General features: G+C 53.9%; 65 protein-coding genes. 51 read left to right on the forward strand and 14 right to left on the reverse strand.

Annotated elements, in window-relative coordinates; all coding sequences use genetic code 11:
- Window positions 1-4,100 (forward strand): cadherin-like beta sandwich domain-containing protein (locus tag DQG23_RS35665; protein WP_192894679.1); only part of this gene is annotated, 4,100 nt, incomplete at its 5' end.
- A 136-nt stretch (window positions 4,101-4,236) separates the two neighbouring features.
- Here the strand turns inward: DQG23_RS35665 and DQG23_RS35670 are convergent.
- The gene (locus DQG23_RS35670) at window positions 4,237-5,190 is read right to left on the reverse strand and encodes an SPL family radical SAM protein (protein WP_238178194.1); all 954 of its coding nucleotides are present in this window, start codon (window positions 5,188-5,190) and stop codon (window positions 4,237-4,239) included.
- A 180-nt stretch (window positions 5,191-5,370) separates the two neighbouring features.
- On the opposite strand from DQG23_RS35670, the gene DQG23_RS35675 reads away from it, so the two are divergent.
- Window positions 5,371-6,603, forward strand: a complete 1,233-nt coding sequence (locus tag DQG23_RS35675) for an aminopeptidase (protein WP_113035825.1) — start codon at window positions 5,371-5,373, stop codon at window positions 6,601-6,603.
- A 106-nt stretch (window positions 6,604-6,709) separates the two neighbouring features.
- Entirely contained in the window at window positions 6,710-7,750 is a 1,041-nt protein-coding gene (locus DQG23_RS35680) for a MerR family transcriptional regulator (protein ID WP_238178195.1), read from the forward strand.
- Between the two features lie 26 nt (window positions 7,751-7,776).
- Here DQG23_RS35680 and DQG23_RS35685 read toward each other — a convergent pair whose 3' ends face one another.
- The gene (locus DQG23_RS35685; protein ID WP_113035827.1) at window positions 7,777-9,213 is read right to left on the reverse strand and encodes an alpha/beta hydrolase family protein; all 1,437 of its coding nucleotides are present in this window, start codon (window positions 9,211-9,213) and stop codon (window positions 7,777-7,779) included.
- A gap of 268 nt (window positions 9,214-9,481) precedes the next feature.
- Between DQG23_RS35685 and DQG23_RS35690 the strand changes: the two genes are divergently transcribed.
- The 13 genes from DQG23_RS35690 to DQG23_RS35750 all read left to right on the forward strand — a co-directional run bounded on the left by DQG23_RS35690 (window position 9,482) and on the right by DQG23_RS35750 (window position 27,364).
- Window positions 9,482-10,060 (forward strand): RNA 2'-phosphotransferase, encoded by a 579-nt coding sequence (locus DQG23_RS35690; protein WP_113035828.1) that lies wholly within the window; start codon window positions 9,482-9,484, stop codon window positions 10,058-10,060.
- A complete protein-coding gene (locus DQG23_RS35695; RefSeq protein WP_113035829.1) occupies window positions 10,053-10,844 on the forward strand; it encodes a TatD family hydrolase in 792 nt (263 codons plus the stop codon). The genes DQG23_RS35690 and DQG23_RS35695 overlap by 8 nt, the downstream gene beginning before the upstream one ends.
- Before the next feature lie 430 nt (window positions 10,845-11,274).
- Complete coding sequence (locus DQG23_RS35700) at window positions 11,275-12,705, forward strand: RtcB family protein (RefSeq protein WP_238178196.1); 1,431 nt, start codon at window positions 11,275-11,277, stop codon at window positions 12,703-12,705.
- Window position 12,706: 1 nt separating this feature from the next.
- Window positions 12,707-14,305 carry an ATP-binding protein gene (locus tag DQG23_RS35705; protein WP_238178197.1) on the forward strand — a complete coding sequence of 533 codons (1,599 nt, stop codon included), beginning with the start codon at window positions 12,707-12,709 and terminating at the stop codon, window positions 14,303-14,305.
- Between the two features lie 469 nt (window positions 14,306-14,774).
- On the forward strand, window positions 14,775-16,214 hold the full coding sequence (locus tag DQG23_RS35710; RefSeq protein WP_113035830.1) for an SWIM zinc finger family protein: 1,440 nt from the start codon (window positions 14,775-14,777) through the stop codon (window positions 16,212-16,214).
- A gap of 404 nt (window positions 16,215-16,618) precedes the next feature.
- Entirely contained in the window at window positions 16,619-18,508 is a 1,890-nt protein-coding gene (locus DQG23_RS35715; protein WP_113035831.1) for a HEAT repeat domain-containing protein, read from the forward strand.
- Window positions 18,484-19,575, forward strand: a complete 1,092-nt coding sequence (locus tag DQG23_RS35720; protein ID WP_113035884.1) for an ATP-binding protein — start codon at window positions 18,484-18,486, stop codon at window positions 19,573-19,575. The genes DQG23_RS35715 and DQG23_RS35720 overlap by 25 nt, the downstream gene beginning before the upstream one ends.
- Window positions 19,488-22,076, forward strand: coding sequence for a DUF5682 family protein (locus DQG23_RS35725; RefSeq protein ID WP_238178198.1), 2,589 nt, complete (start codon window positions 19,488-19,490; stop codon window positions 22,074-22,076). Before DQG23_RS35720 ends, DQG23_RS35725 begins: the two co-directional genes overlap by 88 nt.
- Window positions 22,077-23,288, forward strand: a complete 1,212-nt coding sequence (locus tag DQG23_RS35730; RefSeq protein WP_113035832.1) for a VWA domain-containing protein — start codon at window positions 22,077-22,079, stop codon at window positions 23,286-23,288.
- Between the two features lie 668 nt (window positions 23,289-23,956).
- Window positions 23,957-25,408 (forward strand): WG repeat-containing protein, encoded by a 1,452-nt coding sequence (locus tag DQG23_RS35735; RefSeq protein ID WP_158560873.1) that lies wholly within the window; start codon window positions 23,957-23,959, stop codon window positions 25,406-25,408.
- Between the two features lie 97 nt (window positions 25,409-25,505).
- Window positions 25,506-25,946: a DUF5946 family protein gene (locus tag DQG23_RS35740; protein WP_113035834.1), complete on the forward strand. Its 441-nt coding sequence runs from the start codon at window positions 25,506-25,508 to the stop codon at window positions 25,944-25,946.
- 59 nt (window positions 25,947-26,005) lie between these two features.
- Window positions 26,006-26,293 carry a hypothetical protein gene (locus tag DQG23_RS35745; protein WP_113035835.1) on the forward strand — a complete coding sequence of 96 codons (288 nt, stop codon included), beginning with the start codon at window positions 26,006-26,008 and terminating at the stop codon, window positions 26,291-26,293.
- A 90-nt stretch (window positions 26,294-26,383) separates the two neighbouring features.
- Window positions 26,384-27,364 (forward strand): CgeB family protein, encoded by a 981-nt coding sequence (locus tag DQG23_RS35750; protein WP_113035836.1) that lies wholly within the window; start codon window positions 26,384-26,386, stop codon window positions 27,362-27,364.
- Window positions 27,365-27,560: 196 nt separating this feature from the next.
- Here the strand turns inward: DQG23_RS35750 and DQG23_RS43890 are convergent, their stop codons facing one another.
- Window positions 27,561-27,878 (reverse strand): helix-turn-helix domain-containing protein, encoded by a 318-nt coding sequence (locus tag DQG23_RS43890; RefSeq protein WP_420330270.1) that lies wholly within the window; start codon window positions 27,876-27,878, stop codon window positions 27,561-27,563.
- A gap of 551 nt (window positions 27,879-28,429) precedes the next feature.
- On the opposite strand from DQG23_RS43890, the gene DQG23_RS35760 reads away from it, so the two are divergent.
- Both DQG23_RS35760 and DQG23_RS35765 read left to right on the forward strand, forming a co-directional pair.
- Window positions 28,430-29,416 carry a Gfo/Idh/MocA family protein gene (locus DQG23_RS35760; protein ID WP_113035838.1) on the forward strand — a complete coding sequence of 329 codons (987 nt, stop codon included), beginning with the start codon at window positions 28,430-28,432 and terminating at the stop codon, window positions 29,414-29,416.
- A gap of 257 nt (window positions 29,417-29,673) precedes the next feature.
- On the forward strand, window positions 29,674-31,719 hold the full coding sequence (locus DQG23_RS35765; RefSeq protein ID WP_113035839.1) for a sensor histidine kinase: 2,046 nt from the start codon (window positions 29,674-29,676) through the stop codon (window positions 31,717-31,719).
- 168 nt (window positions 31,720-31,887) lie between these two features.
- Here the strand turns inward: DQG23_RS35765 and DQG23_RS35770 are convergent, their stop codons facing one another.
- From DQG23_RS35770 to DQG23_RS35780, 3 genes are all read right to left on the reverse strand, one after another.
- A complete protein-coding gene (locus DQG23_RS35770; protein ID WP_113035840.1) occupies window positions 31,888-32,127 on the reverse strand; it encodes an NHLP leader peptide family RiPP precursor in 240 nt (79 codons plus the stop codon).
- Window positions 32,128-32,193: 66 nt separating this feature from the next.
- Window positions 32,194-33,231: a hypothetical protein gene (locus DQG23_RS35775; protein ID WP_146762449.1), complete on the reverse strand. Its 1,038-nt coding sequence runs from the start codon at window positions 33,229-33,231 to the stop codon at window positions 32,194-32,196.
- A 319-nt stretch (window positions 33,232-33,550) separates the two neighbouring features.
- On the reverse strand, window positions 33,551-34,030 hold the full coding sequence (locus tag DQG23_RS35780; protein WP_113035842.1) for a DinB family protein: 480 nt from the start codon (window positions 34,028-34,030) through the stop codon (window positions 33,551-33,553).
- Between the two features lie 318 nt (window positions 34,031-34,348).
- Between DQG23_RS35780 and DQG23_RS35785 the strand changes: the two genes are divergently transcribed.
- The 12 genes from DQG23_RS35785 (at window position 34,349) to DQG23_RS35840 (ending at window position 49,612) form a co-directional block, all read left to right on the forward strand.
- Window positions 34,349-34,765, forward strand: coding sequence for a hypothetical protein (locus DQG23_RS35785; protein ID WP_113035843.1), 417 nt, complete (start codon window positions 34,349-34,351; stop codon window positions 34,763-34,765).
- Between the two features lie 184 nt (window positions 34,766-34,949).
- Window positions 34,950-35,213, forward strand: coding sequence for a hypothetical protein (locus DQG23_RS35790; RefSeq protein WP_113035844.1), 264 nt, complete (start codon window positions 34,950-34,952; stop codon window positions 35,211-35,213).
- Window positions 35,214-35,968: 755 nt separating this feature from the next.
- Window positions 35,969-36,943, forward strand: coding sequence for a LacI family DNA-binding transcriptional regulator (locus DQG23_RS35795; RefSeq protein ID WP_158560874.1), 975 nt, complete (start codon window positions 35,969-35,971; stop codon window positions 36,941-36,943).
- Window positions 36,944-37,184: 241 nt separating this feature from the next.
- Window positions 37,185-38,546, forward strand: a complete 1,362-nt coding sequence (locus tag DQG23_RS35800) for a Gfo/Idh/MocA family protein (protein WP_113035846.1) — start codon at window positions 37,185-37,187, stop codon at window positions 38,544-38,546.
- 36 nt (window positions 38,547-38,582) lie between these two features.
- Entirely contained in the window at window positions 38,583-40,070 is a 1,488-nt protein-coding gene (locus DQG23_RS35805) for an ABC transporter substrate-binding protein (RefSeq protein ID WP_113035847.1), read from the forward strand.
- Between the two features lie 89 nt (window positions 40,071-40,159).
- Entirely contained in the window at window positions 40,160-41,104 is a 945-nt protein-coding gene (locus tag DQG23_RS35810; RefSeq protein ID WP_113035848.1) for a carbohydrate ABC transporter permease, read from the forward strand.
- An 80-nt stretch (window positions 41,105-41,184) separates the two neighbouring features.
- Complete coding sequence (locus DQG23_RS35815) at window positions 41,185-42,024, forward strand: carbohydrate ABC transporter permease (RefSeq protein ID WP_238178199.1); 840 nt, start codon at window positions 41,185-41,187, stop codon at window positions 42,022-42,024.
- Window positions 42,025-42,095: 71 nt separating this feature from the next.
- Complete coding sequence (locus tag DQG23_RS35820) at window positions 42,096-45,458, forward strand: glycoside hydrolase domain-containing protein (RefSeq protein ID WP_113035849.1); 3,363 nt, start codon at window positions 42,096-42,098, stop codon at window positions 45,456-45,458.
- A gap of 786 nt (window positions 45,459-46,244) precedes the next feature.
- Window positions 46,245-46,943, forward strand: a complete 699-nt coding sequence (locus DQG23_RS35825) for a response regulator transcription factor (protein ID WP_113035850.1) — start codon at window positions 46,245-46,247, stop codon at window positions 46,941-46,943.
- Window positions 46,936-48,030, forward strand: a complete 1,095-nt coding sequence (locus DQG23_RS35830) for a sensor histidine kinase (protein ID WP_113035851.1) — start codon at window positions 46,936-46,938, stop codon at window positions 48,028-48,030. Before DQG23_RS35825 ends, DQG23_RS35830 begins: the two co-directional genes overlap by 8 nt.
- Before the next feature lie 86 nt (window positions 48,031-48,116).
- Window positions 48,117-49,088: a M15 family metallopeptidase gene (locus tag DQG23_RS35835; protein ID WP_113035852.1), complete on the forward strand. Its 972-nt coding sequence runs from the start codon at window positions 48,117-48,119 to the stop codon at window positions 49,086-49,088.
- Entirely contained in the window at window positions 49,085-49,612 is a 528-nt protein-coding gene (locus tag DQG23_RS35840; RefSeq protein ID WP_113035853.1) for a VanZ family protein, read from the forward strand. Before DQG23_RS35835 ends, DQG23_RS35840 begins: the two co-directional genes overlap by 4 nt.
- A 122-nt stretch (window positions 49,613-49,734) precedes the next feature.
- Here DQG23_RS35840 and DQG23_RS35845 read toward each other — a convergent pair whose 3' ends face one another.
- The gene (locus DQG23_RS35845) at window positions 49,735-50,400 is read right to left on the reverse strand and encodes a GDYXXLXY domain-containing protein (RefSeq protein WP_238178200.1); all 666 of its coding nucleotides are present in this window, start codon (window positions 50,398-50,400) and stop codon (window positions 49,735-49,737) included.
- A complete protein-coding gene (locus DQG23_RS35850; RefSeq protein WP_113035854.1) occupies window positions 50,393-51,619 on the reverse strand; it encodes a DUF2157 domain-containing protein in 1,227 nt (408 codons plus the stop codon). The genes DQG23_RS35845 and DQG23_RS35850 overlap by 8 nt, the downstream gene beginning before the upstream one ends.
- Before the next feature lie 237 nt (window positions 51,620-51,856).
- Between DQG23_RS35850 and DQG23_RS35855 the strand changes: the two genes are divergently transcribed.
- From DQG23_RS35855 to DQG23_RS35900, 10 genes are all read left to right on the forward strand, one after another.
- Window positions 51,857-53,707: a glycerophosphodiester phosphodiesterase gene (locus DQG23_RS35855; protein ID WP_158560875.1), complete on the forward strand. Its 1,851-nt coding sequence runs from the start codon at window positions 51,857-51,859 to the stop codon at window positions 53,705-53,707.
- A 209-nt stretch (window positions 53,708-53,916) separates the two neighbouring features.
- On the forward strand, window positions 53,917-54,255 hold the full coding sequence (locus DQG23_RS35860; RefSeq protein WP_113035856.1) for a DUF1801 domain-containing protein: 339 nt from the start codon (window positions 53,917-53,919) through the stop codon (window positions 54,253-54,255).
- Between the two features lie 24 nt (window positions 54,256-54,279).
- Window positions 54,280-54,618: an ArsR/SmtB family transcription factor gene (locus DQG23_RS35865; RefSeq protein WP_113035857.1), complete on the forward strand. Its 339-nt coding sequence runs from the start codon at window positions 54,280-54,282 to the stop codon at window positions 54,616-54,618.
- A gap of 437 nt (window positions 54,619-55,055) precedes the next feature.
- Complete coding sequence (gene arsC, locus DQG23_RS35870) at window positions 55,056-55,478, forward strand: arsenate reductase (thioredoxin) (RefSeq protein ID WP_113035858.1); 423 nt, start codon at window positions 55,056-55,058, stop codon at window positions 55,476-55,478.
- Window positions 55,479-55,521: 43 nt separating this feature from the next.
- Window positions 55,522-55,953, forward strand: a complete 432-nt coding sequence (locus DQG23_RS35875; RefSeq protein ID WP_113035859.1) for a protein-tyrosine phosphatase family protein — start codon at window positions 55,522-55,524, stop codon at window positions 55,951-55,953.
- Between the two features lie 11 nt (window positions 55,954-55,964).
- On the forward strand, window positions 55,965-56,429 hold the full coding sequence (locus DQG23_RS35880) for an ArsI/CadI family heavy metal resistance metalloenzyme (RefSeq protein ID WP_113035860.1): 465 nt from the start codon (window positions 55,965-55,967) through the stop codon (window positions 56,427-56,429).
- Window positions 56,430-56,728: 299 nt separating this feature from the next.
- A complete protein-coding gene (locus DQG23_RS35885; protein WP_113035861.1) occupies window positions 56,729-57,181 on the forward strand; it encodes a macro domain-containing protein in 453 nt (150 codons plus the stop codon).
- A 14-nt stretch (window positions 57,182-57,195) separates the two neighbouring features.
- A complete protein-coding gene (locus tag DQG23_RS35890) occupies window positions 57,196-58,089 on the forward strand; it encodes an ADP-ribosylglycohydrolase family protein (protein ID WP_113035862.1) in 894 nt (297 codons plus the stop codon).
- Window positions 58,090-58,239: 150 nt separating this feature from the next.
- Window positions 58,240-59,625 (forward strand): extracellular solute-binding protein, encoded by a 1,386-nt coding sequence (locus DQG23_RS35895; protein ID WP_113035863.1) that lies wholly within the window; start codon window positions 58,240-58,242, stop codon window positions 59,623-59,625.
- A gap of 348 nt (window positions 59,626-59,973) precedes the next feature.
- Window positions 59,974-65,667 carry an S-layer homology domain-containing protein gene (locus DQG23_RS35900; RefSeq protein ID WP_113035864.1) on the forward strand — a complete coding sequence of 1,898 codons (5,694 nt, stop codon included), beginning with the start codon at window positions 59,974-59,976 and terminating at the stop codon, window positions 65,665-65,667.
- A 145-nt stretch (window positions 65,668-65,812) separates the two neighbouring features.
- Here DQG23_RS35900 and DQG23_RS35905 read toward each other — a convergent pair whose 3' ends face one another.
- The 5 genes from DQG23_RS35905 to DQG23_RS35925 all read right to left on the reverse strand — a co-directional run bounded on the left by DQG23_RS35905 (window position 65,813) and on the right by DQG23_RS35925 (window position 71,065).
- Window positions 65,813-66,955, reverse strand: coding sequence for a GNAT family N-acetyltransferase (locus tag DQG23_RS35905; protein ID WP_113035865.1), 1,143 nt, complete (start codon window positions 66,953-66,955; stop codon window positions 65,813-65,815).
- 71 nt (window positions 66,956-67,026) lie between these two features.
- Window positions 67,027-67,497, reverse strand: a complete 471-nt coding sequence (locus DQG23_RS35910) for a RidA family protein (RefSeq protein WP_113035866.1) — start codon at window positions 67,495-67,497, stop codon at window positions 67,027-67,029.
- 30 nt (window positions 67,498-67,527) lie between these two features.
- Window positions 67,528-69,138, reverse strand: a complete 1,611-nt coding sequence (locus tag DQG23_RS35915; protein ID WP_113035867.1) for an N-acyl-D-amino-acid deacylase family protein — start codon at window positions 69,136-69,138, stop codon at window positions 67,528-67,530.
- Between the two features lie 133 nt (window positions 69,139-69,271).
- The gene (locus DQG23_RS35920) at window positions 69,272-70,408 is read right to left on the reverse strand and encodes an alanine racemase (protein ID WP_113035868.1); all 1,137 of its coding nucleotides are present in this window, start codon (window positions 70,406-70,408) and stop codon (window positions 69,272-69,274) included.
- A 6-nt stretch (window positions 70,409-70,414) separates the two neighbouring features.
- Window positions 70,415-71,065, reverse strand: coding sequence for a helix-turn-helix transcriptional regulator (locus tag DQG23_RS35925; protein WP_113035869.1), 651 nt, complete (start codon window positions 71,063-71,065; stop codon window positions 70,415-70,417).
- A gap of 461 nt (window positions 71,066-71,526) precedes the next feature.
- Here DQG23_RS35925 and DQG23_RS35930 point away from each other — a divergent pair, with 461 nt between their 5' ends.
- The 6 genes from DQG23_RS35930 to DQG23_RS35950 all read left to right on the forward strand — a co-directional run bounded on the left by DQG23_RS35930 (window position 71,527) and on the right by DQG23_RS35950 (window position 78,538).
- Complete coding sequence (locus DQG23_RS35930; RefSeq protein WP_113035870.1) at window positions 71,527-73,302, forward strand: cache domain-containing sensor histidine kinase; 1,776 nt, start codon at window positions 71,527-71,529, stop codon at window positions 73,300-73,302.
- A complete protein-coding gene (locus tag DQG23_RS35935; RefSeq protein WP_113035871.1) occupies window positions 73,299-74,867 on the forward strand; it encodes a response regulator in 1,569 nt (522 codons plus the stop codon). Before DQG23_RS35930 ends, DQG23_RS35935 begins: the two co-directional genes overlap by 4 nt.
- Before the next feature lie 17 nt (window positions 74,868-74,884).
- Complete coding sequence (locus DQG23_RS42390) at window positions 74,885-75,022, forward strand: hypothetical protein (RefSeq protein WP_158560876.1); 138 nt, start codon at window positions 74,885-74,887, stop codon at window positions 75,020-75,022.
- A 267-nt stretch (window positions 75,023-75,289) separates the two neighbouring features.
- Complete coding sequence (locus DQG23_RS35940) at window positions 75,290-76,624, forward strand: extracellular solute-binding protein (protein WP_113035872.1); 1,335 nt, start codon at window positions 75,290-75,292, stop codon at window positions 76,622-76,624.
- 127 nt (window positions 76,625-76,751) lie between these two features.
- On the forward strand, window positions 76,752-77,624 hold the full coding sequence (locus tag DQG23_RS35945; protein WP_113035873.1) for a carbohydrate ABC transporter permease: 873 nt from the start codon (window positions 76,752-76,754) through the stop codon (window positions 77,622-77,624).
- A gap of 122 nt (window positions 77,625-77,746) precedes the next feature.
- On the forward strand, window positions 77,747-78,538 hold the full coding sequence (locus DQG23_RS35950; protein ID WP_420330271.1) for a carbohydrate ABC transporter permease: 792 nt from the start codon (window positions 77,747-77,749) through the stop codon (window positions 78,536-78,538).
- A gap of 200 nt (window positions 78,539-78,738) precedes the next feature.
- Here the strand turns inward: DQG23_RS35950 and DQG23_RS35955 are convergent, their stop codons facing one another.
- Entirely contained in the window at window positions 78,739-79,197 is a 459-nt protein-coding gene (locus tag DQG23_RS35955; RefSeq protein ID WP_337589427.1) for a helix-turn-helix domain-containing protein, read from the reverse strand.
- 273 nt (window positions 79,198-79,470) lie between these two features.
- Between DQG23_RS35955 and DQG23_RS35960 the strand changes: the two genes are divergently transcribed.
- The 5 genes from DQG23_RS35960 (at window position 79,471) to DQG23_RS35980 (ending at window position 87,134) form a co-directional block, all read left to right on the forward strand.
- Window positions 79,471-80,448 (forward strand): BMP family lipoprotein, encoded by a 978-nt coding sequence (locus DQG23_RS35960; protein WP_113035876.1) that lies wholly within the window; start codon window positions 79,471-79,473, stop codon window positions 80,446-80,448.
- A 37-nt stretch (window positions 80,449-80,485) separates the two neighbouring features.
- Entirely contained in the window at window positions 80,486-82,123 is a 1,638-nt protein-coding gene (locus DQG23_RS35965) for a methyl-accepting chemotaxis protein (RefSeq protein WP_113035877.1), read from the forward strand.
- Between the two features lie 365 nt (window positions 82,124-82,488).
- A complete protein-coding gene (locus tag DQG23_RS35970; RefSeq protein ID WP_113035878.1) occupies window positions 82,489-84,240 on the forward strand; it encodes an ABC transporter ATP-binding protein in 1,752 nt (583 codons plus the stop codon).
- On the forward strand, window positions 84,237-85,994 hold the full coding sequence (locus DQG23_RS35975; RefSeq protein WP_113035879.1) for an ABC transporter ATP-binding protein: 1,758 nt from the start codon (window positions 84,237-84,239) through the stop codon (window positions 85,992-85,994). The genes DQG23_RS35970 and DQG23_RS35975 overlap by 4 nt, the downstream gene beginning before the upstream one ends.
- Before the next feature lie 339 nt (window positions 85,995-86,333).
- Complete coding sequence (locus tag DQG23_RS35980) at window positions 86,334-87,134, forward strand: helix-turn-helix domain-containing protein (protein ID WP_113035880.1); 801 nt, start codon at window positions 86,334-86,336, stop codon at window positions 87,132-87,134.
- Window positions 87,135-87,699 lie beyond the last annotated feature (565 nt).

The raw sequence follows: 87,699 nt of genomic DNA on the forward strand, positions 1-87,699 counted from the left end.
ACGCGGGTACGAACACCGTCACGGTTGTTGTAACAGCGCAGGACGGCACGACGAAAACGTACACGATCACGGTAACGCGAGCGAAGTCGAGCAATGCGGATTTGAGCGCGCTGACGCTGAGCGCAGGAGCGCTGGATCCGGTCTTCGCATCCGGAACGGAAAGCTACACGGTGAGCGTCGGCAACGCAGTTACGAGCATCGACGTGACGCCGACGGTTGCGGACTCGACGGCTACAGTGACAGTGAACAATGACACTATCAATTCAGGCAGTCCGAAGAATGTAACGCTGAACGCGGGTACGAACACCGTCACGGTTGTTGTAACAGCGCAGGACGGCACGACGAAAACGTACACGATTACGGTGACGCGAGCGAAGTCGAGCAATGCGGATTTGAGCGCGCTGACGTTAAGCGATGGAACGCTGGATCCGGTCTTCGCAGCCGGAACGGAAAGCTACACGGCGAGCGTCGGCAACGCGATTACAAGCATCGATGTAACGCCGACGGTAGCGGATTCGACGGCTACAGTGAAAGTGAACAATGACACCATCACTTCAGGCAATGCAAAGAACGTAACGCTGAACGTGGGTGCGAACACCGTCACGGTTGTAGTAATGGCGCAGGACGGCACCACGACTAAGACGTACACGATCACAGTGACGAGAGCGAAGTCGAGCAATGCGGACTTGGGCGCGCTGGCGCTAAGCGCGGGAACGCTGGATCCGGTCTTCGCAGCCGGAACGGAAAGCTACACGGCAAGCGTCGGCAATGCGGTTACGAGCATCGACGTAACGCCGACCGTGGCGGACTCGACTGCAAAGGTGACGGTGAATAACGACCCTGTCGCTTCGGGCAGCGCGAAGAACGTAACGCTGAATGTGGGTGATAACATCGTCACGGTTGTAGTAAAAGCGCAGGACGGCATGACAACGAAGACGTACACGATCACGGTGACGCGAGCGAAGTCGAGTAATGCGGACTTGAGCGCGCTGACGATAAGTGAGGGAACGTTGACGCCTGGATTTACAACAGGCGATGTCAGCTATACGGCAAGCGTCGGCAATGCGGTGACGAGCATCGACGTAACGTCGACCGTTGCGGATGCAACTGCGACAGTGACGGTGAATGATGACCCTGTCACTTCGGGTAGCGTGAAGAGCGTAACGCTGGATGTGGGTACGAACACCATTAAGGTAGTAGTGACAGCGCAGGACGGCACGACAGCGAAAACATACACGATTATGGTAACAAGAGCGAAGTCGAGCAATGCGGACTTGAGCGCGCTGACGTTAAGCGATGGAACGCTGAATCCGGTATTTTCCGCCGGCAATGGCAGTTACACAGCGAGCGTCGGCAATGAAGTGACGAGCATCGACGTGACGCCGACCGTAGCGGACTCGACTGCAACAGTGACGTTGAATGATGACCCGGTTGCTTCGGGCAGTTCGAAAAACGTAACGCTGAACGTAGGTACGAACACCGTCACGGTGGTTGTAACGGCACAAAACGGCACGACGAAGACGTACACGATCACGGTGACGCGAGCGAAGTCGAGCAACGCGGATCTGAGCGCGCTGATGCTGAGTGCGGGAACGTTGACGCCAGTATTTAATGCCGGTAATGAGATCTATACGGCCAGCGTCGGTTTTGACGTGACGAGCGTAAATGTGACCCCGATCGCAGCCAATACTGCGGCTGTAATTGAAGTTAACGAAAAGCCGGTCGTATCGGGCCATGCGGAGAATGTAACGCTTGACGTAGGCGCCAACGCGATCAAGATTAATATGACTTCCGAGGACGGCGCGACGACGAAAACGTATAACCTGATTGTCACGCGTCTATCCAACAATACAAGCTTAAACGAGCTGATTCTTACGCTAGGGGAACAGAACATAGCGGTGACAGGCGATAACTATTCGACTTCCATCACTAATGCGGTTTATAGCGCGACGGTTACCGCTTCCGTTTACGACGCGAATTCGTCTTTGCAAATCAACGGAGTGACCGTGGCAAGCGGATCGAGCAGCGATATTCAACTCGCCGAAGGGCCGAATACGATCGTAGTTAAGGTTACGGCTCAAGATCTAAGCGTCAAAGAATACGCAATAACGGTAACGCGTTTCGGGAATGCCGAGCTTAGCGGGCTGGCCGTGAGCGGCGTAGCCTTAACGCCTCCGTTCAATCTGAATACGCTGACTTATACGGGAAGTGTTTCTTATGACGTATCCTCTGTGACGGTGACGGCTTCGGTTTACGACCCGAATGCCAAACTAACGATTAACGGCATTGAAGGAAATACGAATCAAGCAAGCTTGCCGATAAGCTTGGCAGTAGGTAATAACGACATTGAAATCCTGGTAACGCCGACGCACGGAACGCCGCAGAAGTATACGATTACGATCTCCCGGGCTCCTTCGAATATGACAAGCCTGCTCGGACTGAGTATTAACAATGGTAACGTAAAGGTCGACAAAGCGGCTGACGAAAAAAGCTACTCCGCTACCGTCAGCAATTCCGTTTTGGGCATTACCGTGAAGCCTCAGCCGACGGATCCCGACGCTATCGTCAGGGTAAACGGAGCGGCGCTGAGTCCGGACGGAAACTCGGCAACCATTGCGCTGAATACCGGTATCAATGAGATTTCCATTTCCGTAACGGCTCCGGACGGTTCGGTTCAGGCCTATAAGCTTTTCGTGACCCGCCTTGAAGCGGCGACTCCGCCGGTCATCGTGACGCCTGACCCGCCGGCCGCCACGGTTCCCGATAAAGTAAAGATCGACGGAGGGGACGGTACGAACAATATCTCCATTGAAGTCGTTCGTGAACGGACGCCGGATGGACGGGTTATCGACAAGGTTACTGTGACGCCCGAATTGATAAAAGATTTGTTCGAAGCCGTTCCAGGCGGCGTTCAAAACATAATCAGACTTGTCATTCCGAAAATTCCCGAAGGAAGCAGCGAGTTCAGTTTTTCGTTTCCGACGAGTGCGATGGAGGCTATGAGCGAGTACGGCTCTATACTTCGCATCCAAATGGATGACATTCAAATCAATATTCCGAAAGAAACGATTGCAACTAACGTACAGTGGGGAGAAGGCATGTATTTCCGTTTCATCCCCATGGCGACGGAAGCCGTGAAGCAGGAGACGGTGAACCGGGTCATGACTTCGCAAGTCGTAACGGAAGCGGCCAGAGGAGGCATAGCCGTACTTCACGGTACTCCGATGACGATCGAGTCGAACGTCATGAACAAAGAAACAAAAATGACGTTCTCTCTCAAAGGCGCCGCCATTCCTGCGGATCCGCTGGAGCGTGAAGCATTCTTGGCTTCGCTGGGCGTTTATATCGAACATAGCGACGGGGAAAAAGTTCTGAAGAAAGGGCAGATCGAATACGATGGCCAGGGGAATCCCGTAGGTATCGAAATTGTTGTCACGAAGTTCAGTACATTTACGGTAATCGAGGTTCAGAAGAAGCAGGTCGGAACCGATACGTATAAAAGCTGGATCGACGGCTATCCGGACGGAACATTTAAACCGCAGCGGCTCATTACGCGCGCGGAAGTAGCGAGTATTCTTGCGAGAGTACTTTCCGATCCCGGCCGGAATAACGGCTCGCAATCGTTCAGCGATGTTTCCGAAAGCCACTGGGCGGCGTCCGCCATCCAAAAAGCTCAAGCTGCGGGTTGGATTAGCGGTTACCCGGACGGATCGTTCAAGCCGGATGCGCCGATTACGAGAGCCGAGCTCGCCGTCATTTTTGCAAGACTGAATAAGCTGGAAGCGGCTGCGGGCAGTGTATTCTTCACGGACACGCAAGATCATTGGGCCGCCGGTTTCATCCAAGCCGCCAAAGCTGCAGGATTGCTCGCAGGTTACGAGGACGGTTCCTTCCGTCCGGATCGCCAGCTGACGCGTGCAGAAGCGGTTAAGGCATTGAATACGCTGTTGAAACGACCAACGCCGGAGTTTGGGAAAGACGTATGGATGGATGTGACGAAACAGGAGTGGTTTTGGGCGGACGTTCAATCCGCTTCCGCATCCTTCAACATGATTCGTTATGAGGACGGCAGCAGTTTTACCAGTATGATTTCTGAATAACAGAGCGCGAAACTGAAAAGAAAAACCTGCTGGGCAGCGGCTCAGCAGGTTTTTTGTTCGTTTGGCGGCGAATTTCGCTGAAAGCAGCAGGTGTCGAGCCCATGTTAGCCTACTATCATCAGCTAAGCCCACTCCCTCAAAAAGTAAAACAAATTTGCTCCGGAGCCGGGTTGGCGACGGCTTTAACGGCGGTCGTTTTATGCCGCTCCTGAAAAGCCTCATGATCCGTGAGCCGATAACGGGACAGCAGAGCTTTGACGGTTTCTTTCACTTTTGCGCGGTATTCGGACGGCGGATAACCGGAGCCGTGATACATATTGCCGTAGGCGGCAGCCAGATGCTCGTCGTATTGGCGCAGGGCGCCGAAAAACCACAGCTTCACTTCGGGCGTACTCAATCGCATGACCGAGGACATGACGAACTGGGACCGGCAGCTTGCCGCTTGCGCCAACAGCTCCTCCAGATCTTCGGGCCGATCGGTTATATAAGGCATGACGGGAGCCAAAAAGACGCCCGCCGGAATTCCTTCCTCAGCCAGATGCCGAACCGCCTCCAATCTTTTCTCGGGAGCGGGAGTAGAAGGCTCAAACGCTTTCCAAACGGTCTTATTTAGCGTGTTGACGCTCAGGTTGACCGATATTAACCTCATCCGCTTAAGCAGGTCGAGATCCCGTAAAATCAAAGGAGAGCGCGTTGTAATGGTGGTCGGAACCTGGAATTCGGCCAGCACCTCCAAACAGCCGAGCGTGAGCTGCTCTAAAGCTTCCCTCGGCTGATAAGGATCGGTCGCCGTACCGATCGCAACGCGGCCGATGCCGTCCAGTCCTTTTTTGGAGCGGGCCCTCTTAAGAAGCTGCTCGCGCAGGACCGCAGGTGCGTCACTTTTGACGAAAATATGGTTTTGAAACGCATCGTCCGCTTGTTCGCCGAGAAAAGAATGCGTGGAACGGGCGTAACAAAAGCTGCAGCCGTGCATACAGCCGCGGTATGGATTGATTGACCATTCGAATGGCATGGAAGGCGCTTTGACAGCATTTAGCACGGATTTGATTTGTACCTTTTCGTAGCGGATATGCCGCTTCGGTTTCACGAAAATCACCGCCGTTATACGAATGTATGTTCTTGTTTAGACGAGTGTATCATAACGCTCGATCGCTCACAACATGGGAAAACTGGCAAAATAACAATCGTAAACGAAGGACATTTTTGTCCTGCCGCCGAAATAGGTTACAATAAGAAAGCAAACACACATGTATAAGGAGACTCGAATATGACCACTTTTGAACAGAAACTAGAGCAATATGCCGAGCTGATCGTCAAGGTTGGCGTCAACGTTCAGCAAGGGCAGCAGGTATTCGTCACCGGCTCGATCGAAATGGCTCCTCTTGTGCGTCTTGTGGCAGGCAAATCGTACGAGGCTGGAGCAAGCAACGTTCACGTTGACTGGACGGACGAGTCGCTTTCGCGCTTGAAGTACGAGAAGGCGTCGGACGAGTTTTTTACAAAGTTTCCGGAATGGGAAGCGGACAAAAGACATTCGTTCGTCGATGCAGGAGCTGCGTTCATCGCGATCATTTCCCCGAACCCGGATTTGCTGAAGGGCATCGATCCGCAGCGGATCGGCAATTTTCAGAAGGCGTCCGGCCAAGCGCTTGAAAAATACCGCAGAGCGGTTCAATCGGACAAAGTCAGCTGGACGGTTGTCGCGGCTTCGACTAAGGGATGGGCGACGAAGGTTTTCCCGCAGGACAGCGAGGACAGTGCGGTGGAGAAGCTGTGGAACGCCATTTTCGACTCGGTTCGCCTGAACACGGACAATCCGGTTCAAGCGTGGGATCAGCACAACGCCACTCTACATAAGAAAGTCGATGTTTTGAACGGGAAGCATTTTCATAAGCTGCGCTACACGGCTCCGGGTACGGAGCTTACGATCGAATTGCCCGAGAAGCATATCTGGGTAGGGGCGGGAAGCACAAGCGTCGACGGCGTTCCTTTCATGGCGAACATGCCGACGGAGGAAGTGTTTACGGTTCCTTACCGGAACGGCGTCAACGGCTATGTGACCAGCACGAAGCCGCTCAGCTACGGCGGAAATATTATCGACAACTTCAAAATTACGTTCGAGAACGGCCGCATCGTGAAGGTGGAAGCCGAGCAGGGGCAAGAGATTTTGCAGCGTCTCGTCGATACGGACGAAGGCTCTCATTACTTGGGCGAAGTTGCGCTCGTCCCGCATGAGTCCCCGATTTCGCAATCGAACATTTTGTTCTACAACACGCTGTTTGATGAAAATGCGTCCAACCATTTGGCGATCGGCAGCGGCTACGCGTTCAATGTGGAAGGCGGCAAAACGATGTCGCCCGAGGAGCTCGTCGAGAATGGCGTCAACAGCAGCATCACACACGTCGACTTCATGATCGGCTCCGCCGAAATGGATATCGACGGCGTCTACAAGGATGGCACGACGGAGCCCGTGTTCCGCAAAGGAAACTGGGCGATCTAATGATGAGCGGATACCCTGCGATGAAGTCGCATGCGGTATCCTTTTTTTTGGCTTAAATCGTATTTGAACCTCCAGTTACTGGAGATAGTAAAATAACGTATCGGAGGTGAAAGGTTTGCATTCAAACAGCGGCACGGATTTGCAGAAGTTTCCTGTTTCTGATTCTAGAACGGAGGTTGGAACCTTTACGATCGGGGAAGTAGCCAAAATGATTGGGTCTAAGGTCAGAACCGTCCGTTACTACGATGAGATCGGATTAGTAAAGCCTACTAGTTATACAGAGGGGGGGCATCGATTATATACGACCGAAGATATATGGCGTTTAGAGCTGACAACAACCTTGCGTTATCTGGATTTTGGCATTGATGAAATAAGCCAGCTGATTTCCGGGGAATTACCCGTTGACAAAGCGCTCGACTGGCAGATCGAATCGCTTACGACGCAGGTTAGCGCGCTTACAAATATGATTTCGATTTTGCGTCAAGCGAAGCGGCACCAAGGGGATTCCTTGCGCTATATGTACGATCTCATTCATGAAAAAGCATTAAATATCGAAAAACGTAAACAGTTCATTTCCGAGAAAGTAGAGGCCTCTCATATTTTTGACGGGATTCCTTCAGAATGGAGAGATCCTATGTTATATTTTTTCAATAAATACATTATCAATCAAGAAAAAATATCCGCTAAACAAACAGCCGCTTGGAATGAGCTGCAAGAACTCATAAGCAATCCCAAATTTATGAAGGATTTGAAAAACATTGAGTTTTTCTTCGTTCATATGGATCATCAGCCTCGTTATGATGCTGCCATATGGGTCAGAAAGCTTGAGGATATTCACGACCGATTGAACCAAGCTTTGGAGAAAAAACGGGCTGCCGACAGTCCTTATGTACAGGCCATTGTCGAGGAAATGATCATGCTGTATGCGAATTCAAAGCAAGCTTTCAATAAAGAGGATTTTCTCCGCTCCTTTGCCGAGTATGCCCAGAAAACCAGAACACCGCTTCTCGAACGCTGCAATACGTTATGTTCCATTATAAGTCCACACTTCAACCTGCTTTCAAAGGGAAACCTCGTGCTTTTTCAAAGCTTGCAACGGAAGCTGGAACAGATGGAAAATCAATCATGTGAGCAGCCCAAAGGCTAAGGCCTCCGGGCTGTTCGCATGTGGTATCAGCCTTTTTCCAGCGTAAACGCCGGATGTTCGCCAATATTTTGCTCCAATCGCTTAAATGGCTGCTGCTTTAAATAATGATCGAAGAAATCCTGCGAGTAATCGTTAATAAGGCGGTGAGCTTTTCGTATATCGACTCCTTCCATCTTTTCATATAGCGGTGAAAACAAATATAAGTCGGAGAAGCCCATATGCTTCATCTCATTAATTTTCATCCAGTAATTACCGCCAACGGCTACATGCTTGTACCGCGGCAGCGTTTCCTCTATAAATTTGGCAAACGCCTTATCATCCGTGCTTGTTGCATCTCTTATCGTGTCATCGGCGCTCATCATCATAAACGGCTTTTTCAGCCCTTCTTCCGGAACCCGCAGTTTGCCGTATAAAACGCCGTCCATATTGATAGCTGCCTTAACTCTGGAATCCGTCATTAGCATCTGCGCGCTAGTCGCCCCGCCAAAGGAATGGCCAAACATCCCCACATTGTTCATATCCATTCGACCTGTAAAACGGCGGTCCGGATCATTCCCCGCCAGCTTCTCCACTTGGTCCAGCACAAACTTGGCATCCGCCACCCAGCCTTCATTAGCTTTATCCAAGTAGGCGATGGAGCTGGTATCTTGCGGCACATAATTTGCCACACGGCCATTGGAAAAAACGGAAGCTGTGCTGCTGTAAGTGTGATCTATGCCTACCACGATATATCCATGGCTGACTAATTGTTCGATCTGAAAGGTGTTCTGATTTTTATGTCCGCTAAATCCATGTGAGAAAAGGAGCACCGGATAAGCGGGTTCCCGATTGGAAATTTCCGCATTCTTGATGGCATTTGTTTGGACATAACCGAAAGTTGTAAACAGAAACTTCGGCAAATTCAGAACCTGACTATACCCCTCTGCAAAAACATCCGGGTTGGAAATATAGGAATCCGTCTTTCCCTTAGCCTTCGAATCTGCAGGATACCAGATCTGTATCATTAATTCGCGCTTGTCGCCAGGATCCGGCGTGAGGGTTTCTTCCCGCCGATCATCCATCCAATCGTAGGTGACGGTGCCGATTTTGTACGGGCCTGTAGGCTTCTCGAAGGTGAATATCGGAAGGATAAGCGGCAGCGCCACGGCCACAGATGAATAGATGACCGCTAGCGCTGTCACCGTAACAAGCTTTGCACGGGGCATTTTTTTTGCAGTCCGCTCTACCGGCTCTCCGAGCTTGGACATCGATCTGACAGCGAAGATCAAGAGTGGAACTGCCGTCATCGCATAAGCCGGAATCATTTGCCAACGCATTCCTTCAATGACCCCATGCATCAACATGATGATGGCGGAAACGCCGAAACCAATAAGCAGCCCGCGCTGCGACTTGTTTTTGGCAAATAGGATCCAGCCAACCAGCAAAATATTGATGACAATAAACAACATCTCAAAAGATCTCATAAGAATAAAACCTCCTCGTTTACAATTAGCAACTAGCCGCTTGCTAATTCAAACGATACAATCTCCAGCAGGTGAAGATTCAAGCCTTATTTTGCGTTTATTATTTATCCGTTCGCAGACCGGCGGTTGTGCCGCGCTCAGCACCATGCATGGAAGACTGCGGCTTGACTTGCAGGCGATCGTTTGGCTTATAACCATTCTTTCCGGCCCGTTCCGAAGAGGAATCGGTATAATGGAAGAAATGTAAGCTTTAAAGGGAAGTGAAATGATGTTGAATAAAGAAACGGAAACGCGGCTGAGCAAGTTTATGACCAAGCTGCTGCGTCATACGCCAGGGGCTTACGGTCTCGTTCTGGATCCGACGGACGGATCGTACAGGCTGGATAAGCTGCATAGCGTAATTCGTTCGCAGCCCAATTGGTCCCGGGTCACGATCGAGGATATCGAACAGGTAGTGAAGAGCTGCGAGAAGCAGCGTTTTGAAATAAAAGACGGACGCATCCGCGCAAGGTACGGTCACAGTCATGACAAGGTTCAGTACGAGCCGGGCACCCCGCCGGATAGTTTGTATCATGGAACGAATACGCATGCGGCTCCAACTATAATGAGCGAAGGCATACGTCCGATGGGCAGGCAATACGTGCATCTGTCGGAAGGGACGCATTTTGCGACGCTTGCGGGGAAAAGGCGGGGGGAGCTCGTTATTTTGAGCGTCGATACGCGTAAGGCGGCTGCGGCCGGTACCCGGTTTTATTATGCAGGGAATGAAGTGTGGCTGGCGGATTCCGTACCTCCTTCATGCTGTGCGATTTTTACGAACACCAAGGAGGAAGAAGGCAATGAATAAACAAATCGTCGATATTGGCGTTAATCTCATCCATCGGTCCTTTCAACAGGATCGCGATCAAGTCATATCTCGCGCGGAAGCGGAAGGGGTATGGCCGCTCATTTTGACGGGTACGCATATGCGAAACAGCGAAGAGGGCGCCCGGTTTGCGGGCAAATTTCCAGGCAAGCTGTATACGACTGCGGGCATTCACCCCCATGATGCAAAAAGCTGCGACGCGGGAACCATCCCGAAGCTTCGCGAGCTAGCGGCGCTTCCGCAGGTCGTGGCCATCGGAGAATGCGGCTTGGACTACAACCGCGATTTTTCGCCGCGCGACGTGCAGCGCAAATGGTTCGAGGAGCAGGTGCGGCTTGCTTGCGAGCTGGATATGCCGCTGTTTCTGCATGAGCGCGAAGCGTTTCGCGACTTCAAAGCGATCCTGGACGAGCACAGGAGCCGGCTGGGACGGGCGGTCGTCCACTGCTTTACGGGCAGCGAAACGGAGCTTCGCGTCTATTTGGAGATGGGGCTGTACATCGGCATCACCGGATGGATCTGCGATGAACGACGAGGCAGCCACCTAAGGAAGCTCGTCAAAATCATTCCCCCTGACCGGCTCATGGTAGAAACGGACGCTCCGTTCCTGACGCCCCGGGATTTGCCGAACAAACCGGCCGACGGACGGAACGAGCCGGCGTTTTTGCCGCATATCGTCAAGACGATCGCAAAGTGCGTGGGCAAAAGCTTCGACGAAATGGCCGAGTCGACGACGAAGACGGCGAAGGCGTTTTTCGGGGTGTAGGCGTCGAATATCGAAAGTCCGGTAAACGATCGTTATAACGAAACTTTCCGCTCTACGGTGATTGACCGCCGCGGGTGGTGCCGCTATGATAAAAGTACTTAAACGAAAGGAGGCCGAAGACGATGACCGCAAGTATTCAGAAGTCGAACATAGTGCCGCCAATTGCAAACGAACGTTCATCGCTCGTCGGCCTCTACGGAGAAACATGATAGACGGGGATTGTTTTCCGTATTCACGGGAAACGATCCGCTTCTTTGCCGAACCGACCGAGCCGTGGACGAAACGTCCGCGGTTTTTTCGTGTTTGCAGCACGTGGGCGCAGATCTAAAGCGCGGTAAACGCGCCGCCTAGAAGAACGGCGAAGCCGGATATTTTGGCTCCCGTTCGCGCGGGTAAACGATATTTTTCAACTAGAAAGGGTTATTTATATATGGAAACAATCATGAACGATGCCTATTACAGGCAAGTAAAGCTTCCGGCGGGGCTGCTGCACGTGTACGCCAGCTCGCCGTTATACGAAACGCTCGACTACAAAGTATTCGAGATGGCCAACAACAATCTGCAAATTCCGAACCAGCGGTATATGAGCTACACCCCGGACGTCCATGTGGGCGTCGGCACATGCATCGGCACGACGGCGGTTTGGGATGCGGGAGACGGCTACGTATCGCCTTCCATCGTAGGCAGCGATATCGGCTGCGGGATGCGCGTGCATCTGACCAACATGCACCGAGACGAGCTGAAAGAGGTGAAGCTGCGCCGCAAGCTTGTGAAAGCGATCGAGCGGAATATGCCGGTGGAGGAGCATGCGCGGGGATATTTTTCGGATATCCGGCTGGAGCATGTGGTTGCGAAGGGCCTGCACGGCCTACCCAAAAAGTACGTCCCCGACCACTACTCGCCGCGCAAGGCGACTTCGCTGACGCATGTGGAGCGCAGCAAATTCCATTTCGATCAGGAAGCGCTCGACCGTCTGCCCGCCAACGTCTGGCACCGCTCGCACCGGCAGCTCGGTACGCTTGGGAACGGGAATCATTTTGTAGAGATTCAGGCGGTGGAAATTGCCGAAGAAAACCGGGAGGTTGCGGAGAAATGGGGGCTTTTTGACGGGCAGGTCATCGTGATGATCCACTCCGGCTCGCGCGCTTGGGGAGGGGCGGTCAGTCAGCACGGCAGCACCGATATGGCCAAAATGATGCGCAGCGCCGGGCTCGGCACGGCGGATCCGAGGCTTGTTTTCGGCCCGCTCGATCATCCGGCGTCGCAGGTATATGTCAATCTTATGTATTCGGCGCTCAATTACGCGGTCGTCAACCGGCATTTGATCGCATACGCCGTTCGCGAAGCCGGGCAAGAGGTGTTCGGCTCCAAATTTCAGATGACGACGCTGTATGATTTGATGCATAACTATGCATGGGAGGAGTCGCATGAGGGCGCATCGCGCTTCGTGCACCGGAAAGGGGCTACGCGTTCGCTGCCGCCGGGTCATCCGGACAATCCCGCCCCCTATATGGAAACGGGGCATCCGGCGCTTATACCGGGATCGATGGGGACGGCCTCTTACTTGATGGTCGGCAGGCCGGGAGGCGCGAGCAATTATCATTCGATTTGCCACGGCGCTGGCCGCATTCGTTCCCGGAGCGCTACGAAACGGCTGATAACGATCGACGAGTTTTCGTCGTCGCTGCGGGTCGGAACAGAGGACGAAGTGGTCGTCAATCACCGGTCGCTTGAAACGATTTTGGACGAATCGCCGCAGGCCTACAAAGATGTGGATCAAATTATCGAAAGCGTCGTGGGGGCCGGCTTAGCCGAAGTGGTAGCCAAATGCAAGCCGCTGGCGACCGTCAAAGGAGCGTAACATGAGCGAAACGAGAACAGAAATGAACGCGAAGCAGACGTTAGTAGCGAAAGTTAAGTCAGATGCGGCGCAATTGGGTGACGCGAAAGCCAAGCCAGATGCGATAAAGCAGCCGGCCATAGCGAAAGCTGAGCAAGCAGCGACCAAGCAGCCATCCGAGGCGAAAGCCGGTCAAGCGGTGGTCGAGAGGCAGTCCGAGGCTAAAGCAGAGTCAATGGTGGTCGAGCAGCCGTCTGAGGCGAAAGCGAAGTCAGCGGCGATCGGGCAGCCGTCCGTGGCGAAAGCGGCGGTCAGACAAACGGCCTCGGCTAAAGCCAAGGCCGCGGCGATCAAGCTGTCGGCTGAGCAAAGCAAGCCTTCGCCGTTGTACGAGGACTTCGCCTATGTCATTCGGGCCGTTCATGCGATGCTGGCGAACAAGTACGGGAAGGCGTTCCACATGTACGAAAGCGACGACGGCAATGAGGAATATTGGACGATGCTGGAGGAAGACGTCCGCGGGAACGGCGGCGGGGTCGAGCTGGTCGGACGTATTTTCGAGCAGGTCGAGTCGAAGGCGTTCGCTTACGATGCGGAAGCTTCGGAGGCGGGGCATCGCATTTTTCCGTCGGTGCGCAACAATGTGTTCGCTTATCCCGAGTGGGGAGTGGCGCTGGCGCGGGTGCCCGTTTTTCGGAACCACGGCATGTTTGCCGAGGACTTCGTGTTTGCCGTCAGCGACGAGGCGCTGCTGAATTTCCTCGCCTACACCCGCGAACGGCTGCGGGAACAGGACCGGCGAAGCGTGACGATTTATACGGACAGCCGTCATGGCATCGAGACGGAGCTGGTGCCGATGACCCGCATGGTGGAACGGGATGAAGTGATTATGAGCGACACGGTGAAAAAAGAAATTTTTCGCTCGATCGACCAATTTTTTATCGGCGACCGCGGGTTCTTTCAGAAGTTCGGAATCCCGTATAAAAGAGGGATTTTGCTGTACGGCAGGCCCGGCAATGGAAAAACTACGCTCGTCAAATCGATCGCCGGAAGCGTGAAGGCGCCTGTCGCCTACTGGCAAATTACCGAGCATACGTGCAGCGAATCGATCCAGGAAGTGTTCCAAGCCGCGGTGAAAAAAGCCCCGATGATTCTCGTCATCGAAGATATCGACTCGATGCCGGTGCAGGTCCGATCGTATTTTCTGAATATGCTGGACGGCGCGACGTCGAAGGAAGGCATTTTTCTTATCGGCACGACCAACTATCCGGAGAAAATCGATCCCGCTTTGATAAACCGGGCGGGCCGGTTCGACCGAGCCTACGAGATCAAGCTGCCGACGTCGGAGCTAAGGCTTGCGTATTTGCAGCGCAAAGGGCTGCAGGAGCTTTTGGGCGAGGATGGCATGCGGGACGCCGTTAGGCAAACGGACGGCTTTACGTTCGCACAGTTGAACGAGCTGTACGTATCGGCGGTGCTGGAGTGGCACGGGGAGGGGCATGTCAACGTGGCGGCAATCGCCAGAAGCATGAAGGCGGAGCACGACAAAGGGCGCACGCAGGTGTGGCTGAAGGATGAAGAGGAGCCGCGCGTCGGTTTTTTGGCGGCGGAGCGGGCATAGTCCTCTGATTATACCGGCCTGTAGGCCGGTTTTGGCGCGAGTGCGCCCATAAGCTTCGGGGTTCTTTTTAGCAGGATAACGGCGGTGGCTTCCGTTAGTACTGGATGTCCGCCGATTCCTATTTCCGGTATACCGCCAAAAGCGGTGAAAGCAGTCCCCAAGTGCTTTTTTTTAATAGCGACACATGCAGCGAGACGGCTCTTTGCGGAGTGATCTCGCTGTTATTTTTTTGTAATGGGTTCGGAGCCAGGCGCGACGTTCATATATTTTGTTACAGGGTTTGAAAGGAAAGCATGCCCGAATGTGGAAATGGTTAAAAGCCGGAAAGCGCGCGCGATTCGTCTAGGTTGTTCGATTCGGGAAGTTTTTTGTTTGCGCGCGGATCGCAGATTGCCGGTAACATTTAGCTGCTGTAAGTCGTTTTAATGATGTAAGGAAACGCCAAACTACTTTGCTCGAGAGGGATATGATGAATGCTGTAACCGAAGCTTATATCGATTCGCTCGCTTTGAATGCCGCCGCTATGAAGAACGGACGGGACTTGGCCAAGAAGAACAGCTTTCCGAAGCTGTGCAGGTCCGAAGACGAGACGCTTCTGTTCGGCGAGTGCAAAGGCAGCGGGAAAGAGCCGTACCGGTGCTCCGCCGATTTTGTGAAGCCCGAAAGCCCGGTGTTTCGCTGCTCCTGTCCGAGCCGTCAGTTCCCGTGCAAGCACATTTTAGGGCTGCTGTATGCTTATGCGGTCGGCAGCGCTTTTCAAACGGAGGACATTCCGGAGGATATCGCGGACAAACGGGACAAGGCGGTAAAACGGGAAGAAAAGAAGAAGGAAGCCATAGCCGGCGATGATACGCCTCCGGTCGCGAAGAAGACGAACAAATCCGCGTTAGTCAAAAAAATATCTGCGCAAATGGAAGGAATCGAGCTGCTTGACAAGCTGCTCCTTCAAATCGTGCAAACCGGGCTCGGCGGAATAGACGCCAAAATGGCGCGTATGCTCGAAGACCAGGCCAAGCAGTTAGGCAACCATTATGTGCCTGGCGTGCAGGCCGCTTTTCGCGAGTTTCTGCTGTTATTCCAAGGCGATGGCGAACGGGAAGCGATCTACACGGAAGCGATAGACAAGTTGACCTCCCTGCAGACGCTTGTTAAGCGGGGCCGGAGCTATTTGACGGCTCGAAAAGAAAACCCGGATACGCCTCTGGCAACCGATTCGGCCATCGAAGAATGGCTGGGGCATGCCTGGCAGTTGTCCGAGCTGCGCGAAAGCGGGCTTTTGGTGCGTGACGCCGAGCTGCTGCAGCTTGCGTTCCATTCTTATGGTGACGACGCTCGAAGCGAATACGTGGATGAAGGGTACTGGCTGGAGCTGGCAAGCGGCAAAGTGTACGCAAACAGGAATTACCGGCCGTACCGGGCGGTAAAGCATATGAAGGAGGAGGACACGCTTCATCCGGTTGTGAAGGCGAAGGAAGCGCTCGTCTATCCGGGTGATGCGAATCCTAGGCTCCGCTGGGAGGATCCGGTTTTCCGCGAGCCGGAAGAGCGCGATTTTGCCGCAATACGCGGGCATGCCCGGAGAGCGTATGCGGAAGTCATTAAGCAGGTAAAGGATCAGATGAAAAATCCGCTTTCGGATAAGCATCCGGTCGTCCTGCTGCATGTGAAGGAGATCGTGAAGCAAGGCGAAGCCTACGCGCTGGAAGACGGGCAAGGGAAGCGGATCGCGCTCGGCGATATCAAGCGTCTGCAGCAGCCGTCCGTACAGCTTCTGCCGCTTTTGAAGAAGGCATATTTAAAGGAACAGGCGATGCTTGTCATGTTCGAGCATGATTTGGGGACAGGCCAGCTGCTTGCTCAGCCTTTGACGCTGATTACCGAGCAAGAACGGATTCGGCTGTTGTATTGAAGCGATCGTAACTGGATTTTCTACAGCTAATTATTTGATTTTCGCTTAATTGGCTTAAGTAACTGGATTTTCTGAAGCTAAATATCCGAAAAAAGCGTATTTCCTGGATAACGGCGAAACTAGCTGCAGGTTTTCCATTTCGTTGCCCGAAACGAGGGGAAATGCGGAAAATAACTGTATGTTTTCCATTTAGCATACGATTGCGCGTAAGGTTGGCGAAAGGAGTGAACTGCCTGCAAACGTTCGACTAGGGAGGCAGTTACAAAAAGTTACCTTTCAGACTATAGCGGCCTTTCGCACAACAGAGGTAGTTTTCGGCGAGAGTCCGACTGAGGTTCCATAAAAGCGAGTTTGTTTCACGCTGTTAGTTTGAACGCGCACTAGCACTTAAAGGAGTATATCCGATGAGCATACCAGTTTTACAGGAGCTGCATAACGAGGTTCGCCGGCTGTTTATAGCCGGGAGCGGGATGGCGGCGGGCGATATGCGGCTGAACAAGCTGCTTCCGCAGCTGCGGAAGCTCGGCGAAAGCGCCCCGGTGCTCGGCCGGCTGGCCGACGGCGTCGAGCAGCTTGTCGAGGCGGGGACGGAGCAGGCGTCGGGGAAGCTGCTTGAGCTCGGCACGCTGCTGCATGCCGTCCTCTACACGCAAGGACGGACGGAGGCGAAGGGGAGCGTGACGCTTATTGAAGCCGCTGAGACGTCCTGCTTTACGCAGGTGCCGTACCGCAAGCTGAAGCCCTTGCTGGAGGCGTTGACGCAGAAGGGCGGCGGCCGTTTGGAAGTCGTGCGGCAAGGCTTCGAGGAGAAGCTGTTCGACGATATGCGCACGCTCATCCCGGCCATCGCGGCGCTGGACGACAGCTTCGCAGAGCTCGCCGAATATATGGCGCAGACGGTCGTTCCGACCCTCGGCGCACCTGCTCTCCCCTTGCTGAAAGCGCGCTTCGACCTGCAAGGAGGCAAAGGCGACGCCAGAAGGCTGCAGCTTATCCACCGGCTCGCCGGAGCGGCGGAGCGGGAGCTGCTCGTACAGGCTGCGGCGGAAGGCTCGCTCGATGTCCGCACGGGGGCGATCGAGCTGCTCGGCGATTACCCCGAGCTGGAGCCGGTCATCCTGCAGCATGCGGATGACAAGAAGAAAGAAGTTCGCCGCGCCGCCTTATCCGCGTTGTCGCGGCTGATGTCCGGCGCCGCGGCGGAACGGCTGCTGCTGGCGCTGACGGACAAAGATCAGGAGATCGCCATCGAGCCTATCCGGCAGTCCGCATACGGGCGGCTTACAGAGCGTCTGCTTCAGGTGACGGAGGAGCTGCTGCGGGGGCTTGAGGATAGCAAGCCGGGCGATGACGCGGTTCCGCGTTTGTATGCAGCCGTGCAATGTCTGGAGGGTAAAGCGGACCCGGCCGTATCGGCTTTCTTGCAAAAGCTGCTTGGCGATAAGACGTTTATGTCTCGAGATACAGGGGGCGTGCAGGACTACGCCGCCCAGCTGCTGCTCGATATGAATAGGCCGGAGGCACACGGCTTCCTGCTGTCGCTGCAGAAGGCGTGGAATCGCCGATTTGTCGCCTACAGCTTCCAAGCGGCGGTTCGTACGCTGCAGCCAAGCGAGGTGTTCGACCGATTCGCCGGAGAGTTTGCGAGCAAGAAATCTGCGGCAGGCAAGGAGCTGCTGCGGGCGATGTACGAGTTGACGGAGCCGCTGGCAAACCCGTTCGACGAGTGCGGGACTTCTGACGAAAATAACGGCAGCAGCGTCAGTACCGCGGCCGGGCGCACCGGCAGTCTCGAAGGCTGCGGCTACCCTCGCAAGCCGATCCCGCTTGACGGCTGGGACCCGAGGTGGGTGGACCAGTTTATGGATATCGACGAGGAAGAGTTCGTCTGGCGGCTTGCCCGGCGGCCTGATAAGAAGGTCGTCGACTTCCTGCTTAAGAAGCTGGAGGCTTCGCCGAATTTTAACAAGACGAGGACGGTGCATCTGCTGGCTGCGCTGTTCAGGCTCGGCTATCGCGGTACGCCGGAGCTGCTGATGGACGTTCTGGAGAAAACGAACGCCAAGCATATTTATTACTTGGACCGCACGCAATTGCTGCTTCTGGCTCAGCTTCCGCGCGAGTATGCGGATCGGCTGGAGCAAGTGGCTAAGGGGCTCGCTTATGAGGGAATCCAAAAACAGTTCCTCGATGCCGTGGAGTGGCTGCGCGCCAAGGACAATGAAGAAGAAATCGTACAGGAGAACGGGAAGGGAGAGGGATGGATCGCATGGATCAGAAACAAAATGTTTTGAGGCTGCCTGCGGAAAGGCTATATGAAAAGGAACTTGAGGCGCTTAAGAGGGTCGACGGCGATTCGAAGCCTGCCGGCTGGCAGCTGTCTCCGCGCGGGGTTTTGACGTTTATTACGGGCGGTAAAGCCGGCGATGTGACGATAACGCCCAAATATATCGGCAACCGGCGGCTTGTCGAAATCGCCATTGCCACGCTGCTGACCGACCGGGCGCTGCTGCTGATCGGGGAGCCGGGAACGGCGAAATCTTGGCTTTCGGAAAACTTGACGGCCGCTATACACGGCGATTCGTCCAAGGTCATTCAAGGAACGGCCGGTACGAGCGAAGAGCAAATCCGTTACTCATGGAATTACGCGATGCTGCTGGCGAACGGGCCGTCCGACGAGGCGCTGCTCAAAAGCCCGATATACCGCGCGATGGAAACCGGGGGCATCGCCCGTTTTGAGGAAATTTCCCGCTGTGCCTCGGAGGTGCAGGATGCGCTGATTTCCATTTTGTCCGAAAAAACGATCTCGATCCCGGAGCTGGCCAGGGAAGTGTCCGCGGCTAAGGGGTTTTCGATCATCGCAACGGCGAACACGCGCGATAGAGGCGTGAACGACATGTCGGCCGCGCTCAAAAGACGGTTCAATATCGTCGTGCTGCCCGCCCCTTCGGAGCTGGAAACCGAGGTGGAAATCGTGCGCAAGCGGGTTGCGGAAATTTCCGCAAGCTACGAGCTGCAAGCCGCGCTGCCGGAGGATGAAGCGGTGCGCAAAATCGTCACGATATTCCGCGAGCTGCGCAGCGGCGTGACGCTCGACAGCAAGGAGAAGGTGAAGCCGCCGAGCGGCGTCATTTCGACGGCGGAGGCGATTTCGCTGCTGACGAACAGCATGGCGCTGGCGGCCAGCTTCGGCAGCGGGCGAATCGTCGACGAAGACATCGCCGCAGGGCTGCAGGGCGCGATCGTAAAAGACGAAGAGAAGGATCGAGCCGTTTGGAAAGAGTATCTGGAGAACGTTATGAAAAAGCGGGGATCGGAATGGCGGAGTCTGTACAACGCATGCCGGGAGATGAACAATTGAAAACCGTGAACGGTACGGGGGACGGCGCCGTCCAGCCGCTCGAAGAGCTCGGCATACGGAATGCCGCCGCTTTGGAATCGGTCGGCATGCGGACCGCAGCCGAATCGGCTGCAGCAGGAGAAGGCGGAATCCCGGCACTTGAGCCGGGCGAGTACGGCTTCCGGCGTTCAGCCGCTAACGGGCAGCCGCATCTTTTCGGCATCCGGCATCTGTCGCCGGCCGGAGCGGTTCATTTGCGGGCGTTTCTCGACGAAGTGAAGCCTTCGCTCGTATTGGTAGAGGGGCCCTCCGACGCAAGCGGCCTGATCGGGCAGCTGACGTCGCGCGGCGTCGTGCCGCCGGTAGCGATACTGGCTTACACCGATCAGCTGCCCGTACGGACGCTGCTTTATCCTTTTGCCTCGTATTCGCCGGAGTATCAAGCCTTCCTCTGGGCGGCGGAAAACGGAGCGCAAGCCGCGTTCATCGACCTGCCTTCCGATGCGGCCGTGGCGCTGTACGGCAAGCGGACGTTAGGCGGCGAGGAGCTGACGGAGGAGCAGCGCGAGGAACGGCAAAGCGGACTGCAAGCTTATTATCGGCGGCAGCATGCCGTATACGAGCGAATTGCCGAGCTGGCTGACGAGCCCGATTACGAGAGCTATTGGGAGCGGCATTTCGAGCACAATATGCGGAAGGATACATACCGCAGCGCGATTTTGGAGTTTTCGCGGCAAATGCGGAGCTTATCGGAGCAGGAGGAGCTCGCTTACGATCCGGGCGAGACGGCTGTCAACGCGATCCGCGAAGCGTACATGCGCAGGCAAATCCTTGAGGCGATCGCGTCAGGCTGTCCGGCGGATCGCATCGTCGTCGTGACCGGCGCTTTTCATGCTTCGGCACTAGATTCGTCGCAGCCGGGCATGACCGACGAAGCGCTGCGTGAGCTGCCGCGCTCGTCCACGAAGCTGACGCTCATGCCGTATTCCTACTACAAGCTGTCTACGCATTCCGGCTACGGGGCAGGCAATCAGGCTCCGGCCTACTTTGAACTGATGTGGGCCTGCATGCGGCACGGCGACCTGGCCAAAATGCCCTCGCTCTACATGTCGCAGGTGGCGTCCCATTTGCGGACCGAAGGAACGTTCCGTTCCACGGCGTCCGTGATCGAGGGCGTTCGGCTGGCCGAGTCGCTGGCTTCGCTGCACGGCGGCAGCCTGCCGACCTGGAAGGACTTGCGCGACGCTGCGACGGTTTGCCTCGGCTTCGGGGAGCTTTCCGCCATCTCCGAGGCACTGGCTCGGACCGACGTCGGAACCGCGATCGGCAGCCTGCCGGAGGGCGTCAGCCAGACGCCGATTCAGGACGACTTGAACCGGCAGCTCAAGCGGCTGAAGCTGGATAAATACAAGTCCGCGGTCGCGGCCGACCTGGAGCTTGATTTGCGGGAAAACCGGCGGGTGAAGTCGGAGGAAGCCGCGTTTATCGATTTGCACCGCTCCGTTTTCCTCCATCGGATCGCTTTGCTCGAAATCGGCTTTGCGCGCAAGCAGGGCGTCAGGCAGGATGCGGCGACGTGGGCGGAGCATTGGGTGCTGCGCTGGAGTCCGGAGACGGAAATTCAGCTTGTCGAATCGACCTTGAAGGGCGAGACGGTCGAGCTGGCGTCCGCCTTCGTCATCAACGAGAAGCTGGAGCGCTGCGGCGACATTCGCGAAGCGTCGCGCATCATCAGAGAAGCATGCGAATGCGGACTGCCGGAGGCGATGGAGCAGGCAAGGCGAACGCTGCAGCGGCTCGCGGTTGATGCAGGCAGCTTCGCGCAAATTGCCGCAGCCGCCCGCGAGCTGTCCGTGCTCATCCGCTACGGCGATGTCCGTAAAGTCGACACGGCTTCCTTGGTCCCGCTTATGCAGCAGCTGTTTTTGCGGGGAGCTTTGCTGCTTGTGGACGCTGCGGCCTGCAGCGAGGAGGCGTCGAACGAGATCCTCGCTGCTATGAACGAAATGCATGCCGTTTCGCAGGAATTCGCGGAAGAAGTGGACGACGGGCAATGGCTGCGAAGCTTGTGGGAGCTTGCTTCGCGCGACGACCGGAACGCAAGGCTGTCCGGTTTCGCCTTCGCCATCCTGCTGGAGCGGAATCAGGTCGCCGGCGATCAGACGGCGCAGGAGGTATTGCGGCGGCTTTCGCCGGGCATCCCGGCCGATCTGGGGGCGGGCTGGTTCGAAGGCTTGTCGATGCGCAACCGTTATGCGCTGCTGTCCCGCGCCGGCCTGTGGGAGCAGCTCGATACGTATATTTCGTCGCTTGACGGCGAGCAGTTCCGGCGCTCGCTGTTGTTTTTGCGAAGGGCGTTCGGTTCGTTCGAGGCTCGGGAGAAGGCGGCGATCGCCGAGATGCTGGGCGAGCAGTGGGGCTCCGGGGGCCTTGAAACCGGCGAGCTTCTGCAGCGGCCGCTCAGCGAAGAGGAAAGAGGGATGCTCGATGAGCTTAACGAATTCGATTTTGGAGATTTGTAGATGATGGAACGACAGGAACAGATCAAACGCTGGCGGTTGATTTTGGGTGAGTCGGCCGAGGAGAAGCTGAGCTCTTACGGAGAAGGCGGAAGCTTGCTTGACGATGAAGCGAGGCTGATGGACGAGGCGCTGGCGGCCATCTATGACGGAACGTCGGGCGGCGCATTCGACTCCGGCAGCGGCTCGGGCTCCGGCGGCCGGCGCAAGGCGGGGCTGGGCGCCTCCTCGCCGAAGCTGGCGAAGTGGCTGGCGGATATACGCACCTTTTTTCCTCCCGATGCGGTGTCCGTTATACAGGCCGACGCGATCGAACGCAAGGGTCTGAAGCAGCTGCTGTTTGAGCCGGAGACGCTGGGGCAAATCAAACCGGACGTCCGCATGGTAGCGACCTTGATGGCGCTGCGGGGCAAAATTCCGGAAAAAACGAAGGATACGGCGCGCCAGCTGGTGAAGGCGGTCGTCGACGAAATCGCGAAGAAGCTCGAAAACGACATCCGCCGGGCCGTTACCGGCGCGCTTAACCGCAGGCGGCATTCGCCTTTGCCTTCTTTTGCAAGTACGGACTGGAAGACGACGATCCGCAAAAATATGAAGCACTACGATATTGAGCGCAAACGGATCATTCCGGAACGGTTCTACTTCTTCGACCGGGCCAGACGCAGCAAGGAGTGGACGGTCATTCTCGATATCGACCAAAGCGGCTCGATGGCCGATTCGGTCATTTACGCTTCCGTGATCGGATCGATTTTTGCCAGCCTGCCGTCGCTGGATACGCATGTCGTCGCCTTCGATACCGAGGTCGTCGATTTGAGCGAGCAGTGCGCGAACGACCCGGTCGACATGCTGTTCGGCATTCAGCTCGGCGGCGGCACGGACATCAACAAATCGGTTGCGTATTGCGAGCAATTTATTATGGATCCGAAAAAAACGCTGTTCATTCTCATTTCCGACCTGTATGAGGGCGGTAACCAAGCGGCGCTGATCCGCCGGATGGGCGAGATGAAGCAGGCGGGCGTCCAAGTGTTGTGCTTGCTGGCGCTGTCGGATCAGGGAGCGCCGTCGTACGACGACAATGTGGCGAAGAAGCTGGCGCAGTTCGGCATTCCTTGCTTCGGCTGCACGCCGGAGCTGCTGCCCGAATTGATCGAGGGCGCCTTGAAAGGACTCGATCTGCAAGCATTGGCTGCCCACGCGGGGGCGGCGAAAGCGTAAAAGAGAGCTGTACGAAGGGAGTTTATGCCCTTACGTGCAGCTTTTTATTTAAAGCTCAAAAATGAAGAACCAAGAAATCCGACCTCTGACTACCATACTCACGTAGTAGCCTTATACTATAGATTTCAAGGATGTAAGGCATTTGATCGTGCAGCGGATAGTGACCTCATAATGAGGTGAAGTTTACTATTTCTGAGGCAAACTTCACTATTTCAAACCGAAAACCCGTGTTTTGGTGAGGTAATGAGGCAAACGCAATTAATAGTGAGGCAAACGAAATGAATAGTTTCGTTCGCCTCACTATAGGGCGAGAACGAGCATTTTACCTTTGGAATAGTGAGGGTAGCCTTATAAACAATGAAGTTTTCTCCACTAAGCGCACGGTTCGTGCATAACCATTACGAGTTCCGTGTTTTTCTTTCATAACCAGGTTATCAATCCCTAGTTTTAGACTTGATGGCGTACGTGTGAGCGGGAGCTAAATCGGCATGAAAGGAACATACATTCCCTTTCGTGTGGTATAATCTGTTTACAAAGTATAAATGTTGAAACTTGGGGAGGGGGATAGTATGAGCGAATTTACGCAAGGTACCTTGCTGAGAAGCGGGCATGTTTCGGACATTTTACGTCTTCGCCGCCAATTGAATATCGACTGCATCGTCCAACTGTTGAATAGCAAGTGGGCCGTTTTTTTCTGTAACGAGCATATTTCTGTTCCTTATGTTGAACAATTTCACTTGGCATGCTCCCGTTCCTTCCCCCTAATCGCCTTCTATCACTTCGAAGATCACGGTTGGGGATATACTGTCTATCAAAACGGAACCGCTTCCCATAAGATCGATATTTCCTACGAAGAAATAGGCGGGGATTTGAAAAAACTCCAAGCGCAATCATTCGAATCGTTCGGCTTCACTATCCAAGAGCTGCTGGAAATTGAGAATTCCATCAATCGGGCGGACGTTGAACGCTTCAAGCTGGCAATGGGCTTCCCGGAAATGTCATGGCTTTCTTATGACTATGCAGTCGGAGATATTGAGGAGGATGACGATAGCGGCATAACGGTGCTTCAGGAACCGGCGCCATGTTCATCTGTCTTTCCTATGGAAAAGCGCTGCCGAAGCTCAAAAGACACACCTTATTACGGGTCGAACGACGCCAGTGGATTGACACCGTTTCAAGCTAAAGGGCTTTCCGGCTTTTTCGATTCACTCGGGAAGATCGTCATCCCGCCTGTTTTTCAACAAGTTAACTATTTCAGTGATGGGCGAGCTGCATTCATGCGTGACAACCGATGGGGTTATATTGATGAGGAAGGATCCGAGGCGATCGAACCGTCCTTTGACCGAATCGGCATCTTCGCGGAAGGAGCCGCACTAGTCAACACGGAGCTAAACAGCCTGCTCATTGATCAAAGCGGACAAGTTCTACAGAAATATGAGTGTTTATTTGAAGAAAAACCATTTCTCAACTGCTTTGTAGAGGGGTATGCGGTTGTCAAAGTAAAGGGTCGGTACGGTTTGCTGAGCAGAAACGGAGCGTTCGCGCTAGAACCGGTTTATGCAGCAATCGGACAGGTTTGCAACGGTTTCGCAGTTGTTTATCCGAAAGAAATGCCTTCGTACTTTTGGCGGACAGATGGTACGAGGATGGATGCGCCTAGGGGTTATACAATAGCCGGCGGCTTCTCGGAGGGACTTGCCCCAGTGAGTTTAGACGGCGACCGGCATCATGTTTCCTTCATCGATCTGAATGGCGACATCGTCCTGGAAAATATACCGCGCCTGTCGTTTTATCAAGGTTTCAACAGCGGCCTCATGCCGGTCCTCGGCGCCAAAAAGAAGTATGGATACATCAATACCAGGGGGGAGGTCGTCATTGAGCAGAAATTCGATGTCGCCCTTCCGTTTGTCGGGGATGCCGCTCTCGTTAAGAACCGTGGGAAAACGACCTTTATTCGGCCGGACGGCACTCCTTATTTCAAACCGAAGGAGCTTCACAACTTGTCACAATGGAGTTTTCGTTTGCACAGCCCGTTTGTCGCACTCGATATTTTTAATGCCGATTACATCAGCAAATACACAGGCGAGCTCGTTTTTTCGAGCAACTCCTATCATCAATAACATATTGGGATGGGAGTTGCCCTTGGAGATGACTTCGGAAGAAGGTGCAACTTATTCCAATCTTATTCATTTATTTGAGATGTAGGAGGTATCGTTTATGTCTGAAACCTGCACGAAGTGCGGCGCCGTTCACACTGATGAAAATACTTGCGAATCGATTTTCGGCGAATTTATGGCACTTGAGTTCACAGATCCCGGTTACGGAAGGGTTCATTTTCTCACCGTCGCCTGTTACATGGTTCAACATGGGGGCTACAGCGATGAATTGTATGTCTGGGTGCAAAACGCTCTGCGAAAATATTTGGATGAAGGCCATACCACGGAGATGATTCGTCAGGATGCCGCCCAAGGACCCGGACGCGCCAAGGGGATTCGAAGGCAGGCGGATGCGCCGCCCCTTCCCAAGGTGGCCTGGTCCATGACGATTGCCGATGTGGCCGCGAAGATCCGGGATGCGGAAAGTTATTGCAAGCTTATTGAACAATGGGGACATACAACGCTGAAAGAGATGGGACCGCTTGTTTTGAAAAGGCGATAGGGAGAGTATGGGTTATAGTACAGCAGTGAAGTAGCGGGGGAAACGGGGGTCTCGTACAGGTGTCCATTCTCGACAGCGAAGGGGAAATCTTACAACCCCCGATGTTCAGGCAGGAATCGTCGTCGACCGAGCTGAAGCCGAAACGGCCGTACACGGAAACATGGGTGCTCGCAATCGACAAGCCCGGCCAATATCAAATCGAAGCTCTTGCCCGCTATACATTCGCCGAAGAAAACGAAAGCTTAAACGGAGGTTTACTGCACGTGCATAATCTAAAATCGGAGCCTGCCGCGATCGAAGTCCGTTACTGGTCTGCGTTTTACGCCCCGCCTATTTGCGAAACGTAAGGCGCCCGCACAACCCCAAAGGAATAGGTCCGACATAGTATTAGTAGAGTCGTTCCGATGTCAATCCAAGACTAATGGGGGGATCGCATCATGCGCGTGCTGTTTTTGGAAAGCCATCCGATGTGGATTCACGGACTTCCGAACGGGTTTCGCGATGCCGGGCACAAGGTGAAAATATCGGGTCCTTTGACCCGAACGAACATCCCGAAGCTGATCGCCGGCTTCCGCCCTCATCTCATTGTGACGCTGGGATGGACCTTCGAGCATAAAAAGAACAAACGGGCGTGGATACGGGAGGCCGTTAAAAAATCCGGAATTCCGCATATATACTGGGCGACGGAGGATCCGACCCACACGGAATCGTTCACGCTGCCTTACCTGAGGGGGACAAGGCCGGATTTCGTTTTTACGATCTGCCGTTCGAGAGTAGCCGACTATCGCAAGCTGGGCATTCGCGCCGCTCATTTGGATTTCGGCTATCATCCGAAGGTGCACCGCCGCGTCCCCGTCGTCGGCAAATACCGGTGCAATATAGGCGTCGTCGCTAACGCGTATCCCCAAGTTCTCCGGCGGTTTCCGAACCATTTTCGCAAACAATCCTTGCAGCAGCTTCTTCGTCCGCTCGTTCGCGGCAATGTCAGGGTCGATCTTTGGGGGAGGAATTGGGAAGGAATGAAGGAGCATTTCGGTAAAGGTGTTCCGAAAAAGTGGATCCACGGCTATCTGGATTATACCCAGGCGAATAAAGTATACAGCTCCGCGAAAATCATCATCGCTTTGCAAAACCAGCTGACGCAGGTTACGCAGCGAACCTATGAAATTCTCGGCTCGGGCGGATTCGTCCTGACCAACGATACGCCGGAAATCAGACGGTTATTCAAGCACAAAAAGCATCTGCTCCTCTCGAAGTCGCCGGCCGAAACACTGCAGCTGGTCGACTATTATTTGAAGCATCCGGTAGAACGGGAACGAATCCGGAAGGCGGGGCAAGCGGCGGCGCGCAAGCATTCGTACGAACAGCGGGCCCGCCGCATCGTTCGCGTCTTGCGTCAGCATCGTATTTTGCGTTGAACCGGTCCTCATCATAGAGTCATATACGGACAAAAACGGCGCCCGGAACGCGAAAACGTTCAAGAGCGCCTTTTTTAAAATATAAGATTTATATGTGTCACCTATCAAATGCTTATATTTCAACGGTAAACGCGCCTGTCCTTAGCTTATGCTTACGAAATCGATTTCTTCGAAAGCGTTTAGGACGGCGTGCTGTTTATCCTTGTTTATGCTTATATTTGCGAAAAAGAGTCAGCGTTGCCTGCAAATATTCCGCTTCGGACTCATTCAAAAGGAGAGTTTCGCCGGTCAACCGCAAGCTGTTCGGCGTATCGGTCCTGTTCAGCATATAATCGAGGCTGACTTCGAAAAAATCGGCCAAGCGGATAAGCGTTTGGAAATCGGGCTCGCGCGTGCCCTGCTCGTAATTCGCGATTTGTCCGCGGGATAACTGCAGGCGGTCGGCCAATTCATACTGGCTCATGCCTTTATGGTTGCGTAATTCCGCTAGCCGTCTGCCGAACAAAGCGCTCACCTCCTCAAGCTATTATAGGAAAGGGTGCGATTCTACGACTAGGATAGACACAATAAGTTTCCTTTATGCTTGACTCCGGCGATATTAACGGATATTATTTGTGTTAGTCGACACGGAATGTTTCTGGAAATATCAGTACAACTTCAAAGTCACAGCGAGGCCGCCGCAAGCGGCTTCAGCAGCTGGAGGGAATGAAGAGCATGAGATACCCTGGGATTTTTTTATTGTTGATGGTCGTATTATTTGTGCTGTTTTGCTTTCTTGAATATCGTTCGAGAAATAAAGCGGAGCGGGAATTGAAAAATCGGACACGAAACGATTCCAAGTAGGCTCTGCGCCTTTTAAGGTGAGGATAGCGAATTCGGCTTCATAAGCGTCAACCGGCAACGGCTGACTCGTCCTCGAACAAACGTATAGGGTACATAAAACGCCGCAAGGCGTTTTTCTTTTTTTTAAAATATAAGCGAATTAATACTAGCGTCTACGAATCTTGAAATAGAAATATTTGCTGCTCTCTGTTAAAGTGAGTGTTAGAAAAGGGGGAGCAAACGATGGTGAGATTCGGGGTAATAGGTACGAACTGGATTACGGAATTATTTATACAGGCTGCGCGCGAAACGGGCGAATTCGCTTTAACGGCGGTGTATTCCCGGACGCAGGAGCGGGCGGACGAGTTTGCGGCCAAAATGGACGTTCCACATGTATTTTCCGATCTGAGCGCCTTTGCCGGCAGCAAAGAGTTCGATGCGGTGTACATCGCGAGCCCGAACGCTTATCATGCGGAGCACGCAATCGCATGTATGAACGGCGGCAAGCATGTCCTGTGCGAAAAGCCGATCGCTTCCAACACCGGCGAGCTGCAAGCGATGATCGATGCGGCCGCGAAAAACGGCGTCCTGCTGATGGAGGCGTTGAAGTCGACGCTTGTTCCCAATTTCGAGGCGGTAAGGGAGAATTTGCCGAAGCTTGGAAAGGTACGGCGGTATTTTGCAAGCTACTGTCAATATTCCTCGCGTTATGACGCTTATAAACAAGGAACGATCCTAAACGCCTTTAATCCGGCTTTATCGAACGGCTCCCTTATGGACTTGGGCACCTACTGCATTTATCCTTTGGCGGTGCTGTTCGGCAAACCGGATCGTATTCGGGCGAGCGGCATGCTGCTGGAATCGGGCGTCGACGGGGAAGGCAGCCTGCTCCTTAGCTACGGCGATATGGACGCAGTCGTCATGCACTCCAAAATCGCCAATTCCTATGCGCCCGCTGAGATCCAAGGGGAGAACGCGACGATGGTCATCGACAGGATCAACGAGCCCGGTCATGTAGAGATCCGTTACAGGGACGGCAGCGTGGAAAATATTACGAGACCTCATGTTGCGAACACGATGTACTATGAAGCGAAGCGTTTTATCGATTTGCTGAAAGCCGGCCGGACGGAGTGTGACACGAATTCACACGCCAACTCGATGACCGCGATGGAAATGATGGTCGAAGCGAGAAAGCAAATGGGGCTGGTCTTTCCTGCGGACGTTAAATAGAGCGGGTGTTATGCTTTCGTGCCGTTCCTTTCGTGGGGAGGACGGCATTTTGTTTTAGGTTTTGTTCGGCGATACGGTTGTGCCCATCTGAGGATCGTCCCGGGATTCATCGCGCTGGAAAAATTTTTTTGTCGAAAAACGTAATATTTTCGTTCGCAGCTTGTCTATATAAGCAGGGGATTGACGAAAATCGTCGAATTTAGGTTGTAAAGCCAGACAATAACAAATTGATTATCATGATAGTTTGAGGTGTTGGAATGAGGGCTGTACCCAAGACGGCCGTTCTCTTTTTGTTTTTGGTCGTGCTTGCCTTCGTCTTTGTGGACCGCTCCGTTGGCGGAAACAAGCCTCCGGAAACGGAGACGATCGCCCAGTGGCACATCAAATGGGACACGGCGACGAACGGCGAGAAGATGAATGTACTGGAAGCGATGGGGCTGCAGGTGCAGGAATCGGTGGATCCGCCGCCTGACGGCAAAACGGGGGAGCTTGTGCCGTTAGGAAATGATAGCACGAAGAGCGGCGGTAAGGCCGCTCGCGGGAAATCCGCAGGGACGGACGATACGGACGATGGCTGGACGTTTGTGGACGGAGCGCAGTCTGTTCCCTCCAAGCCTGACGGCGTCCGGGCCGCATGGATCAAGTTCGAGCTTCCTGAGCTGGGATGGACCCGCGCGGGGCTTATGATCGACAAGCTCTACTCGCAGAATTATGCGGTCGTTCTGGACGGAAAGGTCATTCAAGAATCGCGGCGCAGCTATTTATATGAAGTGAATAAGGTTTTGCTGCCTTTAACGCCCGAGGATTCGTTCAAATCGTTGTATATACGAATCGAAACGTCGGGTGAGAAGCTTGGAATCGAAAGCGCCATTCGAGTAGGCGACCATCACGAGCTTTTGAAACAATTCATGAAACAAGATTTGATCGACGTTGTCTTGGGCAGCGCTTTTATTTTTTTCGCTTTGATGATGCTTATTTGTTCGTTCTTTTTGAAAAATACGCATTTTACGAATTGGCTGTCCTTGTCGTTGGTTATTTTGGCGCTCGGACTTATGGTTATCACGTATTCTCCGTTCCTGTACACCTTCTTCGGACAATGGGGAGACCGGTTGTTTCTTCTTTTTGATATCTCGCTGCTCGTTTTCCTTCCCGCACTCACCTACTTCTTTGAAACCGTCTTCGGCAGCGGAAAATTTTCGATGATACGATTATTTCGGATATTCCAAATCAGCTACTCGTTCCTGTGCATTTTGCTGACCGCCATCAACGAATTCACGGCTTACCAGTACGAGGCAGCGCATTATTTCATAACGGTTTTGCTGCTCGGCGTGACGATGATCATTCAATTTGTGCTGCTTGTGGGCTACACAATCGTGTTTACGTGGCGTGGCAACAAGGACGCGATTATTTTCACATCGGGCTTCGCCATATTCGCGGCTGCGGCCGTTACGGATTTGGTCCTGTATTACAGTCATAGTCAAAACTACGATCTCGTGCTTTGGAAATTCGGCGTCGTCGGTTTCGTTGTCGGGCTCATTGCGATTTTGGGGAGAAGCTTCGCGCGCGACCGCGACAAGCTGATCTCGTATTCTTCCGAATTGGAGCTGTACAACAACCGGCTGCAGCGCTCGGAGAAAATGCAAATCATCAGCGAGCTGGCCGCTTCCGTAGCGCATGAGGTACGGAATCCGCTGCAGGTGACGCGCGGGTTTCTGCAGCTGCTTGGGGAGAAGTCAGACGATAAAGAGAAGGCATACATGAAATTGGCGCTGGAAGAGTTGGATCGGGCAGCCAATATCATTACCGATTTCCTGACCTTCGCCAAGCCGGAGCTCGAGCATGTAACGGTGCTGCAGTTATGCGACGAGTTAAAGCATATCGAGGGCATTCTGGTGCCGCTCGCGAATTTGCAGGGCGGCGAAATTGAGCTGGAGATTCCGTCTAACCTGTATATACGCGGAAATTCGGCCAAGCTGAAGCAGGCGCTAATCAACATCGTCAAAAACAGCATTGAGGCGCTTGAGGAAAAAGGAACGATTCGCATATGGGCCTATGAGGAGTTCGGCGAAGCGATCATTCACATCAAGGACAACGGGATCGGCATGGGGCCGGAGGAGCTTGCCAAGCTGGGCGAGCCATACTATTCGAACAAAACGAAAGGGACCGGGCTCGGCTTGATGGTGACGTTCCGAATTATTGAAGTGATGCAGGGCAAATTGCAATTCCGCAGCGAAAAAGGAATGGGGACGGAAGCGATTATCCGTTTTCCGTCGGTGCTTGAAGCCAAACCCGAATTGCTGTAAGCGTGCAAAAAAAAAGCGGCGCTGCTCCGATGGAGCTGCGTCGCTTTTTGAAATATAAGACTTCATATGTTTCACATATCGGTAAACGCGCGCGTCCAAGCTTCTGCTCACGAAGTCGCTTTCTTCGAAAGCGTTTAGGACGTCGAAGCGTTTATCCTTGATACGAAATTACCACATGCCGTTTTCGCTTGCGCTTGCGTCCAGGACTTCCGACGGATTCGGGGGGATGACCAAATAATATTTGCTCATCGTTTCTTCGACGGCTACAAGCTCTACCGCAGCCGGGATGGCGACACCGAACGCTGCTTGTATGGCCGCTTTCGGATCCGCAAGCAGCTGCGCTTTGAACGCCGCGTCTTCCCAAGCTTTTTGAATGATTTTAGCCTTTAAAGTATCTTCTGCCGACATATTGACCCTCCTAAGAAATGGTTATGTTTACCATACTAATATAGCATGGGGAGGGTACAAAATCTATTAATTTTTGGCATTTTTCGCTAAGAAGTAGTGCAATCCTCCTGCTGCCAATATCCTTCTTTGCTCGGCGATGCCGTTAGAATCGTGATTCAATTGTCCTATCAACGATTGATGAAAATCCAACAAATACGGGATCCGTACAGCCGAATGCAGCAGCGCATCATAGTGCGGAAGTGCCAGTTCCGCGTAGCGGACCAGAACGTCCCGCGTATAAAGAGCATGCTTGACCTCCGCAGCAGTCGGCGGTCTGTCGATGCTCAGCTCGTTCCGGATCATGGACAGCAGGCAATTATAGCTGCCGTCCGCGAGATCGTCCTGCCAGTCGGCCCAATCGTCGGCCATCTGGAGGGTGACAAGCGTATGATCGACAAGCTCCGAAACAAGAGAAAGCTGCTCCTCGCGACCGGCAAGCAGCATGGCGCCTGCGCTTGCCATATGCAAAGGCGCGGCTTTTTTGGCGATGCGGAGAGGATCGTGCAGGAACGGATCATTCGCGCTCTCCGCTGTGACGCTTGCCGCCCAGTCCGTCAGCATCGTGCGCGCGCAGGTCCAGAAGACGGAATCGGACGGAAACAGCGCCCGGTACCGATCCTGGAATTCCTGCTGCAGCAGGCTGCCGAGGGCGAGCTGCTCCTTCCAGTCCTCGGGCGCGGTATCCATCACATCGTCCTGCACGAAAAAATGCAGCATCACGAACACGTTCGCAAGCGAGAGGGCGCGCCGCTGAGCTGTCGTTATGGGGGCGGCGTCGTCCAGCCAGAAGGGCAGCAAATAACAAATGTAATTTTTGGCGCTTCCCTCAACGAGCGGATTGAAGCCGTTTATGTATGCCAGGCCCCGGCGGTCCAGCGGAGCTGGGAAGCGGGCGATAGCCTCCGCCGCTTCCACAAATACGGCGGCCATATCTTCTTTGAAATCCTCAAACCAGCGCATAGGCGCCTGCCTCCTTTCAGGATCCGCCTTCAGATGAAGGGGCTGCTTGCCGAATTCGATTCCGAACACTCCTATTTTCAGCCGTGCCCCGGGTCGCCCAGCCACTCGGACAGCTCCGGGGAATTCGAGAGCAAACGATTGGGACGATCGGCGCATTACTGTCAGTACGGCTCCCGTTCTTTGTCGAAAAAGCTCGGCCGTAACTACATAAAATCAGTATACCAGAAACTGGATTGGGTGACGGGATAAAAAACAGCCTGAATCGTTGCCGATTCAGGCTGTTTGGTTAGATGGCAAGCGATGCTTGCTTCGCTTGGCGGAACGCGGAGCGTCCCGATTTAGTCGAAACGTCGGAAAGGCGAATTTTATAAAAACGCAATCGCAGGGGCTTATGGCAACCCTGGACGGTTCAGCCCGTTCAGCCTTACTTGGCTTGCTCGTATTTAATCACTTTTGCCAATGCGGAAATCGCGCTGGAATGCATCGTTTCGTGGACGATCGAGAAGTTGAAGAGCTCGCCGGCTGTTTCGAACTTCAAAGGTCCGAGCTGGATCGGGGTTTGCAACTTCTCTTCCAGCACGGCTGGAGTAACGGCGGCAAGACCGGCCACCTGTTGGTTCAGGTATTGCACCAATTCCGCTTTGCTCGGAGGCGTGGCGGTCCAGTCGGCCGGTTTGGTTCCCGTACCGAACAAGGCGCCGTAATTTTCCGGGAGACCGGAGTTGAAAGGAAGCCCTTTGGACAATAGTCCGTCCAGACAAGTCACGATATGCCCCATGTTCCATCTGATCGTGTTGTTGAAAGCGGCCGGCTGAACGTCATAAATTTCCTCAGGAATCGCATCGATTTGACGAATGACCATTTGCCGAACGGTAATGGCCGTGTTGATGATTGCTTGAGACATTTTCGCTCACTCTCCTAATCGTTGATAAGAATGCTCCAAAACTATTTTATCGTAAGGTTCTATATTATTATACCTGTTTCTGTATTGTTTAGCGAAATTAGAGGGGGGATATCGATGATGCAACTATCGTCAGAAGCAAACGAAAGCGGCATATGTGATGAAGTGCCTTATATATATGCTCTTGCTGTCTTCGCTCATATCAATAACTTTTGTGCTAAAGTATGAGGGAAATGTTAACGCGGATGGGAAGTTGAAATGATGCTTGGTCTGGCTGTTGGATGATCGGGTAACATTTTATTCAAGCAGTAGGTGAGATTTTTGATAAAGTCAAAGAAAGCTTTATTATTTTTAATTTCGTTTGTTGTAATCGGTGTTGCTTTAATAGCAGCTATTTACTATTCGTCAGATAGAAGAACACTAGATGAAATAATAATGGAGGATTTTTCCACCTATCGTGCCGAGTTTGAAGAGACAGTAAATTATGTATTAGAAAATGATTTACGGGAAATAGATCTTGCTAACAAAAACAATCTCAAAGAACCTCTTAAAACATTAAGTAATCTGCATTATCTTTCGTTACACAAAGACGATGGTTTTATCTTTATCTCACGTTATAGCAGTTTTGGGTTTGAAGTGGGGATAGTTTATTCTAGTACAAATAAAGAACCTGAAGGACCATATTTTTCGGATGTTAAAGTTCTTGATGAAAATTGGTTTCTTTTCAAATCCAAATAATAATAACAAAAATTAGCATCATTTGTCCTTATACAAGAATGGTGATATACATCAAATAAACATCTATGCCTTTTATTTTTGTTGATTGCGATCCTTTTATTTAACCAAGAAGTACGCAACTGTTTGCGTTCCCCTCTTCCGTGGTATACTGGACAAAATACCCGTACAGGAACAGGTGATAAGCGTGGAAGTGAGCATTAAAGAAGTGAATGTGACGCATAGCGAAGAGAATGGATATGTGGGGAGCGTCATTTTTGAAGTTACGGGGCATAAGACGCCTTACGAGCTGACCTTGCAGAGCAAAAAAGCGAAGGATGACTGGAGCTATAGTCTGATTTTTACGGAAGCATCCGGGTCGGAGGAGCAAATTTTGACTGTGGAGGAAGCGCTGGAAGAGGACGATGAGTTGTTCGATTTCTTCGTGGACGCGGTGAAAAGCAAGCTGTAGTGGTATGCAAATGCCGAACCTGATTCGTCATGTTCGGCTTTTTATGTTATGCGTTATCCAAATAACGCCAATTTTGTTGTTGACGACCAATATAACGCGGTGTTATATTGGGCTTACAAAAGCTGAAACGCTTTCGAAACACCATCGATTTCATCGCAGAGAACGATGTGGAATGGAATCGCGATTTTTATGCAGCGTCTGCCGCTCCGTTCCTTATTCATTGCCAGGACCGCACACTACGACGCACACCGCACCAAGCACACCACGACCAGCACCCGCACCAAGCGCACCACGACAGCACACCACACGAAGCATTCCACGACCGCACATCGCACCAGCACACATGACCGCACATCGCAACAACACACCACGACCGCATACCGCAACAGCACATACGACTGCACATCGCACCAGCGCACACGACCGCACATCGCACCAGCACACTACGACTGCACATCGCAACAACACACCGCGACCGCATACCGTAACAGCACATCACGACCGCAGCAAACACACCACGACTGCATACCGCAAATTACGCACTACGATGCACACCGCAATAGCGCACCATGATCGTTCGTATACCGCACCAAACACACCACGATCGCGCACCGCTGCGCACATCCAACAACAAGTCTTATTACTTCAACGCGTCGATTGCAGAGCAAGGCCGAAGCCTTCGTTACGCCCTCATTTCAAGTTGTTGCACCTGTCGTTATTAAGCCGAATGCATGGAGGAAAGGGAGAAACGCAGGATGGCAGTCACAAAGAAAGACATCGCAGATTATTTGGGAATATCCCGCACCGCCGTATCGCTGGTTCTGAACGATACGCCCAGCAGCACCGTTTCCGAAGAAACGCGCAAAAAAATATTGCAAGCAGCCAAAGAATTGGGCTATGCCGAAGTGAGTCCGAAGCTTTGCTATATTTTGTACAACCGCCCGGCCGACGACCCTCGCTACATGAACGATCTGCGTGCGGTCGAGGAAACCGCGAGCGCATATAACTATCGCGTGCTTTTTATGAACGTGAAGGCGGCGCCCGAGGATTTTATCAAGCTTCAGCGTTTTTTGCGCAGCCAGGAGGTTTCCGGCTTCATCGTAAGCGGCGATATCGACGAGCAAATCATCGAGCTGATCGTGCAGTCCAAAGTCCCGTACGTGTTCTATGGGGGGACGCTGCGCGAAGGAGTGAACGTCGTTGTCAACGACGATAAAAAGCTGGCGTACAATGCAACCAAATATTTGCTGTCGCTCGGACATCGCCGCATTGCCTGCTTGACGGGAAGCCTCGATCTGATGACGCACGTGCTCAGCATCGAAGGATATAAGCAGGCGTACGAAGAGGCCGACCTGCCGGTCGACAAAACGCTGGTACAGGTAGGCGCGGACGAAGACGGCTACGAGCTGTGCAAAAGAATGCAAATGCTCGACATCCCGTTTACGGCGGCGTTTTGCGCCAATACGGTGATTCAGTTCGGCGTTCTTCAGCGCCTTCGCCAATGCGGTATATCCGTTCCGCAGGAGGTCAGCTTGATCGGGTCTGGGATGTCGGAGCTTGTAAAAGCCAGCTTCCCGCAGCTCACAACCTACTACGTATATCCGCAGCAAAAAGGCATTCTTGTCAAGCAGTTGATCGAGAAAATCGAAATGAAGCAATTCGATCCGGCCATCGCTTACCTATCCGAATTTACGTTTTATGCAGGAGAAACGGTCGCCGTTTGCAAATGAAGGAACGGTAAACGGACGAGTGTCGAAAGAGGCGGCAAGCGTTTAAAGCTTGAATTGCCGGTAGCTTTCGGTAATCGCGCTAGACTATTACAAACCAAAAGGGTCCTTATTCCTGATTGTTCAGAAAACATATCGTGGATACGATAAACGCAAGGCGTTTATCTTTGCCATGGCATAACGCGTCGTTATATCTCTTTATAAATAAATATATAAGCGTTATTCCGAGTGGAGGAGACGCCGGGTGAGACCGATTACAGCAGTGCTGCTAGGAGCAGGGGGAAGAGGGAGGTTTGCCTACGGAGCGTTCGCGGAGCAGTTTCCCCGAGAGCTTGCATTCGTTGCCGTAGCCGATCCTGACAAGGAGCGCCGCGAATGGTTCGCGAGCAGGCACGGCATTACCGCCGAAAGCGCGTTCGAAGGCTGGGAAGACGTACTGGAACGGGAGAAAATGGCGGATATCGCGGTCATCTGCACGCAAGACCGGATGCATTTCGCGCCAACAATGAAAGCGCTTCAAAATGGATATCACGTTTTGCTGGAGAAACCGATGTCGCCGCTTCCGGAAGAATGCGTGAAGATGGAGGATGAGGCAAGGAAGCATGACCGCCTGTTGACGATTTGCCATGTGCTGCGCTACTCCCCTTTCTGGCAGACGATCAAGAGGATGCTCCAAGCCGGCCGGATCGGCAAACCGGTGTCGCTGCAGTTGAACGAAAACGTAGGTTATTACCATATAGCGCACAGCTTTGTACGGGGACAATGGCGCAACGCGGACCATTCGAGTCCGATGATACTGGCCAAGTCGTGCCACGATTTGGATCTGATCGGCTGGCTCATGGAGCAGCCGTGCGTCAGAGTGAGCTCGTACGGCTCGCTCAGCCATTTCCGCCGCGAGCATATGCCGGAAGGGGCGGCGGAACGGTGCACGGACGGGTGTGCGGCCGAGGAGCGCTGCCCGTACTCTTCGCTCAAAATCTACTTGCGGCCCGAGGGAGAAGAGTGGGCACGGTTTATAACGCAAGATTTGTCCCGCGACGGCATTGTTCAAGCGTTGGAGTCAGGGCCTTTCGGAAGATGCGTATACCGCTGTGACAATAATGTGGTCGATCATCAAGCGGTGAACATGGAATTCGCCGACGGCGCGACGGCATCGTTCGTGATGTCGGGTTTTACTCACGACTGCACCCGGCAGGTTCAGATAATGGGGACGCACGGGGAAATACGCGGTGTTATGGAAGAGAATCTTATCCGCGTATACGACTTCGCCGCCAATGACCGCCAAGACTATACGATCATTCCGCCGGGAGGCATGCACGGAGGAGGGGACGAAGAGCTGATGCGTTCGTTTTTGCGGGAGGTGCGCAGCTACAGCGGCGGTGAAAGCTTGACCTCCGCGGCCGCATCGGTACAAAGCCATCTGATGGCGTTCGCAGCGGAAAGATCGAGGCTTGAGAACGGACGTTCCATCGATTTGGCCGCTTACAAAGCCGAGCTGCTTTACTCTGACAGGGGGGGTGAAAGGAAGACGCTAGACAGCCTACGAACTAATTTTGAAATGATCATTCGGCAGCCAGACAGTACACCATACCGCACCATGAGTTGAACAGCCTATCATTCAATTCAAAAGGGAGGGCTTACCTTGTCGAAGGGAAGCAAAACAGTACCGGCAGTTGGCGCAATGATTTTATTGGCGGCATCGCTCGCAGGATGCAGCAGCGAAAAGCAAACGAATTCGAGTCCGTCTCCGAAGCCTTCGGAATCGGCTAATGCAAGTGCGGCGCCAAGCGCTTCGCCGAGCGCGCAAGCGAACATATATCCGGAAAACGGTCTCTCGAAGGATTCGATTACGCTGAAAGTGGGACATTGGGAGAACGGGTACGGGCGGGAATGGCTTGACTTTGCAATTAAAAAATTTAACGCGAAATATCCGAACGTCAAATTCGAAGTCACCTCTTCGCCAAAGCTGGACACGGTGCTGTCCACCAAAATCGCGGCGAACGACGATAACGACATGTTTGACTTCTTCTTCCCGAGATTCAGCGGCGTAGGCGATACGGAACGACTGGCGGAGGCGGGAAAGTTTGAGGATCTCAGCGATCTTTGGAAGAAGGAGCTGCCCGGCGAGAAAGGGAAGACGGTGCGCTCCGTCGTTTCCGACGATTTTTACGATGCGGCCATGCTGGGAGGCAAAACATACAGATTGCCGGTAGGCGGCTATACGGCGGGACTCTTTTTCAACGAGAACCTCTTTGACAAAAACGGCTGGAACAAGGATCCGAAAACATGGGATGAATTCGTCCAGCTGATGGAAACGATCAAGGCGAAGGACGTCATTCCGATTACATTCCCGGGCGTGTACGCAGGTTATTTGACGGACTATACGTTTAATTTCCTTCCGTTCATGCTGGCTGACGCAAGCGGAAGCTTCGACGCTTACCTGAAAAATTTCCGCAGCTTCAAAATGCCGCAATTTACGGCGCCGGAAGTGAAGGAAGCATGGAAGCGGATGTATGAATTCGGGCAGAAGGGTTATTTCCCGAACGGAGTTGCCGCGCTTAATCATACGCAGTCGCAAATGCAGGTGCTGCAAGGCAAAGCGGCGCTCGTATCGACAGGCGACTGGGTCGGCAACGAAATGAAGGACAGCACGCCGCAAGACTTCAAATGGGGCTTTATGGCGATTCCGGCGACGAACGACCCGAACAATACGATTTATGTGCATACCGGGGTGACGGATGTAGGGTATGTGATCTGGAAAAACAAGCCGGACCTCAATAAGAAGTGGGCGAAGGAATTTATGCTGTCGCTTTATGATTTCGAAGTGCAGCAGTTCCTGGCGGAAAAAACCGGCGTATTCCCCGGACGTCTTGATTACGGCGCCGATCCTGCAAGGCTGGAAAAAATGCAAGCGGCTCCAAAGGCGGTAATGGCTTACGCGCAGCGCCATAAAGTCAAGTATTTGTCGCTTCGCCGGGACGTATCGTTTACGAGCCCTTCCGCCGCACAGGCGTCCAAGACGCTGAGCGAAGCGATTACGGGCATCGCCTCGGGCAAAAAGGATCCGCAGCCGGTGCTAGAGGAAGTCGAAAAGCTTTATACGAAAGCGCTTGAGGAAGAAAAGAAATAAGGTAACGGCCGGGGAAGCGGACGTTAGCAGGTTTTGCTTCCCCCGTCACTTCCATTTATTTAAATATTTGGGGAAATGAGGGCTACGCTATGCGGGTCGACTTATATGGGGACAAGAAAACCATCGTCCGCAGAATGGGGCTGCAGAAGGCTTCCGTACAGAGGAACGTGTTTCTGTTTGTGGCCATCGTGCCTTGTTTGGCCGGGTACATCCTGTTTACTTTGTATCCGAATGTCATGTCCGTTTACTACGCGTTCTTGAATTGGGACGGCATCACGGCAGCGCAATTCGTCGGCTTTGATAACTTTGTCGCGATGGTTAAGGACAAATTTGTTTGGCGCGCCTTATCCCACAATCTCGTATACATGCTTGTCGTGCCGGCGGTCACGATGCTGCTGTCCCTGATCCTCGCGTACTTGCTTAGCAACAAGGGATACAGAGAAGGAACCTTTTATAAAGTTCTGTTTTTCTTCCCGAATATTTTATCTTCCGTCGTGATCGCATTGCTCTGGGCCTTCATTTATGACGGAAGCTTCGGCATATTGAACGCTTTGCTGAAGCTGGTCGGCATCAACAACGGCGAATTTTATTGGCTCGGCGATACGAGGACGGCGCTTTGGGCGCTCGTTCTGCCGATGATATGGGGCGGAGTCGGCTTGTATGTCGTCATCTTCATGAACGCGATGAGCGGCATTCCAAAATCGCTGTACGAAGCGGCGGTGCTCGAGGGAGCCAGCCATATGCAGCGGTTGTTCCGCATTACGATCCCGCTGATGTCGGGCGTTATCCGCGTCGGCGTCCTGTTTACGGTGCTCGGCGTGCTGAAAGGCTTCGAAACGATGCTCATTATGACGAACGGAGGACCGGAAGGCTCTACGGACGTTATCGGCTTGTACATGTTCAACCTTGCGTTCGGAAGCGGGTATCACAATTACGGTTATGCGTCGGCGATCGGGATGTTTTTGTTCGTGATCCTGATCGGGGCCAAATGGGTGATCGATAAATACTCGCCCAAAGATGACGTTGAATTTTGATATCGAATGTTAGCGCGTGAACGAAAGCCGTCCTGCCGAAAAATGGGATAGCCGTCGCCGCTTGGGGAGGAAGAGAACGGATGCTGGAACGGAAAAGAACGCTGGCGGATTTGCTGTGGCGGCTTCTGCTGCTCGGCTGGGCGCTGACGATCGTGTTCCCCGTCGTTTGGATCATATTCCAGTCGCTCCGCACGAACGCCGACTTTTTTCAGGATGTTTGGGCGCTGCCGACTGCGCTGAAATGGAGCAATTACGAGAAAGCATGGGATAGCTACAAGCTTGGAAAGTCCCTGCTGAACACACTGTATTACGTAGGAGTCAGTCTTGCGCTCGGTACGTTCCTGATTGTGCTGAACGCTTACGCGCTTACGCGGATGCGCTTCAAGTCGCGGAAGTTCGTCTGGTCCCTGATCATGCTGTCGCTGTTTCTGCCGGGCATCAATGCGCTGGTGCCGCAATTCGTGCTGATGCGGGATATGCATCTGACCAACAGCCTGACTGGGCTGATCATCCTCGATACGTTCGGCGAAAACGTGTTTTTTCTGATGCTCCTTGGCGGATTTCTGTCGACGCTGCCGAAGGAGCTTGAGGAAAGCGCCTTTATGGACGGCGCCTCGTTGTTCCAGGTATTCCTGCGCATTATCGTGCCGCTGTCGACGCCCGGAATCGTGACCGTCGCCATTTTCAAATTTCTCGGGCTGTACAATAACTTTCTCGGACCGTTCATTTACTTGAGCGACGAGACCAAATATACGATCGGCGTCAGCATGTACCAGGCCAATCAAAAAATGCAGTACAGCTCCGACTGGGTCACGCTGTTCGCCGGCGTCATCATCACGATGATTCCCACCGTCATTCTGTACATCCTGTTCCAGCGCCGCATCATGGAAGGGGCCACGCTTGGCGCGATGAAAGGCTGAATCCGATACCCAGCGTCTTTCGTTTGCGGAAGTACGCCGGTATAAATGAATTGCGAAGGGAGAATGAAAGGATGAGAAAGAAATGGGTATCGCTGCTGATGGCCGCGGTGCTGACCATGCCGTTCGGTTTAACCGCGGCCGCCGAGCAGAATGCGGCAGGGGATGGTGCATCTACGACAGGCGGGAGCGTGACGGCAGCGGTTTATTCCTCCGGACCGGCGGTGCTGTGGGTGCCGACGAATACGGAGAAGGTGCTCCGCAGCCAGCCGGCCCCGGAGGAAGGCGCAAAGCAAACGGTTGATTTGGAAGCCGCCAAGAACGAGTATGAAAGCGGGCAAATCATCGTGCGGGCGAACGATGCGGCGTTAACCGGAGTGACGGTGGAAACGACGGCGCTTGTCCGCGACGGCGGAGACGCGCAAATTCCCGCGGAAGACGTACGTCTCTACAAGGAGCATTACGTCGAAGTGACGAGTGTAACGTCCGGATCTTATCCGAAGGGATGGTATCCCGACGCGCTGGTTCCGATGGGAACGAACGAGGCGTTCGATGTGGCGCTCGGCCAAAACCAAGGCATTTGGCTGACGGTCAAAGTGCCGAAAAACCAGCCGCCGGGCATGTACCGCGGGAATGTCGCCGTTCGCGCGCAGGGCGTCTCATTTGACGTGCCTCTGACGCTCAACGTCTGGGATTTCGAACTGAGCGACGAAGGCCATACGCAATCTGCGTTCGCGATCTGGTACGATCAAGTCGCCTACTATCATAATGTAGCTCCGAACACGCCGGAATATTGGCAGCTGCTCGAAAACTACTACTGGTTCCAAACGGAATACCGTTTGCCGCCTGACGATCTTCCGATCCCTTCAGGCGATGTCGACCAGTACATAGCGCAAGCGGAACGGTTTCTGTCGAATCCGAAGGTGAACAGCTTCCGCATTCCTTACTATGAGAACGATCTGCCCAAAACGAAGCAGCTGGTCGACAAGCTGCGCGAGAAAGGCTGGCTTTCGAAGGGATACTTCTATCTCGGCGGTTTGATCGACGAGCCGCCCGTCGAGAAATATCCTCTCGTGCGCCAGCTGTCCGAGGAGCTTACCCAAATCGCGCCCGACGTCAAGCATGTGGTGACGAAGGAGCCGAACGCATTGCTTGAGGGTTATGTCAATACTTGGGCCCCGCTGCTCCATCTGTATGATAAGGACTACGCGCAAGCCCGTCAGGCGGCCGGCGATCACGTATGGTGGTATACCTGCGTCATTCCGAAGCACCCGTATCCGTCCTATCATATCGACGACGATCTGCTCGGAGCCCGCTTGCTGTCATGGATGCAGCGGGAGAATAAAGTGGAAGGCAACTTGTTCTGGGCTACGACGATTTTCCGCAAGTATAACGGTACGCAATATGTAGACCGGAACGTATGGCAGGATCCGCTCGCTTTCCCCGGTGCGAACGGTGACGGTTTCCTTCTGTATCCCGGCAAAGAATTAGGGATTAACGGCCCGGTAGCGACGATCCGGATCGAGGCGATTCGCGAAGGGATGGAGGACTACGAATATTTATGGACGATCGAGGACCGGATGCGCTCTGCAGCCGCCAGTCTTGGTCTAGCGTCGTTCGATGTGGACGCGGCGATGAAGACGTATTATGATCGTTTGTATAAATCCGTATCGACCTATAACGAGCGGCCGGAGGAGCTTCTGCAGGTGCGCCGCGAAATCGCCGAGCAGATCGTCGCTTTGGAGCAGGATCCGACGGTATTGTTTACAGTAACGAGGCTGGAGGATTTGAAGCAGCGGATTACCGTCTATGCGGCTAAGAATGCTGCGGTGCAATTGAACGGCCAAACGGTACAGCCGTCCGAACAGCTTCCGCAATACGACGTCTACGCGCAAACGTTCGATCTGCAAATCGGCGTGAATCCGGTCGAGCTGAGCGTTACGGCTAACGGGGTGGAGAAGAGCCAGACGATTCGTCTGATCGGGATTGCGCCTGCGCCGGTGCAGTATGTGGTACCGATGCTTGATGCGGAATCGTCCGGCGACGTCGATCGCTGGACGCTGGAGAACGTGGAGCTGAGCAGGTCCGCCGATCACGCCGCGCAGGGAGATCAATCGCTTAAAGCGGTTTATCAGCCAAACGTCGATTTTCCGAATATGAAGCTGTTCCATGCGGGAACCGGCTTCCGCAGCGCCGACTGGTCCAAGTACAATATGCTGGAGTTCGACGTGTACAACGACGAGGAGATGCCGCAGCTGTTGTATATCAAGTTTTTTGACGAGAACGGGGGCGTATTCGACGGAACGACCGCAACGGTTGGACCGAAGGCGAGCAAAAAAGTGCAGATCCCGATGGTAAATATCGGAGTTGTCGACAAAACGAATATGGCCGGCTTCGAGCTGTGGATGTGGAAGCAGTCGGCACCCGTAACGCTTTATTTTGACAACTTCAGATTCCTTGCAAGCGAAAAGCTGCCTTCTCAGGACTTGTCTTATCATTACGTTTATCAAACGAATGTCTCCGATATTTCAATTGACGGCAGCCTGAACGAGGATGTGTGGCAGACGGATCTGGAGTACAATTATACGGCGTTCGGGGCGACGGATAACAAAGGCAAGCTGGGACTTCTCTGGAACAGCCAATATTTGTATGCCTCTTTCGAGATTGAGGACGGCGATGTGAGGGATCCTTCTCACGGAGCCACTCCATGGGAGGACGACGGCGTCGAGATTTTCATCGACGGCGATTATGTCAGAGGGCCGCGAAACGAGCATGCGCCTCAGTATACGGTTCGATTCAACGATAATCAAGTGTTTTTGAACGGCGCTTCGAGCCCGTCTACATCCGGCATTTTGCAGAAATCGAAGCGGACGCCGACAGGCTACACGATGGAGATGGCGATTCCATGGTCGGCAATCGGGGTTACGGCGGCAAGCGGAAAAACGATCGGCATCACGTCCCATGTCAATGACGACGATATGACAAACGGAGTGAGAGCGTACGGGGTACTCGGGTTTACGCCGTTCGGTCTGGACGACGGCGCGACGACGGCAAATTGGGCCGAGTTTATTTTATCGCCGGATGCGCCGCGGGCCGCTCAAGGAGAAATCGCGGCGAGCGAGTACAAGTTTACCGATCTGATGGAAACGAAAATGCTGCAGGAGCTGAAGAAAAGCGACTCCGTCCTCGCCGGCGTTACGCTTGAGAACCGGTATGCCAAAGCCAAGGAGCTTGCATTTGTCGTCGAGCTTCTCGACCATAAGAACAAAGTGGAAAACCGCTCCGTCGTCGTGAAAACGCTCCAGCCGGGACAGAAGGAAACATTCAAAGCCGGCTTCGAGCTGCCGAAGAACGCGAACAAGTACAAAGTGAAAGTGTCGGTTTGGGACAATCTGCAGAACCGAAAGCCTTACGTTGCGGATGTAGTGTTCCCATGAACGGCGTATAACTGAAGCTGGAATGGAAAGCCGGATCCCGCAGTTTGGGGGCCGGCTTTCTTTTTTGTCGTACTTTTGAGAGGAGAAACGGGGAAGTATTGGTGAGTCAAACAATAGTGCGATTAGTGTAGAAAACCTTATTGTTCATGAGGCTGTCCTCACTATTCCACCGGTAATGCTCGTTCCCGCCCGTTAATGAGGCAAACAACACTATCAATTTCGTTTGCCTCACTAATAGTTGCGTTTTCCTCATTATGCTTCGAAATCATAGGTGTACGGCGAGAAATAGTAAGGTTTGCCTTACTAATAGTTACATTTGCCTCATTATGCCTCCAGAACATGGGTTTAGCGGCGAGAGATTTGTAAAGGCTTGCTTCATTACTAGTTCGTTTTCCTTATTATCTATCCAGAATACTGGTTTACGGTTGGAAATGAGGGTTGCCTTATTAACGGTTGTCCTTTTTTCACTAGTTTTCCAGGACACAAGTCATCGGCGGCATAGAGGTTTCTTCTAAAGCTCTGCAGGATGGATGGCAACCGACTAAGTTGCGGACTCCGCCGGTTTTACCGAGTGAGGCTTGACAGCCGACGCAAGACCGGGCAGTGCGCATCGGGCAACGCTCGCCGGTAGCCGCACGTAGTGCGGAAAAATCCACCGGCTTTGAATGCGTCGGCCTGAAAAGAAGGTTCAGCAGGTTTTCCGAGGGTCAATCTCGTCCAGGTTCGATTTCCCGTCATAATCGGGTACAATGGAGGGAGTGAACTAATAATAGGAGTTGGATATGGATGAAGCGCATCACCATTTTGGTGGCGGACGACGAGGCGGAGATCGCGGATTTGATCGAGCTGCATTTGGAGAAAGAAGGGTACCGCATTATCAAAGTATCGGACGGGCAGGAAGCGATTCGGGCGGTTCAAACGCAATCGGTCGATTTGGCGATTCTGGATATTATGATGCCGAAGCTGGACGGCTACGAGGTGACAAGGCAAATTCGGGAGCAGTATCATATGCCGATCATTTTTTTGAGTGCCAAAACGTCCGATTTGAATAAAATAACGGGGCTTGTGGTAGGGGCGGACGATTATATGACCAAGCCGTTTAATCCTATGGAGCTGGTCGCTCGCGTAAACGCTCAACTGCGCCGTTATATACAGCTGAATCAGCCGCCCGCCGTCCAGACGACTGTATTGGAAGCGGGAGGTCTGACCATTTATCCGGATCAGCGAAACGTGTTTTTATACGGCGAATCGATCGAGCTGACCCCGAAGGAGTTCGATATTTTGCTTTTGCTGGCCGAGCATACGAAGAAGGTTTTCAGCGTGGAAAATATTTTCCGGCACGTCTGGGGCGAAGCGTACTACGAGAACGACAGCAATACCGTGATGGTGCACATCCGCACCCTGCGCAAAAAGCTCGGAGAAGATAAGAACAAGCATAAATTCATCAAAACCATATGGGGGGTGGGATATACGTTCAATGGCTAATATTTTGCGAAGCTTCCGGTTCAAAATGATATTGCTGTTCGGTCTGAGCATGCTGCTGTCGGGCGCGGTCACTTTTACGCTCTATAAAGCGCTTCAGCTGTATTATCGTTCGAACGTCCTGGCCGAGGACCCCTTGGCTCGTTATCGATCCATGATAAACAGCGTTGGGGATATTAACTTTTTTCTTATATTTTTTATCCCGCTGGCCTTCTTGTTTTTTTTCTTTCTGACCAAGCCTTACGCCGCGTATTTCCGGGAAATTTCGAACGGGATTCACCACCTTGCCAACGGAGACTTCAAGAACCGGGTGCACGTTTCATCGAATGACGAGTTCTGGGATATTGCGGAGGACATCAATTTGGCCAGCGAGAAGCTGCAGAAGGCGGTCGAAAGAGGAGATTTCGCCGAGAGCAGCAAGGATCAGCTTATTTTGAACCTGGCCCATGATTTGCGCACCCCGCTGACTTCCGTTTTAGGCTATTTGGACTTCATCCTTCAGGACGATAAACTGACTGCGGAGCAGGTTAAGCATTATACGAACATCGCATTCGCGAAGTCGCGGCGTTTGGAGAAGCTGATCGACGAGCTTTTTGAAATCACGAGGATGAACTACGGCATGCTCACCGTCGACAAAAAACCGATCGATCTGAGCGAGCTGCTCATTCAGCTGCACGAGGAGCTGTACCCCGCACTAGAGAAAAACGAATTGACTGCGAGAATGAATGTGAGCTCCCATCTGAACATTCATGGCGATGGAGAGCTGCTTGCGCGCGTATTCGAAAATCTTTTGACCAATGCCGTTCGTTACGGAAACGACGGCCAGTTTATCGATATCAACGGCTTTCATGATCCGGACCGCGGAGAAGCGGTTATTCAAGTGGTCAATTACGGACACTGCATTCCGGCGGAGCAGCTGCCTCGTTTATTTGAGATGTTTTATACAGGCGACAAGGCGAGAACGCATCAAAGCGGGAGCACGGGACTCGGCTTATTTATTGCCAAAAATATCGTGGAGCAGCACAACGGTACGATTTCCGTACAAAGCAATGAGATCCGTACGCTGTTCGAGGTGCGGCTGCCGCAATAATTTAAGAAAAATTTTAACAATTCCCCACTTCTTTTTAAACAGTTTTTCCTATCCTAGGTTATATAGGGGTAAGGAGGATGCTGGAGATGAAGAAGTGGTTTTTTGTGCTTGCCGTACTTGCGCTGCTGGTTGGTTACGAGGTCTACAGGCAGCAAGCGGAGGTCGCTGACAATAAATGGAGTCGAACGGATAACGAAGCTCGAACGGTAACGGTCGCGGGAAAGCCGTCGGAAAAGCCATCGGGTAAACCCTCGGATAAGCCGGCCGGGAATTTGGCTAAGCCTTCGGAAAGTCCGACGAAAAACCCGGGGGACAACCGGCAAACGATTAAGCTTGCTAAAGATCAAGTATATAAAGGAAATTTGCTGCTTGTAAACAAGGAGTATCCTGTACGCGAAGAAGGAATCAAATCCGACATTGTGGTTCTCTATCAGCATAAGGATCTTATGGAGGGCTATGGCTTGCTCGATACGAAAATCCAATTGTCCAAAAGCGTGGCTCAAGCTTTTCAGAAGATGATACAGGCTGCCGCCAAAGATAAGGTAAACCATTTCCTGATTAGCAGCGGCTATCGCAATGCGATCGAGCAGAGCAAGCTGTACTTGGAGATGGGCGACGCCTACGCGCTGCCTGCCGGCCACAGCGAGCATAATCTGGGACTGTCGCTTGATATCGGGTCGTCCGAGAAAGAGATGAGCCAGGCTGCCGAAGGAAAGTGGCTGCAAAAGAACGCTTGGAAGCACGGGTTTATTTTGCGGTATCCGAAGGATAAAACGTCGATTACGGGCATTCAGTACGAGCCCTGGCATTTCCGGTATGTAGGGCTGCCGCACAGCGCGATTATGCAGGAAAAGAATTTAACGCTGGAGGAGTATCTGGATCTGCTCAAGGAACAACAAAGCACCACGGTGTCGGTAAACGGAGAAAAATACGAAATTACCTACTATACGGTTTCGAAAAATACGACTGCCCAGGTTCCCGCCAACCGCCGCTATGAAATTTCAGGCAACAATACGGATGGAATCATTGTGACGGTCTACCCGGAGGGCGCCAAATGAAAAAAACGAGTATTATCAGAAGCATAGTCGTTCCGGCACTTTTTGCCGTTTACCTGTATCTCCTAGTCAAGGCGATTCTGTTTAAATTCGGCCCGATCGAAGGGAAGTTTCTTCTGCATCAGTTCCTATACCATTTGGAAAACCCCGGATCGATGCTGAACCGTCTCTCCGTATCGTCTAATTTCATTCCGTTCAAGCAAATATCGAGTGATGTTCGAAGCTTACACAATCTCGGGCTGTTCCAGCTTAATAACTTCACGGGGAATATTTACATATTCATCCCGTTCGGCATATTTGTGCCTGTGCTTTATGGGGAGAAAAACGTGTCGCTGGAAAAAGTATTTTTCCTGTCGTTTCTGCTAAGTTTAATGCTGGAGAGCTCCCAAGCGATACTATCAATCGGAACGTTCGACGTCGACGACTTGCTGCTCAATTCATCGGGCGGCATGATCGGATTCGGCATCTACTCGCTGTTCGGCAGACGAACGAGCGACGGGCTTGTTTCTGCAAAGCAAGAATCGTAGGACCTGTCAAAAAGAGCAGCGAGGAAACCTTTCCGGTTCCGGCTGCTCTTTGCTTCTCTAAACCTACGGTAAACGCGAGCGTCAAAGACGCCGGTAGCCGTTTATCCTTCACCGCGATCGTATCACGGCTTTTGTTCATCGACAAACCCGTTCACTCTTGCTTGGCCCCATGGTGCGACGGATACACGCACGGTCGACAGCGCGCGCTGCTCCTCGATTTCCTTGCCGGTGCCTTCCGGTACGTAGAAGCGCTCCAAGCCGTAGCGCAGGTTGATTTCTCTGTCCCATGAATAGTCGATGCGGCCTTTGATGACGACTTCATCGCCGGCAGCCGCCGGTTTATCGGGATACACGCCGGCCGCTTCATATATTTCCGGGCTGGCGGCGGATGGCCGCAGGAGGACGTATACGGTCTTTTGGCGATCGGGCTCGCCTTCGCCTTTCCAAAGGCCGCTCGGCAGCCGGCTGATTTCATAGTTCAGCACCACATAGTCGCCGTAAAATAGATCGCGCGGATCGATCGGCGCCGTTTTCAGCTGAATTTCTTTGCCGAACCATCCTACGGCATAATTCGTAACGAGCAGTCCGCTCAGGAAAAGCACTTGAGCTGCCGCCAGCAGCACGAGCAGTAATGTTCTGCGCTTACGCCGCCTTTCGCCGGCCGCCGGCGAGCCTGTACCGCCGCCGCCGCTAACGGCATCGATAGGGAGCCCGTAGGAGCGCCGCATCGTTTCATTGCTGTTGCTGCTGCTGCCGTCATTGCCGTCTATGCGTTTTTTGTCAGTCATGTCGTTCCGCTCCTTCCTCCGCCAGAAAACGGCGTCTTCGGCGGTTCAAGTACCAGCTTAAGCCGAGCAGCAGGATGCCGCCTACCAAGAAGAACAAGGATTTATCCATAAAGCCCCAGGCGAGCTTGACGTAAGCGAGAAGCACCGAGAATAAGAACAGCACCGTTCCGAGGTTCACCTTGAACCGAGATTCCTCGGCATAGCCCCGCCACAATACGCATAACGAGAAGAAGCAAAGGGCGAGCAGATAAAGGAAGCTGGCGGCCTCGGCCGTATAAAAGTAAGGGAGCAGCAGCAGCCATTCGAAGCCGCTTGTAAGGCGGCCTTGCTGCTTTTTGGCGATCGCGGACAAGGCGAGCAGGGCAGCCATGACGATCACGAAAACGATCGATTGCGTCCGTTCAAGTGCGGTGAAGCCGAAGAGACGTCCGTCATCCTGTACCATAACGGCGACGCAGCAGGTGACGAAGGCGGCGGTCAGCGCGCTGTTTTGCAGCGGATAAGCGGTATCCCGCGTGCGAATCCAATCGCCGAGCACATACAAGATCATAACCGGAATCATGTACAAGCTGCCGTTCAAGTCGAACTCGGCGATCAGGAACGCCGATTGCAGCATGGCGCTGAGGCCGAGCAGCCAAGCGAGCCAAGCGCTGCGGTTGCGCCACCAGTAGTAGCCCAAACCGATCATCAGCACGAGGAAGGCGACGAAGCTGAACGTTCCGAAATTGCTGAGGCTGTAAAACTGGCCGACGTTCAGAATCGCAGCCGACAGCAAAAACAAAAACCGCGAACGGTATATATGCGTCAGCAGCACGCCGGCCGATCCCCAAATGACGAATGAGCCGGCATTGGAAGCGGTCATTTGGAACATTTGCGCGATGAGGAAAATGCCAGCCCCGAAGCTGATCAGCCCGACGGCGATCAGTCCGAGTCCGAGCCTGTCGTCGCCGCGCCGCATAAAACGTTCGCCGGCGGCATAAAAGCCCAGCATGGCGAGCACGATAACGGCAAACCTTGCGAGATGGGGAATCGTTTGCCAGTTGGCTGCGACAAAGCTGAGGATGCCGAGCCCGACCAGCAAGCTGCCAAGCAAAGGCAGGATGCCGACGGCCGGCTTCTCGTCCTTATAAAGCGCTAACAGCTTATCCGCCTGCTGCTGCGTGATAATTTCCTTATGCACCCAGACGGGCGCTTCTTTTTTCAACCATTTGTGTGACATTTCAATCACCCCTTACTCTCAGTATATGCTTTTCCGGCAAACCTTAAAGTACTAACTTGGTATAGTACCGGAACAGCTGCGCATGCCTGACGCGGCGGGGATTTTCGGAATACTGGAAAAATGAGGCTGGGAATGCGACAATGGGAAGTAGCGGCGAAAGGCCGGTCGTCGGGTGAAACCAACCGGAACCGTCGTTCCCGTCCGGGATCTATCAAGTACGAAGTAGGTGCAGCCTGCATGCGTGAGGGAAATCGCGCGAAATCGCCTTTTTATAAGCTGATCGTAGACGTGTTTCGAACGATGACTTTCACGTTTCGTGAAGTGATGATGTTCGAGTTGTTCTACAAGGCGCTCACTTTTTTTATTTTTATACCGACGATTTCCGTCGTGTTTCATAAGCTGTTAAGCATGGGCGGCTTCGCGGGAGCGACCAATTACGAGCTGCTGCGTTTTTTCATGAGCAAATACGGCTTGCTGTGCATGGCGCTTCTGGTGCCGACCGCAACGGTGCTTATTTTTGTCGAATTCGCCGTCTTGATTATCATTTCGTACCTCGGCCAGCATCGGGTGCGAACGAATTTGCTTCGCGCGTTTCTGCAGGCTCTGAGCAGCATGCCCTCTTTGTTCACGTTCGGGTTTGCCGGCTGGGCGCTTTACTTGCTGCTTATTCTTCCGCTGCTCAACCCCGGTTTGGGCGCTTCGCTGCTGCCGACGCTCGCCGTACCGAATTTCATTTCCGGCGAGCTGTACAAAACCGGCGGCGGCACCTTGCTCTACCTGGGGGGGCTTGCCGTTCTGCTTTTTTTCAACATCCGCTGGACGTTCTCTCTGCACGCTCTCGTCATCGGCGGCATCGCTGGGTTTCGGCAGGCTGCCAAGCAAAGCGCGGCGGTAATGAGAAAGTCGTATATCAAAATGACCGTGGTCGTGGGCATCACGCTGCTCGTGTTTTTCGTCGTGGTCGTTCTTGCTACGCTGCTGCTGCTTGTTGTCGTGACGGTAGCTCATTCGTTAATCGCGGGGGAAACGGGCACGGGCGGCTTCGTCCGTTCCATTCTGGCCAAAACGTTCATCGTATCGACATATGCCTCGACGATTTTCATCATGCCGCTGTATGTCACGACGCTGACAAGGCTGTACATCGAGAAAACGGAGTCTCACCGCTCCGTACTGCAGCTTCCCGAGTGGCGCGCTGATGGGAATTCGACGCCGCACATTCGCCGGATGTTCCGTCCGCACCGGAGCAGGCTGTTTATGTTTTTGCTGCTTATCGCTTTTGCAACGGGGCTGGTGCTGGCGCCTGCTATCGGGGGCAAGGCTTTCACGGATCACGATTTTGTCGTGATGGCGCATCGGGGCTATACGGCCAAAGGCGTCGAAAATACGATCGAGGCGATACAAGGGGCGATCGATGTGGGAGCGGATTATGCGGAAATCGACATTCAGGAGACGAAGGACGGCCGGCTTGCGGTCATTCATGATACGAATTTGAAGCGGCTGACCGGTAAAAACGCCGAGGTATTCGATCTGACGATGGACGAATTGCGGCAGCTGGAAGTGAGGCAAGGGCCGTTCACCGGGCGGATCAGCACGCTCGAGGAAATCATTCGGCTGACCCAGGGCCGGATCAAGCTGAATATCGAATTAAAAACGCACGGGAAAGAGCGGGATTTGGTGAATACGTTCGTGCGCGTCATTCGCGACTACGATTTGACCGGACAATGCGTCGTGCAGTCGCTGAACGGCGATATCATTCGACAGGTTAAAGCGCTCGAGCCGTCCTTGGAGGTCGGTTACATTCTTTTTGCGGGTACGCCGAGGTGGGAGCGGACGGGGGCGGATTTTTTCAATATGGAGGAGTACCGGGTCAGCGAGGCCGTCATTGCCGCCGCCAAGGCGCTGAATAAACGGATCTACGTGTGGACGGTCAACGACCCTGCTGCGATGGAGCGCTATTTCCGCATGGGGGCGGACGGTATCGTAACGGACCAGCCGGAGCAAGCGCTGCTTGTCGCCGATGGCGTAAGGGCGAGCGAGGATCCTTTTTTCGATGCGCTGTTCGACTGGCTGGACCGGATGTCCTATTGATGCGGCACGACTGGGGTTTAATCTTGAGGTAAACATGGCTAAGCGGCAAGTAATTCCATGAATCAACAAAATTCCTTGACTGGAATATTCCTTACCCGATACATTCATAGTAGAGAAATCCGTTTCATTGCAGATTAACGGTAGGGAAGTTACCCGACAACATCAAACCTATGTAAAATCAAAATGTGAGCAGGAGGGGCAAAGAAGCTATGAATCAAGAGGTTACCGCATTTATCGAAGGCCTAAATCAGCCGTGGCAGGTTGACGTTTGCAATCGGCTTCGCCGAATGGTGCTTGAATCCATACCGGAGGCAACGGAACGGATTCAATACAAAAAGCCGCATTTTTTAAAGAATGGGCATTATGCCGCGGTGATTTCTCCTTCCAAGGACGCCATAGCATTTATGATTATGAATGCAGCCGGTTTGGAAGTCCCGAAGGGGTTTGAAGGCCCTCCCGAGCGGAAATGGCTCAAAATCCGTGAAGGAGATTCGCCCGACTACGACTTGCTGGCGCAGCTTCTTGTTCAGGCATCGAGCTCTCTCTAAAGAAACGGATCGGAGGGGGAACATATGAATACGGCAACCTTGAGCGCGCTCGCGGAACCCAACCGATTGCAAATGGTCGAATTGCTTCGTGACGGCCCTCTTACCGTAGGGGAAATCGCCGATCGGCTTCATGTTCGGCAGCCGCAAGTTTCCAAGCATTTGAAAGTTCTCAACGAAGCCAAAATCGTCGAAGTGCATCCTGTCGCAAATCGCCGGATTTACAAACTGCGGCCGGAGCCGCTTCAGGAAATGGATACATGGCTGGAATCGTTCCGCAGCATGTGGGAAGACCGGTTGGATCGGCTGGACGCTTATTTGCAAGAGCTTCAGAAAGAAGGAAAACCGCCTGGGGATAACGGATAACGGCCGTTTCACGGCTGAGGCTGCCGGCTTGATCGGCAGTCTTTTTCTAAATACAAGAATTTATATGTGACACCTATTAAGTGCTTGTATTTCAACGGTAAACGCGCTCGTCCAGAAGGACGGCGAAGCCGTTTATCCTTGTTTCCCGCTTAGTGGGGGCTAGGAAAGAGGAGAAGCCGGGGCTGGCTTGGGCTAGGGCAGGCGAGTTCGGGAAAGTTCGGGATAGTGCGAGTGTTCTGCTGATCCAGCCATATTTGCACTAGAATGGTGCTGAGCTTTTACAAAACATTCATTTTAAGCTCTTTAAAATATAATCAGTTAATTATATAATCATTAACAGATGTATCGGAAATCTTGTCCGAAGCCTGATGGCCGAAGTCTTTAGCCAAAGCAATCGAAAGGAAGCCATTGAGGTACAAATCAAAGGAGATTCGACTATGAGTAAAAAACTGGTTTACTTCCTTTGCACGGGGAATTCTTGCCGCAGCCAAATGGCGGATGGTTTTCTAAGCGCTCTTGGGGCAGAGCGATACGAGGTAAGAAGCGCCGGATTGGAAGCGCACGGGCTAAATCCGAGAGCCGTTCAAGCGATGAAGGAAGCAGGTGTCGACATCAGCGGCAATTCGTCCGATGTCATCGATCCCGAGATTTTAAATCGCGCTGATTATGTCATTACGCTTTGCGGCCATGCTGACGAGCATTGCCCTGTCATTTCGAACAAAAACGTTGTCAAATGGCACTGGGGATTCGACGATCCGGCGAAAGCCGCGGGGACGGAAGAGGAAATCATGAGCAAGTTTCGCGCCGTCAGGGATAACATTAAAGACCGGATCGAGCGGTTCGTCAAAGAAGGCAAGTAGGGAATGATCCGTTAAAAAAAAATTTCAGGGGAGAGGGATCGGCATGGAAAAATCTTATCAGGCTCTGCATGATAATAAGATCTTTATGTGCGGTGCGGCAGACGTTGAGCAAGTAGTGAAGAACGAGCAATGTGAAGTCATTGTAGATTTACGGGGAGAAGCGAATCAGTGCGCTTTTGCGGGGGCCGATGTGGAGTGGATCAAAATTGCGCTCGGCGACGATGCCGTAGACAACCAAGAAGCGCTGCTAAAACAAGCCGCAGACGAAGTCGTGAAAGCTTACCGGGAAGGCAAGAAGGTAGCTTTTCATTGTAACGGAGGCCGAGGGCGTACCGGTGCGGTTGCCGTTGCGACGCTAATCGAGCTGGGGGTAAGCGGGACGATCGAGGAGGCGGAACGGCTGGCCAAATGCATTCGTCCCATTCTTAACGTCAAGCCGGCACAAAAAGAAGCTTTGCAGAAACTGTACCCCTAAGGAGCGATCGTATGATCAAAAGAATGCACGTTGCCGTAAACTGTACGAACCTCGAGAAATCGCTGGATTTTTATCGCAGCTTTTTCGGGGCGGAGCCGACAAAAATCAAAGAGAATTATGCCAAATTCGAACTGGATTCTCCGGCCTTGCACTTTTCGTTAAACGTTCGCCCGTTCGAGAAAAAAGGTGTGCTGAATCATCTCGGCTTCCAGGTAGACGATACGGAAGACGTATTGGCAATGGGCGAGCGTTTGCGGCAATCCGGGCTGCTGTTGATCGACGAGATGAACACGACTTGCTGCTATGCCGTGCAGGACAAAGTGTGGGTTTACGATCCGGATGGAAACGCGTGGGAGATCTTTTATACGAAGGAGGACTCCGAATTCGAATCGGCAGGCGAAGCCCTCGATCTCTCGCTTTGCTGCGCGCCGCCCGCCGGCCCGGTGAAAGTGGAGTTCGGTTCGTACAAGAAATAACTTAATGTGTTTCAACGCCGGCGGCGTGTATCCGGCCCTGGAATCCGAATCATTAATAAATCCGCCTCTCCGTTTGTGCGAATGGAGGGCGGATTTTTTGTCGGAATTTCGTTATGTACGATGTGCAGTTATTACGGAGCCTAATTTTATTGCTTTTGGATTTAGGAGTTGACTTGCGATTTTAATAATGTCATAATGACTATATTAAAAACGCTTGAGGTCAGTTAAGCTCCTTTTTCTGAGCTTTCAAAAATAAGGAGCTTTTGCCGCTTTCAGGCGGAGCAATCGGAGGAAATACGATGATCAAGATTGTGGAAGGGGATTTGCTTGCCGGTTCGGAATATTTGATCGGGCACCAAGTAAACTGCCAAGGAGCGATGGGATCGGGAATAGCGAAACAGATCAGAGCCCGCTATCCTCAAGTTTACGATTCGTACGCAGCGTATTGCAGAGCGCAAAAGCCGGAACAGCTGCTGGGCGACTGCCAATTCGTAGAAGCGGATAATCGGATCGTCGCCAATTTGTTCGGGCAGCTGCATTACGGACGGCAGGCGAAACGTTACACGGACTACGAGGCGCTGAGCCGCGCTTTAAGGACATTTAAGGAATACGCGCAGGAAACGGGGGCGGCTTGCGCCCTTCCGTACATGATCGGCTGCGGGCTGGCGAATGGGGAATGGCATGTAGTGGAAAACAGGCTGCAGGACATCTTCAGCGACTATCCGCTTACGTTATACCGCTACGGAGGCTAAAAGGAGGAACCGGCATGAGTCTAGAGGATCGGATAAAGGGCGGCTTGTTCGGAGTCGCGGTCGGGGATGCGCTGGGCGGCACGACGGAATTTATGTCGACCGGCGAAATCGAACGGCAGCACGGTTATGTAACCGAAATCATCGGCGGGGGCGTTTGGGAGCTGCAGCCCGGCGAAGTGACCGACGACACGATGATGACGATTTGCGTCGCGGAAGGCATTTTGGCGAATCCGCAGCAGCCGATGGCGGACATCGGCATTAAGTTTTTGGAATGGTACCGTTCCAATCCGAAGGATATCGGCAACATTATTCGCCAAGCTTTCCGCAACTATAACGGCAATTGGTTCGAGGCTTCTTTCTTGGCCGATTTGGACTTGGGCCGAAGCGCCGGAAACGGCTCGCTCATGCGCTGTTTGCCGGTAGCGCTCGTGTACCCGCAGCTCGCGGATATCGAAGCGAAGGCGCGTATGCAATCGAAAATGACCCACTACGACGAGCTCTCGAGCGAAGCCTGCGTCATCTACTGCAAAATCGCCCGTAGACTGCTGAATGGGGAGGGGTTTGTGGCGGCGATTCATGCCGAAGTCGGGGGCACTCTCTACGCAGGCAAAATCGAAGAGACGCCGGACTGCGAGCCCAGCGGGTTTGTCGTGGATTCGTTCCGCTGGGCGCTTCATATTTTACTCCATGCGGCTTCATTTGAGGAGGTCGTGCAGAAAGCGGCCAACCTCGGGGGCGATTCCGATACGATCGGCGCGATAGCCGGAGGTCTTGCCGGGATTTATTACGGGTACGAGCAAATTCCGCGGCGGTATGCGGAGCGTATTTTGATCAAGGAGCAGTTAACGGACCTTTCGGAGAGGATTGTTGCCAAAAGAGCGGCTTTGCAGGGAAGCGCAATTGAATAGAAGCGGATTGACGGAAACTCCCGCCGGCAAGGATTGTGATGCATTGGCGCGTTTCAGGAGCGAAAAGGAACGATTGACAATTTCGGCATTAATCGAGATACTATTTTGTGAACCAGATAAATACTACTAATGAACGGGAAGGGTCAGTCCATGTCGAATAAACCGAACCGAACTACATTTCGCGAACGGATGGATACAATGGTCGCCGGATTAAGGGACGAAATCGTAGGGGGCATACTGTCCGTCGGTTCGTTTCTACCTTCGGAGGTGGAGCTCGGCAAGCGGTATCAGCTGAGCAAAAATTCGGTGCGTAAAGGACTGGACATGCTCGTTGCGGAAAAGCTGATCGAAAAGGTGCCTTGCGTAGGGACGCGCGTATGCGCTCCGGCCGTTCAAGGGGGAGTGACGATTCGGCTCGGATGTTACTCGGGCGTAATGGAGCAGACGGGCTTGAACCGCATTTTATCGGAGTTCCATGTTGCCTTCCCGCATATTCGCGTGCAAACGGTGGCGCTGCCGTTCGTCAACTACCACGAATCGATTATGGATTGTTTGCATAACGGCATGCTGGATGCATTTACAGTCAATCAGAACGATTTTTGCCATTTTGCCGAAAATGATAATCTGGACTGGCTTGAGCCCATTGATCCGCCGTCCGGTCTATACCCGTTCCTTCACCGCGCGTTCGTCAGCGAAAAGCGGCAGTATGCCGTTCCATTCGTCTTTTCGCCGGTCGTGCTTTGCTATAATCGCGATCATTTTGCGGCCAAAAACATGCGGGAGCCGGACAGCAGCTGGACTTGGTCCGATTTCCTGACGGCAGCGGCACAGCTGTCGGAGGGCAGCGGCCGGTTCGGGTTTTATTTTTATCTGCTCTCGCTGAATCGATGGCCGGTTTTCTTGCTGCAATCGGGGGCCAAATTCAGAGCGGAACGGGACGGCGCTGTGCGCATTGCCGGCACGAAGCTGCAGGAGGCGCTGGCGCTTTGCAGAGAGCTGATCGACAGCGGCAGCTTCCTTTCTCTTTTCGCCGAAGGCACCAACGATGCGGAGCTCCTGTTTTCTCAGGAGAAGGTTTCGATGATCATGACGACTTATTTCAGCCTGAACTATATTCAAAACAAAGGCTTTGCTTTCGATATTTCCCCTCTGCCGTATTTCGAGCAGCCTGCTTCGCTGTTGTCCGCCATCGGGCTCGGCATCAACCGCAAGTCGGAGCATAAGGAAGCCGTCCGGACGCTGATCGATTATTTGCTGGATTATCCGGCGCAGCTCTCGGTCAGGCAAAACTCCCACAGCATTCCAAGCCTGATCCAAGCGGCGGAATGGAGCGGGCAGGGCAGCGTCAAGCATCCGAGCAGATATCATATGTACCGCGAGATTATCCCGACGTTCAAATACGTTACGGATCTTCATATAACGCCCGCCGAACTCGATATGATGAACAGCGAACTTAAAATGTACTGGTCCAAACTGGAGCGGGAAGATGACGTTTGCCGCCGTCTGGAGACGTTGATGTCGCCTGTAACTCAATAAAAACAGCCGTCGAAAGAATGCGAAAGCATTCTTTTTTTTGTTGTCTTGGAAATTTGTCCTTCATATATCGGAAAGTAAATCGTGGAAGCGGCTCTCAATCTCGGTAACGGGCCGGAGGGCATATATCTCATTGTATACTGCGTGTGAACTGGAAATTGATCAAGTATGTAGAAAATGATTATTGACATCGCTTTCAGTGTGAACTATATTGTTTTCGAGAACTAGATATGAACTGCATATCGTGATTGGTTCATAGAAAATAAATTGGCGGGAGGTGGCGGTTCACATATTTTCCCTAAGTATGCCTCTACATAATCATTCGGTTTATGAAAGGAGTATTTCAACCTTATGCGTAAATGGAAACGCGGTATAGCGCTTTTGCTCTCTTTTACACTTATTTTATCCGCCTTCATGATTCATGGAACGCCTGTTCAGGCGGCTACAGCGAAGCTGAAGCTTGCAAATCCGGGATTCGAAGCTCCGCTCTCCGGCGGTAAAATTCCCGGGTGGACGTCCGTATTCGCGGAGACGGGCAGCGATTTCAATTATCAAATCACAGACGACGAGAAGTCGTCAGGCAGTTACAGCTTGAAAATCGTCGACCAGCGCAGAGACAAATCGGTCGCGATTCTCAGCGATCCGATCGCCGTGACTTCCGGCGTGCCGTATACCGGCAGAGCCAAGATTTTGATCGAAGACGCGGCAAGCACGGCCAGCTTGTACATTCGTTTCTATGACGAAGCGGGCAAAATGATTACGGAGCAATCGAAGCATTCGGAAGGGTCGAAGGGCTTTACGGTCGGCCAGTGGCAGGATGTAACGACGCCAGAAACGGCCGCTCCCGCCAATGCGAAGACAGCCCGAATCATGGCTTCCGTGACGAGTTATTCGATCGCTAACGCCTACTACGACGACATGGCGATTACATACGACGAGACGAACGTGCCTGCGAAGCCGGAGCTTTCCGTTCCGCAGTCGTTGTCGCCGGGGCAGGAATTTACGGTAACGCTCCGTGCAGCGGAGGCTAACGGTTTAAGCCAAGCTAGCGTCGACATTCAATATGATCAGCTGAAGCTTCAATTCGTAGAGGCTATTGCAGCCGGTGCTTTTGCCGGTCAGGGGGCTTCCGTTACAGCGTCGGTGTATAATGAAACGGTTAAAGTGAACGCGGCGCTTAACGGAACGCCGATAAATGCCGATTCTGCGGTTGCCGAGCTGAAATTCAAAGTGACGGGCAGCGAGGGCGGCACTTGGCTGAAGCTGGACAAAGAAGTGACTTTGAACGAAACCGCTTACGTGCTGCAGGAGCAGCTTTACAATGCGGCAATCGTGCAGCCGGAGCCTGGCGAGCCGAAGCTGGCGCTGGCGAACCCCGGTTTCGAGGAGCCTGTCGTAAACGGGAAAATTCCGGGCTGGAGCTCCGCGATTGCGAAGACCGGCGAAGGTTATACCTATGAAATTACAAGCAGCCGAAGCGCATCCGGAGGACATAGCTTAAAAATTACCGATACGCTTAGGGACCAATCGGTCGCTTTGATAAGCGATCGGCTGGAGGTAACGCCTGGCGTTAGATACACGGGGAAAGCGAAAATCTTTATCGAGGACGCATCCCATACGGCCAGCTTGAATCTCCGGTTCTACGACGAGAACGATAAGCAAATCGCGGAGTATCCGATCCATTCGGAAGGCTCGAAGGGCTTCCCGGCTGGCGTATGGCGCGATGTCGCGACGCCGGAGGCCGCAGCACCGGAAAATGCGAAATATGTGCGGTTGCTCGCCTACACGACGGTTTATGCGATCGCCGCGGCTTATTTCGACGATATGGCTATCGCCTATAAGGATACGCCTGCTGAGCCGAAGCTGGCGCTGGCGAATCCGGGCTTCGAGGAGCCGCTCGCCGGCGGCAAAATCCCCGGCTGGAAATCGGTGTTTGCCGAAACGGGCGCGGGATTCCAATATGAAATAACGGGCTCGAAGAAAGCGGCAGGCAATAACAGCCTGAAAATTACCGACCAGCTCAGAGATAAGTCCGTTGCGATTATTAGCGATCCTTTGGATGCCGTCCCCGGAGTTATTTATACGGGCAAGGCCAAGCTGCTTGTGGAAGGCGAAAGCACGGCCAGCTTGAATATCCGTTTCTACGATGCGCTGGGCAACCAGGTTGCCGAGCAGGCGAATCATTTTGAAACGGGAAAAGGCTTCCCGGCCGATACGTGGCAGGACGTCGCCACATCTGCGGTGGTTGCGCCGGATAACGCCAAAAGCGTCCGTTTAATGGCCTACACGACAAGCTACTCGATCGCCACAGCTTATTATGATGAAATGGCGATCGCGTTCGAGACGGACAATACGCCGGCGGTGCTGGACATGTCCGCGCCCGCGGAGCTGTCCGAAGGGCAGGAATTTACGGTTGGCCTGAATGCGGCAAAGGCGAATAAGCTTGCTTCCGTAAGCGCTCAAATCATCTATGACAAATCGAAGCTGCAGGTTGTCGGAGTGCAGCCGGCGGGACAATTCGCGGGAAGCGCGGCCGCCGTTACATCCGCCGACAATGGCGGGAAGCTGACTATCGATGCTGTGCAGCAGGGCGCCAATACCGTAAACGGCGATACGGCTATCGCCGAAATTACATTTAAAGCGACCGGCGGCGGAGGCGAGGCTTGGCTCGTCCTGGCTAACGAATCTTCGATGAACGGCTCCTATCATCCTTCAAGGGATAAGGTCGCTTTACTGCGAATCGGCACGGATATCGGCGTACAGCTGTCCGACAAAGTTTATGGAGAGGCGGAGCCTCTCGGAGCGCCGATCGCGGATACCGTAGGACTCTTCGACGGGGTTGCGGGCAAAGAAGACGGACATAACGTCATGTACACGACGGTCAAAGGCATTCCGCCGATGTTCCACGTCGTCGATCTCGACGATTACAAGCTTCTCCGCAGCATTCCGCTTACGGACGGTGGAGACGCCTGGAGCCATAAGATCGCTCCCGACGGCACGGTTTATATTGCGGCCGGCTCCCAGCTATGGGCGTATTCGCCTGTAACGAAGCAAGCGAGCAAAGTATTTACCTACGCTTCCGAAAATGTTTTCTGGGCCATCGATATTGATGAGGACGGCAATGTTTACATTGCGACGGGCCCAAGCGGCAAAGTGCTGAAATACGACCCGATCACGAAGCTGGGCAGAGACTACGGACGGCTGATGGGAATCATCGATCAGGAATACGCCCGTTCTATCGCTTACAGCAAAGGGTATGTGTATGTCGGAACCTCGCTGGCGAAGGTTTACAAGCTGAACGTAACGACCGGGGAGAAGGAAGAAATCGGCGGCGTTTTGAACGAGAAGGGTTACGCTTACGATACCGACGTCGTGGACGACAAGTTTCTGATCGTACGATTCGATACGTCGAAGAAAAGGTACATCTACGACATTGAAGCCAGTCAATGGCTTGAAGTCGCAGTCGAGAACAGCTCGTCCGGGCTGCATATTGCGAAGGAATCGCTGGACGGAAAAATTTACTTCCCCGCAAACCAGAAAATCATGACGTTTGACGTGAACACCCGTCAGGTGGAAGAATCGGGAATGGTGTACAACACCGGCTTCCGCGGCGCCGATTGGGTGGAGGTCGACGATCCGGAGCTGCCGGGCAAAAGCATCGTGACGATGAATTTCAGCGGGCTGATCGTATTCTTCAATCCGCAAACAAAGACGGTCAAGTCGTATCCGAATGTGCTGCCGCCGTCCGCATCTATCACGCATGTTTTCGAGCCGGGGCCGAACGGGAAAATTTACATTACCGGCATGCAGGCATCAAAAGCAAGCGAATATGACATCGTCTCGGGAACGAACAAATTATTCGGCATGGGGCAGGCGGGAAGCGTGACGCCGCTTGACGGCAAAATTTATTTCGGCGTTTATCCGAAATCGGAATTCTATGTGTACGATCCGCAGCAGGCAACCGGAAACGGCAATCCGAAATACTTGTTCAACTTCGGCGAGGAGCAGGACCGGCCAGGCGACAGCGTCGTTGCCAACGGCAAAATATACGTCGGAACGATTCCGGACTACGGAGCGCTGGGCGGCGCTATAACGGTTTACGATCCGTCGGTGTCCGATCCGGCGAAGTCCCATAAAGTTTTCCGCAACATCGTGCAGGATCAGAGCATTATCTCATTGGCCTACAAGGACGGCAAAATTTATGGCGGCACCAGCGTCAACGGCGGATTGAGCTCGCAGCCGACCGCGAAAGAAGCGAAGCTGTTCGTTTGGGATACCGAGAAGGAACAGAAAATAACGGAGGTCGCCTTGAATATTCCGGGCTTAACCGAGCCGAAGGCGATCGGGGGACTGACGATCGGTCCTGACGGGCTTTTGTGGGGCGGCGTGAACGGAATCGTTTTTGCGATGGACCCCGATACGATGAAGCTGATCAAGTACAAAAATCTGTTCCCTCAAGACGGATCCTGGGGACAGTGGGGCTCCTATAACGCCGTATGGTCGGATGACGGGCTGCTGTATATGTTCTTGGGACGCAGGCTCGTTGCGATTCAAACGGTCACGTTCGATTTTAAATATTTCACCGATTCGGAAGCGTTCACGCTCGGAGCCGACGGGCATTTGTACTACTCGCCGCGCGACAACAGAACGCTGATGAACCGGATTTCCATTAGCGATAAGAATCCGGGGACGACGCCGACACCGACACCGACACCGACGTCGACACCGACACCAACACCAACACCAACGCCGACATCGACGCCGGAAACGGGAACGCCGTCGCCAACGCCGACATCGACGCCGGGAACGGGTACACCGTCGCCAATGCCGACGTCGAATACAGGGGGGCAATCATCAACGCCATCACCTGCTGCGAATGGATCGAAGGAAACCGTTCTTCCGGTGAAAGTCGACGATGCCGGTGTTGCGACAGCCATCGTGACGCAAGCCATGTTTAATGAGGCGTTTGCGGCTGCAGCTGCGGCCGCCGATGGAACGAAGAAGCTTGCGTGGACCCTTTCGGAGCCGCTGGATGCCGAGGCGTATGCTTTGACGCTGCCGGCCCAGGCGTTGACCGGCTCTTCCGCGGATAGGAATATTGAAGTGAATACGCCGCTGGGCAGCGTCATTTTACCAGGCAACATGCTTCCGGAAGGGAATGCGGACGCCGATGCGATTACATTAGTTATCGCTCCGGCCGATAAATCCGCCTTCGACGCCGAACTGCGGGAGGCCGTCGGAGACCGTCCGGTCGTCCGGCTCGGGCTGAAAGCGGGGGAGCGCGATATTCCTTGGAGCAGTAAGGATGCGCGCGTTACCGTATCCATACCGTATACGCCTTCGGTAGAGGAACGGGGAAATAGCGAGCTTATTACCGTCTGGTATATTGACGAAGAAGGCAGCGCGTTTGCCGTACCGAACGGCAAGTATGACGCAGCAACAGGCAGAGTCACGTTTACGACCAGCCATTTCAGCTTGTACGGCGTTGTGTTCGTGCCAAAAGCTTTTGCAGACGCCGGGCAGTTCTCATGGGCCGAGCACGCTATTGAGGTGATGGCGGCCAAAGGTATCGTCGAGGGGAAAGCTTCTTCCGTCTTCGGGGCGTCCGATCCGATTACGAGAGCGGATTTGGTCCTTCTGCTGATGCGTTTGCTCGAGCTGAAGGCGGACGAGGACGCCACCTTCGTTGACGTCGATTCCTCCGCTTACTACTACGATGCGGTCGCAGCGGCGAAAGCGCTTGGCATCGCCGAAGGAACCGGTGACGGACGCTTCGCGCCGGAAGCTCTCATTACAAGGCAAGATATGATGACCTTTATCGATAGGGCGATGAGCGCAGCGGGAGTAACGCTGACGAAGGGAAGCGAAGCCGAGCTGAACGGATTCGCCGATCATGAGGAAATTGCCGGTTACGCGAAGGAAAGCTTGGCGGCTCTAGCAAGCGCCGGCATTATCCAGGGCGACGGGAAAGCCGTCAATCCGCTTCACAACGCGACAAGAGCGGAAACCGCGGTAATCTTGTACCGGATTTATAACAAACTGTGAGTTACAAGAAAGAACCTCCACACCGCAAACGATGCGGGATGGAGGTTCTTCTTCGTGATCGAATCGGCCAGCGGTCAGCCGTAACATGCCAGCAGGCAAATTCCCACGTATATCCGAACGGGACGGCTCTACCGCTTTATTCTAGCTATACAAAGTTCAAGCCGTTCGCATAAGGGAACGGGATCGGGAACAAGGCGGCAAGCCGCTCTTGAATTTCCACGGACGGCTGCTCGGCAAGCTTCGGCTCGGCATCGAACACTACCGATACGAGCTCCTGCGGAGTCAGGGCGATGGCGTCGGGACCGAGATGCAGCGTAAATTGTCCGTCTTCGCCTGCCGTCACGCGCAGCTCGCCTCTTTGCGTGTCGATCGCGCCGTTCCAGTATGGCGTCAACTGCTCAAGCAGCAGCTGCGGATCGGAGATGAAGACGGTGCCGTTATTGCGGCCGGCTTGGAAAGGCGTATCGAGAAGTGCCTGCCGTAGCTCGGCTTCTTGCCAAGGAACGGCAATGTCCAGCTTCTCCAGCGAGTACCGCTTCATCGCGTCGGCGAAAATCGCCGCAACCGCACTCGCGTCGCCTGCCCATTCGGCCGCTTGCGATGCCGCCGACGTCTGGTAACGGACAGGGATGGAAAGGACGGCGAACGCAACGGGCTTGCCGTCTTTCTCCGCTATTAGCGTACGGTGCTCCTGCTTGTAGATGCTGGCAACCGCTTGCGAATGGATCAGCTGCGCCAGCTCCGATAAGCCTTGCTCGTAGCGGACGGGCCGCGATTCGGCCAGCTCGTGCAGCGTGTACCAGTCGCTCGACGCAAACTCGCGAACGCTGTAAGCCGTATTCTGCGCGGCGATAGCTTCGCCGTTCTCAGGCAAGAACGTATACCGGTTGAAGCTGCCGTAATGATAACAATGATTACGTGTATATAAGCCGCGATCTCCCGAAACGAGCAGCAGCGAAGCGCCGGCTTTCCGAATGTGTTCCTTGACCATATCGAGGATCGTGCCCGCATAACCCTTGCCGCGGTAATCGGGATCGGTGCATACGGCTCCGAGCGCGTAAACCTTCAACCGGGCGCCGCCGGCATTGACGAGCCACGGAACGAGTCCGATGAACGCAACGAGCTTGCCGTCCTCGAAAGCGCCGAACGATTGGCCGAGGCCGGGCGAAAAGACGAGCGGAAACGCTTGGCCCATCGAAACCTGCTCGTGATCGCGGAATACGCGGTCGGCAAGCTTGGCCGCTTCGTTTAACTCGTCGGCATGATGCAATTGGCGATATTCTGCCATGACTCTACCTCCAGCTAAGCTGCATTTTTTCTCTATTGTATCAGAGGCGGAATTGAAAGCAATGACAGTAATTAGTCTCTAATCTCGACGATCAGCTCGATTTCGACAGGCGTGTTCAGCGGCAATTCGTTCGTTCCGATCGCGGAACGGGCATGTTTGCCGTTCTCGCCGAAAATTTCGATCAGCAGGTCGGATGCGGCGTTGATTACGACAGGTTGTTGGTTAAAGTCCGGCGCGCTGCTTACGAAAGCGAGCATCTTGACGATTTTAACGACGCGGTCCAAATCGCCGAGATACCCTTTCATGGCAGCCAGACAATTGAGAATGCACTGGCGCGCGGCTTCTTGTCCCTGCTCAATTGTGACTTCTCTGCCCAGCTTCCCTTCGTGCATCAGTACCAGTTGTCCGTTGAGGAAACATACTTGGCCTGACAAATAAAGCAGGTTCCCGCTTTGATTGCATGGAATGTAGGTATGCAGCGGGACCGGCGAAGGGGGGAGCTCAATCCCGAGCTCCTGAATACGTTTTTCGATTTGTGCCATGAAGGCACCTCCTGTTCGATTAATATAGAATCAGTGCGAATGCGAGCAGCAAGAGCTTGCTCTGATCAGCCCGCCCGGCCTTGCTAACGTATGCTTGCCGTGCTCCATCGTCAGCTCGCCGCCGACCACGACGTGCGAGATGCCGTCCGGAAATTGGCGCGGCTCCTGGAAGGTCGCTTTGTCGGCGATCGTATCGAGATCGAAAACGGCGAGGTCGGCCGCATAACCGGGTACGAGCAATCCGCGTTTGCCCAGCTTAAAGCGCTGAACCGGGAACGACGTCACCTTGCGGACGGCTTGCTCCAGCGAAAGCAGCTTTTTGTCGCGGACATAGCGGGCGAAGACGCGCGGGAACGTGCCGTACAAGCGCGGATGCGGCTTGCCCGTTTCGCAGCCGAGGCTGTCGGAGGCGATCAACGCTTTTTCCCAGCAGACGACCTGCTCGACATCCGTATCGGACATGTGGAAATAGACGATCGATATTTTTCCTTCCTCCTCCAGCAGCAAATCCATCATGCAATCGACGGGATGCTGGCCGCGTTGCTCGCTGATTTCAGCGATGTGCTTGCCCTCATAAGCCTTGTTGTCCGGGCGCTGCAGGTTGGAAATAATGACGCTTTCCCATCCGGTGGAGCAGACGAGGTTGTCCCAATCCTCTTGTTCTTCGCCGAGCTCTTCCTTAATGCGCTTGCGGAGCTGCGGATCGCGGAACCGTTCGAGCGTTGCGGCAATGCCGCCTTCGAGCGTCCATGGCGGAAGCACGGTCGTCAGCGTCGTCGAACCCGCCGAGTACGGATAAACGTCGCAAGTGACGTCCATTCCGCGCGAACGCGCGTCCTCGATCAGTTCGAGCGCCTCCAGCACCTTGCCCCAATTGCGTTTGCCGGCCGCTTTCAAGTGACTGACGTGCAGTGAAACGCCCGCTTGCTCGGCAATCCAGATCACTTCCTTGACGGAAGGAATCAAATTGTTGCCTTCGCCGCGAATATGCGTTGCGAACAGTCCGTTATATTTTGGAAGCACGCGGCAGAGCTCGGCGATTTCCTCCTTGGACGTGTAGCTGCCCGGCGCGTAAAGAAGGCCGATGGAGAAGCCGATTGCGCCGGCTTTCATGCCCTCCTCAAGGAGTTGCTTCATGCGCTCCAGCTCCTCGGGAGTAGCGGGACGTTTGGCGAAGCCCATAACGGCGATACGCAGCGCTCCGTGAGCGACGTAGGTCGCGACATTCTCAGCGGGGCGGGATTTGCCCAGCACATCCATAAACTGGCCGACGGTTTCCCACGGCCATTCCCAGCTCGTGCTGCCGAGCACCGGCTGTACGTAGCTTTGCAGGAGCTCCGCCTGGCTTTTGAAGAACGGAGCGGGGGCGAGACCGCAGTTGCCGACCACTTCTGTAGTGACGCCCTGCTGCATCTTGATCTCGCTCAAAGGATTGTCGATCAGCATAAGATCGGAGTGGCAGTGACCGTCGATAAAGCCGGGGGAAATGATGTTTCGCCGAACGTCGATCGTTCGCCGCGCTTCCTGATCGACGGAGCCGATGGAAACGATAACGCCGTTCTTTACGCCTACGTCGCCGTAAAACCAAGGATTGCCGGTTCCGTCGACGATTTTGCCGTTTTTCAATACGAGATCGAGCATTGCGAATGCCTCCTTAAGTGGCGGAAAAAATGCTTCCGGGCGAATAATAGTTGAGTCAAACATTCTAGCTGCGAACGCCTTCATGCACCGCCGTCCCGCGCTTAGCGCTCACGCGGACGCTGTTTCCCGCAGCCTATTCCAGCATGCCGCGAGCGAGCACCGGCATTTCCGCATAGCGGTCGCCGTCCTTGAAATACACCTTGTTGTGCAGATTGACCGTGCTGCAAATATGGTTGGGAATCACGCGGACGCGGTCGCCCGGCTTCCAGTCGTGGCCGGCGTTCAAGCGCACCATGCCGTGCTCCTCGGACATCCGCTCCAGTACCGCATCCGGCGCTTCGACAAAGTGGCCGAACCCTTGCAGCATAAGGGGCTCCGCGTTCGGCTGGACGTCGGTTGCGAACGTTTTGCTGCCGCCGTCGATAATGGCTAGCGTTTCGCTCGGCCGGCTGACGACCGTAGCGAGCACGTAAGCCGCGCATTCGTCGATGCCGCAAACCTCAAGCCGCGCTTGCATCCGATCCTGGTAAACGTAGGTGCCCGGACGTATTTCCGTCACGCCCTTTACCTCGGCTGCATAGGCGCCCGTCGGCGTCGAGCCGACGCTGACGTCGACGACCGGTATGCCTTCGGCGCGCATTTTCTCCGCGAGGCTGACCATCAGCTCGCCTTCCTCAAGTCCGGCGCTGCGCCGGTCGAGCGTCGCCTTGCCGTTCTGCAGCGCGCCCCGGAACGTGTAGATTCCCGTTAGTTGGAGGTTCTGCAGCGCGTGTATTTGCTTGGCCAGCTCGACCGCGTTTTCGTAAAGAACGCCGGTGCGGCGCAGCCCGGTGTCGATCTCGAGCCGCACGTTTAGCGTGTGGCTGCGCGCCTGAGCCGCCGCCGAGAAACGTTTTGCGCCCTCCAGGCTGTCGACCGCGAGAATCAGCTTGATTTGCTCGCTGAGTGTGATAGCGCGTTCGATTTTAGAAGAGGCGACGAGCGGGTATGCTATAAAAATATTGCCGATGCCTCCGGCCGCCATTACTTCCGCTTCCGAAACCTTGGCGACCGTGACGCCGACGGCGCCGGCTTCAAGCTGCAGCTTCGCGACGGAAGGAAGCTTGTGCGTTTTGGCGTGCGGACGCAGGCTGACGCCGTTGTTCGCTGCTGTTTCGGCCATGCCGCGGATATTCGCATGCATTTTATCCGTATCGATGACGATGCACGGCGTTTCTAATTGTTCCCAAGTCTTAGTCTGCTCCGTTTGTTCCCGGACATTAGTGGACATTTGATGTCACGCTCCCGTTTCGGTCGATTTGGATTCGTCGAGATAGCTGTAAAGCGTATATTTGGAAATGTTCAAATAGCTGCAAATTTTTTCGCCGGCCTTCTTGATCAGGAATGCGCCCTTCTCGTCGAGCAGCTGGATGAATTTGACCTTGTCTTCCTTCGTCATTGCGGCGACCGGTCGCCCGATCAGCTCCTGCGTTTCCGTCACGAGCGCGTCGAGCAGGTCGTTCACGTTGCTGACGAACGACTCCTTCACTTCCGTCTGCAGTCCGCTTGCCGTAAGGGATTGCAGCGTTTTCTCGGCCATCATCAGCTCCGTTATGTCGTAATTGATGCATAGGGAGGCGATCGCTTGTCCTTTGCCGTTTTTCATGTAGAAGGAGCTGGAACGCAAAATGCGGCCCGTTTTGGTCTGGGTAATATAATTGAACCGATTGCCGTCCTGAACCTTGCCGTTTAGGATTTCAAGTCCAAGATTCGTACCGGGATCGCCAACCTTCCTTCCGGTTATGTGGCCGTTCTCGATCGCAACGATCGTGCTTTCGTAAGGGCGCTTCAAATCATGCAGCACCACTTCGCAGTTGTCGCCGAATTGAGCCGCGATTCCTTTCACCAGGCTCGTCAAAAACTCATGCTCGTCTTGGATCGACTCCATTGGCTCTCTCCTTTCCGGTGTGCTTGTAGGCGAATGAGTGCTTCTGTTTTCGATACTAATCATCCCCGGCTTCGGTGTCAAACAAAAAGTTTGTTATGCTAAAAAAAAGTATTGCGATGCTCTCGCCGGCAATTTTTCAGTTAAAAGGAAGAAACCCTTGATCGTGGGACTGACATTCAGCGGCACCAGGGCGTGACTGAATACTCCGAGGGTAGCAGATTTTGCCGAATTTTCGTTCCATGCAAGGCGCGTTTGTGAAGGCGTACCGGGGGTACGTCAAGCAAACGGAACGAAGCAGGGGGCGAAAAGGCGGTGAAAGATGCCCTTGAGTGAGTGTTCAGACACGCCCTAGCGCGGCGACGGCCGAAGTATGCTAGAATGGGTTACGCAAGCGCAAGTGTTGATTCGATACATATGTGGATACATATTCAAGGGCGGCCAAACGGAAGGGGGCCATTCACATGAAGCGCTGGTTTGATAAATCGCTGCAGCGCAAGCTGAGCTTGCTCCTTCTGGTCGCCGTCGTATTTCCGCTGCTCGCCACCGGGGTCGTGTCCTACCGGATTGCCTCGTCGCTGACGGAGGAGAAGGCGAAGCAGTCGGGTATGAATACGCTTCGCCAGATCGCGGACAAGCTGGAGTTCATGATTTCGGACGTCGAGAACATGTCCGTATTCATCATCGGGCAACGAGATATTCAGCAATATTTGGACAATGAGCGGGCAGACATTTCACTGTTTACGTTAAATATCGGATTTTTGACCAATCTCGTCTTTTCCAAGCCGTATATTTCCAACATTACGGTTCTTTCGGCATACGATTATCCGCCGCTGTCCAGTACGACCCTCCTGCGTTCGGGGCTGCAGAGCCAGTTGGAGGCAGGCAAGTCCAAGCTGGACGCGGGGATGAAGTGGTGGACCTCGCTGTATGAAAATCAAACGTCGGCCGACGGGCTGAAAAGGGTCGTTTCCCTTGTCCGTCCGGTCCGAAGCACGAACCAGTTCCGCAACCTCGGCGTATTGTCGATCAGCCTGGACGAGAACGAAATGCGCCGTATCCTCAAGAACGCAGGGTGGGAGCAATCAGGCTTCGTCTTGCTGACCGATCCGGATGGCGTTATCTTGTCCGGGGATTCATCGGAATGGCTGAGCCGGCCGCTGCAGGAACGGATGCCGAATCTGGCCGCGCTGAACGAGTTGGAGGGCACGTTTACGTACAGCTCGGAAGGCCGGGGAGAGGATACGGTGCTGTACCGTACGATCGCGGGCACGAACTGGAAGCTGATCGGCGTCATTCCGACCCGTACCTATACGGCGCAAAATCAATACGTGCTTACGGTAACCGCCGTCGCAATCGGCGTCGCGCTGCTCGTGTCCGTCGTCTTCGTGCTGCTGTTCCTGCGCCGGGTGACGCGCCCGCTTCGGGGACTCGCGACTACGCTGAAGGATATAAACCCGGATGAGGCGATTCCGTCGTTTGCGGTGAAAAGCGCGGATGAGGTCGGGCTGCTGCTGCACAGCTTCAACAAGCTGAGCGAGCGGATTCAGCGGCTGATGGAGCAGGTGCAGCAGAACGAGGCGAAGAAGAAGGAAGCCGACATCATGGCGCTTCAGGCGCAAATCAATCCGCATTTTTTGTACAATACGCTGTCATCGATCCATTGGATCGCGTTGATGAACAAGGACGGCCAAATTGCCGAAATGGTCGGCGCGCTCAGTGATTTTCTCCGTTTTTCGCTCAATAAGGGCGAAGAGTTTTGCAAAGCGTCGCAGGAAGTCGCCCATGCGCAAAATTACGTGAAAATTATGGCGATCCGGTTTCAGGATAAATTCGAAGCGAAATTTTATATCGATCCGAAGCTCCAGGACGAGATGATGCTGAAGCTGCTGCTTCAACCTTTGATCGAAAACAGCATCATGCACGGCCTGCAAAAGAAAAAGGGTCGAGGCCATCTGTATGTCCACGGCGAGCTGCAAGGCGAATCGATGACCTTCGTTGTGGAAGACACCGGCATCGGCATGGATGAGTCGAGGCTAAACGAGATACGGGGCAACTTGAACGCGGCTTCGGGAACGAGCAGTCCCGAGCCAGGCCGCTCCGGGTACGGGCTGCGTAATGTGCATCAGCGGCTGCAGCTTCATTACGGCACTGGAACCGGCCTGCAGATCGAGAGCGAAGCGGGCGCAGGCACGCGTATCTCGTTTACGATTCCGATTATGGAGGAGCGGCGCATATGAAAATCATGATCGTTGATGACGAAGCGATTATTCGCAAAGGCTTGTGCACGGTTATCGATTGGAAGGAGCTGGGGCTGACGCTGCTTGAGCCCGCCGAATGCGGCGAGGAAGCGCTGGAGCGCATCCCGGTCGAGAAGCCGCATATTGTGCTCACCGATATCCGCATGCCCGGGATTGACGGCATCGAGCTGGCCAAAGAGATCAAGAAGATCGCGCCGGGTACGGAAATCGTCATTTTGACCGGGTATGACGACTTTGCGTACGCCCAGCAGGCGCTCCGCGAAGGGGTGACCGACTATTTGCTGAAGACGAGCGGGCCGGAGGAAATTATGAAGTCGGCGCTCAAGGCGAAGATGAACATTACGGATAGATGGGAGGCGCAGCGAAAAGAACAGGTGCAGACCGGCGCGCTGCGCAGAGAGCTGCTCGAAGGACATCTCGCGGGCAGGCGGGAAAGCGGCTCCGAGCTGGCTCTTATCGAGAGCTGGATGAAGGAGCGCGGGGTAACGGGAAGCGCAGCGGAGGCGGTGCCGCTGCGCGCGCTCATCGTCTCGGCTTCGGGCTGGGGCGAAGGCAAGACCGCTGAGCTGCTGTTGGGCGCGGTTGAAAATATGCTGGCCGAGCTGCTGCCGTCCGTCTCGCTGCTGAAGAGCGACCGAATCGTGCTGGTAGCCCGCGCAGGACCGGGCTTTGCCGAGCGAAGCGGGCTGGAGCGAGCCGTCCGGCGCGTCTGCGAGACACTGAAATGCTCCGTCTTCGTCGCCGCCGGGGACAGCGTTGCGAGCTCCGAGGAGCTCCCCCGGTCGTACGGCGAAGCCGAGAGGATTTATGCTTACCGGCTGCTGCTGCGGGGGCGGGGCGTATGCGAGCTGCGCGACATTGCTTCGCGAAGCGGAGGAGCTACCGTTTGCCCGCAGCACGAGGAAGAGGAGCTGGCTGAGCTGCTCATGGGCAACGTTCCGACGCAATTGCGCCATTTCGTTCATCGACTCGTACGCGAGCAGATGGACGATCCGTCCGTAACGCCGCAGTCGCTCCGGGCGTACTTGCAGTCCGTCGCCATCGCCGGGCATCGCTGGCTGGAGCGGGCCAGGGGAGGAAGTCCCGGTTCCGGCGGCCATCCGGCGCAAGTTCCCGCCCATTCGTTCGAAGACGGATTTTCTCTCGAAGACGAGTTGTTCAAGCTGCTCGCCTCGATTATGGCGGCTTTTCATGAAACGATGAGCGACACGCGTTATTCGTACGTCCACCGGGCAATCGCCTACATACGCGAGCGGCTGGACCGCAACTTGACGCTGCAGGAGGTGGCGAAGTTCGTTCATTTGACGCCGAACCATTTCAGCGACGCGTTTAAGAAAGAAACCGGCCAAAGCTATATCGAGTTCGTCACGCAGGAGCGGATGCGCAAGGCCGCTCACGTGCTCAAGAGCACGCCGCTCAAGATCAGCGAAGTAGCGGGGGCCGTCGGCTACGAGGACATCAAATATTTCAGCCAGCAGTTCAAGAGATATACCGGGCAGACGCCCTCGGAATACAGGCAGTCATCGGCGGAAGAAACCACATAGCAAACGGAAGACAGCATATGTCTTATACGTACACGGAACTACCCGCACCGTTGGTTATCGTCGGTCTGGATATCGCAGAGCGTTATATCGCCCGCTCGGCGGCGCGGCAGAAAGCGCAAGGAATCATGTCGGCGTACAGTCGGACAATTGAATAAACGAGAGACACGGGCCCCTTGCCGCTGCTGCGGTAAGGGGCTTTTTGGGGTTTGTCAGAAAGTATATCGTGGAAGCAGCTCTCAACCTCGGTAAACGCGCCAGTCCTTAAAGGGACGGCGAAGCCGTTTATCCTTGTGAGGCGCCGACCGGTAATCCTGAATGCAAAACCGGAATTTGTCTACCCTATAAGCGTAAAATGTCCCCTGCCTTTACGGATGCCGGGTGTATATACTTAAGCTGTACTCAAGAAGAAGGGGGTTTTCACAATGAATAAAAAAATCGCAGCAAGTCTCGCTTCCATAGTCGCATTGTCTACACTCGCAGCCGCATGCGGCACTCCGGCCGATACCGGAACGAAAACCGGCGGGGATGCCACACAAGCGCCGGCGCAAAAAGTGAAACTGACGGTATGGCATAACTATTCCGGAGACGATCTCCGCGCGAAAGCCGTTCGCGGTCAGATCGACAAGTTCAAGGCGGCGCATCCGGAAGTCGAGCTCGATGCCCAGGCGATTCCTCCCGACGGGTACCGCCAGCGGCTGAAGACGGTCGCTGCGGCGAACGAAATGCCGGACGTTTTCTTTACCAACTCCGGTTCGATGATCAAGGAATTTTACGACGGCGGCTTGATTCAGTCGATTATGCCGCTGCTGAATAAACAGACCGAATGGAAAAACAATTTTACCCCGGGCGCGTTCGATCCGCTTTCGTTCAACAACGAAGTGTACGCAGTGCCGGTAAACGCCTCCGTAACGTCTCTGTTCTTCTATAACAAAACGCTGTTCGAGCAAAATGGCGTTAAGGTGCCGAAAACGTGGGACGAGCTGCTCGCGGCGGTCAAAACATTCAAGGATAAAGGTATTACGCCGATCTCGCTCGGCAACAAGGCCGCATGGCTTGCGCAATCCAGCATCCTCAGCTCGCTGGCTAACCGGGTAACGGGCACCGACTGGTTCCTCAAGGCGGTCAAACAGGATGGCGCCAAATTCACCGATCCGGAATTCGTGCAGGCGCTTGGCCTCATGAAGGGCTTGGCCGATGCAGGCGCGTTCCAGCAAGGCTTTAACAGCCTGGACAACACGCAGATGGAGCAGTACTTTATCTCCGGCAAGGCCGCGATGATGATCGACGGCGCTTGGGCGCTCACGAATATGGCGGCGACCGGCACGAAGGAGCAGCTCGATCAGATCGACGTAACGGTGCTTCCTTCGGTTCCAGGCGGCAAAGGCGACCCGAACACGATCTCCGGCGGTGCGGGAGGCGGCTTCGCCGTCAGCAAAAAGCCGACCGGCAAGCAACTGGATGCCGCGCTTGAGCTGATCTATACGATCAGCGGTCCGGACGGCATGAAAGCTGTAGCCGAGGCTAACCAGATCGTCAACTACAAAATGGATGTCGACCAATCGAAAGTGACTTCCTTGTTCTACAAAGCGTACAATTTGACCAAAAGCGTAACGTTTACGCCGGTGTACGACGCATATCTCAGCTCGCAAGGCGCGGAAGCGATCAACAACGGATTGCAAGAGCTGCTTATGGGCGGCAAACCGGAGGACATCGCGAAGAAGCTGCAGGACGCGCAAGCGAAATCGATAGGCAAGTAAGGAAACGCCGTCTTCGGCCGCAGAACCGGCTCGAAAGGAAACGGATGGTCGGAATCGGCTTTACCTCAGCCGGTTCCGAACGGCGTAAACGGCGCGCGTCAAGTCAGCCATTAAAGGAGGCCAAGCCATGACCACAGCGAACCGGGCAAGACGTTTTATCATTGTGGGTCTGCTTCCCGCCCTGGCGCTTTATTTGATCTTCGTAGTCGTGCCGATTTTTTGGTCGGCGTTTTACGGCTTTTTCGATTGGAAAGGCATCGGGGCGATGAAGTTCGTCGGTTTCGACAACTACATCGAAACTGTGAAGGACCCCGTCTTCTGGCGGGCGTTCAAAAACAATCTGATCATCGTGGCCGCTTCGATATTCGGTCAGGTGCCGATTGCGCTCGTACTGTCGCTAGTGCTGTGGAAAACCTCCTTCTTTCACCGGTTCGTCCGCTCGGCGGTTTTCATGCCGATGGTGCTCGCCTCGGTCGTTATCGGCATTATCTGGGGTTATATTTATAACCCGCAGATCGGGATGCTGAATTATATACTCGAGCATATCGGACTCAGCTCGTGGATTCGCGACTGGCTCGGGGATCCGAAGGTGAACATGTATTCCGTCAGCGTGCCGATCATCTGGGCGAACATCGGTCCGTACCTCATATTGTTCGTCGCCGCGATCCAAAATATTTCTTCCGAAGTGGAGGATGCGGCCAAAATCGACGGCGCCGTCGGCTTCCGCAGGCTGTATCTGATCGTCGTTCCAATGATCTGGGACACGATCAAGGTCGCGATCGTCCTGTGTATTTCGGGCAGCATGAAGGCGTTCGATCTCATTTACGTCATGACGGGCGGCGGTCCGGCACAATCGACCGAGCTGATGGCTACTTATATGTACAATAATACGTTTAATGTTTTTCGCTACGGGTACGGTTCCTCCGTTTCGACGACGATTATGATTATCAGCTTGCTGCTCGTCGCAGGCAGCCAACTGCTCATGAAACGGAAATCCTAAGTAGCGGGAGATGAAAGGGAGGCATGATGGGTATGCTAAAGACCGCAAATCCGGCAGCGGCCGCGAAAGGCCCGCAGCCGCTGGCAGTCGCGTTCCGGACGGGCAAGGCATGGGCAGGCAACATGCTGCTGGCCATCTATGCGCTGCTTACGCTTTATCCGCTTATATGGCTTTTCATTAGCTCGTTCAAGTCGAATCAGGATTTTTACGGCAAGCCTTTCTCGCTGCCTTCCGAATGGCAGGTCGAAAACTTTACGAAGGCGTGGAAAGTAGCCGGCATCGGCACTGCGCTGACCAATTCGGTTATCGTAACCGCCGCGGCGATGGTGTTGACGCTGTTTCTGGGCACGCTGGCCGCCTACGTGCTGGCGAGGCTCCAGTTCAAGCTGAAGGGGCCGATTATGGCGCTGTTCGTGCTCGGCATGCTGATTCCGATTCACAGCACGCTCGTTCCGCTCTTTATTATGATGAAAAAAATGGGGATTCTCGACTCTCATTTGGCGCTGATTTTGCCTTATACTGCGTTCGAGCTGCCTGTCGCCATCTTCGTAGTCGTCGCCTACTTGACCTCGGTGCCGAAGGAAGTCGAAGAGGCGGCGATGATCGACGGCAACGGTTATTGGGGAATCTTTTTCAGGATTATATTCCCGCTCGCCGTACCGGCAATGGCTACGGTCGCCATTCTTGCGTTTTTGCGATTTTGGAACGATTTCGCATTTGCCCTCGTATTCATTAACAAGCAAGCGCTCAAAACGCTGCCGCTCAGCCTTTCGATTTTTTCCGACGGGTTCGGGACCGATTACAGTTTGACGATGGCGGCAATGGCCATAGCCGTCATCCCGACGATTATCATTTATCTGATCTTCCAGGAGCAAATTATGAAGGGTATGGTTGCCGGAGCGGTGAAAGGTTAATAGAAGGAAAAACGATCGGTGAAACGCCTCAAGCCATCCTCTTCATGCAAGCCCGGGGCTGCAAAGCTTTTAAACGCGAGGAAACGCAAAACATCATAAAAACGAGCAGAACCGCCGGCATGGCGAACTGCTCGTTTTTTTGTCTAAAGGCAATGCCCGCTCCGCGTAAAGGCGGATTCGGGAGCATGCAGGGCGGGAGCTTACTCCCGCTTTTTTCTTTTTTTGGCCGGGCGCTCGTGAACGGTGTAACGGGTTTGCTGCGGCACCGGATAGGTGACGGCTGGATTCGCTCCGCCCTCCGCTTCGGGATCCGGGGCTTGTCCAGTCGAATAAATTTCATAAATTTCGTTGATGATGTTTTTGATAATTGTAATTTCGCGCGGGTTTTTGTATTGCAGCAGCTGCATGATATCGATCAGATTGCTGTCGAGCGCGGCTTCCTTCGATTGAAAGGCAAACAGCTCGTGCAGGCTGATTCCGAGCGCCTGAGCGATTTTGGCGAGATTGAGCAGCGAAATGTTTTTCTCACCGCGTTCGACCTGGCCGATATAAGAAAAATGAAAGCCGCCTATTTCTCCCAGCTTCTCTTGCGAGTATCCGTTCTGTTTGCGAATGTCCCGAATACGTTCTCCTACGGCTTGCAAAATGTTTATTTCCACACGCCAACACCTCTCATTCCAGTGTAGCATTCCACTTTATGATAAACATCTAATCGAAAATATCATTATTGGCTCATTGATCCCAAAATAATATTTGTCGGTATTATTATGTTCGTCCGTGGTCAGGCGAAGCCGCCATTCGTCACAATTCTACAAAAAATTACAATTTTCGCGCTGCGGAGTGCAGGATTTTTTGGGGCCGCACAGAACTAATACTGTCGTTAAAAATATAAGCCTATACGCGAAGCCAGCGGATGTAGGAAGGGGATCGTTATGCAAATAAGGGTACTGGCGTTGCTGCTGTTATGCGTTGCTTTCATCGGCGGCTGCGGCGCGCAGGAAACGATTGAGGAGAAGAAAACGGTCAAAATCGGCATCATGCTCTCGGATGTCGGTCTCGGCGACCAGTCTTTCAGCGATGCGGCGTTTCAGGGCTTGATCAAAGCAAGGGACGAGCTGGACATCCAGTTCGATTACCGGGAAATATCCGAAACGGGCGATTACGAGAAAGGGATCGCCGACCTTGTGAAGCAAGGGAACAATTTTGTGGTCGGTCTCGGCTTCATGGTCCAGGAAAGTCTCGAGAAGGTAGCGAAGCAATACCCGGATCAGCAGTTCGTCCTGATTGATAGCGTTTCGGAGGCGGCGAACATCGTTTCCTTGACATTCAAGGAGGAGGAAGGCAGCTTCCTGATCGGCGCGCTTGCGGGTCTCAAGACGAAAAGCAACAAGCTCGGCTTTATCGGCGGCATGGACGTTCCGCTCATCCACAAATTCGGCGCCGGCTTTAAGCAGGGAGCCGAAGCCGTAAATCCGAAAGCGCAGGTAGCGGTAGAATATGCGGAAGACTTCGGGAGCGTCGAGAAGGGCGCGTCCATCGCCCGAAAAATGATCCAAAGCGGGGTCGACGCCGTCTATCCGGCAGCCGGCCTGACGGGAGTCGGCGCGCTCAAGGAAGCGGAGACGAACGGCAAGCTGGCGTTCGGAGTGGACAGCGACCAGTTTTTTGCAGCCGAGAAGGCGGTCGTCAGCTCGATGCTGAAGCATATCGACAAAGCGATTTATTTGATTTGCGAATCGATGGTGAAGGACGGGAAGCTGTCGGACAAGCATATCGAGCTCGGCTTGAAGGAGAACGGCGTCGGTCTTGCCGAGGTGCGGATATTGACTTTAAGCGATAAAGAGAAGGAACAGCTCGACAAGCTTACGAACGATATTGTCTCGGGAACGATCAAGGTTAACGTCAAGTAATCCTTCGAAGGAAATATGGTACGGATGGGGTGCCCACTTGAATCTGAATGTCAAGCTATTGCTTAACGCGCTGCTCCCGCTTGTCCTTGCGGTAGCGGTCGTCGTTTATATGAACCTCGAAATCAGACAAATACAAGACGCGGGGGCGGAAGACGTTAAGCTGCTGCTGGAAGTGGAGCAGCTTAACGGGGGACTCGTCGCGGCCCAGCTTGCGCTTAGCAGCTATTCCGGCAATATGAGCGGCGCGAACGCTTACGATGCGGTAGAGAAGGTGAAGAAGGTCGGCGAAAAAATCTCAGCGCTGCGGAATAAGCTGACGCTCGCCGAGCATGCCGGCATATTGGAGCGCATGGAAGGCAAGTACAAGGAGCTGTTCGAGACGTTCGAAAAGTCGTCGAAAGCCGGCGATGCCACGGAAATCAAACGGCAGTCGATTCGCACGCTCGGCATCGTCAACGATTCGTACCTGCTTAAAAACACGGTCGAGAAGTATTACGATCAAGGTTTGGTGAAGACGACCCGGGTATCGAACATTACGTTTGCCGTAAGCGCCGGGCTGCTTATTGTCACAAGCCTGCTGTCTTGGTATATGATACGCCGGATCATCCGTCCGATCAGACGGCTGAACGCCGCGGCGCTGACGATCGCAGGGGGAGATTTGACGGTCGATATCGAGCCGTCCCGTTCGGGCGACGAAATCGGGCAGTTGACGGAGTCGTTCCGCAAGGTGGCAAGCAGTTTGCGGTCATTGATCGAGCAAATCGTCATAACCTCCGAAAGACTGGCCGCTTCTGCCGCGGAGTTGTCCTCGCGGACGGATGAGACGAGCAGGGCGAGCAGGCAAATCGCCGAAACGATCCAGGAGGTCGCTGTCGGCGCCGAGAGTCAGACGTTACGCGTCGAAGAAAGCGCACATGCCATCGAAGCGATGACGGACAGCGTACGTAATATTACCCGGGATGCGGGGAAAGTGGCGGAGTTCGCTTCGGACGCTTCCGGCAAAGCGGCCGAAGGCAATGAAACGATTGCGGCTGCGACGGGGCAGATGGAAGCGATCCGGCAAACCGCGCAAAATCTCGAGCGCGTCGTGGCAAGACTAGGCGAACGTTCCGAGCAAATCGGCACTATCGTGTCCGTTATTACCGACATGAGCAATCAGACGCGAATCTTGTCCTTGAACGCCGGTATCGAAGCGGCCAGGGCCGGCGAGCACGGCAAAGGCTTTGCCGTCGTGGCGACGGAAATCCGGAAGCTGGCGGGAGATTCGGCCGATTCGACTTCGCAAATCGCGGAATTGGTCGAAGCGATACGCGGGGAGCTCGGGCTGGCGCTGAAATCGATGGGCGACGTTACGCGCGAGGTGGCTTCAGGAATCGCCGCGGTTCAACAGGCGGGCGGTTCGTTTGCTCATATCCGGGAAGCGGTGTTGCAAGTCGCCAAGAAGATGGAAGAGTCGGCCGCCGACATCGGTACGCTGGTGTCCGGGACGGAGCAAGTCGAGCAATCCGTTCGCATCATCGCCGGTATTGCCGAGCAATCGGCATCCGGAACGCAGCAAGTATCCGCCGCCGCCGAAGAGCAGCTTGCTTCTATGGAGGATATGCTTGCGGCCGCAAGCCTTTTGACGGAAACGGCCGAGCAGCTTCGCAGGCAGGTTAACCATTTTAAACGTTAATTGAATTCCTAAATCGTTGATCCGCCCCGATCGCCTCGAGTCCGCAGGCGATCGGGGCGGATTTTTTAATTGTCAGAAAGCATTCCTCCGCTGATTGTTCCAATTCCCGGTAAACGCGCTCGTCCTTTAAAGGACGGCGAAGCCGTTTATCCTTGTTTATTCTCGCGGCAAACGCCAGTTTTGCAGACTCCGGTAAGCGTTTANTTTATTCTCGCGGCAAACGCCAGTTTTGCAGACTCCGGTAAGCGTTTATTTTAACTATTTTTTCTGTTGACGGTGCGGAAACTATCCTCTAAAGTAGACGGAATAAGCCTGAAACACAGGCAGCGCGGAAGGCGCTTTCGGGAAAGGAGAGAGAGCTTGGCATGCCCCGCAAAATTCCGCTTCGACAATACGTTCAACTGCTGTCCGGTTATTTAAGGCCCCAATGGAAAAGCATAACGGCCCTTACGGCGCTGCTGCTCTTTACGATCGCCCTGCAATTGATCAATCCGCAAATTATCCGCTATTTTATCGATACCGCGCAATCCGAGGCGCAGCCCCGGGCTTTATTGTACGCGGCCATTTTGTTTATCGGCGTGTCGCTCGTTCACCAGGGGATTACGGTATGGGCGACCTACATAAGCGAGAACGTCGGCTGGGTCGCGACGAATAAGCTTCGCGGCGACGTGGCCGCTCATTGCTTACGTCTCGACATGTCGTTTCATAAGTCGCATACGTCCGGAACGCTGATCGAACGGGTGGACGGCGATATCAATGCGCTGGCGAATTTTTTTTCGAGCTTCGTCATTACGCTGATGGCCAATCTTTTGCTTGTTTTCGGCATCCTTGCGCTGTTGTTCATCGAGGGCTGGCAGATCGGTCTCGGCATGTTATTTTTCGTCGTGGCGGCCATATGGTCCATTCAATATATTCGCAAATACGCTTCGCCTTACTGGGGCAAAATGCGTCAGATGAGCGCCGAGTTTTACGGCTTTCTGGGCGAGCATTTGGAAGGAACCGAGGATACCCGCGCCAATGGAGCGACGGGCTTCGTCATGCACCGCTTTTATGAGCTGCTGCGCAAATGGCTGCCGATTCGCGTCCGCGCGTTTTTCGGGTTCGCCACGATGTGGATTACGACGATTATCGTGTTTGCGATCGGCAACGCCGTCGCTTTCGCCATCTGCGCGTACCTTTGGAACAAAGGGGCGATGACGATCGGCACGGTATACATGATCTTTTATTACACCGAGCTGATGGCGAAGCCGATCGAGAGAATCCGCACGCAAATCGAAGATTTGCAAAAGGCGGACGCCAGCATCGTGCGGATCCAAGAGCTGCTCGCTACGAAATCGGCGATCCCGGAAGGAACGGGAGCCGCGTTGCCGCACGGACCGCTTTCGGTTCGCTTCGACCGGGTGACGTTCGGCTACGAGGATACTGCGACGACGCTGGGCGGCATCGATTTCGAGCTGGGGAAAAGCCGCTCGCTCGGCGTTCTTGGGCGGACGGGAAGCGGCAAAACGACGCTTGCCCGGCTGCTTCTCCGCTTCTACGATCCGCGAGCCGGAGGCATCTACTTGGGGGGCGTCGATATTCGCAATCCTTACGTTCGCGACGTGAGACAGCGCGTCGGAATGGTAACGCAGCAGATCGAAATTTTTCAAGGCACCGTGCGGGATAATCTGACGTTTTTCGACGATACGATTGCGGATGACCGAATCGTCGGGGTGTTGGAGGAACTTGGGCTTGGAGGATGGTACCGTTCCTTGCCGAACGGGCTAGACGAGATGCTGGAATCGAGCGGCGGCGGGTTATCCGCCGGCGAAGCGCAGCTGCTTGCTTTTGCGCGCGTGTTTCTTTCCGATCCCGGCCTTGTCATCCTTGACGAAGCTTCGTCCCGTCTCGATCCGGTGACGGAACAGAAAATCGAGGCTGCGGTCAGCAAGCTGCTTCATAACCGCACCTGCATCATTATCGCCCACCGGCTCGCTACGATTCAGCGGGTTGACGATATTCTCGTGCTGGAGCAAGGGCGCATCGTCGAGCACGGAGACCGTCAAACGCTCGCCCGCGACAGCGGCAGCCGGTTCAGCCGCATGATGGCGACAGGCATGGAAGAGGTGTTGGCATGAGTACGGTTACGTTTTTTTGGCGCTTGTTCCGCTATCGGCCGGTTTTGTATTTGTGCAATGCTCTGGCATGGGCGCTCATCACTTTGGCGCCGATTGCGCCGGGGTGGATTACGAAGCAGTTTTTCGACACGCTCACCGGCAATACGGCTTACGACTTAAGCGTGACAGCGATTATTGCGCTCTTGATCGCCGCGGCGGTCGGGCGTTCGATATTGATTATTATCGGTTTTGTCACCGATGTGCAATTCCGGTTTCGGATCGGCGGTATTCTTAGGCACAACATGCTGAAGCATGTGCTGAAGAGGCCGGGCGCAAGGGCGATCCCATACTCGCCGGGCGAAGCCATCAGCAGCTTCCGCGACGACGTGGAGCAGGTGGAGGAGGCGACAAGCTGGTCGGTGGATGCGATGGGGATGATCGTATTTGCGATCGTCTCGTTTTTCATCTTGGTCAATATCAATGCCCAACTGACGATCTGGGTGTTTATGCCGCTTGTGGTGGTAGTCACGCTCGCCCAGCTGTCGACCGCGCGTCTGCAAAAATACCGTGCGGCAAGCCGGGAAGCGACGAGCCAAGTGACCGGCGCGATCAGCGAAATGTTCGGCAACGTACAGGCGATTCAGGTCGCCGGGGCCGAGGAGCGGGTAATCGGGCGCTTCAAGCAGCTGAACGAGCGCAGAAGGCATTCGATCGTCAAAGATAAGCTGTATACGCAGCTGCTTGATTCGGTATTTGCCAATACGGTCAACTTCGGCACCGGGCTTATTTTGCTGCTCGCGGCGCAGTCGATGCAGGACGGCAGCTTTACCGTCGGGGATTTTGCGCTATTCGTATATTACTTGACGTTCGTGACTCAATTCATTCAGAACTTCGGCAAATTCATCGCTCTCTTCAAGCAAAGCGAAGTATCCAAAAACCGCATGGTCGATCTGCTGCAGGGTGCGCCCGCAGACCGGCTGACCGAAGCGAACCCGCTTTATTTGCGGGGCAAACTGCCTGAGCCGGAGCAGCCCGTCATGCTTGAAACGGATCGGCTGGATCTCTTGGAGGCGACGAGCTTGACCTACCGCTACCCGGGAACCGGGCGCGGCATAGAGGGAGTGAATCTGCGCATCCCGCGCCATTCGTTTACGGTCGTAACCGGCCGAATCGGCTCGGGCAAAACGACGCTCGTGCGCGCGCTGCTGGGCTTGCTGCCCAAGGATAGCGGCAGCATTCGCTGGAATGGCGAAGCTGTGGGCGATCCGGGCGACTTTTTCGTCCCGCCGCGCAGTGCGTATACCCCGCAGGTGCCGAGATTGTACAGCGACACGCTGCGCCGCAATATTCAGCTCGGGCTCGCGGACGACGAGACGGCGCTGAAATCGGCCGTTCACGCGGCGGTGCTTGAGAGCGATCTCGCGAACCTGCCGGAAGGCTACGAGACGGTGATCGGTCCGCGCGGCGTGAAGCTGTCCGGCGGCCAAGCGCAGCGCACGGCGGCCGCGCGCATGTTTATCCGCGGCTCCGAGCTGCTCGTGTTCGACGATCTGTCGAGCGCGCTCGACGTCGAAACCGAACGGCAGTTGTGGGAGCGGCTTTTCGCCGCCCGGAAGGCTACATGCCTCGTCGTATCGCACCGCAAGGCGGCGCTGTCGCAGGCCGATCACATCATCGTGCTCAAGAACGGCCGCATCGAAGCCGAGGGTACGCTGACGGAGCTGCTTGATTCAAGCGATGAAATGCGCCGGTTGTGGAACCGTTCCGAGGATTGAAGATGAGCCTAGTACCTTGACCGCGTTTGATCTAAGGGTTTCTGCTCACACATGTCATGAAAGTGCCGTCCACAAAGCGATGGTTTTTATGAGGCACAATAGCACCCGAGCCTTGAGGTTTGACAGCCGACATGTGACCGAGCACCGCGCGCCGGGAGTCGTGCGCGGTACGGAAACCTTGCAATTGATGCGGTCAAGGTACTGGAAGTCGGCGGGGCCTTGCGTTTGAGAGGATAGCCAATGGGGGAAATTACAATGTCACGAGACGTAACCGGTGCTAAAATGGAATAAACGCCATGCATGTATTTCAACTGCTAATGCTGCGACAGGAGGACGTTTATGACGAAAACCGCCGATAAGCTCCCGAAGGGAGTTCTGCATCCGTTGACCGGCGAACGGAAGTTTTCGCTGGCAAGATACCAGCCCTCCGGCGATACGGGTTATTTCGTTCAGCATTACTGGATCGTCAGGTGGGATTTGCGCGGTCAGGAGCCGTATCCGCAAACGCTGATCGCCTATCCCAACGTCAACATGATCGTCGAGCCCGACAACACCCGAATATACGGCGTCGCTCGAAAAACATCGGCCCATCTTCTGCTTGAGCAGGGCTGGGTCGTCGGCGTCAAGTTCAAGCCCGGCGGGTTTTACCCGTTCCTGCAGAAGCCGGTGTCTACGATTACCGGCGGTTCCTTAGGCTTCGAGGAGCTGTTCGGCGTGAGGAGCGGCCCTTTCGAGGACGAGGTGCTGCAGCAGCCGGATGACGAACGAATGGTGAAGCGGGTAGAAACGTTTTTGGACGAGCGTCTGCCGGAGCGGGACCCGAACGTGGAGCTGGTCAGCGGCATGGTGAAGGCCATTCAGGACGATCGGACCGTCGTGAAGGTGGAGGATGCGGTTCGCTTGACCGGCATGAATAAACGTACGATGCAGCGGTTATTCGACCGTTATGTCGGCGTTAGCCCGAAGTCGGTCATTCAGCGCTGGCGGCTCCATGACGCAGCGGAGCGGATCGACCGCGGCGAGGTTCGCGACTGGCTGGATTTGTCCGTCGAGCTGGGCTACTACGATCACTCTCATTTTATTCGAGATTTCAGGTCGATCGTGGGGCTATCGCCGGAGGAGTATCGGCAGAAAAGATAATCCTCATTGGCTGACGATGCCGTGCCGGCGGTAGAGGGGCTATCCGGAATAGCCGATAGCCCGTATAGGCCGTATAGCCCGTATAGCCCGTATAGCCCGTACAGCCCGTTTAACGACTGTTCGCACCGCGAAAGTTAATCGTCTGCCGAAACTACGACAGCTACAAGTAGGGTAGGTGGCCTAACTGGAAAACATACAGCTATTTTCGCTTATAAGGCGTGAAAAGGGTATTTAGCGGGAAAACCTGCAGCTAATTTTGGACGATTCCACGTATTTGGGTATTTTCGGAAATATTAACAGTAGGTTTTCCATTAAGATCGAAAAATCAACGCAAAATCCCGAAAATAGCTGTAGTTTTTCCATCAACTCTTATACTGTAGATTTTAAGGATGTAAGGCATTTGATCGTGCAACGGATCGTGATCGTCATAATGAGGAAAATGTTACTATTCGTGAGGCAAACTTCACTATTTCACATTGAAAACTCGTATTTGGCGAGATAATGAGGCAAACGCAACTCCCTCTGTTCGTAGCGGTTTTCTCACGAATGCTCGCTCATTCGCAGG

This window comes from Paenibacillus contaminans (assembly GCF_003285015.1).
GTDB lineage: Bacteria > Bacillota > Bacilli > Paenibacillales > NBRC-103111 > Paenibacillus_V > Paenibacillus_V contaminans.

What these genes read in the sequence shown, in the direction of transcription:
- DQG23_RS35925 (WP_113035869.1), bottom strand. Translation starts at nt 71,065, where the DNA reads ATGGAGTCGATCCAAGACGAGCATGAGTTTTTGACGAGCCTGGTGAAA.
- DQG23_RS35695 (WP_113035829.1), top strand. Translation starts at nt 10,053, where the DNA reads ATGAATAAACAAATCGTCGATATTGGCGTTAATCTCATCCATCGGTCC.
- DQG23_RS35850 (WP_113035854.1), bottom strand. Translation starts at nt 51,619, where the DNA reads ATGTCACACAAATGGTTGAAAAAAGAAGCGCCCGTCTGGGTGCATAAG.
- DQG23_RS35970 (WP_113035878.1), top strand. Translation starts at nt 82,489, where the DNA reads ATGCCCCGCAAAATTCCGCTTCGACAATACGTTCAACTGCTGTCCGGT.
- DQG23_RS35710 (WP_113035830.1), top strand. Translation starts at nt 14,775, where the DNA reads ATGAATGCTGTAACCGAAGCTTATATCGATTCGCTCGCTTTGAATGCC.
- DQG23_RS35895 (WP_113035863.1), top strand. Translation starts at nt 58,240, where the DNA reads ATGTCGAATAAACCGAACCGAACTACATTTCGCGAACGGATGGATACA.
- DQG23_RS35780 (WP_113035842.1), bottom strand. Translation starts at nt 34,030, where the DNA reads ATGTCTCAAGCAATCATCAACACGGCCATTACCGTTCGGCAAATGGTC.
- DQG23_RS35935 (WP_113035871.1), top strand. Translation starts at nt 73,299, where the DNA reads ATGAAAATCATGATCGTTGATGACGAAGCGATTATTCGCAAAGGCTTG.
- DQG23_RS35930 (WP_113035870.1), top strand. Translation starts at nt 71,527, where the DNA reads ATGAAGCGCTGGTTTGATAAATCGCTGCAGCGCAAGCTGAGCTTGCTC.
- DQG23_RS35685 (WP_113035827.1), bottom strand. Translation starts at nt 9,213, where the DNA reads ATGAGATCTTTTGAGATGTTGTTTATTGTCATCAATATTTTGCTGGTT.
- DQG23_RS35675 (WP_113035825.1), top strand. Translation starts at nt 5,371, where the DNA reads ATGACCACTTTTGAACAGAAACTAGAGCAATATGCCGAGCTGATCGTC.
- DQG23_RS35945 (WP_113035873.1), top strand. Translation starts at nt 76,752, where the DNA reads ATGACCACAGCGAACCGGGCAAGACGTTTTATCATTGTGGGTCTGCTT.
- DQG23_RS35940 (WP_113035872.1), top strand. Translation starts at nt 75,290, where the DNA reads ATGAATAAAAAAATCGCAGCAAGTCTCGCTTCCATAGTCGCATTGTCT.
- DQG23_RS35810 (WP_113035848.1), top strand. Translation starts at nt 40,160, where the DNA reads ATGCGGGTCGACTTATATGGGGACAAGAAAACCATCGTCCGCAGAATG.
- DQG23_RS35855 (WP_158560875.1), top strand. Translation starts at nt 51,857, where the DNA reads ATGCGTGAGGGAAATCGCGCGAAATCGCCTTTTTATAAGCTGATCGTA.
- DQG23_RS35975 (WP_113035879.1), top strand. Translation starts at nt 84,237, where the DNA reads ATGAGTACGGTTACGTTTTTTTGGCGCTTGTTCCGCTATCGGCCGGTT.
- DQG23_RS35950 (WP_420330271.1), top strand. Translation starts at nt 77,747, where the DNA reads ATGCTGCTGGCCATCTATGCGCTGCTTACGCTTTATCCGCTTATATGG.
- DQG23_RS35910 (WP_113035866.1), bottom strand. Translation starts at nt 67,497, where the DNA reads ATGGCACAAATCGAAAAACGTATTCAGGAGCTCGGGATTGAGCTCCCC.
- DQG23_RS35740 (WP_113035834.1), top strand. Translation starts at nt 25,506, where the DNA reads ATGTCTGAAACCTGCACGAAGTGCGGCGCCGTTCACACTGATGAAAAT.
- DQG23_RS35715 (WP_113035831.1), top strand. Translation starts at nt 16,619, where the DNA reads ATGAGCATACCAGTTTTACAGGAGCTGCATAACGAGGTTCGCCGGCTG.
- DQG23_RS35865 (WP_113035857.1), top strand. Translation starts at nt 54,280, where the DNA reads ATGAATACGGCAACCTTGAGCGCGCTCGCGGAACCCAACCGATTGCAA.
- DQG23_RS35905 (WP_113035865.1), bottom strand. Translation starts at nt 66,955, where the DNA reads ATGGCAGAATATCGCCAATTGCATCATGCCGACGAGTTAAACGAAGCG.
- DQG23_RS35825 (WP_113035850.1), top strand. Translation starts at nt 46,245, where the DNA reads ATGAAGCGCATCACCATTTTGGTGGCGGACGACGAGGCGGAGATCGCG.
- DQG23_RS35830 (WP_113035851.1), top strand. Translation starts at nt 46,936, where the DNA reads ATGGCTAATATTTTGCGAAGCTTCCGGTTCAAAATGATATTGCTGTTC.
- DQG23_RS35915 (WP_113035867.1), bottom strand. Translation starts at nt 69,138, where the DNA reads ATGCTCGATCTCGTATTGAAAAACGGCAAAATCGTCGACGGAACCGGC.
- DQG23_RS35980 (WP_113035880.1), top strand. Translation starts at nt 86,334, where the DNA reads ATGACGAAAACCGCCGATAAGCTCCCGAAGGGAGTTCTGCATCCGTTG.
- DQG23_RS35750 (WP_113035836.1), top strand. Translation starts at nt 26,384, where the DNA reads ATGCGCGTGCTGTTTTTGGAAAGCCATCCGATGTGGATTCACGGACTT.
- DQG23_RS35845 (WP_238178200.1), bottom strand. Translation starts at nt 50,400, where the DNA reads ATGACTGACAAAAAACGCATAGACGGCAATGACGGCAGCAGCAGCAAC.
- arsC (WP_113035858.1), top strand. Translation starts at nt 55,056, where the DNA reads ATGAGTAAAAAACTGGTTTACTTCCTTTGCACGGGGAATTCTTGCCGC.
- DQG23_RS35960 (WP_113035876.1), top strand. Translation starts at nt 79,471, where the DNA reads ATGCAAATAAGGGTACTGGCGTTGCTGCTGTTATGCGTTGCTTTCATC.
- DQG23_RS35730 (WP_113035832.1), top strand. Translation starts at nt 22,077, where the DNA reads ATGATGGAACGACAGGAACAGATCAAACGCTGGCGGTTGATTTTGGGT.
- DQG23_RS35795 (WP_158560874.1), top strand. Translation starts at nt 35,969, where the DNA reads ATGGCAGTCACAAAGAAAGACATCGCAGATTATTTGGGAATATCCCGC.
- DQG23_RS35885 (WP_113035861.1), top strand. Translation starts at nt 56,729, where the DNA reads ATGATCAAGATTGTGGAAGGGGATTTGCTTGCCGGTTCGGAATATTTG.
- DQG23_RS35920 (WP_113035868.1), bottom strand. Translation starts at nt 70,408, where the DNA reads ATGTCCACTAATGTCCGGGAACAAACGGAGCAGACTAAGACTTGGGAA.
- DQG23_RS35860 (WP_113035856.1), top strand. Translation starts at nt 53,917, where the DNA reads ATGAATCAAGAGGTTACCGCATTTATCGAAGGCCTAAATCAGCCGTGG.
- DQG23_RS35900 (WP_113035864.1), top strand. Translation starts at nt 59,974, where the DNA reads ATGCGTAAATGGAAACGCGGTATAGCGCTTTTGCTCTCTTTTACACTT.
- DQG23_RS35840 (WP_113035853.1), top strand. Translation starts at nt 49,085, where the DNA reads ATGAAAAAAACGAGTATTATCAGAAGCATAGTCGTTCCGGCACTTTTT.
- DQG23_RS35890 (WP_113035862.1), top strand. Translation starts at nt 57,196, where the DNA reads ATGAGTCTAGAGGATCGGATAAAGGGCGGCTTGTTCGGAGTCGCGGTC.
- DQG23_RS35700 (WP_238178196.1), top strand. Translation starts at nt 11,275, where the DNA reads ATGGAAACAATCATGAACGATGCCTATTACAGGCAAGTAAAGCTTCCG.
- DQG23_RS35705 (WP_238178197.1), top strand. Translation starts at nt 12,707, where the DNA reads ATGAGCGAAACGAGAACAGAAATGAACGCGAAGCAGACGTTAGTAGCG.
- DQG23_RS35720 (WP_113035884.1), top strand. Translation starts at nt 18,484, where the DNA reads ATGGATCAGAAACAAAATGTTTTGAGGCTGCCTGCGGAAAGGCTATAT.
- DQG23_RS35760 (WP_113035838.1), top strand. Translation starts at nt 28,430, where the DNA reads ATGGTGAGATTCGGGGTAATAGGTACGAACTGGATTACGGAATTATTT.
- DQG23_RS35690 (WP_113035828.1), top strand. Translation starts at nt 9,482, where the DNA reads ATGTTGAATAAAGAAACGGAAACGCGGCTGAGCAAGTTTATGACCAAG.
- DQG23_RS35820 (WP_113035849.1), top strand. Translation starts at nt 42,096, where the DNA reads ATGAGAAAGAAATGGGTATCGCTGCTGATGGCCGCGGTGCTGACCATG.
- DQG23_RS35875 (WP_113035859.1), top strand. Translation starts at nt 55,522, where the DNA reads ATGGAAAAATCTTATCAGGCTCTGCATGATAATAAGATCTTTATGTGC.
- DQG23_RS35770 (WP_113035840.1), bottom strand. Translation starts at nt 32,127, where the DNA reads ATGTCGGCAGAAGATACTTTAAAGGCTAAAATCATTCAAAAAGCTTGG.
- DQG23_RS35835 (WP_113035852.1), top strand. Translation starts at nt 48,117, where the DNA reads ATGAAGAAGTGGTTTTTTGTGCTTGCCGTACTTGCGCTGCTGGTTGGT.
- DQG23_RS42390 (WP_158560876.1), top strand. Translation starts at nt 74,885, where the DNA reads ATGTCTTATACGTACACGGAACTACCCGCACCGTTGGTTATCGTCGGT.
- DQG23_RS35880 (WP_113035860.1), top strand. Translation starts at nt 55,965, where the DNA reads ATGATCAAAAGAATGCACGTTGCCGTAAACTGTACGAACCTCGAGAAA.
- DQG23_RS35765 (WP_113035839.1), top strand. Translation starts at nt 29,674, where the DNA reads ATGAGGGCTGTACCCAAGACGGCCGTTCTCTTTTTGTTTTTGGTCGTG.
- DQG23_RS35815 (WP_238178199.1), top strand. Translation starts at nt 41,185, where the DNA reads ATGCTGGAACGGAAAAGAACGCTGGCGGATTTGCTGTGGCGGCTTCTG.